113 protein-coding genes and 3 tRNA genes (1 of these 116 cut by a window edge) are annotated in these 111023 nt (G+C 71.2%); 19 read left to right on the top strand and 97 right to left on the bottom strand.

Going from position 1 to position 111023, the window contains the following annotated elements:
* From guaB to ACIP4P_RS11145, 3 genes are all read right to left on the bottom strand, one after another.
* Nucleotides 1-7, bottom strand: partial view of an IMP dehydrogenase gene (guaB, locus tag ACIP4P_RS11155; RefSeq protein ID WP_350511289.1) — the 5' end (the start) only. Its footprint begins 1496 nt before the window's first position; 7 of the gene's 1503 nt are visible here — the first part of the coding sequence; it begins with the start codon at nt 5-7; its stop codon lies beyond the left edge, outside the window.
* Nucleotides 8-283: 276 nt separating this feature from the next.
* Nucleotides 284-868 carry an RNA polymerase sigma factor ShbA gene (gene shbA, locus ACIP4P_RS11150; RefSeq protein ID WP_400917149.1) on the bottom strand — a complete coding sequence of 195 codons (585 nt, stop codon included), beginning with the start codon at nt 866-868 and terminating at the stop codon, nt 284-286.
* Between the two features lie 494 nt (nt 869-1362).
* On the bottom strand, nt 1363-1974 hold the full coding sequence (locus ACIP4P_RS11145) for a response regulator transcription factor (RefSeq protein WP_014136228.1): 612 nt from the start codon (nt 1972-1974) through the stop codon (nt 1363-1365).
* Between the two features lie 561 nt (nt 1975-2535).
* Here ACIP4P_RS11145 and ACIP4P_RS11140 point away from each other — a divergent pair.
* Nucleotides 2536-2862, top strand: a complete 327-nt coding sequence (locus tag ACIP4P_RS11140; protein WP_350503538.1) for a WhiB family transcriptional regulator — start codon at nt 2536-2538, stop codon at nt 2860-2862.
* Nucleotides 2863-2945: 83 nt separating this feature from the next.
* Here ACIP4P_RS11140 and ACIP4P_RS11135 read toward each other — a convergent pair whose 3' ends face one another.
* The 3 genes from ACIP4P_RS11135 to groES all read right to left on the bottom strand — a co-directional run bounded on the left by ACIP4P_RS11135 (nt 2946) and on the right by groES (nt 6165).
* Nucleotides 2946-3944: a LysR family transcriptional regulator gene (locus ACIP4P_RS11135; RefSeq protein WP_400916878.1), complete on the bottom strand. Its 999-nt coding sequence runs from the start codon at nt 3942-3944 to the stop codon at nt 2946-2948.
* A gap of 151 nt (nt 3945-4095) precedes the next feature.
* The gene (gene groL, locus ACIP4P_RS11130) at nt 4096-5724 is read right to left on the bottom strand and encodes a chaperonin GroEL (protein WP_350511291.1); all 1629 of its coding nucleotides are present in this window, start codon (nt 5722-5724) and stop codon (nt 4096-4098) included.
* A 135-nt stretch (nt 5725-5859) separates the two neighbouring features.
* Entirely contained in the window at nt 5860-6165 is a 306-nt protein-coding gene (gene groES / locus ACIP4P_RS11125; protein WP_363427410.1) for a co-chaperone GroES, read from the bottom strand.
* A 269-nt stretch (nt 6166-6434) separates the two neighbouring features.
* On the opposite strand from groES, the gene ACIP4P_RS11120 reads away from it, so the two are divergent.
* On the top strand, nt 6435-7622 hold the full coding sequence (locus ACIP4P_RS11120; RefSeq protein ID WP_400916875.1) for an SAM-dependent methyltransferase: 1188 nt from the start codon (nt 6435-6437) through the stop codon (nt 7620-7622).
* On the opposite strand, the gene ACIP4P_RS11115 is transcribed toward ACIP4P_RS11120, so the two are convergent.
* The 5 genes from ACIP4P_RS11115 to tsaB form a co-directional block, all read right to left on the bottom strand.
* Nucleotides 7619-8536, bottom strand: coding sequence for a polysaccharide deacetylase family protein (locus ACIP4P_RS11115; RefSeq protein WP_400916873.1), 918 nt, complete (start codon nt 8534-8536; stop codon nt 7619-7621). The genes ACIP4P_RS11120 and ACIP4P_RS11115 overlap by 4 nt on opposite strands.
* A gap of 78 nt (nt 8537-8614) precedes the next feature.
* Nucleotides 8615-8875, bottom strand: coding sequence for a hypothetical protein (locus tag ACIP4P_RS11110; protein WP_400916871.1), 261 nt, complete (start codon nt 8873-8875; stop codon nt 8615-8617).
* Nucleotides 8872-9978: a tRNA (adenosine(37)-N6)-threonylcarbamoyltransferase complex transferase subunit TsaD gene (gene tsaD, locus ACIP4P_RS11105; RefSeq protein ID WP_350511297.1), complete on the bottom strand. Its 1107-nt coding sequence runs from the start codon at nt 9976-9978 to the stop codon at nt 8872-8874. The genes ACIP4P_RS11110 and tsaD overlap by 4 nt, the downstream gene beginning before the upstream one ends.
* Complete coding sequence (gene rimI / locus ACIP4P_RS11100) at nt 9971-10450, bottom strand: ribosomal protein S18-alanine N-acetyltransferase (RefSeq protein WP_350511510.1); 480 nt, start codon at nt 10448-10450, stop codon at nt 9971-9973. The genes tsaD and rimI overlap by 8 nt, the downstream gene beginning before the upstream one ends.
* A 23-nt stretch (nt 10451-10473) precedes the next feature.
* Entirely contained in the window at nt 10474-11130 is a 657-nt protein-coding gene (gene tsaB / locus ACIP4P_RS11095; protein ID WP_350511298.1) for a tRNA (adenosine(37)-N6)-threonylcarbamoyltransferase complex dimerization subunit type 1 TsaB, read from the bottom strand.
* A 156-nt stretch (nt 11131-11286) separates the two neighbouring features.
* Here tsaB and ACIP4P_RS11090 point away from each other — a divergent pair, with 156 nt between their 5' ends.
* Nucleotides 11287-11853 (top strand): hypothetical protein, encoded by a 567-nt coding sequence (locus ACIP4P_RS11090; protein ID WP_350511511.1) that lies wholly within the window; start codon nt 11287-11289, stop codon nt 11851-11853.
* Between the two features lie 8 nt (nt 11854-11861).
* On the opposite strand, the gene ACIP4P_RS11085 is transcribed toward ACIP4P_RS11090, so the two are convergent.
* From ACIP4P_RS11085 to glmS, 6 genes are all read right to left on the bottom strand, one after another.
* A complete protein-coding gene (locus tag ACIP4P_RS11085) occupies nt 11862-12056 on the bottom strand; it encodes a hypothetical protein (protein ID WP_400916868.1) in 195 nt (64 codons plus the stop codon).
* A 166-nt stretch (nt 12057-12222) separates the two neighbouring features.
* A complete protein-coding gene (gene tsaE, locus ACIP4P_RS11080; protein ID WP_400916866.1) occupies nt 12223-12717 on the bottom strand; it encodes a tRNA (adenosine(37)-N6)-threonylcarbamoyltransferase complex ATPase subunit type 1 TsaE in 495 nt (164 codons plus the stop codon).
* 146 nt (nt 12718-12863) lie between these two features.
* Entirely contained in the window at nt 12864-14138 is a 1275-nt protein-coding gene (locus ACIP4P_RS11075; RefSeq protein ID WP_400916864.1) for an alpha/beta fold hydrolase, read from the bottom strand.
* On the bottom strand, nt 14135-15334 hold the full coding sequence (gene alr / locus ACIP4P_RS11070; protein ID WP_400916862.1) for an alanine racemase: 1200 nt from the start codon (nt 15332-15334) through the stop codon (nt 14135-14137). The genes ACIP4P_RS11075 and alr overlap by 4 nt, the downstream gene beginning before the upstream one ends.
* A 183-nt stretch (nt 15335-15517) precedes the next feature.
* Nucleotides 15518-16993 (bottom strand): NAD(P)H-hydrate dehydratase, encoded by a 1476-nt coding sequence (locus ACIP4P_RS11065; protein ID WP_400916860.1) that lies wholly within the window; start codon nt 16991-16993, stop codon nt 15518-15520.
* 399 nt (nt 16994-17392) lie between these two features.
* The gene (gene glmS, locus ACIP4P_RS11060) at nt 17393-19249 is read right to left on the bottom strand and encodes a glutamine--fructose-6-phosphate transaminase (isomerizing) (RefSeq protein WP_400916858.1); all 1857 of its coding nucleotides are present in this window, start codon (nt 19247-19249) and stop codon (nt 17393-17395) included.
* 108 nt (nt 19250-19357) lie between these two features.
* On the opposite strand from glmS, the gene coaA reads away from it, so the two are divergent.
* Entirely contained in the window at nt 19358-20353 is a 996-nt protein-coding gene (coaA, locus tag ACIP4P_RS11055; RefSeq protein ID WP_350511306.1) for a type I pantothenate kinase, read from the top strand.
* 60 nt (nt 20354-20413) lie between these two features.
* Here the strand turns inward: coaA and glmM are convergent, their stop codons facing one another.
* The 49 genes from glmM to ACIP4P_RS10810 form a co-directional block, all read right to left on the bottom strand.
* Entirely contained in the window at nt 20414-21778 is a 1365-nt protein-coding gene (gene glmM, locus ACIP4P_RS11050; RefSeq protein ID WP_400916856.1) for a phosphoglucosamine mutase, read from the bottom strand.
* 162 nt (nt 21779-21940) lie between these two features.
* Nucleotides 21941-22450: a 30S ribosomal protein S9 gene (rpsI, locus tag ACIP4P_RS11045; protein WP_350503556.1), complete on the bottom strand. Its 510-nt coding sequence runs from the start codon at nt 22448-22450 to the stop codon at nt 21941-21943.
* A gap of 45 nt (nt 22451-22495) precedes the next feature.
* Nucleotides 22496-22939, bottom strand: a complete 444-nt coding sequence (gene rplM / locus ACIP4P_RS11040; protein WP_063348980.1) for a 50S ribosomal protein L13 — start codon at nt 22937-22939, stop codon at nt 22496-22498.
* Between the two features lie 232 nt (nt 22940-23171).
* Nucleotides 23172-24830 carry an ABC-F family ATP-binding cassette domain-containing protein gene (locus ACIP4P_RS11035; RefSeq protein WP_400916853.1) on the bottom strand — a complete coding sequence of 553 codons (1659 nt, stop codon included), beginning with the start codon at nt 24828-24830 and terminating at the stop codon, nt 23172-23174.
* A 41-nt stretch (nt 24831-24871) separates the two neighbouring features.
* Nucleotides 24872-25783, bottom strand: coding sequence for a tRNA pseudouridine(38-40) synthase TruA (gene truA, locus ACIP4P_RS11030; RefSeq protein ID WP_400916851.1), 912 nt, complete (start codon nt 25781-25783; stop codon nt 24872-24874).
* Between the two features lie 79 nt (nt 25784-25862).
* Nucleotides 25863-26330: a 50S ribosomal protein L17 gene (gene rplQ, locus ACIP4P_RS11025; RefSeq protein WP_350511310.1), complete on the bottom strand. Its 468-nt coding sequence runs from the start codon at nt 26328-26330 to the stop codon at nt 25863-25865.
* A 127-nt stretch (nt 26331-26457) separates the two neighbouring features.
* Nucleotides 26458-27480: a DNA-directed RNA polymerase subunit alpha gene (locus tag ACIP4P_RS11020; RefSeq protein ID WP_030055844.1), complete on the bottom strand. Its 1023-nt coding sequence runs from the start codon at nt 27478-27480 to the stop codon at nt 26458-26460.
* A gap of 147 nt (nt 27481-27627) precedes the next feature.
* Nucleotides 27628-28035 (bottom strand): 30S ribosomal protein S11, encoded by a 408-nt coding sequence (gene rpsK / locus ACIP4P_RS11015; protein WP_030232513.1) that lies wholly within the window; start codon nt 28033-28035, stop codon nt 27628-27630.
* A 72-nt stretch (nt 28036-28107) separates the two neighbouring features.
* Nucleotides 28108-28488, bottom strand: coding sequence for a 30S ribosomal protein S13 (gene rpsM, locus ACIP4P_RS11010; protein WP_350511311.1), 381 nt, complete (start codon nt 28486-28488; stop codon nt 28108-28110).
* 178 nt (nt 28489-28666) lie between these two features.
* Nucleotides 28667-28780 (bottom strand): 50S ribosomal protein L36, encoded by a 114-nt coding sequence (rpmJ, locus tag ACIP4P_RS11005; protein ID WP_003956441.1) that lies wholly within the window; start codon nt 28778-28780, stop codon nt 28667-28669.
* A 33-nt stretch (nt 28781-28813) separates the two neighbouring features.
* Nucleotides 28814-29035 (bottom strand): translation initiation factor IF-1, encoded by a 222-nt coding sequence (gene infA, locus ACIP4P_RS11000; protein ID WP_003956442.1) that lies wholly within the window; start codon nt 29033-29035, stop codon nt 28814-28816.
* A gap of 193 nt (nt 29036-29228) precedes the next feature.
* On the bottom strand, nt 29229-29654 hold the full coding sequence (mscL, locus tag ACIP4P_RS10995) for a large conductance mechanosensitive channel protein MscL (protein WP_350511312.1): 426 nt from the start codon (nt 29652-29654) through the stop codon (nt 29229-29231).
* Between the two features lie 129 nt (nt 29655-29783).
* Nucleotides 29784-30623: a type I methionyl aminopeptidase gene (map, locus tag ACIP4P_RS10990; RefSeq protein WP_350511512.1), complete on the bottom strand. Its 840-nt coding sequence runs from the start codon at nt 30621-30623 to the stop codon at nt 29784-29786.
* A gap of 119 nt (nt 30624-30742) precedes the next feature.
* Entirely contained in the window at nt 30743-31396 is a 654-nt protein-coding gene (locus ACIP4P_RS10985) for an adenylate kinase (RefSeq protein ID WP_400916848.1), read from the bottom strand.
* Nucleotides 31396-32706, bottom strand: coding sequence for a preprotein translocase subunit SecY (gene secY / locus ACIP4P_RS10980; protein ID WP_350511314.1), 1311 nt, complete (start codon nt 32704-32706; stop codon nt 31396-31398). The genes ACIP4P_RS10985 and secY overlap by 1 nt, the downstream gene beginning before the upstream one ends.
* A 337-nt stretch (nt 32707-33043) precedes the next feature.
* Complete coding sequence (gene rplO, locus ACIP4P_RS10975) at nt 33044-33496, bottom strand: 50S ribosomal protein L15 (protein ID WP_188301631.1); 453 nt, start codon at nt 33494-33496, stop codon at nt 33044-33046.
* 2 nt (nt 33497-33498) lie between these two features.
* Complete coding sequence (gene rpmD, locus ACIP4P_RS10970) at nt 33499-33681, bottom strand: 50S ribosomal protein L30 (protein WP_030251557.1); 183 nt, start codon at nt 33679-33681, stop codon at nt 33499-33501.
* A complete protein-coding gene (gene rpsE, locus ACIP4P_RS10965) occupies nt 33681-34301 on the bottom strand; it encodes a 30S ribosomal protein S5 (RefSeq protein WP_030393306.1) in 621 nt (206 codons plus the stop codon). Before rpsE ends, rpmD begins: the two co-directional genes overlap by 1 nt.
* A 48-nt stretch (nt 34302-34349) precedes the next feature.
* The gene (gene rplR, locus ACIP4P_RS10960; RefSeq protein ID WP_218198393.1) at nt 34350-34733 is read right to left on the bottom strand and encodes a 50S ribosomal protein L18; all 384 of its coding nucleotides are present in this window, start codon (nt 34731-34733) and stop codon (nt 34350-34352) included.
* 3 nt (nt 34734-34736) lie between these two features.
* Nucleotides 34737-35276 carry a 50S ribosomal protein L6 gene (rplF, locus tag ACIP4P_RS10955; RefSeq protein WP_350511315.1) on the bottom strand — a complete coding sequence of 180 codons (540 nt, stop codon included), beginning with the start codon at nt 35274-35276 and terminating at the stop codon, nt 34737-34739.
* Between the two features lie 22 nt (nt 35277-35298).
* Nucleotides 35299-35706: a 30S ribosomal protein S8 gene (gene rpsH, locus ACIP4P_RS10950; RefSeq protein ID WP_030232489.1), complete on the bottom strand. Its 408-nt coding sequence runs from the start codon at nt 35704-35706 to the stop codon at nt 35299-35301.
* A 270-nt stretch (nt 35707-35976) separates the two neighbouring features.
* A complete protein-coding gene (locus tag ACIP4P_RS10945; RefSeq protein WP_030393303.1) occupies nt 35977-36162 on the bottom strand; it encodes a type Z 30S ribosomal protein S14 in 186 nt (61 codons plus the stop codon).
* Nucleotides 36163-36166: 4 nt separating this feature from the next.
* Nucleotides 36167-36736, bottom strand: a complete 570-nt coding sequence (gene rplE, locus ACIP4P_RS10940; protein WP_030300393.1) for a 50S ribosomal protein L5 — start codon at nt 36734-36736, stop codon at nt 36167-36169.
* Nucleotides 36736-37047, bottom strand: a complete 312-nt coding sequence (rplX, locus tag ACIP4P_RS10935; RefSeq protein ID WP_030232484.1) for a 50S ribosomal protein L24 — start codon at nt 37045-37047, stop codon at nt 36736-36738. The genes rplE and rplX overlap by 1 nt, the downstream gene beginning before the upstream one ends.
* Before the next feature lie 15 nt (nt 37048-37062).
* Nucleotides 37063-37434: a 50S ribosomal protein L14 gene (rplN, locus tag ACIP4P_RS10930; RefSeq protein ID WP_030393301.1), complete on the bottom strand. Its 372-nt coding sequence runs from the start codon at nt 37432-37434 to the stop codon at nt 37063-37065.
* A gap of 102 nt (nt 37435-37536) precedes the next feature.
* Entirely contained in the window at nt 37537-37809 is a 273-nt protein-coding gene (rpsQ, locus tag ACIP4P_RS10925; RefSeq protein ID WP_030055826.1) for a 30S ribosomal protein S17, read from the bottom strand.
* Nucleotides 37809-38033, bottom strand: coding sequence for a 50S ribosomal protein L29 (gene rpmC / locus ACIP4P_RS10920; protein ID WP_063348970.1), 225 nt, complete (start codon nt 38031-38033; stop codon nt 37809-37811). The genes rpsQ and rpmC overlap by 1 nt, the downstream gene beginning before the upstream one ends.
* Entirely contained in the window at nt 38033-38452 is a 420-nt protein-coding gene (gene rplP, locus ACIP4P_RS10915) for a 50S ribosomal protein L16 (RefSeq protein ID WP_030055824.1), read from the bottom strand. The genes rpmC and rplP overlap by 1 nt, the downstream gene beginning before the upstream one ends.
* A 4-nt stretch (nt 38453-38456) precedes the next feature.
* Nucleotides 38457-39281 (bottom strand): 30S ribosomal protein S3, encoded by an 825-nt coding sequence (gene rpsC, locus ACIP4P_RS10910; RefSeq protein ID WP_030280775.1) that lies wholly within the window; start codon nt 39279-39281, stop codon nt 38457-38459.
* Entirely contained in the window at nt 39281-39628 is a 348-nt protein-coding gene (rplV, locus tag ACIP4P_RS10905) for a 50S ribosomal protein L22 (protein ID WP_030055822.1), read from the bottom strand. Before rplV ends, rpsC begins: the two co-directional genes overlap by 1 nt.
* Nucleotides 39629-39678: 50 nt before the next feature.
* Complete coding sequence (rpsS, locus tag ACIP4P_RS10900; protein WP_030055821.1) at nt 39679-39960, bottom strand: 30S ribosomal protein S19; 282 nt, start codon at nt 39958-39960, stop codon at nt 39679-39681.
* 11 nt (nt 39961-39971) lie between these two features.
* Complete coding sequence (rplB, locus tag ACIP4P_RS10895) at nt 39972-40808, bottom strand: 50S ribosomal protein L2 (protein WP_031063050.1); 837 nt, start codon at nt 40806-40808, stop codon at nt 39972-39974.
* Between the two features lie 43 nt (nt 40809-40851).
* Entirely contained in the window at nt 40852-41172 is a 321-nt protein-coding gene (gene rplW / locus ACIP4P_RS10890; RefSeq protein WP_030055819.1) for a 50S ribosomal protein L23, read from the bottom strand.
* Entirely contained in the window at nt 41172-41849 is a 678-nt protein-coding gene (rplD, locus tag ACIP4P_RS10885; protein ID WP_350511316.1) for a 50S ribosomal protein L4, read from the bottom strand. Before rplD ends, rplW begins: the two co-directional genes overlap by 1 nt.
* Nucleotides 41850-41853: 4 nt before the next feature.
* On the bottom strand, nt 41854-42501 hold the full coding sequence (gene rplC, locus ACIP4P_RS10880; protein ID WP_400916843.1) for a 50S ribosomal protein L3: 648 nt from the start codon (nt 42499-42501) through the stop codon (nt 41854-41856).
* Between the two features lie 14 nt (nt 42502-42515).
* Nucleotides 42516-42824: a 30S ribosomal protein S10 gene (gene rpsJ / locus ACIP4P_RS10875; RefSeq protein WP_012785157.1), complete on the bottom strand. Its 309-nt coding sequence runs from the start codon at nt 42822-42824 to the stop codon at nt 42516-42518.
* Between the two features lie 388 nt (nt 42825-43212).
* Nucleotides 43213-45042, bottom strand: a complete 1830-nt coding sequence (locus ACIP4P_RS10870; RefSeq protein ID WP_400916842.1) for a hypothetical protein — start codon at nt 45040-45042, stop codon at nt 43213-43215.
* Between the two features lie 182 nt (nt 45043-45224).
* Entirely contained in the window at nt 45225-46118 is an 894-nt protein-coding gene (locus ACIP4P_RS10865) for a glycosyltransferase family 2 protein (protein ID WP_400916840.1), read from the bottom strand.
* A gap of 187 nt (nt 46119-46305) precedes the next feature.
* Nucleotides 46306-46683 (bottom strand): DUF2304 domain-containing protein, encoded by a 378-nt coding sequence (locus ACIP4P_RS10860; protein WP_350511320.1) that lies wholly within the window; start codon nt 46681-46683, stop codon nt 46306-46308.
* On the bottom strand, nt 46680-47369 hold the full coding sequence (locus tag ACIP4P_RS10855) for a glycosyltransferase family 2 protein (protein WP_350511321.1): 690 nt from the start codon (nt 47367-47369) through the stop codon (nt 46680-46682). The genes ACIP4P_RS10860 and ACIP4P_RS10855 overlap by 4 nt, the downstream gene beginning before the upstream one ends.
* A gap of 84 nt (nt 47370-47453) precedes the next feature.
* Entirely contained in the window at nt 47454-48773 is a 1320-nt protein-coding gene (locus tag ACIP4P_RS10850; RefSeq protein ID WP_350511322.1) for a hypothetical protein, read from the bottom strand.
* Between the two features lie 135 nt (nt 48774-48908).
* Nucleotides 48909-50981 (bottom strand): hypothetical protein, encoded by a 2073-nt coding sequence (locus ACIP4P_RS10845; protein ID WP_400916837.1) that lies wholly within the window; start codon nt 50979-50981, stop codon nt 48909-48911.
* Between the two features lie 228 nt (nt 50982-51209).
* Entirely contained in the window at nt 51210-51680 is a 471-nt protein-coding gene (locus tag ACIP4P_RS10840) for a GtrA family protein (protein ID WP_400916835.1), read from the bottom strand.
* Complete coding sequence (locus tag ACIP4P_RS10835) at nt 51677-52636, bottom strand: glycosyltransferase family 2 protein (RefSeq protein WP_350511325.1); 960 nt, start codon at nt 52634-52636, stop codon at nt 51677-51679. The genes ACIP4P_RS10840 and ACIP4P_RS10835 overlap by 4 nt, the downstream gene beginning before the upstream one ends.
* A gap of 189 nt (nt 52637-52825) precedes the next feature.
* A complete protein-coding gene (tuf, locus tag ACIP4P_RS10830; protein ID WP_031063092.1) occupies nt 52826-54019 on the bottom strand; it encodes an elongation factor Tu in 1194 nt (397 codons plus the stop codon).
* Between the two features lie 196 nt (nt 54020-54215).
* Nucleotides 54216-56321 (bottom strand): elongation factor G, encoded by a 2106-nt coding sequence (gene fusA, locus ACIP4P_RS10825; RefSeq protein ID WP_350511326.1) that lies wholly within the window; start codon nt 56319-56321, stop codon nt 54216-54218.
* Nucleotides 56322-56360: 39 nt separating this feature from the next.
* Complete coding sequence (gene rpsG / locus ACIP4P_RS10820; RefSeq protein WP_030055803.1) at nt 56361-56831, bottom strand: 30S ribosomal protein S7; 471 nt, start codon at nt 56829-56831, stop codon at nt 56361-56363.
* Nucleotides 56832-56833: 2 nt separating this feature from the next.
* Nucleotides 56834-57205 carry a 30S ribosomal protein S12 gene (gene rpsL, locus ACIP4P_RS10815; protein ID WP_014144289.1) on the bottom strand — a complete coding sequence of 124 codons (372 nt, stop codon included), beginning with the start codon at nt 57203-57205 and terminating at the stop codon, nt 56834-56836.
* Between the two features lie 418 nt (nt 57206-57623).
* The gene (locus tag ACIP4P_RS10810) at nt 57624-58187 is read right to left on the bottom strand and encodes a DUF1707 and DUF4190 domain-containing protein (protein ID WP_350511327.1); all 564 of its coding nucleotides are present in this window, start codon (nt 58185-58187) and stop codon (nt 57624-57626) included.
* 309 nt (nt 58188-58496) lie between these two features.
* On the opposite strand from ACIP4P_RS10810, the gene ACIP4P_RS10805 reads away from it, so the two are divergent.
* The 4 genes from ACIP4P_RS10805 (at nt 58497) to ACIP4P_RS10790 (ending at nt 63466) form a co-directional block, all read left to right on the top strand.
* Entirely contained in the window at nt 58497-59330 is an 834-nt protein-coding gene (locus ACIP4P_RS10805; RefSeq protein ID WP_400916832.1) for an ABC transporter ATP-binding protein, read from the top strand.
* Complete coding sequence (locus ACIP4P_RS10800) at nt 59327-60943, top strand: transporter (protein ID WP_400916830.1); 1617 nt, start codon at nt 59327-59329, stop codon at nt 60941-60943. The genes ACIP4P_RS10805 and ACIP4P_RS10800 overlap by 4 nt, the downstream gene beginning before the upstream one ends.
* Nucleotides 60944-61026: 83 nt before the next feature.
* A complete protein-coding gene (locus ACIP4P_RS10795; protein ID WP_400916829.1) occupies nt 61027-62313 on the top strand; it encodes a DUF2786 domain-containing protein in 1287 nt (428 codons plus the stop codon).
* Nucleotides 62314-62350: 37 nt separating this feature from the next.
* On the top strand, nt 62351-63466 hold the full coding sequence (locus tag ACIP4P_RS10790) for an ADP-ribosylglycohydrolase family protein (protein ID WP_400916827.1): 1116 nt from the start codon (nt 62351-62353) through the stop codon (nt 63464-63466).
* A 65-nt stretch (nt 63467-63531) separates the two neighbouring features.
* Here the strand turns inward: ACIP4P_RS10790 and ACIP4P_RS10785 are convergent, their stop codons facing one another.
* From ACIP4P_RS10785 to ACIP4P_RS10770, 4 genes are all read right to left on the bottom strand, one after another.
* Nucleotides 63532-64845 carry a serpin family protein gene (locus tag ACIP4P_RS10785; protein ID WP_400916826.1) on the bottom strand — a complete coding sequence of 438 codons (1314 nt, stop codon included), beginning with the start codon at nt 64843-64845 and terminating at the stop codon, nt 63532-63534.
* Between the two features lie 52 nt (nt 64846-64897).
* Nucleotides 64898-65848, bottom strand: a complete 951-nt coding sequence (locus ACIP4P_RS10780) for an ADP-ribosylglycohydrolase family protein (RefSeq protein ID WP_400917147.1) — start codon at nt 65846-65848, stop codon at nt 64898-64900.
* Between the two features lie 100 nt (nt 65849-65948).
* Nucleotides 65949-67163, bottom strand: coding sequence for a cytochrome P450 (locus tag ACIP4P_RS10775; protein ID WP_400916824.1), 1215 nt, complete (start codon nt 67161-67163; stop codon nt 65949-65951).
* 99 nt (nt 67164-67262) lie between these two features.
* Complete coding sequence (locus tag ACIP4P_RS10770; RefSeq protein WP_350511335.1) at nt 67263-68003, bottom strand: NAD-dependent deacylase; 741 nt, start codon at nt 68001-68003, stop codon at nt 67263-67265.
* A gap of 183 nt (nt 68004-68186) precedes the next feature.
* Between ACIP4P_RS10770 and ACIP4P_RS10765 the strand changes: the two genes are divergently transcribed.
* Nucleotides 68187-69251 carry a MoxR family ATPase gene (locus tag ACIP4P_RS10765; RefSeq protein WP_350511336.1) on the top strand — a complete coding sequence of 355 codons (1065 nt, stop codon included), beginning with the start codon at nt 68187-68189 and terminating at the stop codon, nt 69249-69251.
* Nucleotides 69248-71041, top strand: a complete 1794-nt coding sequence (locus ACIP4P_RS10760; protein ID WP_400916821.1) for a hypothetical protein — start codon at nt 69248-69250, stop codon at nt 71039-71041. Before ACIP4P_RS10765 ends, ACIP4P_RS10760 begins: the two co-directional genes overlap by 4 nt.
* Nucleotides 71042-71051: 10 nt before the next feature.
* On the opposite strand, the gene ACIP4P_RS10755 is transcribed toward ACIP4P_RS10760, so the two are convergent.
* The 4 genes from ACIP4P_RS10755 to ACIP4P_RS10740 all read right to left on the bottom strand — a co-directional run bounded on the left by ACIP4P_RS10755 (nt 71052) and on the right by ACIP4P_RS10740 (nt 74459).
* The gene (locus ACIP4P_RS10755) at nt 71052-71672 is read right to left on the bottom strand and encodes a hypothetical protein (RefSeq protein ID WP_400916819.1); all 621 of its coding nucleotides are present in this window, start codon (nt 71670-71672) and stop codon (nt 71052-71054) included.
* 165 nt (nt 71673-71837) lie between these two features.
* Nucleotides 71838-72518 (bottom strand): response regulator, encoded by a 681-nt coding sequence (locus ACIP4P_RS10750; protein WP_400916817.1) that lies wholly within the window; start codon nt 72516-72518, stop codon nt 71838-71840.
* Nucleotides 72515-73702, bottom strand: a complete 1188-nt coding sequence (locus ACIP4P_RS10745; protein WP_400916815.1) for a sensor histidine kinase — start codon at nt 73700-73702, stop codon at nt 72515-72517. Before ACIP4P_RS10745 ends, ACIP4P_RS10750 begins: the two co-directional genes overlap by 4 nt.
* Nucleotides 73703-73784: 82 nt before the next feature.
* Complete coding sequence (locus ACIP4P_RS10740) at nt 73785-74459, bottom strand: DUF4097 family beta strand repeat-containing protein (RefSeq protein WP_400916813.1); 675 nt, start codon at nt 74457-74459, stop codon at nt 73785-73787.
* A 222-nt stretch (nt 74460-74681) separates the two neighbouring features.
* Here ACIP4P_RS10740 and ACIP4P_RS10735 point away from each other — a divergent pair, with 222 nt between their 5' ends.
* From ACIP4P_RS10735 to ACIP4P_RS10710, 6 genes are all read left to right on the top strand, one after another.
* On the top strand, nt 74682-75401 hold the full coding sequence (locus ACIP4P_RS10735) for a Crp/Fnr family transcriptional regulator (protein WP_350511342.1): 720 nt from the start codon (nt 74682-74684) through the stop codon (nt 75399-75401).
* 111 nt (nt 75402-75512) lie between these two features.
* Nucleotides 75513-76298 (top strand): hypothetical protein, encoded by a 786-nt coding sequence (locus ACIP4P_RS10730; protein WP_400916811.1) that lies wholly within the window; start codon nt 75513-75515, stop codon nt 76296-76298.
* On the top strand, nt 76295-78490 hold the full coding sequence (locus ACIP4P_RS10725; protein ID WP_400916810.1) for a hypothetical protein: 2196 nt from the start codon (nt 76295-76297) through the stop codon (nt 78488-78490). The genes ACIP4P_RS10730 and ACIP4P_RS10725 overlap by 4 nt, the downstream gene beginning before the upstream one ends.
* A gap of 41 nt (nt 78491-78531) precedes the next feature.
* A complete protein-coding gene (locus ACIP4P_RS10720) occupies nt 78532-79482 on the top strand; it encodes a hypothetical protein (protein ID WP_400916808.1) in 951 nt (316 codons plus the stop codon).
* A gap of 17 nt (nt 79483-79499) precedes the next feature.
* Complete coding sequence (locus tag ACIP4P_RS10715; protein WP_350511346.1) at nt 79500-80009, top strand: Pycsar system effector family protein; 510 nt, start codon at nt 79500-79502, stop codon at nt 80007-80009.
* Between the two features lie 70 nt (nt 80010-80079).
* Complete coding sequence (locus ACIP4P_RS10710; RefSeq protein WP_400916806.1) at nt 80080-81354, top strand: M48 family metalloprotease; 1275 nt, start codon at nt 80080-80082, stop codon at nt 81352-81354.
* A gap of 99 nt (nt 81355-81453) precedes the next feature.
* Here ACIP4P_RS10710 and ACIP4P_RS10705 read toward each other — a convergent pair whose 3' ends face one another.
* The 13 genes from ACIP4P_RS10705 to ACIP4P_RS10645 form a co-directional block, all read right to left on the bottom strand.
* Nucleotides 81454-85347 (bottom strand): DNA-directed RNA polymerase subunit beta', encoded by a 3894-nt coding sequence (locus ACIP4P_RS10705; protein WP_350511348.1) that lies wholly within the window; start codon nt 85345-85347, stop codon nt 81454-81456.
* Nucleotides 85348-85463: 116 nt separating this feature from the next.
* On the bottom strand, nt 85464-88940 hold the full coding sequence (gene rpoB / locus ACIP4P_RS10700; protein WP_350511349.1) for a DNA-directed RNA polymerase subunit beta: 3477 nt from the start codon (nt 88938-88940) through the stop codon (nt 85464-85466).
* Nucleotides 88941-89615: 675 nt separating this feature from the next.
* Nucleotides 89616-90002, bottom strand: a complete 387-nt coding sequence (gene rplL, locus ACIP4P_RS10695; RefSeq protein ID WP_350511350.1) for a 50S ribosomal protein L7/L12 — start codon at nt 90000-90002, stop codon at nt 89616-89618.
* A 90-nt stretch (nt 90003-90092) separates the two neighbouring features.
* Nucleotides 90093-90656, bottom strand: coding sequence for a 50S ribosomal protein L10 (rplJ, locus tag ACIP4P_RS10690; protein WP_350503606.1), 564 nt, complete (start codon nt 90654-90656; stop codon nt 90093-90095).
* Between the two features lie 359 nt (nt 90657-91015).
* On the bottom strand, nt 91016-91891 hold the full coding sequence (locus ACIP4P_RS10685; RefSeq protein ID WP_400916802.1) for a hypothetical protein: 876 nt from the start codon (nt 91889-91891) through the stop codon (nt 91016-91018).
* Between the two features lie 122 nt (nt 91892-92013).
* The gene (locus ACIP4P_RS10680) at nt 92014-92952 is read right to left on the bottom strand and encodes a hypothetical protein (protein WP_400916800.1); all 939 of its coding nucleotides are present in this window, start codon (nt 92950-92952) and stop codon (nt 92014-92016) included.
* A gap of 83 nt (nt 92953-93035) precedes the next feature.
* Nucleotides 93036-93875, bottom strand: coding sequence for a hypothetical protein (locus ACIP4P_RS10675; protein WP_400916799.1), 840 nt, complete (start codon nt 93873-93875; stop codon nt 93036-93038).
* Between the two features lie 104 nt (nt 93876-93979).
* On the bottom strand, nt 93980-94777 hold the full coding sequence (locus tag ACIP4P_RS10670) for a hypothetical protein (RefSeq protein WP_400916797.1): 798 nt from the start codon (nt 94775-94777) through the stop codon (nt 93980-93982).
* Between the two features lie 177 nt (nt 94778-94954).
* Complete coding sequence (gene rplA, locus ACIP4P_RS10665; RefSeq protein WP_350511355.1) at nt 94955-95677, bottom strand: 50S ribosomal protein L1; 723 nt, start codon at nt 95675-95677, stop codon at nt 94955-94957.
* Between the two features lie 77 nt (nt 95678-95754).
* Nucleotides 95755-96189: a 50S ribosomal protein L11 gene (gene rplK, locus ACIP4P_RS10660; RefSeq protein ID WP_350511356.1), complete on the bottom strand. Its 435-nt coding sequence runs from the start codon at nt 96187-96189 to the stop codon at nt 95755-95757.
* A gap of 165 nt (nt 96190-96354) precedes the next feature.
* Nucleotides 96355-97242, bottom strand: coding sequence for a transcription termination/antitermination protein NusG (gene nusG, locus ACIP4P_RS10655; RefSeq protein ID WP_400916795.1), 888 nt, complete (start codon nt 97240-97242; stop codon nt 96355-96357).
* Between the two features lie 207 nt (nt 97243-97449).
* Entirely contained in the window at nt 97450-97776 is a 327-nt protein-coding gene (gene secE, locus ACIP4P_RS10650; protein ID WP_400916793.1) for a preprotein translocase subunit SecE, read from the bottom strand.
* A 150-nt stretch (nt 97777-97926) separates the two neighbouring features.
* Nucleotides 97927-97999 (bottom strand) — tRNA-Trp (locus tag ACIP4P_RS10645).
* Between the two features lie 286 nt (nt 98000-98285).
* Here ACIP4P_RS10645 and ACIP4P_RS10640 point away from each other — a divergent pair.
* Together ACIP4P_RS10640 and ACIP4P_RS10635 are read left to right on the top strand one after the other, a co-directional pair.
* Nucleotides 98286-99533: a pyridoxal phosphate-dependent aminotransferase gene (locus ACIP4P_RS10640; protein WP_350511359.1), complete on the top strand. Its 1248-nt coding sequence runs from the start codon at nt 98286-98288 to the stop codon at nt 99531-99533.
* Between the two features lie 97 nt (nt 99534-99630).
* Nucleotides 99631-100686, top strand: coding sequence for an adenosine deaminase (locus ACIP4P_RS10635; RefSeq protein WP_400916791.1), 1056 nt, complete (start codon nt 99631-99633; stop codon nt 100684-100686).
* Nucleotides 100687-100698: 12 nt separating this feature from the next.
* Here the strand turns inward: ACIP4P_RS10635 and ACIP4P_RS10630 are convergent, their stop codons facing one another.
* The 8 genes from ACIP4P_RS10630 to ACIP4P_RS10595 form a co-directional block, all read right to left on the bottom strand.
* Complete coding sequence (locus ACIP4P_RS10630; protein ID WP_400916789.1) at nt 100699-101742, bottom strand: UDP-N-acetylmuramate dehydrogenase; 1044 nt, start codon at nt 101740-101742, stop codon at nt 100699-100701.
* Between the two features lie 62 nt (nt 101743-101804).
* On the bottom strand, nt 101805-103385 hold the full coding sequence (locus ACIP4P_RS10625; RefSeq protein WP_400916787.1) for an MFS transporter: 1581 nt from the start codon (nt 103383-103385) through the stop codon (nt 101805-101807).
* 87 nt (nt 103386-103472) lie between these two features.
* Nucleotides 103473-104087, bottom strand: coding sequence for a TetR/AcrR family transcriptional regulator (locus ACIP4P_RS10620; RefSeq protein WP_400916785.1), 615 nt, complete (start codon nt 104085-104087; stop codon nt 103473-103475).
* A gap of 156 nt (nt 104088-104243) precedes the next feature.
* Nucleotides 104244-104666 (bottom strand): MaoC family dehydratase, encoded by a 423-nt coding sequence (locus ACIP4P_RS10615; RefSeq protein WP_400916783.1) that lies wholly within the window; start codon nt 104664-104666, stop codon nt 104244-104246.
* Between the two features lie 5 nt (nt 104667-104671).
* Nucleotides 104672-105130 (bottom strand): MaoC family dehydratase N-terminal domain-containing protein, encoded by a 459-nt coding sequence (locus tag ACIP4P_RS10610; RefSeq protein WP_400916781.1) that lies wholly within the window; start codon nt 105128-105130, stop codon nt 104672-104674.
* A gap of 130 nt (nt 105131-105260) precedes the next feature.
* The gene (gene rpmG, locus ACIP4P_RS10605) at nt 105261-105425 is read right to left on the bottom strand and encodes a 50S ribosomal protein L33 (protein WP_006604855.1); all 165 of its coding nucleotides are present in this window, start codon (nt 105423-105425) and stop codon (nt 105261-105263) included.
* Nucleotides 105426-105508: 83 nt separating this feature from the next.
* Nucleotides 105509-105581: transfer RNA gene (locus tag ACIP4P_RS10600), tRNA-Met, on the bottom strand.
* 43 nt (nt 105582-105624) lie between these two features.
* Nucleotides 105625-105697, bottom strand: a tRNA-Thr gene (locus tag ACIP4P_RS10595).
* Between the two features lie 286 nt (nt 105698-105983).
* On the opposite strand from ACIP4P_RS10595, the gene ACIP4P_RS10590 reads away from it, so the two are divergent.
* Nucleotides 105984-107252 carry a hydrolase gene (locus tag ACIP4P_RS10590; RefSeq protein ID WP_400916779.1) on the top strand — a complete coding sequence of 423 codons (1269 nt, stop codon included), beginning with the start codon at nt 105984-105986 and terminating at the stop codon, nt 107250-107252.
* A gap of 261 nt (nt 107253-107513) precedes the next feature.
* Here the strand turns inward: ACIP4P_RS10590 and ACIP4P_RS10585 are convergent, their stop codons facing one another.
* Entirely contained in the window at nt 107514-108227 is a 714-nt protein-coding gene (locus tag ACIP4P_RS10585; RefSeq protein ID WP_400916777.1) for a response regulator, read from the bottom strand.
* Nucleotides 108220-110856, bottom strand: coding sequence for an ATP-binding protein (locus ACIP4P_RS10580; RefSeq protein WP_400916775.1), 2637 nt, complete (start codon nt 110854-110856; stop codon nt 108220-108222). Before ACIP4P_RS10580 ends, ACIP4P_RS10585 begins: the two co-directional genes overlap by 8 nt.
* Between the last annotated feature and the right edge of the window lie 167 nt (nt 110857-111023).

Here is a 111023-nt window from a genome sequence, read left to right as displayed (position 1 = left end):
AAGACATTTGGGGGTACCTTCCGTGGCCGGCCTTATCCGCTCGCGCCCAGAGGGAAGGGGCGCGTTGATCGCTCACTCGCGCAGACCGCCGAAAGCCGGGTGGGCCGGACTTGGACGAACCTCCAAGGAAACCCCGTGCGCACCCGCGAAACTTTGGCAACCTGCCCAGGCGCCGATACCCCATGGTACTGGCACCGCGAATGTGCCCTCGTGTGCCCTTGACAACAAGCACCCCGGGCGGCTCATTCCGCCCCGCGGAACGCCCCGCCCCCGCCCCTCCGGATCAGGAGGACTCCTCCGCGAGCGCCCGCAGCCGGCTGAGCGCCCGGTGCTGGGCCACCCGGACGGCCCCCGGCGACATCCCGAGCACCTCGCCGGTCTCCTCCGCCGACAATCCGGCGGCCACCCGCAGCAGCACCAGTTCGCGCTGACGGGCCGGCAGGTTGGAGAGCAGCTCCTTGGCCCAGGCCGCGTCGCTGCTCAGCAGCGCCTGCTCCTCCGGGCCGAGCGCCTCGTCCGGCACCTCGGGCAGGTCGTCCTGCGGCACCACGGTCGAGCCGGGCCCGCGCATCGCGGCCCGCTGCAGATCGGCGATCTTGTGGGCGGCGATGCCGTAGACGAAGGCCTCGAACGGCCGCCCCTGGTCCTTGTACCGGGGCAGCGCGCACAGCACCGCGACGCAGACCTCCTGGGCCACGTCGTCCACGTGGTGCCGGGCCCCGCCGGGCAGCCGGACCAGCTTGGCGCGGCAGTACCGCAGCGCCAGCGGGTGGACGTAGGCGAGCAGCGCGTCGATGGCCGGGCCCTCGCCGCGCACGGCGGCCGCGACCAGTTCGCCCACCAGGGGCGAGCCGCCCGAACCGAGCACCGGCGGGCGCCCCGGACCGGACTCCGCTCCGGAGGAACCGGACGGGCCGGCATCGCCGGGCTCGCCGGGGTCCGCGTACGACGGATCGTGACCCGGGCCGGAGGGCTGGGCCTCACCCGGGTCCGCCTGGCCGGCCGCACCGGCGACATCGTCGCGCATCGGTCCATGGTGCCTGGTCGACCGGGAAAACGCGGCACCGCGTCCGGAGTTGTGCACCGGAACGTTATGCGCTGCGGCACCGTGCGGCGTACCGCGCACCACCGGCCCCTCCTGCACCGTGCCGCCTTCCGCCCCGCCACCGTGGGTGGTCCCGTCCGTCGCGCCGTCCGCCGAGTGTCCCGCGGCCGTGTGGTTCGCCGCAGTGCCTGTCCGCTGGTCCCCGAGGTGCTCCACTCCTCCATGGTGCAACCTCGGGACCGTAACGTCACACGCCCGTGCGGCACCCGCTCCGGAATTCGACGGCGCCGCACCGCAGCCGGCGGCGCCGCCGACGGTCAGCGGACCAGGCCCCAGCGGAAACCCAGCGCCACCGCGTGCGCGCGGTCGGAGGCCCCGAGCTTCTTGAACAGCCGCCGGGCGTGGGTCTTGACGGTGTCCTCGGAGAGGAACAGCTCGCGCCCGATCTCGGCGTTGCTGCGCCCGTGGCTCATGCCCTCCAGGACCTGGATCTCACGCGCCGTCAAGGTCGGTGCCGCGCCCATGTCGGGGCTGCGCAGCCGACGCGGGGCGAGCCGCCAGGTCGGGTCGGCGAGGGCCTGGGTCACGGTGGCCCGCAGCTCGGCGCGCGAGGCGTCCTTGTGCAGGTACCCGCGGGCGCCCGCGGCCACCGCGAGCGCGACCCCGTCGAGGTCCTCGGCGACGGTGAGCATGATGATCCGGGCGCCCGGGTCGGCGGACAGCAGCCGCCGGACCGTCTCGACCCCGCCGAGGCCGGGCATCCGGACGTCCATCAGGACGAGATCGGAGCGGTCGGCCACCCAGCGGCGGAGGACCTCCTCCCCGTTCGTCGCGGTGGTGACCCGGTCCACACCGGGTACGGTCGCGACGGCGCGGCGAAGCGCCTCGCGGGCGAGCGGGGAATCGTCGCAAACGAGAACGGAAGTCATGACCGTCGTCCTCCGCAGCTGATCCGCGTCACGTTGAGCCTCCTGGCTGGTACGAACCTCTCCGACACGGCCGATCGGCGACGGACTTCGTCCTGATCGCCCCGACTTGCCCGCGATCGTTCCCGACGTCCGGCGCCCGCTAACCGCCTCCGCACTTCCAACGACCGTCACTCGAATGAGTTACGGCCTTCAGGCCATCTCCACCACTGTACGTGGCCAACCCATTACCGATCAGCCGCATCGCGGTGCACACGCCGCTCTTTTGCGCAGCTCGCGCGCGGTGGGCGCACCACCCGCACACCGGTGCGGTGTGTCGCGCGCCCCTCGGCCACCCGATTGCCACGTCCACGCCCGGCAAACCCCTTGCCCACTTTGCCCGTTTTTATAGCTTTCATATGGTCATTGACTGTTGTGCCAGTGTGTGGGTGACTTGTCCATGGAGTTGCCTTAAGTCATATTTCCAGGTGTCCACACCAGCGCGGGACGCCCCGCCGGGCACCGTTCGGCAGCAGCCCGCCGAAACGCCCGGCCGCCGCCGACCGCCTCTGAAGGGAATGAGCCATGGCAGATTTCTCCCGCCTCCCCGGTCCCAACGCGGACCTCTGGGACTGGCAGCTCTCGGCGGCCTGCCGCGGCGTGGACAGCTCGCTCTTCTTCCACCCGGAGGGGGAGCGCGGAGCCGCCCGCAGTTCGCGCGAGACCAGCGCCAAGGAGGTCTGCATGCGCTGCCCGGTGATCGCCGAGTGCGCGGCGCACGCCCTGGCGGTCCGGGAGCCGTACGGGGTCTGGGGTGGGATGACCGAGGACGAGCGCGAGGAGATGCTGGGCCGCTCGCGGCACCGCCTGGTGGAGGTCCCGCTGACCCCGCCGGCGGTCGCGCAGCGTTAGACCCGCCTCCCCGACGCGCCGTGGAGAAACGTTTCTTCGCGGCGCCCAGGGCCCAGGCGCACCCCATTCAGGGGAGACGTCGGTCAGCGACCGGCCGCCGCGCCCACCAACCGCTCCTGCATCAGCGCCACGGCCGGCACCTCGGCCAGGTCCGGCAGGGTCAGCGCCACCACCTGGCGCACCGCCGGCGCCCCGGAGGCGGTCCGCACCGGCACCGTCGACACTCCGTCAGGACGCACCGACTGCAGAGCCAGCCGGGGCAGCACCGCCACCCCGAGTCCGGCCGCCACCAGGCCGACCACCGCCGGGTAGTCGTCGGTGGCGAAGTCGATCCGCGGCTCGAAGCCCGCCCCCGCGCACAGCTCCACCAGGTGCCCCCGGCACTGCGGACAGCCGGCGATCCACTGCTCCCCCGCCAGCTCGGCCAGCTCCACCGGGCCGCCCCGACCGGCCAGCGGGTGGGCGGCGGGCAACAGGCCCACCAGCGGGTCGTCCAGCAGCGGGGTGACCACCAGGTCGGACCAGTCGGTGCCGGCCGACAGCTGCTGGGCCTCCAGGTTCGCCTCGGCCCGCGCCTCGCGCGGCGAGCCGTGCGCCGGCGCCGACACCACGGCCCCGCCGTCGGACTGCGGATAGCGGAAGGCCAGCGCGAGCTCGCACTCGCCGCCGCGCAGCATCGCCAGCGACTCCGGCGGCTCGGCCTCGACCAGCGACACGCGCACCCCCGGATGGCTGTCCCGCAGCCGGGCGACCGCGGGCGGCACCAGGGTGGAACTCGCGGTCGGGAAGGACACCAGCCGCACCCGCCCGGCCCGCAGCCCGGCGATCGCGGCCACCTCCTCCTCGGCGGCGGAGAGCCCGGCCAGGATTCCGGTGGCATGCTTGAGCAGGACCCGCCCGGCCTCGCTGAGCTGCATCCCGCGGCCCGAGCGGACCACCAGCGGGGTGTCCACCGACTTCTCCAGCGCCTTCATCTGCTGGCTGATGGCAGGCTGCGTACACCCCAGCTCACGGGCGGCGGCGGAGAAGGAGCCGGTGCGGGCGACGGCACGCAGGACGCGCAGATGGCGGGCCTCGATCATGCCTCAGTTATAAGGCAATCTTTGCATTCTGCAAAATTCTACTGATAGTTGAAGCCTGGAACACCGCAGCACCAACACAGCCGGAGGCCCGGTCCACGCCCCCGCGAGGGGTGCGGACCGGGCCTCCGGTCAACCGCTGTGGCTATCGGCCTCAGTGCGAGTGGCCGTGACCGCCGTGCGAGTGGCCGGCGTCGGCCTCCTCTTCCTTCTTCTCCACCACGAGGGTCTCGGTGGTGAGCAGCAGGGAGGCGATCGAGGCGGCGTTCTCCAGGGCGGAGCGGGTGACCTTGACCGGGTCGATGACGCCGGCCTTCACCAGGTCGCCGTACTCGCCGGTGGCGGCGTTGTAGCCCTGGCCGGCCTCCAGCTCGGAGACCTTGGAGGTGATGACGTAGCCCTCCAGGCCGGCGTTCTGGGCGATCCAGCGCAGCGGCTCGTGCAGCGCCTTGCGGACCACGGCGACACCGGTGGCCTCGTCACCCGACAGGCCCAGGCCGCCGTCCAGCACCTTGGCGGCGTGGACCAGGGAGGCGCCACCGCCGGCGACGATGCCCTCCTCGACCGCGGCGCGGGTCGCCGAGATGGCGTCCTCCAGGCGGTGCTTGCGCTCCTTCAGCTCCACCTCGGTGGCGGCGCCGACCTTGATGACGCAGACGCCGCCGGCCAGCTTGGCCAGGCGCTCCTGCAGCTTCTCGCGGTCCCAGTCGGAGTCGGTCGCGGCGATCTCGCCCTTGATCTGGGCGACGCGGCCGGCCACGGCCTCGCTGTCACCGGCACCGTCGACGATGGTGGTCTCGTCCTTGGTGATGGTCACGCGGCGGGCGGTGCCCAGCACGTCCAGACCGGCCTGGTCGAGCTTGAGGCCGACCTCCTCGGAGATGACCGTGCCGCCGGTCAGGACGGCCAGGTCGCCGAGGATCGCCTTGCGGCGGTCGCCGAAGCCCGGGGCCTTGACGGCGACGGCGTTGAAGGTGCCACGGATCTTGTTGACGACCAGGGTCGACAGCGCCTCGCCGTCGACGTCCTCGGCGATGATCAGCAGCGGCTTGGAGGCGCCGGACTGCAGGATCTTCTCCAGCAGCGGCAGCAGCTCCTGGATGGAGGAGATCTTGCCCTGGTTGATCAGGATGTACGGGTCCTCGAGGACCGCCTCCTGACGCTCCGCGTCGGTGACGAAGTACGGCGACAGGTAGCCCTTGTCGAACTGCATGCCCTCGGTGAAGTCCAGCTCCACGCCGAAGGTGTTCGACTCCTCGACGGTGATGACACCGTCCTTGCCGACCTTGTCGATCGCCTCGGCGATCAGCTCGCCGACCTGGGTGTCCTGCGCGGAGAGGGACGCGACGGCGGCGACGTCGTCCTTGCCCTCGATCTCGCGGGCGATGGACAGCAGGTGCTCGGAGACGGCGGCGACGGCCTTGTCGATGCCCTTCTTCAGGGCGGCCGGGCCGGCACCGGCGGCGACGTTGCGCAGACCCTCGTTGACCAGGGCCTGGGCCAGCACGGTGGCGGTGGTGGTGCCGTCACCCGCGACGTCGTTGGTCTTGGTGGCGACCTCCTTGACGAGCTGCGCGCCAAGGTTCTCGTACGGGTCGTCCAGCTCGACCTCACGGGCGATGGTGACACCGTCGTTGGTGATGGTCGGGGCGCCGAACTTCTTGTCGATGACGACGTTGCGGCCCTTGGGGCCGATGGTCACCTTGACGGTGTCGGCCAGCTTGTTGACACCGCGCTCCAGCGAGCGGCGCGCGTCCTCGTCGAACTGCAGGATCTTCGCCATGTTCCCTATTCCCTCGGGGCTGCGGCCGGCCGACCGGCCGCCGAACTACGTGAACCAACAACCACGCCCCGGGCCCCTGTCACTAGGGACACGGATCCGGGGCGGGGCGGAACGACTTGCTTCTCGGTACTGCGATTACTTCTCGATGATGGCGAGAACGTCGCGGGCCGAGAGGACGAGGTACTCCTCGCCCCGGTACTTCACCTCGGTGCCGCCGTACTTCGAGTACAGGACGATGTCACCGACGGCGACGTCGAGCGGCAGACGCTGGCCGTCCTCGAAGCGACCCGGGCCGATGGCCAGGACGACGCCCTCCTGGGGCTTCTCCTTGGCGGTGTCCGGGATAACCAGGCCGGAGGCCGTGGTGGTCTCGGCGTCGAGCGGCTGGACCACGATGCGGTCCTCGAGCGGCTTGATGGCAACCTTGCTGCTGGTGGTCACGTCCGAGCTCCCCTTCGGAGATTACGGGGTTTTCTAACGGGTAGGTGGCGAACCTGCGGGCCTGCCGTCGCGGGGGTCAGACACACGTCTTCGCGTTAGCACTCCCCAGTGGGGAGTGCCAAGGACGACCATAGGCCGCCGCTAGCACTCAGTCAACCAGAGTGCCAACGGCGCGCCAGTGGGCTCGACCGGAGGTCGAGCGGTCGCGCTGGCGTGCGGCGCCCGGCCCGAACCGCCGCCCACCCCGCCCGACCGGTCAGAATGGGCCCGTGGACACCGAGAACCTCCAGCCCCTGCTGACCCCCGAGGGTCAGGCCCTGCTCGCCGAACTGCGCGAGTTCGCCCCCGAGGAGGAGTTGGCGCTGGCCACCCGGCTGCGGCGGGAGCACCCGGCGGAGCTGGTGTCGGCGGCGTTCGGGCAGGCGCGGCTGCGGCAGCGGGCGCGGGCGAAGTTCGGGGCGGACGCCGACCTGATGTACTTCACGCCCAACGGGGTCGAGCAGTCCACCCGGCGCAGCGTGGCCGAGTGGCGGGCCCGCCGCTTCGCCGAGTTGGGCGTACGGCGGCTCGCCGACCTGTGCTGCGGCATCGGCGGGGACGTGCTGGCGCTGGCCCGGGCCGGGATCAGCGTGCTGGCCGTCGACAAGGACCCGGCGGCCTGCGCCGCCACCGCCGCCAACGCCGCCGCGCTGGGCCTCGCCGAGCTGGTCGAGGTGCGCTGCGCGGACGTCGCCGAGGTGGACGTCACCGGCTACGACGCGGTGTTCACCGACCCGGCCCGGCGCACCTCGCGCGGCCGGGTGTTCGACCCGGAGGCGTACGCCCCGCCGCTCTCCTGGGCGATCGAGGCCGGGCGGCGGACCCCGATCGGAGCCCTGAAGGTGGCCCCGGGCATCCCGCACGAGGCCGTCCCGGCGGACGCCGAGGCCGAGTGGGTCTCCGACCACGGGGACGTCAAGGAGGCGGTGCTCTGGTTCGGCACCGGGGCGGCCCGTCCGCACCGCGCCACCCTGCTGCCGCACGGCGCGAGCCTGACCGGCGGCGACCTGCCCGACCCGCCGGCCGGACCGGTCGGGCGCTACCTGTACGAGCCGGACGGCGCGGTGATCCGGGCCCACCTGGTGGCCGAGGTGGCCGAGCAGGTCGGCGGCCGGCTGATCGACCCGAAGATCGCCTACGTGACCTCGGACCGGCTGGTCGCCACCCCGTACGCCCACGCCTTCGAGCTGACCGACGTGCTGCCGTACCACGTCAAGAAGCTGAAGGCGCTGCTGCGCGAGCGCGGCGTCGGCACGGTGGTGATCAAGAAGCGCGGGATGGCGATCACCCCGGAGGAGCTGCGCCGGCAGCTCAAGCCCTCCGGGCCGAACAGCGTCACGGTGATCCTCAGCCGCACCGACAACGGGCCGCTGATGATGCTGGGGCAGCCGGTGACGGGCCTCCAGGGCGCGCCCTAGGAGGCCGGTGCCTGGATGTAGTCCTCCAGCCGGGCCACCGAGAAGCCCTGCTCCTGGATCCGGGCCAGCAGGTCCCCGAACATCTGGGTCATGGTGGCGCCCTTGAGCTCCTTGGGGCCGCGGAAGTGCGCCAGGATGATGTCGCCGGGCTTCAGCTTCTTGTCCGCCGCCTGGTACTGCATGTCGTGGATCTGCATCGACTCGCGCCAGAGCACGATCGCCCGCGGCCCGCACTGCTGCACCGAGGTGTTGAGCATCGGGGTGTTGGCGCCGTCGCCGAACGGCGGGCGGAACAGCAGCGGGGCGGTGCCGTACTGCTGGGTGAGCGCGGCCTGGTCCTCGCAGATCTCGGACTTCTGCTTGTCCGCCGACAGCTTGCTCATCACCGGGTGGGTGACGGTGTGGTTCTGGATGTGGTTGCCCAGCGCCTGGAGCGGCTTGAAGTAGCCGTAGTCGTTCTTGACGATGTCCTTGGTCAGGAACATCGAGATCGGCACCTTGAGGTCGGTCAGCATCTCGACGAACTTCGGGTCCTTCTCGGCGCCGTCGTCGATGGTGACGAAGACGACCTTGTCGCTCGTCTTCACATCGCTGAACACCGGTACGGTGCCGGTGCGTTCGAGCTTGATGGGCTTGTCGGCGGGCGGCGCGGGGGCCGGGGCGAGCGGCTTGAGGTTCCACTTCGCCCAGGCCACGGCGTCGCCCTGGGCCGGGGCCGCGCCGGGCGTGGTGGCGGCGGCGGTCGGCGTCCCGCCGGCGGCGGACGCCGGCCCGGAGGCCGCCGTGGTCGCCGTGTTCCCGGCCGGGGCGGCGCTGCCGCCGCCCCCGTTGTCGCCGCACGCGGTGGCGAAGGCCAGCAGCGCCAGCGCCCCCGCCGCGTACGTCCTGGTCCTGCTCAGCCCGTCCCTGTTCACCGCAGTGCGCTCCCGGTCCCGTCCAGCCTTCTCTCAGCTAGCACGGTAGCGGCCGCGGCGGCGGTTCCCCGCCGCGGCCTACTCGACGTGCTCGCTGGTGAAGGACCAGCGGTGCACCGGCCGGCCGAGCAGCTCGGCCGGCGGGTCGGCGACCGGCACCGGCTCGCCGCTCCACCAGGTGATCAGCAGCACCCGTTCGCCGGCCGCGGAGAGCAGCTCGGCCCGCTCCAGCCCGGCCGCACCGCGCATCGCGGGCAGCGCCGACTCCCTTACCCAAGCGGCGAGTTCGGCCCCTCGGCCGTCCGCCGCCCGGGCCTCCCACATGGCGGCGACGGTCACGCCGCACCGCCGCCGAGGGCGTCGTAGGCCTGGCCGTGGAGGTCGCCGTGGCCGATCGCCGTGGCCGGGACGTGGGTGTCGGTCACCGGCAGCGAGGAGTCGGCGGACAGGTCGAAGGCGGAGGGGGTGCGGCCGCGCCACACCATCTCGGAGCCCAGCGCCGCCACCATCGCGCCGTTGTCGGTGCACAGGCCCGGCCGGGGCACCCGCAGCCGGATCCCGGCCCGGTCGCAGCGCTGCTGGGCCATCTCGCGCAGCCGGGAGTTGGCCGCGACGCCGCCGCCGATCATCAGGTGGTCGACGCCGTTGTCCTTGCACGCCTTGACGGCCTTGCGGGTGAGCACGTCGGTGACCGCCTCCTGGAAGGAGGCCGCGACGTCGGCGATCGGCACCTCCTCGCCGGCCCTGCGCTTGGCCTCCACCCAGCGGGCGACGGCGGTCTTCAGGCCGGAGAAGGAGAAGTCGTACGCGGGGTCGTTCCGGCCCGACAGGCCGCGCGGGAAGTTGATCGCCTTGGGGTCGCCCTCGCGGGCCGCCCGGTCGACGATCGGGCCGCCCGGGAAGCCCAGGCCGAGCACCCGGGCGACCTTGTCGAAGGCCTCGCCGGCCGCGTCGTCGATGGTCGCGCCGAGCGGGCGGACGTCGGTGGTGATGTCCTCGCTGAGCAGCAGCGAGGAGTGCCCGCCGGAGACCAGCAGGGCCATCGTCGGCGAGGGCAGCCGGCCGTGCTCCAGCTGGTCGACGCAGATGTGCGAGGCGAGGTGGTTGACCCCGTACAGCGGCTTGTCCAGCGCCCAGGCGTACGCCTTCGCCGCGCTGACGCCGACCAGCAGCGCGCCGGCCAGGCCGGGGCCGGCGGTGACGGCGATGCCGTCCAGATCGCTGGCCTTGATCCCGGCGGTGTCCAGGGCGCGCTGGATGGTCGGGACCATCGCCTCCAGGTGGGCGCGGCTGGCGATCTCCGGGACGACGCCGCCGAAGCGGGCGTGGTCGTTGACGCTGGAGGCGACCGCGTCGGCCAGCAGGGTGGTGCCGCGCACGATGCCGACGCCGGTCTCGTCGCAGGAGGTCTCGATGCCGAGGACGAGCGGTTCGTCAGCCATGGGGGGTGTCCTTAGGGTCCTTCGGGTCAGTGCTCGGGTGTTCGAGGCGCATCACCAGCGCGTCGATGTCGGCGGGCTGGTAGTAGCCGCGCCGGATGCCCACCGGTTCGAAGCCGTGCCGCTCGTACAGCCGCTGGGCGCGCCGGTTGTCCACCCGCACCTCCAGCAGCAGGTCGGCGCAGCCGCGCCGGGCGGCCTCGTGGATCAGGTCGGTGAGCAGGGCGGTGCCGAGGCCGGCGCCCTGGTGGCGCTCGTCGACGGCGATGGTCTGGACGTCGCCCTCGTCGGCCACGGTCATCAGACCGGCGTAGCCGACGATCGTGCCGTCCGCGGCGGTGGCGACCGAGTAGTGGCGGGTGCCGCCGGGGTGGGCCTCGGCGAGCTCGGACCAGAACATCCCGTGGGACCAGGCGTCCTCGGGGAACAGCCGGAGCTCCAGGTCCATCACCGGATCGATGTCCCACCAGCGCATCGGGCGCAGGGTGGTGCCGTCCTTCACGCCGGGAGCACCGCCTTGTAGCCGGCCGGGACCTGGGCGTCCGGGCGGCGCAGGTACAGCGGGACGTTCGGCAGCAGCTCGCGCCCGGCGGCCAGCTCGGCGGCGGCGAAGCCGGCCAGGGCGCCGGCCGAGACGTGCTCGGGGCCGTGCCCGCCCGGGAAGGCGTCGGGGTAGAGCAGCGCGCCGGCGCCCACCGAGCGGGGCGCGGGGGTCAGCTCGGCCGGGCGGTCCACGCCGGGGCCCTCGGTGCGGTTGCCCTCGGCGTCGTACGAGGCCCAGTAGACCTCCTTGCGGCGCGCGTCGGTGGCGACCGTGAACGGCTGCCCGGCCAGGCCCTCGGCGCGGGCCTGGAAGGCGATCGCGTCCAGGGTGCACACGCCGTGCACCGGCAGGCCGAGCGCGTGACCGAGCGCGGCGGCGGTCACCAGGCCGACCCGCAGGCCGGTGTACGGGCCCGGGCCGACGCCGACCGCGATGCCGGTGAGCCGGTGCTTGTCCACCCCGGCGGCCCGCAGGACCTGGTCGATCGCGGGAAGCAGCAGTTCGCCGTGGCGCCTGGCGTCGACCTGGTGGGTCTCGGCGAGGACGGCCGTGCCGTCGTGGACGGCGGCGGTGACGGCGGGGGTAGCGGTGTCGAACGCGAGCAGCAGCACGGGTCAAGGTTAGACCGCCGTTGGGCCGACCGGTCGATCGAGCTGGTGTCCCCATTCGGAACACACGTACTGGGCGCTGCCGACCCGCCCGGGGGACCTGGCACGATAAGGGCGGTACGAACAGCGGACGGCGGCGGGAGCGGGCACGTGGCGAAGATGGGTCCTGGAGTGGTGGTCACGGGGTTGACCCTGGGGGCCCTGGCGGTGGTGAGCCTGCTGGCCTTCCAGGCCAACGGTGCGCAGGACCGCGCCGGCGGAACCCGCCCGACCGTCGCCTCGACGACCACCGGCCCGGCCGCCTCGGCCACGCCGAGTGCCTCCGCCACCCCGACCGTGCCGCCGCTGCCGGCCACCTCGGGCAGCGGCACCAGGGTGGTCTACTCGGCCGGCAGCCACTTCGTCTGGCTGGTCGACCCGAAGAAGAACCCGCAGGTCGCGGCCGCCTTCCCGGTCACTCCGGGCTCGATCGAGCCCACCCCGGGCAGCTACTCGGTGTACAGCCGCACCCAGACCGCCACCGGGACCGACGGCAAGCAGATCGAACACGTGGTGCGGTTCGCCCAGCAGAACGGCGTGGTGTTCGGCTTCAGCGCGGCACTGGACGGCGCCACCCCGACCGCCGACCCGAAGACCAAGACCGGCGGCATCCGCAGCGGTCGCGCCGACGGGCAGCTGCTCTGGGACTTCGCGCCGAACGGCACCAAGGTGGTCGTGGTCGCCTGAGCCGGGCGCTACGCGGCCCGGGGCGTCCCCGCCTCGGGCTCCTCGGCCTGCCGGGGTGCCGGTTCGGGCGGGGTGGACACCGCCTCGGCGGCCGCGCAGGCGGCCAGCAGCGCCCGCATCGGCTCTCCCGGAGCGCGGCGGACGGACTCTCCGGCCCCGGCGGTGCGCGTGGCACGCTCCGGGGCGGGGGTGGTGCTCGACATGGCGCCTCCCTAGTTAGGCAGACCTAACCGCAGCACCCATCCCACCACGCCCGGCACCCCGCCCGCAACACCTTGCCGACAGCCTGTCGGCAAAACGGTGGAACCCGATCGACTACTCGCCCGCTCGCCTCCGGGGCGCTCGGGGCGATTGGTACGGCGGTGCGGCTCAGGCCAGCTCCGCCAGTTCCACGCCCGTCCAGCGCTCGCCGATGCCGACCAGCACCACCCGGCGCGGGTCGTGGTCCTCCCCGGCCGTGTCGCCGATCGCCCGCTCGATCCGCACCTCCAGCCGGTCCTCGGACAGCCGCTCGACCTTGCCCTCGCCCCACTCGACCACGACCACCGACTCCGGCAGCGAGACGTCCAGGTCGAGGTCCTCCATCTCGTCCAGGTCCCCGCCCAGCCGGTACGCGTCCACGTGCACCAGGGCCGGCCCGCCGACCAGCGAGGGGTGCACCCGGGCGATCACGAAGGTCGGCGAGGTCACCGCGCCGCGGACCTGCAGCCCCTCCCCCAGGCCGCGGGTCAGCGTGGTCTTCCCCGCCCCCAGCTCGCCGGAGAGCAGCACCAGGTCACCCGGCCGCAGCAGCGCGGCCAGCTCCCGGCCGAGCCGGCCCATCCGGTCCGGAGTGGGGACGGTCAGAGTGGCGTGCGAGCCCATGCGCGTGTCTTGCCCTTCGGTCCGGAGCGGCGCGCCGACCACCGGCCGCCACCGCTACGGTGCCACATCGCCGCACCCCGCCGCCGCGCCCGGGGGTTCGGGCGGGCCGCGGGCTGGGTCTCAGCACCGGGCCTGCGGACGCGGCCTCAGGCCGGATCGACGGCCGTGGCCCCGGACGGGTCCCCGGACGCCTCCCCGGACGGGTCCGCAGCCGGCGGTTCATCGGCGAGTTCCAGGACGGCGGGCGGCAGCGGCGCGGCGCCCGCGAAGTCGGCGGCCCGGCGCAGCAGCAGCGCCAGCTCGTGGTCGACCAGCTCCGGGCGCTCCAGCAGCACCAGGTGCCCGGCGCCCTCGACCAGGACGAGTTCGGCGCCCGGCAGCCGCTCCGCCATCGCCTCGCTGTGCGCGGAGGGCGTCAGCAGGTCCTTCGTCCCCGCCAGCACCAGGGCCGGCAGGCCGCGCAGGGCGGCCAGCGCCCCGAACTTCTCGTGCGCGCCGAACACCGGGTAGAACTCGGCGACCACGTCGATCGGGGTGGCGTCCAGCAGCTGTTCGGCGAAGCGCACCACGCCGGGGTCGACGTCCCGGCTCCCGAAGGAGAACCTCCGGTAGAAGACCGCGGCCACCTCCGAACCGAGCCGCCGGCTCGCCTCCACCAGCTCGACCTGACGGCCGAGCAGCTTCACCACCCCGGGCGCGACCTTCTTGAACAGCTTGGCCCCGGCCTTCGGCAGACCGAGGCTCACCTCGTTCCAGTCCCCCGCCAGGGTGCCGATCAGCGCGACCCCGGCGACCCTCTCCCGGAACAGCTCCGGATGCTGGTCCGCCAGCGCCATCACCGTCATGCCGCCCATCGAATGGCCCACCAGCACCAGCGGCCCGGTCGGCGCGACCGCGTCGATCACCGCCTTGAGGTCGCCGCCCAGCTGGTCGATGCCGGCCGGCTCGCCCGCCAGGTACGAGCGGGAGCGCTCGGAGCGGCCGTGGCTGCGCTGGTCCCAGAAGACCAGTCGCAGGCCCTCGCGCAGCGCCGCCCGCTGGAAGTGCCAGCTGTCCTGGTTGAGGCAGTAGCCGTGGCTGAACACCACGGTCAGCGGCTCCGCGGAGCCGGCGGCCCGCCCGGTGTCCTCCCAGCCGGTGCCGTCCAGCTCGACGTACAGCTCGGTGCCGTCCGGCGCGGCCACCGTCCGCGGGCGCCCGCGCAGCGAACCGTACGGCGCGGCCGCGTCCAGCTCGGCCCGGGCCCGGCGGCGCATCGCCCGGCCGACGGTCAGCCGTTCGATCGCGACGCCCGCGGCCGCACCGGCCGCCAGCACGCCGACCGAGATCCCGATCACGCCGGCCCGGCTCACCCCGGAGGCCGCGTCGGCCGCCTTGGCCACCGCCGCGACCGGGTTGCCGCCGCCCGGCGTGTCGGTCATGCCGTGCGACCCCCGTCGTGGCCGCCGCCCAGGTAGCGGCGGGGCACCCGGGCGCCGATCCGGGTGATGATCTCGTACGAGATGGTGCCGCAGGCCCGGGCCCAGTCCTCGGCGGTCGGCTCGCCCTGCTCGCCGTTGCCGAACAGCAGCACCTCGTCGCCGACCTCGGGGGTGTCACCGCCCAGGTCCACCACGAACTGGTCCATCGCCACCCGGCCGGCCACCGTGCGCCACTTGCCGCCGATCTGCACCGGGCCGGTGCCGCTGGCGTGCCGCGGGACGCCGTCGCCGTAGCCGAGCGGGACCAGGCCCAGCGTGGTCGGGCCGGGCGTCACGTAGTGGTGGCCGTAGCTGACCCCGTGCCCGCCGGGGACGTGCTTGACCAGCGCCAGCCGGGCGGACAGCGACATCACCGGGCGCAGCCCGAAGTCGGCCGGGGAACCCACCTCGGGCACCGGCGACAGCCCGTACGCGGCCAGGCCGGTGCGGACCAGGTCGAAGTGCGACTCGGGCAGCAGCAGGGTTGCCGGGGAGTTCGCGAGGTGCCGCACCTCCGGGCGCACCCCGGCGGCCTCGGCCTGTGCCAACGCGACGCGGTAGGAGTCCAGCTGGGCCTGGATCGACGGGTGGCCGGGCTCGTCGGCGGCGGCGAAGTGCGACCAGATCCCGACGACCTCCAGCAGCCCCCCGACCTCGGCGCGCCGCGCCTCGGCCAGCAGCTCCGGCCAGTCGTGCGGCTGGCAGCCGTTGCGACCGAGGCCGGTGTCGGCCTTCAGGTGCACCCGGGCCGGCACGCCGGTCTCCCGAACGGCCGTCAGCAGCTCCTCCAGCGCCCACCGGCCGCTGATCGAGATGTCCAGGTCCGCGCGCAGCGCCTCTCGCCACGGCCCGCCGGGCGTCCACAGCCAGCACAGGATCCGGGCCTGCTCCGGGCGGATGCCCCCGGCGCGCAGCGCCAGCGCCTCCTCGGGCGTCGCGCAACCGAGCCAGCCGACCCCGTTCGCGACCGCCTCGCGGGCGCACGCGACCGCGCCGTGGCCATAGGCGTCCGCCTTGACCGCGAGCATCACCGCCGAGCTCCCGACGCGCTCGCGCAGGGCAGCGAGGTTGCCGCGCAGGGCGGCGAGATCGATGGTCGCCTCGGCCCGTACGCCGTCGGTGAGGGTGGCCGTGCCGGTCGTGTTCGCAGTTGTCATCAGGGTCAGTCTCCCAGACGTCCCGGAGTCCTCGCCGAACGGCCCGGCTGCGCGGCGGTCCGCGCCACGGCCTCCCGCACCCCGCCGACCTGCGGTGGACGGCCCGTTCGCCCTGGGAAGGACGCGGCGAACGGACGTTCCGGTTCCGCCCGCCCGGCGCGCCCCAAGGCCGTCCGGCGCGCCCTACGACCGTCGGACCGCCCGCCAGACCTCCGGCAGCGCCTCCGCCACCGCGAGCGCCGTCACCGGCGCGCCCGGGTCGCCCGCCGCCTCCCGGCCCGCCAACCCGTGCAGGTAGGCGGCCACCGAGGCGGCGTCCAGCGGGGACAGGCCGGCCGCCAGCAGGGAGCCGGCCAGACCGGCCAGCACGTCCCCGCTGCCCGCGGTGGCGAGCCAGGAGGTGCCGGTGGGGTTCACCCGGACGGCCCCGCCCGGGTCGGCGACCACGGTGGTGGAGCCCTTCAGCAGCACGGTGGCCCGGTACCCGGCGGCCAGTCGGCGGGCGGTGGCCAGCCGGGCCGCGGCCAGGTCGTCGGCGGCCGGCGGCGGGGTGCCCTCGGCGCCGGCCAGCAGCCGGGCCGCCTCCCCGGTGTGCGGGGTGAGCAGGGTGGGCGCGGTCCGGCCGGCCAGTGCGGACGGGCCGAGCCGGCCCAGTTCGGTCAGCCCGTCCGCGTCCACCAGCACCGGGACGTCGCTCGCCAGCGCCTCGGTCAGCGCCTGCCGCGCCCCCTCGCCGCCGCCCGGCCCGACCACCCAGGCCTGCACCCGGCCGGCCCCGGCCGGGCCGCCCTCGGTGACCAGCGTCTCCGGGAAGCGCCGCACCACCTCCTCGGCCGCCGTGCCGACGTACCGGACGGCGCCCGCACCCCCGCGCAGCGCCCCGGCGACCGCCAGCAGCGCCGCCCCCGGGTACCGCGCCGAACCGGCCGCCACCCCGACCACGCCGCGCCGGTACTTGTCGCTCTCCGCGCCCGGCAGCGGCAGCAGCCCCGCCACGTCCGCGTGCTGCAGGGCCGTCACCTCCGGCGCCGGCGGCTCCAGCCCGATGTCCACCAGCTGCACGGCGCCCGCGTACTCGGCGCCCGGATCGATCAGCAGCCCGGGCTTGTGGGTGCCGAAGCAGACCGTGACGTCCGCGCGCAGCGCCTCGCCGGGCACCTCGCCGCTGTCGGCCTCGACCCCGCTGGGCAGGTCCACCGCGACCACCACCCCGCGCCGCCCGGCCCGGGCGTACGGCACCGCTTCCGGACGCAGCCCGCCCCGGCCGCCGATCCCGACGATCCCGTCCAGCACCAGGTCCGCGCGCGAGAAGTCGGCCAGGCCGACCTCCTGTTCCGCCGTCACCCGTCCGCCCGCCGCCCGCAACGCCGCCAGCCCACCCGGATGCGTCTTCCCGGGCGCCAGCAGCACCGCGGTCACCCGCGCCCCGCGCCGCGCCAGCGCCGCACCGGCGTACAGGGCGTCACCCCCGTTGTCCCCGCTGCCCGCCAGCACCGTCACCCGGCTGCCGTACACCCGCCCCCGACGCCGGATCAGCAACCGCGCACAGGTCGCCGCCAACCCGGCGGCCGCCCGCTGCATCAGCGTGCCCTCCGGCAACCGTGCCATCAGCTCGGCCTCGGCGGCCCGGACGACGTCCACAGGGTGTGCATGACGCATGGGGAGAACTCCTTCTGCAGTCGGCCGGTACCGGACCCGGCCACGCTTTCGGGTGACCCTCCATCGATCCCCCACCGGCCCCGGTCCGTACGCCTACGTTGTCGCGCGTGGACATCCTCCAGGCGTTCCTGCGCCTTCACGTGCCCCAGGGCTGCAAGATCGAACTCTTCGAGCTCTGGCAGGAGATCGTCGTGAGCGCGCCCGAGGACGGCGCGCACCAGGACGCGGTCGCAGCGAGGAGCAGGTCACGCTGTTCACCGACCCCATGGGCGAGGACTGCACCACTCGCACCAAGGTCCCCTTCGGCGAGCCCGTCGAGCTCCCCGCCCCGTTCTCCTTCACGCTCGACACGGCACCCCTGCGGTAGGGCACAGCCACCGCAGGGGCGCCGAGCGCGCATTACTCGACGGTGACCGACTTCGCCAGGTTGCGCGGCTGGTCGACCTCGTGGCCCTTGGCCGTGGCCAGCTCGCAGGCGAAGACCTGCAGCGGGACGGTGGAGACCAGCGGCTGGAGCAGGGTCGGGGTGGCCGGGATGCGGATCAGGTGGTCCGCGTACGGCGCGACCGCCTCGTCGCCCTCCTCGGCGATCACGATGGTGCGGGCGCCGCGGGCCCGGATCTCCTGGATGTTGGAGACGATCTTGTCGTGCAGGATCGACCGCCCGCGCGGCGAGGGCACGACCACCACGACCGGCAGCCCCTCCTCGATCAGCGCGATCGGGCCGTGCTTGAGCTCGCCCGCCGCGAAGCCCTCGGCGTGCATGTAGGCGAGCTCCTTGAGCTTGAGCGCGCCCTCCAGGGCCACCGGGAAGCCGACGTGGCGGCCGAGGAACAGCACCGAGCGGGCGTCGGCCAGCGAACGGGCCAGCTCGCGCACCGGCTCCATGGTCTCCAGCACCTGCTCGACCTGCTTCGGCGCGTCGCCGAGCTCGCGGATGATGGTGAAGATCTCGTCGCCCCACTTGGTGCCGCGCACCTGGCCCAGGTAGAGGGCGACCAGGTAGCAGGCGACCAGCTGGGTGAGGAACGCCTTGGTGGACGCGACCGCGACCTCCGGCCCGGCGTGGGTGTACAGCACCGCGTCCGACTCGCGCGGGATGGTGGAGCCGTTGGTGTTGCAGATCGCCAGCACCTTGGCGCCCTGCTCCCGGGCGTGCCGCAGGGCCATCAGGGTGTCCATGGTCTCGCCGGACTGCGAGATGGCGATGACCAGCGTGCCGGGGCCCATGATCGGGTCGCGGTAGCGGAACTCCGAGGCGACCTCGACCTCGCAGGGGATGCGGGTCCAGTGCTCGATCGCGTACTTGGCGATCATGCCCGCGTGGAACGCGGTGCCGCAGGCGACGATGACGACCTTGTCGACCGACCGCAGGTCGGCGTCGGAGATGCGCAGCTCGTCGAGGGTGAGCCGACCGTCGGTGCCGATCCGGCCGAGCAGGGTGTCGGCGACGGCCTTCGGCTGCTCGGCGATCTCCTTGAGCATGAAGTAGTCGTAGCCGCCCTTCTCGGCGGCGGAGGCGTCCCAGTCGACGTGGTACTCGCGCACCTCGGCCGGGGTGCCGTCGAAGTTCGTGACGGTCACGCCCTCCCGGCGCAGCTCGACGACCTGGTCCTGGCCCAGCTCGATCGCCTCGCGGGTGTGCGCGATGAAGGCGGCGACGTCCGAGGCGAGGAAGTTCTCGCCCTCACCGCGGCCCACCACCAGCGGCGAGTTGCGGCGGGCGCCGATCACCACGTCGGGCGCGTCCGCGTGCACGGCGACCAGGGTGAAGGCGCCGTCCAGTCGGCGGCAGACCACTCGCATGGCCTCGGCCAGGTCGCCCTGGTACGCCTCGCCCAGCAGGTGGGCGACGACCTCGGTGTCGGTCTCGGACCGGAGGGTGTGGCCGCGTTCGGCGATCTCGGCCCGCAGCTGGGCGAAGTTCTCGATGATGCCGTTGTGGACGACGGCCACCCGGCGGTCGTCGTCCAGATGGGGGTGGGCGTTGGCGTCCGTCGGGCCGCCGTGGGTGGCCCAGCGGGTGTGGCCGATGCCGGTGGTGCCGCCGGGCAGAGGGGACTCGGCGAGCGACTTCTCCAGGTTGGCGAGCTTGCCCGCCCGCTTGTCCGTGACGAGACTCCACTGCCCTTGGGAGTCCTCCACCTGCACCGCGACACCGGCCGAGTCGTAGCCCCGGTACTCCAGTCGCTGCAGGCCAGCGATTACTACGTCGAGGGCGGACTGCGCGCCCACGTATCCAACAATTCCGCACATGCGTGCCAGCATAAGGGCGGTTCTGTGGCCGTATTCCCGGCTTTCCCGTCCCGCGCGAACGCTGCGTGACCGACACCACAGCCACCGTGAACACCACGACGGCTCACAATGGAGCATGTGCTGACCGAACTCTGTACACGGGGCGCCGCCACGCCCGGCCCGTCCCCGTCCCCCTACGTGGACCTCAGCCGGGCCGAGTGGAGCGCGCTGCGCGAGCGTACGCCGCTACCGCTGACCGCCGAGGAGGTGGAGCAGCTGCGCGGCCTCGGTACGGCCCTCGACCTGGACGAGGTCCGCGACGTCTACCTGCCGCTCTCCCGGCTGCTGAACCTGTACATCCACGCCACGCACGAACTGCGCGGCGCGCTGGGCACCTTCCTGGACACCCCGGACACCGAGCGCACCCGCACCCCGTTCATCATCGGCGTGGCCGGCTCGGTCGCCGTCGGCAAGTCCACCACCGCCCGCCTGCTCCAGGCCCTGCTGGCCCGCTGGCCCGAGCACCCCCGGGTCGAACTGGTCACCACCGACGGCTTCCTGCTGCCCAACGCCGAGCTGCGCCGCCGGGGCCTGATGGCCCGCAAGGGCTTCCCCGAGTCGTACGACCGCCGGGCGCTGATGCGCTTCGTCGCGGACGTGAAGGCGGGCAAGGAGCTGGTCACCGCGCCGGTGTACTCGCACCTGGTGTACGACATCGTGCCGGACCAGCGGCTGACCGTGGAGCGCCCGGACATCCTGATCGTCGAGGGGCTGAACGTGCTCCAGCCGGCCCTGCCCGGCACCGACGGCCGCACCCGGCTCGCGGTGGCCGACTACTTCGACTTCTCGATCTACGTCGACGCCCGCACCGACGACATCGAGCACTGGTACCTGGACCGCTTCCGCAAGCTGCGGCAGACCGCCTTCCAGGACCCGAACTCCTACTTCCGCCGCTTCACCGAGGTGCCGGAGGAGGAGGCGATGGAGTACGGCCGCCAGGTCTGGCGCACCATCAACAAGCCCAACCTGCTGGAGAACGTGCTGCCCACCCGCGGCCGGGCCACCCTCGTCCTGCAGAAGGGCGCGGACCACAAGGTCCGCCGGGCGCTGCTGCGCAAGCTCTGACCGCCGGGCACGCGCGAGAGGCCCCCGCCGTGGCGGGGGCCTCTCGCGCGTGCCGGGGGCTCAGCCCAGGTGGGTGCGCACCGCCTCGGCCAGGCGCTGCCCGACCGTCTCGGCCTGCGCCGGGTCGGCGGCCTCGACCATGACCCGGACCAGCGGCTCGGTGCCGGAGGGGCGCAGCAGCACCCGGCCGGTGGAGCCCAGCTCGGTCTCGGCGGCGGCGACCGCGGCGGCCAGCTCGGTGCTGGTCCGCACCCGGCTCTTGTCGACGCCCTTGACGTTGATCAGCACCTGCGGCAGCCGGGTCATCACGGCGGCCAGGTCGGCCAGCGGCTGCTTGGTGGCGGCCAGTCGGGCGCCCAGCATCAGGCCGGTGAGGGTGCCGTCGCCGGTGGTGGCGTGGTCCAGCAGGATGACGTGGCCGGACTGCTCGCCGCCGAGCGCGAAGCCGTGCTCCTTCATGGCCTCCAGCACGTAGCGGTCGCCGACGGCGGTCTCCACCAGGTCGATGCCCTCGCGCTCCATCGCCAGCTTGAAGCCGAGGTTGGACATCACGGTGGCGACCGCGGTGTTGCGGCGCAGGGTGCCGGCCTCCTTCATGGCGACCGCGAGGATGGCGATGATCTGGTCGCCGTCCACCTCGTCGCCCTCGGCGTCGGCGGCCAGGCAGCGGTCGGCGTCCCCGTCCAGGGCGATGCCGAGGTCGGCCCGGTACTCCTTCATCGCGTCGCGCAGCCGGTCGAGGTGGGTGGAGCCGACGCCGTCGTTGATGTTGAGGCCGGTGGGCTCGGCACCCAGGGTGTGGACGACCTCGGCGCCGGCCCGGGCGAAGGCCTCGGGGGCGACGTACGCGGCCGCGCCGTGGGCGCCGTCGATGACGACCCGGATGCCGTCCAGGCGGTTGGGCAGCACGCCGATCAGGTGGGCGACGTACTTGTCGAAGCCCTCGGTGTACTCGCGGACCCGGCCGACGGCGGCGCCGGTCGGGCGGTTCCAGTCCTCGCCGCCCACCGTGTGCTTGCGGTAGTGGGCCTCGATCGCGTCCTCGATCCGGTCGTCCAGCTTGTGGCCGCCGCGGGCGAGGAACTTGATGCCGTTGTCCGGCATGGCGTTGTGGCTGGCGGACAGCATCACGCCGAAGTCGGCGCCGAGCGCGCCGGTGAGGTAGGCCACGGCGGGGGTGGGCAGCACGCCGACCCGGAGCACGTCGACGCCGGAGCTCGCCAGGCCGGCGATGACCGCGGCCTCCAGGAACTCACCCGAGGCACGGGGGTCACGGCCGACCACCGCGACCGGCCGGTGCCCGTCGAAGGCGCCGGCCTCGCCGAGCACGTGGGAGGCCGCGACCGACAGGCCGAGCGCCAGCTCCGCCGTCAGGCCCTCGTTGGCCACACCGCGTACGCCGTCCGTACCGAAGAGTCGTCCCACTGTCCCGTCCTCCATCACCATGCTCGGAACCCACCGTTGATCCCGGCCGCCGCACGTTAGCCGGGGAACACGTCGCCCCGGAGTACACGAGGTACTCCGGGGCGACGGTTTGCGCAACCAGGGGGTGCACCGCCAGGGCGGACCGCACCCCCCGGGGTGCGACTAGCGCTTGCTGTACTGCGGCGCCTTGCGGGCCTTCTTGAGACCGGCCTTCTTGCGCTCGACGGCGCGGGCGTCACGCATCAGGAAGCCGGCCTTCTTGAGGGCGGCGCGGTTGTTGTCCACGTCGGCCTCGTTCAGGGCGCGGGCCACGCCGAGGCGCAGCGCGTAGGCCTGACCGGAGACGCCGCCACCGCTGATGCGGGCGACGACGTCGTAACGGCCGTCCAGCTCCAGGAGCTTGAAGGGCTCGTTGACGGTCTGCTGGTGCACCTTGTTCGGGAAGTAACCCTCAAGGGTGCGACCGTTGATCTTCCACTGGCCCGTGCCGGGGACGATGCGCACGCGGGCGATCGCCTCCTTGCGACGGCCGAGGCCGGCGCCCGGGGTGGCCTCGCCGAAGCGGCCGGCCAGCGACTCGGAGGTGTAGCTCTCCTCGGAGGTGTACTCGCCCTCGACGGCCTCAACGGCCTCGTCGAAGTCGACCTCAAGGGTTTCAGTGGTCTCGGCCACGATGTTCCTCAGCTCTTTTCAGTGTTGGGGGGCTTGGTGGCCGAATTACTGCGCGACCTGGGTGATCTCGAACGGCACCGGCTGCTGGGCAGCGTGGGGGTGCTGGTCGCCCGAGTAGACCTTCAGCTTGGAGAGCATCTGGCGGCCCAGGCTGTTCTTGGGGATCATGCCCTTGATGGCCTTCTCGACGGCCTTCTCCGGGTTGTTCGCCAGCAGGTCGTCGTAGCGCACCGAGCGCAGACCGCCCGGGAAGCCCGAGTGGCGGTAGGCCAGCTTCTGGGTCTTCTTGTTACCGGACAGGTGCACCTTGTCGGCGTTGATGATGATGACGAAGTCACCAGTGTCAACGTGCGGCGCGTAGATCGCCTTGTGCTTACCCCGGAGGAGGTTGGCGGCCTGGGAGGCCAGGCGGCCGAGCACGACGTCGTTCGCGTCGATGACGTGCCACTGACGCTGGACGTCGCCGGGCTTGGGGCTGTACGTACGCACGGTCGTAGCCTTCGCTTTTCAGTGAGTGAGTCCTGACAGGAGCACCCGGACGGAAGAGCAGCCTGATCACCCTTGGACGCAATTCAAGGGGGACCGCTGGTCGTCGACCTGATGTCTCCGGCGTACCGACCTCTCACGTGAGATAGAGCGAGCCAATACGCACATCAAGCGTCCAGGTTACCGGGCGGGCGGGAAGCGGTCAAAAATCGCTCGGCTCCCACCCGCCCGTCACTCAGCGTTCGCGTTCCACCCGGGTGACGTCCCAGACCGGCTCGGCCGACTCGAAGACCCGGCCGTCCGCGCCGAACACCAGGAAGCGGTCGAAGGTCTTGGCGAACCAGCGGTCGTGGGTGACGCACAGCACCGTGCCGTCGAAGGCCTCCAGCCCGGACTGCAGCGCCTCGGCGCTCTCCAGGTCCAGGTTGTCGGTCGGCTCGTCGAGCAACAGGGCCGTCACGCCGGAGAGTTCGAGCTTGAGGATCATCAGTCGGGCCTGCTGCCCACCGGACAGCGACTCGAACTTCTGCTCCTCCTGGCGGTCCAGCTCGTACCGGCGCAGCGCGCCCATCGCGGCACCGCGACTGAGCGCGTGCTCCTCCTCGATGATCGAGCGGACCGTCCGGCCGAACAGCTCCGGGTGGGCGTGGGTCTGCCGGAAGTGGCCGGGCACGACCCGGGCGCCGAGCTTCCAGTCGCCGGAGTGCGCGACCGTGGTGTCCCCCGCGAGCAGCCGCAGCAGGTGCGACTTGCCGGCCCCGTTGGCACCCAGCACCGCGACCCGCTCGCCGTAGAAGACCTCCAGGTCGAAGGGCTGCATCAGGCCGGTCAGCTCCAGCCGCTCCATGGTGAAGGCGCGCACACCGGTGCGGCCGCCCTTGAGCCGCATGGTGATGCTCTGCTCGCGCGGCGGCGCCTCCGGCGGGCCGGCGTCCTCGAACTTCTTCAGCCTGGTCTGGGCGGCCGCGTAGCGGGAGGCCATCTCGTGGCTGACCGCCGCGGCCTGGCGCAGGGTGACGACCAGCTTCTTGAGCTTGGCGTGCTCCTCGTCCCAGCGGCGGCGCAGCTCCTCGAAGCGCTCGAAGCGGGCCTTGCGGGCCTCGTGGAAGGTGTCGAAGCCGCCGCCGTGCACCCAGACGCTGCTGCCGGTGCCGCCGGACTCGACGCTGATGATCTTGTCGGCGGTGCGGGAGAGCAGCTCGCGGTCGTGCGAGATGAACAGGACGGTCTTCGAGGTGGCCTTGATGGCCTCCTCCAGCCAGCGCTTGGCCGGGACGTCCAGGTAGTTGTCCGGCTCGTCGAGCAGCAGCACCTCGTCCGGGCCGCGCAGCAGCGCCTCCAGCACCAGCCGCTTCTGCTCACCGCCGGAGAGGGTGTTCAGGCCGCGCCACTGGGCCTTGTCGAAGGGCACCCCGAGGGCCGCCGTGGTGCAGACGTCCCAGTCGGTCTCGTAGTCGTAGCCGCCGACGTCCGCCCAGTCGGAGAGCGCCTGGGCGTAGGCCATCTGCGTCTTCTCGTCGTCCTGGGCGATCATCGCCAGCTCGGCGGCGTCCACCGCCCGGGCCGCCTTGGCGATCCGCTCGGGCGCGACCGAGACCAGCAGGTCGCGCACCGAGGCGTCGGCGGGCAGGGCGCCCGGGGTGGCGGTCTGGTCCTCGCGGCCGGTGGTGCCGACGAACTGGCGCATCACGCCGAGCCCGCCGCTGATCGTGACCGTGCCGCCGTGCGGCTGGATGTCCCCCGCGATCATGCGCAGCAGCGTGGTCTTGCCGGCGCCGTTCGCGCCGACCAGGGCGACCGCGGCGCCCTCGCCGACCCGGAAGGACGCGTCGTCGAACAGCACCCGCCCGTCCGGCAGGTAGTACTCCAGGTGCGAAATCTCGACGTGTCCCATGGAAGGGATTGTCCCAAGCGGACGCCCCCGGCCAAAACGGATTACCCGGCGGCGGGCTGCCCGGGCAGCGTGCGCAGGCGCCGGGCCTGCCGGTTCCGCTCGGCGAGCTGGTCGTCCGGCGGGTAACCGACCTCCTCCAGGGTGAGCCCGTACGGCCGGATCACGTTGACGGCCGAGTTGCGGACCCCGCCGGCCAGCACCTCGCCGGGGAACTCCACCGGCCGGTGCCCGTCGCCGACCAGCAGCATCGCGCCGACCAGCGCCCGGACCATGTTGTGGCAGAAGGCGTCGGCCCGGACGGTGGCGACCGCCAGGGTGCCCTCCTGGCTCGCGTAGCCGTCCACCGGGACGCGGTCCCAGTGCAGCTCCAGCAGGGTGCGGATGGTGGTGGCACCCTCGCGCTTCTTGCAGTACGCGGCGAAGTCGTGCTCGCCGAGCAGCAGCTTCGCGGCCTCGTTCATCCGGTCCACGTCCAGCGGCCGGTCGTGCCAGAGCACGTGCCCGCGCAGCAGCGGGTCGACCCCGCCGGGGTGGTCGGCGACCCGGTAGGCGTACCGGCGCCAGATCGCCGAGAAGCGGGCGTCGAACCCGGCCGGCGCCTCGCCGACCCGGTAGATCCGGACGTCCCCGGGCAGCCGCCCGGCGAGCCGGCGCAGCAGCTTCTCCCGGTGCTCCTCCCACAGCTCGGCCGGCAGGTCGACGTGGGCGACCTGGCCGCGGGCGTGGACGCCGGCGTCGGTGCGGCCGGCCACGGTCAGCGGGAAGAGCTGCTGGCTGCGGGTGACGACCTGCAGCGCGGTCTCGATCTCCTCCTGGACCGTCCGGCGGCCGCCCTTCTGCCGGGCCCAGCCGGAGAACTCGGCGCCCTGGTAGGCGAGGTCCAACCGGACCCGGACACAGCCGTCCGCCGGTCCGTCCTTCACCGGCGGCTGCTCCGCGCAATCGTTGACCACTTGCTCCCGCTCCTACGAATAAGGAACGGGCCCGCTCCCCCATCGCTGGGAGAGCGGGCCCGCATCACACCTGGAGGTGTCAGGCCTGCTCGGCGGCCTCGACCTCGGTGGCCTCGACCTTGGCGTCGGCCTCCTTGACGGCACGCTTGGTGGCGGCCTCGGCCTCACCCACGGCGGTCTGCGCGACGGTCAGCGCCTCGACCAGCTCGATCACGGCCATCGGGGCGTTGTCGCCACGACGGGGACCGATCTTGGTGATACGGGTGTAACCACCCGGGCGGTTCTCGTAGCGCGGCGCGATCTCGGTGAAGAGGGTGTGCAGCACCGAGATGTCGGTGATGGTCTTGCGCACCAGGCGACGGTTGTGGATGTCGCCCTTCTTCGCCTTGGTGATCAGCTTCTCCGCCAGCGGGCGCATCCGACGGGCCTTGGCCTCGGTCGTGGTGATGCGGCCGTACTGGAACAGCTCCCGGCACAGACCGGCGAGCAGCAGCGGCTCGTGGTGCGGGCCGCCGCCGAGGCGGGCACCCTTGGTGGGACGCGGCATGGTGACTCCTTGAATCTCCGACTACGGCCGTATCAGGTACCGCAGCGGGCGTACCGGCACTGTTGCCGGTACGACTTTCCATGACGACGGGGGCGGCTCCGTGGAACCGCCCCCGCGGCCAAATCTCTTAGTACTGCTCGGTCTCGGCGTAACCCGCGTCGTCCAGGTCGTCGGCGCCGAAGGCGTCGGCGGCGGCGGTCGGGTCGAACCCGGGCGGGCTGTCCTTGAGGGCCAGGCCCATGCCGGCCAGCTTCGCCTTGACCTCGTCGATCGACTTCGCACCGAAGTTGCGGATGTCGAGCAGGTCGGCCTCGGAGCGGGCGACGAGCTCACCCACGGTGTGGATGCCCTCGCGCTTGAGGCAGTTGTAGGAGCGGACCGTGAGCTCCAGCTCCTCGATCGGCAGCGCCAGGTCGGCGGCCAGGGCGGCGTCCGTCGGGGACGGGCCCATGTCGATGCCCTCGGCGTCGATGTTCAGCTCGCGGGCGAGACCGAACAGCTCCACCAGGGTCTTGCCGGCCGAGGCCATGGCGTCGCGCGGACGCATGGCGGGCTTGGTCTCGACGTCGACGATCAGCTTGTCGAAGTCGGTCCGCTGCTCGACACGGGTGGCCTCGACCTTGTAGGTGACCTTCAGCACGGGGCTGTAGATCGAGTCGACCGGGATGCGGCCGATCTCCTGGCCGGAGGCCTTGTTCTGGACGGCGGAGACGTAGCCGCGACCGCGCTCGACGGTCAGCTCCATCTCCAGCTTGCCCTTGCCGTTCAGCGTGGCGAGGACCAGCTCGGGGTTGTGCACCTCGACACCCGCCGGCGGGGCGATGTCGGCGGCGGTGACGACACCCGGGCCCTGCTTGCGCAGGTACATCACGACCGGCTCGTCGTGCTCCGAGGAGACGACCAGCTGCTTGATGTTGAGGATGAGGTCGGTCACGTCCTCCTTGACGCCCGGCACGGTGGTGAACTCGTGCAGGACGCCGTCGATGCGGATGCTGGTGACAGCGGCACCCGGGATCGACGACAGGAGCGTGCGGCGCAGGGAGTTGCCGAGGGTGTAGCCGAAGCCCGGCTCCAGCGGCTCGATCACGAACCGCGAGCGGAACTCGTCGACGACCTCTTCGGTCAGCGAGGGGCGCTGAGCGATAAGCATGGGGGGTGTTCCTCCAGTTGTCTTCGGCACCCACTATTTGATGCCGACAGGACCAAGCGTACGGGCTCCCGCAGGAAGCGACGAATCACTACGTGGGAGCCCGTACGAGGTTTCAAGCAGTACTACCGAGTGCCCGAAGGCGCTGCGTCAGACGCGGCGGCGCTTCGGCGGACGGCAGCCGTTGTGCGGGGTGGGGGTGACGTCCTGGATCGAGCCCACCTCCAGGCCGGTGGCCTGGAGCGAACGGATCGCGGTCTCGCGGCCGGAGCCCGGACCCTTCACGAAGACGTCAACCTTGCGCATGCCGTGCTCCTGCGCGCGACGGGCAGCGGCCTCGGCGGCCATCTGCGCGGCGAACGGGGTGGACTTGCGCGAGCCCTTGAAGCCGACGTGGCCGGCAGAGGCCCAGGAGATCACGTTGCCCGCGGGGTCGGTGATCGAAACGATGGTGTTGTTGAACGTGCTCTTGATGTGCGCGTGGCCGTGAGCGACGTTCTTCTTTTCCTTGCGGCGGATCTTCTTCGCGCCGGCAGCCTGACGACCCTTGGGGGGCATAAGTCTGTTCTCCTACTGAGGTGGTCGGTCCGCTGACCCGCGGGCCGGAGGGATGTCCGGTTACGGGACGGACTACTTCTTGCCCGGCTTCTTCTTACCGGCGATCGCGCGACGCGGGCCCTTGCGGGTACGCGCGTTGGTGTGGGTGCGCTGGCCGCGGACCGGCAGGCCACGGCGGTGACGCAGACCCTCGTAGCAGCCGATCTCGACCTTGCGGCGGATGTCGGCGGCCACCTCACGGCGGAGGTCACCCTCGACCGTGTAGTTGGCGTCGATGTACTGGCCGAGCTTGACCAGGTCGTCCTCGGTGATGTCGCGAACGCGGACATCCGGGTTGACGCCGGTCTCGGCGAGGGTCTGCTGGGCGCGGGTACGGCCGATGCCGTACACGTACGTAAGGGCGATCTCGATCCGCTTCTCACGGGGGAGATCAACGCCGGCGAGGCGTGCCATTCAAGGCTCCTGTGGTTCTTCAGAGGTCTTGCGTGCTACCTACTCCGACACCTCACGGTGAGGGAGCCCCGGCCTCTGACCGGGGGAGGCAGTCCGTCCGCGAACGGGACGGATCGGGTAGCCCGCGTATGACGTTTTTCGCGTCGCGCGAAGTACTACGAGAAATGCTGGGGAGAGATCAGCCCTGGCGCTGCTTGTGGCGCAGGTTGTCGCAGATCACCATGACCCGGCCGTGACGGCGGATCACCTTGCACTTGTCGCAGATCTTCTTGACGCTCGGCTTGACCTTCATGTTTCAGGTTCTCCGGGTCTAGATCTGACGTTCTTACTTGTAGCGGTAGACGATCCGGCCGCGCGTGAGGTCGTAGGGGCTGAGCTCCACGACGACCCGGTCGTCCGGCAGGATGCGGATGTAGTGCATGCGCATCTTGCCACTGATGTGCGCGAGGACCTTGTGACCGTTCTGCAGCTCGACCTTGAACATCGCGTTCGGAAGAGACTCGATCACGGTGCCCTCGATCTCAATGGCGCCTTGCTTCTTAGCCATGAACTGCGAGATCCACCTTCCGGGACCGGCTACCGTATGCGGAACGCTCGTGCGAACCTGGGTTCACCCCTTCCACGGAGGAAAGAGGGCGCGCTGAAGCACGCTACGAGTGAGCCGACGGTCCATCCTACGCCAGCGCGTCCCACGGGCCAAAACGGGGCCCCGGAAGGAGGCCGTCGTCACACCCGGCGGCTCAGACCCCGGCGGGGACGGTCAGCGGATCGACGTGCGCGGTGCAGGCCGAGCAGCGGCGGGCCGCCTCCGGGATCTCGGTGAGGCACTCGGGGCAGGGGCGCATCGGGGTCTTCGGCTTCTTCGGCAGGTACTTCGCGGTCGCCTTGGTGATCGGCAGCACCACGCAGAAGTACAGCACCGCGGCCGTCATGAAGAACGCGATCAGCACGTTCAGGAACTGCCCGTACGGGAACTTCACCCCGAGGACCGTCGCGGTGTACGAGCTGAAGTCGCCGGCCGCACCGACCACCACGCCCACCAGCGGGGTGAGGAAGGCGGAGACGAAGCCGGTCACCACCGCGGTGAACGCGGCACCGATGACCACACCGACCGCCATGTCGATGACGTTGCCGCGCATCATGAAGTCGCGGAATCCCTTGAGCACGTGCTCTCTCCTGCTCGCTCGTAAGCCAACTGCCACTGCCAGCCGTTAAAAATAGGACAAAAGCCCTGGAGGTCCAAACCTCCAGGGCTCTGATCCCTTGTCAGCGGCGGCAGTTGGCCACCACGGCGACTAGCCGAGCGGGTCCGGGGCCGCGGTGATGCCCAGCTTGGCGAGCTCGGCCTTGCCGCCGTCGAAGGCGGTCAGCACCAGCGGGCCCTGCTCGGTGACGGCCACCGAGTGCTCCCAGTGCGAGGCCCAGGTGCCGTCGTTGGTGACGACCGTCCAGTCGTCCTCCAGCACCGTGGTGTGCGGGGTGCCCAGCGAGACCATCGGCTCGATCGCCAGCACGGTGCCGGGGACCAGCTTGGGGCCCTTGCCGCGGCCGCGCTCGACGTAGTTCAGCACGTGCGGCTCCATGTGCATCGCGGTGCCGATGCCGTGGCCGCCGTAGCCCTCGGTGATGCCCCACTTGCCCTTGGGGGGCAGCGGCTGGCGGCGGATGAAGCCCTCGATCGCCTTGGAGACGTCCACCAGGCGGTTGTTCTTCTTCATCTGGGCGATGCCGGCCCACATCGAGCCCTCGGTCACCCGGCTGAGCATCTCGACCTCGGGGCGGACCTCGCCGACCGCGACGGTGATCGCCGAGTCGCCGTGCCAGCCGTCCAGGATGGCGCCGCAGTCGATGGAGATGATGTCGCCCTCCTGCAGCACCCGCTCCCCCGGGATGCCGTGCACGACCTCGTTGTTCACCGAGGCGCAGATCACCCCCGGGAACCACAGGCCGCCGTGGTGGGCGCGGAAGTTCGAGGTGGCGCCGTGGTCGGTGATGACCTTGTCGGCGATGTCGTTGAGCTCCTGGGTGGTCACCCCGGGAGCGACCGCCTCGCGGCAGGCCTTGAGGGCCTCCGCGACGATCAGCCCGGCCGCCCGCATCTTCGCGATCTGCTCGGGGGTCTTGATCTCCACCATCAGGGTCACGCCTTCCAAGTCCGGATTACCACTGCCTACCACCGTACGACGACGGAAACGGCCGGGCCGCCCGCTCCACGGGCGACCCGGCCGTTCCACGCGTACCTCGCCGAGCGAACTCAGCCGTTCTTCTTCAGCGCCTCGATCGCGCGCTGGGTGACCTCGTCCACCTTGCCGAGGGCCGAGATCGTGGCCACCAGGCCCTGCTGGGCGTAGTAGTCGATGATCGGCTCGGTCTCCGTGTGGTAGACCTCCAGGCGCGTGCGCACCTTCTCCTCGGTGTCGTCCGAGCGCTGGTACAGCTCGCCGCCGCACTCGTCGCAGACGCCCTCGACCTTCGGCGGGTTGTAGTCCACGTGGAACACGTGGCCACCGTTGTTGCGGCACAGGCGGCGGCCGGCGATCCGGCGCACGACCTCGTCCTCGGGGACCTCCAGGTCCAGGACGCCGTCCAGCTCGATGCCCTGCTCGGCGAGGAACTCGTCGAGCGCCTTGGCCTGGCCGAGGTTGCGGGGGAAGCCGTCGAGCAGGAAGCCGTTGCCGGCGTCCTCCTGGAGCATCCGGTCCTTGGCCATCCCGATGGTGACCTCATCCGGCACCAGGCGACCCGCGTCCATGTAGCTCTTGGCCTCAAGCCCCAGCGGGGTGCCCTGGCCGATGTTCGCGCGGAACAGGTCGCCGGTGGAGATGTGGGGGATGGACAGGGTCTTGGCGAGCAGGTGCGCCTGAGTACCCTTCCCGGCCCCGGGAGGACCAACGAGGACGATACGCATCAGCGGAGGAACCCTTCGTAATTGCGCTGCTGGAGCTGGCTCTCGATCTGCTTCACAGTTTCGAGTCCGACGCCGACGACGATGAGCACGCTGGTGCCGCCGAACGGGAAGTTGGTCTGCTGTCCGAAGGCGACGAGGGCGATCATCGGGATCAACGCGATCATGCCCAGGTAGAGCGAACCCGGCCACGTGATGCGGGTGAGCACGTAGTTCAGGTACTCGGCCGTGGGCCGGCCGGCCCGGATGCCCGGGATGAAGCCACCATACTTCTTCATATTGTCGGCAACTTCTTCGGGGTTGAAGGAGATGGCGACGTAGAAGAAGGCGAAGAACACGATCAGCAGGAAGTAGGTGGCCATGTAGATCGGGTGGTCACCCTTGATGAAGTTCCGACTGATCCAGAGCGCCCAGCCCGCCTGGCTGTTGGTCAGCTGGACCACCAGGGCGGGGATGTACAGCAGCGACGAGGCGAAGATGACCGGGATGACACCGGCCTGGTTCACCTTGAGCGGGATGTAGGTCGAGGTACCGCCGAACGCCCGGCGGCCGATCATGCGCTTCGCGTACTGGACCGGGATCCGGCGTTGGGCCTGCTCGACGAAGATGACCAGCATCACAACGATGACGCCGACCGCGACCACGGAGAGGAACTCGACCCAGCCGCCGCCGATGGTGCCCGACTGCTTGATGGCCCACATCGAGGACGGGAACTGGGCGGCGATCGAGGTGAAGATCAGCAGCGACATGCCGTTGCCGATACCGCGGTCGGTGATCAGCTCACCCAGCCACATGATGACCGTGGTGCCGGCCGTCATCGTGATGACCATGACGGCGATCCGGAACACCCCGGTGTCCGGGACGACCTGATTCGCCACCGGGCAGCCGGAGAACAGCGCGCCGCTGGAGGCCGTGGCCACGATGCCGGTGCCCTGGAGCACCGCGAGCGCGATGGTCAGGTACCGGGTGTACTGGGTGATCTTCGTCTGGCCGGCCTGCCCCTCCTTCTTCAGCGACTCCAGTCGCGGGATCACGACCGTGAGGAGCTGGAGGATGATGCTCGCCGTGATGTACGGCATGATGCCGAGCGCGAAGATCGTCAGCTGAAGGAGCGCGCCACCACTGAACAGGTTGACGAGCCCGAACAGGCCGTTCTTCTTGTTGGCACTCACACAGGCGTTGACCGCCTCGAAGTTCACGCCCGGAATCGGGATGTGCGAGCCCAGCCGGAACAGCACCATGATGCCCAGCGTGAACAGCAGCTTCTTGCGCAGGTCGGGCGTCTGGAACGCCCGCGCGAACGCACTGAGCACGGTGCCTCCTGCGCCTCCCGCGCGTCGTCGGCGGGAGGGTCGGTCCTGAATGGGGAGTTTGGCGGTACGGGCTCCCGTACAGACGGCACAGGCGAGCCTACGCGCAGCCTACAAGGGAACTCCACGGACTCTAACAGTGCGCGGCCACTCGAAAGAAGCGCGTACCGTCCCTCCCCCACTCACGGGGGTACGGGATGCCCGGGTTTGCCACACAAAAGAACGACGGCCCGGGCGCCTGATTCCGGCCGTCGGACAAAAGGCGCGGTAAAAGCACGAGCCCCGCACCTCCCGAAGGAGGTGCGGGGCTCGAAGCCGGTTCTCGGCGGGTTCAGCGGGCTCAGACGAGCTCGGTGACCGTACCGCCGGCGGCCTTGATCTTCTCGGCGGCGGAGCCGGAGACGGCGTCGACCGTCACCTGCAGCGCAACCGAGACCTCGCCGGTGCCGAGCACCTTGACGAGGGAGTTCTTGCGAACCGCGCCCTTGGCGACCAGGTCCTCGACCGTGACGGCGCCACCCTGCGGGTAGAGCTCGGCCAGCTTGTCGAGGTTGACGACCTGGAACGTGATCTTGAACGGGTTCTTGAAGCCCTTCAGCTTCGGCAGACGCATGTGGAGCGGCATCTGGCCACCCTCGAAGCGCTGCGGAACCTGGTAGCGGGCCTTGGTGCCCTTGGTACCACGACCGGCAGTCTTACCCTTGGAGGCCTCACCACGACCCACACGGATCTTGTCGGTCTTGGCACCCGGGGCGGGACGCAGGTTGTGGATCTTGATCGGGTTCTCGCCCATGATCAGTCCACCTCCTCAACCGTCACCAGGTGACGGACCGTCTGGGCCATCCCGCGGATCTCGGGACGGTCCTCCTTCACCACGACGTCGTGCATGCGCTTGAGACCAAGCGAACGCAGGGTGTCACGGTGGTTCTGCTTGCTGCCGATGTACGACTTGGTCTGCGTGATCTTGAGGCGAGCCATCAGGCGCTCACCCCAGCAGCACGCGCCCGCAGCAGAGCGGCGGGGGCCACGTCCTCCAGCGGCAGACCACGACGGGCGGCGATCTCCTCGGGGCGCACGAGGCCCTTCAGAGCGGCCACCGTGGCGTGCACGATGTTGATCGCGTTGTCCGAGCCGAGCGACTTCGACAGGATGTCGTGAATGCCGGCGCACTCCAGGACGGCGCGCACCGGACCACCGGCGATAACACCGGTACCGGGGGCGGCGGGCTTCAGCAGCACGACGCCGGCGGCCTTCTCACCCTGGATCGGGTGCGGGATGGTGCCCTGGATACGGGGGACCTTGAAGAAGTTCTTCTTGGCCTCCTCAACACCCTTGGCGATGGCGGCCGGAACCTCCTTCGCCTTCCCGTAACCAACACCCACGGTGCCGTCACCATCGCCCACCACGACCAGCGCGGTGAAGGAGAAGCGACGACCACCCTTGACAACCTTGGCGACACGGTTGATCGCGACAACGCGCTCGACGTAAGCGGTCTTCTCGACGGCGGGGGCGTTGCCCCGGTCGTCACGCTTACGGTCGCGCCGCTCGCCACCGGTGCCGCCGCCGGCGCCGCTACCGCGGCGCTGGGGTCCAGCCATTGGAATTACCTCTCTCGATTACGTCCGCCGACAGAGTCGACGAGCGGCTTAGAAGTCGAGCCCGGCCTCGCGGGCCGCGTCCGCCAGGGCGGCGATGCGGCCGGCGTACCGGTTGCCCGCGCGGTCGAAGACGACCGACTCGATGCCGGCGGCCTTGGCGCGCTCGGCGACCAGGCTCCCGACCTTCTTGGCCAGCTCGGTCTTGTCGCCCTCGGCGCCCTTGATGGACACGTCGAGGGTGGACGCCGACGCCAGGGTGTGACCCTTGGCGTCGTCGATGACCTGGGCGACCATGTGGCGGTTCGAGCGCGTCACAACGAGGCGCGGACGCACCTCGGTGCCGACGACGCGCTTGCGAACGCGAATCGCGCGACGCTTGCGAGCGGCGGCCTTGTAGGCGTTGCCCTTGCCGATCTTGACAGAGACACTCATCGCTTACTTACCACTCTTTCCGACCTTGCGGCGGATGACCTCGCCCGCGTACTTGACACCCTTGGCCTTGTACGGGTCGGGCTTGCGCAGCTTGCGGATCTTCGCGGCGACCTCGCCGACCTTCTGCTTGTCGATGCCGTCCACGTGGAACTTGGTGGGCGACTCGACGACGAAGGAGATGCCCTCCGGCGCAGTGATCAGGATCGGGTGGCTGTAACCGAGCGCGAACTCCATGTCGGAGCCCTTCGCGGTCACACGGTAACCAACACCGCTGATCTCCAGCGACTTGCGGTAGCCCGCGGTCACGCCGGTGATCATGTTCGCCACCAGCGTGCGGGTCAGGCCGTGCAGGGCCTTCGACTGACGCTCGTCGTTGGGGCGGGTGACAGCCAGAGTGCCGTCCTCGCCCTTGCCGATCTCGATCGGCGCGGCGACAACGTGGGTGAGGGAGCCCTTCGGGCCCTTCACCGAGACCGCCTGGCCATCGATGGTGACGTCCACGCCGGCGGGAACCGAGATGGGCAGCCGTCCAATGCGAGACATTGCTGTACCTCCGTTTCCCGAATTACCAGACGTAGGCGAGAACTTCTCCGCCTACGCCCTTCTTGGCAGCCTGCTTGTCGGTGAGGAGACCGGAGGACGTGGAGATGATCGCCACGCCCAGGCCGCCGAGCACCTTCGGCAGGTTGGTGGACTTTGCGTAGACCCGCAGGCCCGGCTTGCTGATCCGCTTGATGCCAGCGATCGAGCGCTCACGGTTGGGGCCGAACTTGAGCTCGATGGTCAGCTTCTTGCCGACCTCGCCCTCAACCGGCTCCTCAACCTTGTAGGAGGAGATGTACCCCTCCTGCTGCAGGATCTGGGCGACGTGCGCCTTGATCTTGCTGGCCGGCATCGCCACGGTGTCGTGGTACGCCGAGTTCGCGTTACGCAGACGCGTGAGCATGTCTGCGATGGGGTCGGTCATGGTCATGATGGCCTCAGGCCTCTCTCGCCGTGGTTTCTCCGCGCCAGGTCCCCCCGGGGCACTCCGAGGAGTGCGCCGGGGGCACAGACGCAGGGGACCTGCGGCGTCGTAAGACTGGGTGCGAGCCCTCCGAAGAGGGTCGACGACGGCTATGGAGCCGTCGCGACAGGGGGCCCGACCCCACTACCCTACGGGATTCCGTACGCAGCCCCAAAAAAGGGGCACCGTGGGATCGGGCACACCTGCTTCGCTATGGCGTTACCGCGAGGTCCTGGACTACCAGGAGCTCTTGGTCACGCCCGGCAGCTCGCCGCGGTGCGCCATCTCACGGAGGCACACACGGCACAGGCCGAACTTGCGGTACACCGAGTGCGGACGGCCGCAGCGCTGGCACCGGGTGTAGGCCCGGACGCCGAACTTCGGCTTCCGCTCGGCCTTCGCGATGAGGGACTTCTTCGCCATTGGCTCACGCCTCCTTGAACGGGAAGCCCAGAGCGCGCAGGAGCGCCCGGCCCTCGTCGTCGGTCTGAGCGGTGGTCACGACGGTGATGTCCATACCGCGCTGACGGTCGACCTTGTCCTGGTCGATCTCGTGGAACATAACCTGCTCGGTCAGACCGAAGGTGTAGTTGCCACGGCCGTCGAACTGCTTCGGGGAGAGACCACGGAAGTCACGGATACGCGGCAGGGCCAGCGACACCAGACGGTCCAGGAACTCCCACATGCGGTCACCACGGAGGGTGACGTGGGTGCCGATCGGCTGGCCCTCGCGCAGCTTGAACTGCGCGATGGACTTACGGGCCTTGGTCACGGCCGGCTTCTGACCGGTGATCGCGGTCAGGTCGCGGATCGCGCCCTCGATCAGCTTGCTGTCACGGGCGGCCTCGCCGACACCCATGTTGACGACGACCTTGACCAGGCCGGGCGTCAGCATGACGTTCTCGTACGAGAACTGCTCCTGCAGCTGACCCTTGATCTCGGAGTTGTAACGCTCCTTGAGGCGGGGGGTCACCTTCTCAACAGACGTCTCAGACATCAGATGTCCTCACCGGTTCGCTTGGCAACGCGGATCTTGTTGCCCTCGTCGTCGAAGCGGTAACCAACGCGGGTGACGACCTTCTTGCCGTCCTTCTCCACGACCAGCTGGACGTTGGAGACGTGGACGGGAGCCTCGACGGTGACAATGCCACCCTGGGTGCCCGGACCCGGCTTGGTGTGCTTCTTGACCCGGTTCACACCCTCGACCAGGACCTTGTTCTCAGCCGGCATGGCCTGGATGACCTTGCCCTGCTTGCCCTTGTCCTTGCCGGTGATGACCTGAACCAGGTCACCCTTCTTGATCTTCATGCTGTTCGCCATGAGTTAGAGCACCTCCGGCGCAAGCGAGATGATCTTCATGAACTTCTTGTCACGCAGCTCGCGGCCCACCGGGCCGAAGATGCGGGTGCCACGGGGGTCACCATCGGTGTTCTTCAGAACGACCGCGGCGTTCTCGTCGAAGCGGATGTACGAGCCATCCGGACGACGACGCGACTTCACGGTACGGACGACGACGCACTTGACGACGTCACCCTTCTTCACCGAACCGCCGGGGATCGCGTCCTTGACGGTCGCGACGATGACGTCCCCGATACCGGCGTAGCGGCGACCGGAACCACCGAGAACGCGGATGCAAAGGATTTCCTTCGCGCCCGTGTTGTCGGCGACACGCAGTCGCGACTCCTGCTGGATCACAGCTTTCTCCTGATCGTCAACGAGAGCTGACGGGCCGGCCGCTGCTCACACCGGCGCCCGCAAGGGACCCGGTGCACATACGGCCGTACCGCATCAACTTCGTTACTTGGCCTTCTCGAGGATCTCGACGACGCGCCAGCGCTTCGTCGCGGACAGCGGGCGGGTCTCCGCGAGGAGGACCCGGTCGCCGATGCCGCAGGCGTTCGCCTCGTCGTGCGCCTTCAGCTTGTTCGTACGGCGGATGACCTTGCCGTACAGAGCGTGCTTGACGCGGTCCTCGACGGCGACGACGACGGTCTTGTCCATCTTGTCGCTGACGACGAGACCCTCACGGGTCTTGCGGAAACCGCGCGTCTCGTTGGTGTTCTCAGTCATCAGGCGTTCTCCACCGTCTCGATGCCCAGCTCGCGCTCGCGCATCAGGGTGTAGATCCGCGCGATGTCCTTACGGACGAGCTTGAGCCGTCCGTGGTTGTCGAGCTGCCCGGTCGCCGCCTGGAAGCGGAGGTTGAACAGCTCCTCCTTGGCCTCACGGAGCTTGGCAACGAGACCCTCGTTGTCCAGCTCGCGGAGGTCAGCAGCCTTGGTGCCGGCCGACATCAGCTCTCACCTGCCTCGCGCCGGATGATCCGGCACTTCATCGGGAGCTTGTGAGCTGCGCGGGTCAGCGCCTCACGAGCCACCTTCTCGTTGGGGTACGACAGCTCGAACATGACCCGACCCGGGTGCACGTTCGCGATCCACCACTCGGGCGAACCCTTACCGGAACCCATGCGGGTCTCGGCCGGCTTCTTGGTGAGCGGACGGTCCGGGTAGATGTTGATCCAGACCTTGCCGCCACGCTTGATGTGACGGGTGACGGCGATACGAGCGGACTCGATCTGCCGGTTCGTCACGTAGGCCGGGGTGACGGCCTGGATGCCGTACTCGCCGAACGCGAGCTCGGTGCCACCCTTGGCAGCGCCACGGCGCTTCGGGTGGTGCTGCTTGCGGTGCTTGACCCTACGGGGGATCAGCATTGGGTCAGGCCTCCGTTCCGGTGTTCTCGGCAGCCGGAGCCTCGACGGCCGCGGCCGCGGGGGCCTCGGCAGCGGCGGGGCGACGGCCACGGCCACCGCGCTCGCCACCACGGCGCTCGCCACCGCGGGCGGGACGACCACCCTCGGGACGGGCCGGGCGGTTGCCCGAGCGGGCAGCGGCGTTCTCAGCGCGGACCTCGGCGATGTTCTTGACGTCGCCCTTGTAGATCCAGACCTTCACGCCGATGCGGCCGAAGGTGGTCTTGGCCTCGAAGAAGCCGTAGTCGACGTTCGCGCGCAGGGTGTGCAGCGGCACACGGCCCTCGCGGTAGAACTCCGAACGGCTCATCTCGGCGCCGCCGAGACGACCGGAGCACTGGACCTTGATGCCCTTGGCGCCGGACTTCATGGTGCCCTGCATCGACTTGCGCATGGCACGACGGAAGGAGACGCGGGAGGACAGCTGCTCCGCGACGCCCTGAGCCACGAGCTGGGCGTCCAGCTCGGGGTTCTTGACCTCAAGGATGTTCAGCTGGACCTGCTTGCCGGTCAGCTTCTCGAGGTCGCCGCGGATGCGGTCGGCCTCGGTGCCACGACGCCCGATGACGATGCCGGGACGGGCGGTGTGGATGTCGACGCGGACGCGGTCGCGGGTGCGCTCGATCTCGACCTTGGAGATGCCGGCGCGCTCCATGCCCTTCGTCATCATGCGACGAATGGCAACGTCTTCCTTGACGTAGTCCTTGTACAGCTTGTCGGCGTACCAGCGGGACTTGAAGTCCGTGCTGATGCCGAGGCGGAACCCGTGCGGGTTAACCTTCTGGCCCATTACCGGGTCCCTTCCTTGCTGCTGACGACCACGGTGATGTGGCTGGTCCGCTTGCGGATCCGGTAGGCACGACCCTGCGCACGCGGACGGAACCGCTTCAGGGTCGGACCCTCGTCAACGTACGCCTCGCTGATGACGAGGTCGTCCACGTTGGAGTGGTTGTAGTTGTGCGCGGCGTTGGCAATGGCGCTGTCGAGCACCTTGCCGACCGGCACGGTGGCGGCCTGCGGAGCGAAACGCAGGACGGCCTGGGCCTCCGTGGCCGGAAGGCCACGGATGAGGTCCACCACGCGGCGGGCCTTCATGGGCGTGACGCGGATGTACCGCGCCTGGGCCCTGGCTTCCATGGTTGTCCCCTTGCTGGTGTAAGTCATTGAGTCGGTAATCTCGCTGGCGACTAGCGACGCTTCGACTTGCGGTCGTCCTTGACGTGACCGCGGAAGGTACGCGTCGGCGCGAACTCGCCGAGCTTGTGGCCGACCATCGACTCGGTGACGAACACCGGGACGTGCTTACGGCCATCGTGCACCGCGATCGTGTGGCCGAGCATGGCCGGGAAGATCACGGAGCGACGGGACCAGGTCTTGATGACGTTCTGGGTACCCGCCTCGTTCTGCGCGTCCACCTTCTTGAGAAGGTGGCCGTCGATGAAGGGGCCCTTCTTGAGACTGCGCGGCATCTGACCTGCTCCTAGCGCTTCTTGTTGGTCTTGCGGCGGCGCACGATGAGAGCGTCCGACGCCTTCTTCGGGCGACGGGTACGACCCTCCTTCTGGCCCCACGGCGAGACCGGGTGGCGGCCACCAGAGGTCTTACCCTCACCACCACCGTGCGGGTGGTCGATCGGGTTCATGGCGACACCACGCACGGTCGGGCGAACGCCCTTCCAGCGCATACGGCCGGCCTTGCCCCAGTTGATGTTCGACTGCTCGGCGTTGCCGACCTCGCCGACGGTGGCGCGGCAACGCGCGTCCACCAGGCGGATCTCGCCGGAGGGCATGCGCAGGTGCGCCATCTTGCCCTCACGCGCCAGCAGCTGGATGCCGGAACCGGCGGAGCGGGCCATCTTGGCACCGCCACCGGGACGCAGCTCCACCGCGTGGATGGTGGTACCGACCGGGATGTTGCGGAGCGGCAGGTTGTTGCCCGGCTTGATGTCGGCGCCAGGGCCGTTCTCAATCCGGTCGCCCTGCGTGATGCCACGCGGAGCGATGATGTAGCGCTTCTCGCCGTCCGCGTAGTGCAGGAGCGCGATGCGCGCGGTGCGGTTCGGGTCGTACTCGATGTGCGCGACCTTGGCCGGCACGCCGTCCTTGTCGTGACGACGGAAGTCGATCACGCGGTAGGCGCGCTTGTGACCGCCACCCTGGTGGCGAACGGTGATCCGACCGGCGTTGTTACGGCCGCCCTTGCTGTGCAGGGGGCGAACCAGCGACTTCTCCGGGGTGGACCGCGTGATCTCTACGAAGTCGGCCACGCTGGAGCCGCGACGGCCCGGCGTAGTCGGCTTGTACTTGCGGATGCCCATTTGGCTCTCTCGTCCTCGTCCTTATCGACGATCACGATCTCCGTTAGGAGACCGGACCACCGAAGATGTCGATGCGGTTGCCCTCGGCCAGCGTCACGATGGCGCGCTTGGTGTCCTTGCGCTTGCCAAAGCCCGTCTTGGAGCGCTTGCGCTTGCCCTGACGGTTGATCGTGTTGACAGCCTCGACCTTGACCGAGAAGACCGCCTCGACGGCCTGCTTGATCTGGGTCTTGTTGGCGCCCGGCGACACGATGAACGTGTACTTGTTCTCGTCGAGAAGGCTGTAGCTCTTCTCGGAGATGACCGGCTTCACCAGGACGTCACGGGGGTCCGTGAACGTCTTGCTCGTGATCTCTGCAGCCATCAGGCGGCGCTCCCTTCGAGCTCGCCCTCAGCAGCCACAGCCTTGGCGGACGCGGCCGGACCGGCCACGAAACGCTCGAAGGCGGCCTGGGTGAAGACCACATCGTCGGAGACGAGCACGTCGTAGGTGTTCAGCTGACCGGCGTCCAGGATGTGCACGTTCGGCAGGTTGCGAGCGGACTTGAGGCCCAGCTCGTCCGAGCGCTCGACGACCAGGAGGACGTTCTTGCGGTCGGTGATCTTGCCGAACAGACCCTTGGCGGCCTTGGTCGACGGCGCCTCGGTCGCGGTCACGTCGGTGATGACGTGAATGCGGTTGTGGCGGGCCCGGTCGGTGAGCGCACCGCGCAGGGCGGCGGCGATCATCTTCTTCGGGGTCCGCTGCGAGTAGTCGCGCGGCACGGGACCGTGCACGACGCCACCGCCGGCGAACTGCGGCGCACGGGTCGAGCCCTGACGGGCGCGGCCGGTGCCCTTCTGGCGGTACGGCTTCTTGCCGCCACCGCGGACCTCGGCGCGAGTCTTGGTCTTGTGGGTGCCCTGACGGGCCGCAGCGAGCTGCGCCACGACGACCTGGTGCATCAGCGGAACGCTGACCTTCGCGTCGAAGATCTCGGCCGGCAGCTCAAGGCTGCCGGTCTTGTCACCCGAGGGCGACAGGATGTCAATGGTGCTCATATCCTCACAGCCCCTTCGCCGCGGTGCGGACGAGGATGAGGCCGCCGTTCGGGCCCGGGATTGCGCCCTTGATCAGGAGCAGCCCCTTCTCCGCGTCAACGGCATGGATGGTCAGGTTCTGGGTGGTCACACGCTCGTGGCCCATCCGGCCGGCCATCTTCATGCCCTTGAACACGCGACCCGGGGTGGCGCAGCCACCGATCGAGCCGGGCGAGCGGTGCTTGCGCTGCACACCGTGACCGGCGCCGAGGCCCCGGAAGTTGTGGCGCTTCATGACACCGGCGAAGCCCTTGCCCTTGGAGGTGCCGGTCACGTCGACCTTGACACCCGCCTCGAACAGCTCGGCGGTGATCTCCTGGCCCAGGGTGTACTCGGACGCGTCCGAGGTCCGGAGCTCGACCAGGTGGCGACGCGGGGTGACACCGGCCTTGGCGAAGTGACCCGCGAGGGGCTTGTTCACCTTGCGGGGGTCGATCTCGCCGAAGCCGATCTGGACGGCGTCGTAGCCGGCCGGGCTGTCAGCGGTGTGGACCTGGGTCACGACATTGGGCCCAGCCTTGACGACGGTCACCGGGACGACCCGGTTGTTCTCGTCCCAGACCTGGGTCATGCCGAGCTTCTCGCCCAGGATGCCCTTAATCTGCTTTGCCATCTTCGGTGCGCCTCTCAGAGCTTGATCTCGATGTCGACGCCCGCCGGCAGGTCGAGACGCATGAGCGAGTCAACCGTCTTCGGCGTGGGGTCGAGGATGTCGATCAGACGCTTGTGAGTACGCATCTCGAAGTGCTCGCGCGAGTCCTTGTACTTGTGCGGCGAGCGGATGACGCAGTACACGTTCTTCTCAGTGGGCAGCGGCACCGGGCCCGCGACCTGCGCACCAGTACGGATCACCGTCTCGACGATCTTCTTCGCCGAGGAGTCGATGACCTCGTGGTCGTAGGCCTTGAGCCGGATGCGGATCTTCTGTCCCGCCATGGCTACTCAGTAGTCCTTCTGTCAAGTTGCCGCGCGACCCCCCTCCGACCCCCGCGCTCGGGCGTGTCGCACTCGCGCTTGCAAAAAACCGGCGAAATACTTCGTCGGTTTCAAACTTTCGGGGTGGGGGTGGCCGGATCGAGGCCCCGCTCACGCTTCCCGGAAGATTCCCGTACTTTCGCCCCGCAGCTGCCGTGGCGTAGAACTCACGCTTGACGGCCATCACGGGAACGACGAGTACATGGGACTCGCTTCCGGTCCTCCCGGCGGGAGGCGCGCAGCATCGGCACTCAACCGAGCAACTTGGACATACTGCCACATGGAGCAGCCGAAATGCCAATCGGGGCCGGTGAGGCGTACCTCACCGACCCCGATCGGGTGACCGTGCTCAGCCCTTGCGCCAGAGCACCCAGCCGCGGTCCATGTTGTACTTCGCGACGTGCCAGCCCGGCAGCGGCTTCTGCCAACTGGACTCCGGCGTGGCGCCCTTGTCCTTGGAGACCGTCAGCAGCATCGCGTTGGCCTGCTCCGGCGGGGTGTTGCCGTACTTCACGTTGTCGGTCCAGACCCGGCCCCAGTAGACCTCGAAGGCCAGCGACATCCGGGTGCCCCAGTCGAGGTCCCAGTCCAGGATCACGTTGTCGCCCTTGCCCAGGCCGGCCTCCTTGGCCAGGCCGACGGACTCGTACTGGCGGAACTTGGAGTGCGACTCGGCGATGTTGTTGGTCACGGTGACCGTCGCGTAGGCGGCGAAGACCGCCAGGCAGCCCACCACGGCCGCGACGATCCGGCGTCCGCCGGCCACCCGCAGCAGCAGACAGGCCGCGAGCACCGCGAGCGCACCGAAGGTCGTACGGCCCATGTGCAGGCCGTCGTAGGTCGACGAGAGGAACTGCGCGTCCGGGACGGTCCACGGTATGACCCAGGCGTTGAGCTTGGAGCCCGCGTACTCGGTGACCGACAGCCCGGTGATCCCGACGACCACCACGCCGGCCAGGGCCAGCCGCAGCAGCGAGCGCCGGCCGGCCCGGAACAGCGGGGCCAGGCCGACCACCATGAACACCGGCACCAGCACGGCGCAGTACCGGGCGTACACCCAGTTGTCGATGCGCTCGTTGTCCGCGAGGCCCGCGGCGGAGGCCAGCGCGGTGCCGCACAGCATGGCGACCATGCAGAACGCCACCACCCGCTCGGCCACCGAGAACCGGCGGTGGAACACGGCCACCGTGCACAGCACGAAGGCGACCGCCCCCAGGCCGTAGGAGGAGGTGAAGAAGTACCACAGCTCGCCGAGGCTGCGGACGATGATCGTGCCGGTGTACTTGCCGTCCTCCAGGTTCTCGAAGACCTTGTTGCCGACACCGGCCCCGGGCACGTCCTTGAACTGGCTGGTGACGAAGCTGTCCAGCAGCTTGGCACCCAGGTAGGACACCCCGAGCGCGCCGATCCCGGCCAGCGAGGTGAGCCGCGGCGCCCAGCCGAAGACCAGCACCACGACCAGGACCAGCGCCGTCAGTGCCACGACCACGCCACCGCGGTCGTGGGTGGCCATCGAGTAGCCGGCGGCCAGGCTCATCGCCACCGCCTGGAGCGCGCGGCGGCGCGGCGAGCCGGGCGAGAGCCAGCCGTGCATCCCGATCACCCAGATCAGCAGGAGCACCGGGAGGACGGTGTCCGTCATGACGAACTGGGAGTAGAAGATCACCGGCGGCACCAGCGCGACCGCGGTGCCCGCCACGAACGCGTGCGGCCGGGACAGGCCCAGCCGGCGCGCCGCCACGAAGGCCAGCGGGAAGACCAGCGCGTTGAGCACCGCGTTGATCACCATGATCAGGTGGTACGCGGTGGCCGGGTTGTCGGCTATCCGCAGGGCCGGCGAGATCAGCAGCGAGTAGCCGCCGGGGATGATCACGCCGGTCGGCATCTCGGTGGTCGGCCGGCCCGCCAGCACCCGCGCGATCGCGAGGTAGCCGTCCTCGTCCGCGTGCACCGAGGGGTAGTAGTTGTGGATCGACAGCACCAGCCGGAACGCCGTCTGCCCGAGGTAGCCGAGCAGCAGGGCGACCGGCCAGAACCAGCGGTGGGTGGCGAGGGCCCCCAGCCGGACCGCGAGGGCCGAGGGCGTCGTCCCCTCGGCGGCCCCGGTCGCGTTCCCCTCGCCACCCTCCCGTGGCGCCCGCTCGTCGGCCTCGTGGGCGGAATCGATCAACGGCTGCACCGGGGCACTTCCCTTGTTGTTGGAACCAGCACTTGTCATGTCCTGCCTGCGGATGCGCCGTGCGTCACCCGCACGCACCCCCACTCCTTGGATCGCTCAGGAAGTCTGCCACGCGGTCGGATTGTGGAGCCAGTGTGATCGTTCGGTGCACGACGCGCGGCCACGGCCCGTTCCGGGCCGGGTCAGCTGCTGCGGACGGCGCGGCCCACCATGGCGCCGGCGTGGGTGAAGTCGCCCGCGCCGAGGCGTCCGGCGGCGACCATCAGGGCGTGCAGCCGGGACGAGAGGTGCAGGTCCGCCGAGCGGGCCGCGGCGTTCCAGCCCTTGGCCCGCAGCTCCTTGGCGATCAGCCCGTAGTACTTCAGCTCCTCGTCGAAGCGCTTGCCGTCCTTGACCCGGTTCGAGGAGTCGCTGGCCTGGTGACGGCGGTAGCGGAACACCTCGCGCTCGTCGACCAGCAGGTTGCCGCCCTCCATCAGCATGTCGACCATGAACGCCAGGTCGTGGACGGCGTCGATGTCCGGACGGTACGGGATCTTCGAGAGCGCGGACTGGCGGTAGAGCAGCGACGGGGTGTACAGCCAATTGCCGGACAGCAGGCTCTTCACCGCGTCCTCGCCGCTGATCAGGCCGGCCTTGCGGGCCGGGGCGGCGATCCGGCGCTTGACCTTGTCGCCGATGCCGAGCGCCGGCACCAGGACGCCGTCGCTGTCCATCACCTTCACGCCCGGCTGCACCGCGATCGCGTTCGGGTCGGCCTTCATCCGCTCCAGGACGACGTCCAGGTAGTCCGGCTCCAGCAGGTCGTCGGCACCCATCATCGAGACGAACTCGCGCTCGGCCAGGGTGGACGCCTTGTAGGTGTTGCCGTTGGGGCCGAGCCGCTCCTCGTTGCGGACGTAGCGGATCCGGTCGTCGCCCAGGCCCTCGATGTACTCCAGCGCCCGGTTGCCCGGGTACTGGTCGTCCACCACGGTCAGCCTCCAGTCCTGCTGGTGCTGGGCCCGGATGCTGTCGATGGTGGCGAACAGGTACTCCGGGTCGCCGTAGTACGGAATGACGAAATCGACGCTCATGACGGCGCCGCACCTCCTGGTCCTGGGTCACGCTTCGGTGCCGCCCGGCCGCGGCCGCCGGGCGAGCCAAGTCAACCAGCTTTTCCGGACGACCGTGTCGGCCGGGGTCGGCTGTGGTCGAGGGCCGGCACCCGCCCGGGGTGCCGGCCCTCGACCGGTGGTACCGCGCCGTCGTGGCCGCTCTCGATCAGTGCTCGGAGCCGACCGGGGCGTTGAGGCGGTCGCTGTTGTGCCGGACACCCTCGGTGATGGCCACGGTGCGGGCCAGGTCGGTGATCTTCTTCTCCAGCGAGCGGAAGCGCAGGTAGGTGTTGAGGGTCAGGAAGCCCATGGCGATGACCATCAGGTAGAGCACCAGGTCGGTGCCGCGGCCGACGCCCAGCGCGGTGGCCAGCTTGGTCACGCCGCTCGGCCACAGGATCGCGACCACGTTGACGATCACGAAGAGCGTGAAGGCGATGCGCTTCCACGCCCGGGTGTTCGCCTTGTCCCAGCGCCAGACGAAGACGAGCGCCATGGCCACCGCGGCCACGACCAGGATGAGCTGGATCCAGAGGTGGTTCATCGGCCGTTACGCTCCCGCAGCGAGATGTCAAAGAGGATGTTCACGCCGTTGATCAGGGACTGGCCCTTGGCGCGCGAGTAGTCGGTGTAGAGGATGTCCACCGGCAGCTCGGCGACCCGCAGGTCCGAGCCGGCGAGGAAGGAGACGATCTCCGACGCGTGCGCCATGCCGTTCATGGTGATCTTGATCCGGCTGGCGGCCTCGCGGTTCATCACCCGCAGACCGTTGTGCGCGTCCGTGAGCTTGAGCTTGCGGGCGGTCGGGCTGACCGCGGCGGCGGTGCGGAGCACCACCCGCTTGATCCACGGCACCTGGCCGGTCTGCTCGATGAAGCGGGAGCCGAGCACGATGTCGGCCTCGCCCCCGCGCAGCAGCGCCACCATCTTCTCGACGTCCGCGGTCTGGTGCTGGCCGTCCGCGTCGAAGGTCGCGAAGTACTCGGCGCCCTCCTGGGCGAGCGCGTACTTGAGACCGGTCTGGAGCGCGGCGCCCTGCCCCAGGTTGACCGGGTGCCGCACCAGGTGGGCGCCGGTCGTCATGACGTGCTCGGCCGTGTCGTCGGTGCAGCCGTCGTCGATCACCACGATGTTCGGGAAGGTCTTGCGTGCCCCCTCCACGACGTCGGCGATCACCTGGCCTTCGTTGTAGGCCGGGATCACCAGCCAGACGTTGTCATACTCGGACACAGGTGCTCCATGCTTGGCGAACGGCACGGCGGCCCGTGCCTCGGGTCTGTCTATGGGTGATGGTCATGGCGTCGGCCCCGCACCTCAGGACGTCCGCAGCGGCTCTGCTGCGGGCCGGTCGGTCGGGACGGCGGGGCGGGACGGGAACGCGCGGTAGAGCGACCACAGCATCAGGACCGCGCTGACCAGCGAGCCGGCCAGGTAGGCGAGCTCCGCGCGGAGGCCGATGTCACCCGGAGCGAGCGCGACAGCCACCAATGCTACGGAACCCGCGGTCCAACCGACCAGCTGGCGGCGGTGCTGGGCGCTGGACATCAGCGCCTGACCGAAGACCGTCGCGAGGACGTAGCAGAGCGTTCCGAACACCAGCCAGAGGAAGTCCAGCGGCCCGAGCACGTCCTTGGCGTTGAAGAGCAGTGGGTTGAGCTTGGCACCGAGCACGATGACCGGCAGGCCACCGCCGATGCACATCGCGGCGACGATCGCCGTGGTGCGGGTCAGCACCTTGCGGAACTCGGCGTGGTTCCCGGCCGCGGCGGCGCCGGAGAGCGCGGAGACCATCGAGGCCTGGAGGGCGCTGTAGGCGAACAGCGGCGCCCGGGCCATCACGACGGCCTGGCCGATCGCGAAGACCAGCGCGTCGGAGGCCTCGGAGTGCTTCGGCGCGAGCAGGCGCACGCAGACCACGGTCGCGTTGACCACCAGCTGGCTGAGCATCACCGAGGCGATCAGCAGGCCGAGGCCGCTGGTCAGCTGCTTCCAGGACACCTCCGGCCCCGGGGTGCGGTCGGCCAGGGTGTCGCGCAGGCCGATCAGCGAGGCGGCCAGCGGGGAGACGAAGAGGATCAGACCGAAGACCACCGCAGAGTGCAGGCCGCAGGCCGCCGCCAGCGCGGCCAGCCCGATCCGCAGCCCGCCGTCGACGGCCAGCTGGGTACCGTACGGGCCGAACAGCCCGAGGCCGGCCAGCGCGCCGCGGGCCACCGAGCTCACCGCGAGGCCTGCCAGACCGCCGGCCAGTGCGATCACCAGGTTGCGGTCGCCGCTGAACAGCTGGTCGGCGATCGGCCGGGAGGCGACCGCCAGCAGCGCGCAGACCGCGACCAGGAGACCCATGGCGAGCAGCAGCATCCGCCGCACCGCGGGCAACGCCCCGTGTCCGGCCACCTTGCGGGCGGCCACCAGCCGGGTCAGCTCCAGCTCGACCGGCTGGAAGAGTCCCCACCCCACGGACATCACGATGGTCCAGAGCATCGTCACCCTGGCCGCGCCGACGGTGCTCAGGCTGTAGCCCACGAGCGCCATGTAGACGTACGCCGAGGCCCCGAGCACGACCGTGCCACCGACCACGAGCCGCGCCCCCGGGGGAAGCACCCCAAGCAGCTTGGCGATCGGGTTCTTCATCACATGACCACCGAATTCACCGGCCGGCCGTGCCAGGCACCTCCGCACGAGGCCGGCCATGCCGTGCGATTGCTGTGAATAGTAGCGGGTAGGGGTGAATGCTCCGTGCGCACTCCCGTTCCCCCGGACGTCATCTCAGACGGTCCCGGGGAAGGTACGGCCCCACGGCTGGGTCCACAGGATCCCCGGATCGCTCAGCACGTTGACCGTCAGGCCGTGCTCGGCCAGATCCCGCTTGATCCGCTCCCCCACGGAACGGTCCGCGGTCAGGATGGTCGGCGTCGGGTGCGGCGCGGGGAGCTTCTCGATGGCCCCCTTCAGCCGGCCGAAGGAGCGCTGGTAGTCCTCCTCCTTGACCTGCGGACCGCCGATGTCCACCCAGTGGATGTCGTAGAGCGCCTTCATGTCGCCGCCGCGCCGGTTCATCAGCGAGGCGAGCCAGGTGGCCTTGAGGTTCTTGACGTCGTCGTTGGAGACCAGCGCGATCACCGGTCCGTCGCTGTGCAGGACCTTCAGCCCGTCCATGCCCTTGGGGCCCATGTCGGTCTCGAACCCGCCGCGGCCCCAGGCCACCAGCGGGTTGGCGGACCAGGCGGACGGGCTGTCCTTGGTGGCCAGGAAGCCCCACTGCACGTTGGCGAAGAGGCTCAGCGCGGTGGCGACGGTCAGCCCGGAGAGCACCAGCTCGCCCACCCGCCGGGTCCACGCGTTGCCGGAGCCCCGGTGGGACGTCTGCAGGACCGACCCGACCGCGCCGATCGATATCAGTGCGACCACGACGCCCACGGCCGTCATCTTGTGGAAGTAGTACGAGTACTTGCCGATGGTGTGCAGCTGGTAGACCGCGAAGGCGCTGAGCAGACCGCCGGTGCCGAGCAGCACCGCCAGGTGCGCCTGGCCGGTGGCGGTGCGGCGGTTGCGCGGCATGGCCGCCGCCAGCAGCCCGAGCAGCCCGCCGCCGATCAGGATCGCGCGGTCCGCGCTGACGCTCGGGCCGCTCATGTTCGAGGCGCTGGCCACGTCCAGGTCGCCCATCACCGAGAGGACGCTCGGCAGTGCGGCCACAGCCAGCGCGCACGCCAGCGCGCCGAGGGTCCACCACCAGCGCCCGGCGAACCTGCGCCGGTGCACGACCAGCGCTCCCAGCAGCGCCACGCCGATGAACGCGCCGTAGATGTTGTACGTGTAGGTGACGGCGATCAGCCCGGCGGAGGCGGCCAGCAGGAACTCGACGCGGCCCATCGCCGGCCGGATCAGCACCGCGAGCGCGAGCGCGATCAACAGCAGACCGATGAAGGTCGAGTCGAAGCCGTGGGCCAGCAGGTCCAGGTAGTTGCTGGCGAACATGATCGAGCCGACGGTCGCGCAGACCGCCGCCGCCCGCCAGCCGCGCAGCCGCGGCCCGCCGATCCAGCGGGCCGCCCAGACCAGCGCGGTGCAGAACAGCGCGTACGCCACCAGCAGGTACAGGAAGTACCGGTTCATGGTCTGGACCATGTCGCCGGGGTCGGCGCCGGTGTGGAAGAACCTGTCGACCCAGGCCAGCAGGAAGTGCGAGCCCTGCGGGTAGGTCACCTCGGAGGGCGGTATCAGATAGGCCCTGGCGGCGTCCTGGTGGAGGAAGTTGTAGCCTCCGACGCTCTGGATGCCGGAGAAGAACGAGAAGTGCGAGAGCCGGTCCTCCGCGGTGGCGAAGTAGGCGACCCGCTCGGCCGCCGACGATCCGGCGACGGGGTGGAAGAGGTAGTGCCAGAACCCGGCGAAGGTGCCCAGCACCAGCAGGTCGGACCAGCGGAAGCGCAGCGGCAGCCGCGGCGCCCGCCGGGCGGCCCAGGCGGCCACCGTCAGCACGCTGGACAGCACCCCGGTGGTGGCCACCGGCGAGAGGCCCCAGGGCCAGAGCGAGAAGGCCAGGCCGAAGGTGAGCACCGCGCCGAAGAGGATCAGCGCGGCGACGAAGAGCCGGTCCAGCAGCACGCCGCCGACCCGGATCACGGCGGCCGTCGCGATCAGCAGCAGCGGCAGCAGCACGACGCCCAGGTGGAGCGCGACCAGGACGGCCGGCACCAGCCAGGACAGCGCGAGTCCGCCGGCCAGCACGAGCGGGTTACGGCCCGTCCACCGGCCGCCGCCCGGGGCCCGACGCTCTTCCGGTGGTGCGGTCGCTTGCTGGATCCCGATGTCGGGCGAGCTGTGTACGGTCGACACGGTGCCGTGCCCCTCCGGTTCAGTCCCTGCCGCCCGTCTCCCCCTACCGGGTCCGGACCTCATCCACCATCTGCGGGCAGGCTACGGGGGCCAAGCATACCGAGGCCCCGATTACCCCCAGTGACCCAGGGGCGGGGAAGGGCGGTCCACGAACGATCGACCCCGGTGGGCCGTCCGATCCGTTCGGGGCAAGAAGGGACAAGAGGGGGCAGGAGGGCGCAGGAGGGGTCAGGAACCGGCGGGCCCGGCGGCACCCCCGCGGAAGACCCAGACCTTCAGCAGCACGAACCGCGCCACCGTGGCCAGCCCGTTGGCGACCACCAGCCCGGCCACCTCCACCGGCCGGGCGGCGTGCGGCACCAGCCGGTCCAGCAGGGCGAGCACCCCCGAGCTGAGGCCGAGGCCGATCAGGAAGGCCACCGCGCCCTGCAACTGGTGGCGGACCATCCCCTGCGAGCCGACCACCCCGAAGGTGAAGCGGCGGTTGGCCGCCGTGTTGGCGACCGCGCTGACGGCCAGCGCGATCAGGTTGGCCACCTGCGGGTCGGTGAACAACCGGGCGAGGACGAACAGCCCCAGGTAGAAGACCGTGCTCAGGACGCCGATGACCAGGAAGGACGGCAGCTGGCGACGGGTCCCCGGGGCGGGCTCGACGGGCTCACCCGGGGTGGGCCCGACGGGCTCCTCGATCAGCGTCACCGGCCCCGGCCCCGTTCGTCGTCCTCGGCCGAGTCGTAGCCGACGAAGTAGGTCGGACGGTTCTGCACCGCCGAGTAGATCCGGCCCACGTACTCCCCCAGCAGGCCGACGCAGATCAGCTGCACGCCGCCGAGGAAGAGCATCCCGATGAACAGCGAGGACCAGCCGGGCACCGTCGAGCCGAGTGCGTAGGAGACGGTGGCGTGGACCGCGAGCGCGATGCAGACCACGAAGCTGATCAGGCCGAGGTAGGTGGCCAGTCGCAGCGGGGCGGCGGAGAAGTTGGTGATGCTGTCCAGCGCGAGCCGGAGCATCTTGGACAGCGGGTAGTGGGTGGCGCCGGCCACCCGCTCCTCGCGGACGTACACCACCTCGCCGCTGGGGAAGCCCAGCCAGGGCACCAGCAGCCGGTAGACCGGCTGGTGCTCGGGCAGCCGCTTCAGGGCGTCCACGGCGGCCCGGCTGAGCAGCCGGAAGTCGCCGGCCTGGTTGGGCATCCGCTTGCCGACCAGCCGGCGCATCAGCCAGTAGTAGGCGCCGGCCGTGCGCCGCTTGAAGGCGGTGTCGGTGCCGCGGTCCCCGCGCACGCCGTAGACCACGTCGAGGCTCTGCTCGCGGGCCAGCGAGAGCATCTCCGGGATCTTCTCCGGCGGGTCCTGGAGGTCGGCGTCGATGCTGACCACGTAGTCGCCGAGGGCCCGGTGGATGCCCGCGGTGAGCGCGGCCTGGTGCCCGGAGTTGCGGGCGAAACGGACGATGCGGAACTCGGGCCAGTCCTGCCGGATCTTCTGCATCAGCACGGGCGTGGCGTCCCGGCTCCCGTCGTCGACACCGACGACCTCGTAGGCGACCCCCAGCGCGTCCAGGATCGGACGCAGCCGCTCGACCGTCAGCGGGAGCGCCTCCTGCTCGTTGTAGATCGGCATCACGACCGACAACAGCGGTGCCGTAGACATGCGTTGGATCCCACTTTCCGCGACGGCGGGGCTGGATGGTGAGCCGACCATAACAGTCGGCGATGAGCACCCCGTGAGAGGAAGTGCGCGCAGGTGAGCGCCGGGTTAGACGCCGAAGGGCCCCACGCACCGCGAGGTGCGTGGGGCCCTTCGGACGAGCCTGACGGGGCAGGCAGGTCAGAGCATCAATTACTTGATGATCTTGGTGACCTGGCCGGCGCCGACGGTGCGGCCACCCTCACGGATGGCGAACTTCAGGCCCTCCTCCATGGCGATCGGCTGGATCAGCGCGACGGTCATGGCGGTGTTGTCGCCCGGCATGACCATCTCGGTGCCCTCGGGGAGGGTCACGACGCCGGTCACGTCCGTGGTACGGAAGTAGAACTGCGGGCGGTAGTTGTTGAAGAACGGGGTGTGACGGCCACCCTCGTCCTTCGACAGGATGTAGGACTGGGCCTCGAAGTCGGTGTGCGGCGTGACCGAACCCGGCTTGATGATGACCTGGCCGCGCTCGACGTCCTCGCGCTTGATGCCACGGAGGAGCAGACCGACGTTCTCACCGGCCTGGCCCTCGTCGAGCAGCTTGCGGAACATCTCGATGCCGGTGACCGTGGTGGTGGTCTTGGTCTCCTTGATGCCGATGATGTCGACAGTCTCGTTGACCTTGAGGATGCCACGCTCGATGCGGCCGGTGACGACGGTGCCACGACCGGTGATCGTGAAGACGTCCTCGATCGGCATCAGGAACGGCTGGTCCACGGCGCGGGCCGGGGTCGGGATGCTCTCGTCGACCGCGTGCATGAGGCCGAGGAGCTTCTCGCCCCACTCCTTGTCGCCCTCCAGCGCCTTCAGCGCGGAGACGCGGACGACCGGCAGGTCGTCGCCCGGGAACTCGTACTCGGAGAGGAGCTCGCGGACCTCGAGCTCGACGAGCTCCAGGATCTCCTCGTCGTCCACCATGTCGGCCTTGTTCAGGGCGACGACGATGTAGGGGACGCCGACCTGGCGGGCCAGGAGGACGTGCTCCTTGGTCTGCGGCATCGGGCCGTCGGTGGCGGCGACGACGAGGATCGCACCGTCCATCTGGGCCGCACCGGTGATCATGTTCTTGATGTAGTCAGCGTGACCGGGGCAGTCGACGTGGGCGTAGTGACGCGCCTCGGTCTGGTACTCGACGTGCGCGATCGAGATGGTGATACCGCGCTGACGCTCCTCCGGCGCCTTGTCGATCTGGTCGAACGGCGTGAAGGGGTTGATCTCCGGGTACGCGTCGTGCAGCACCTTGGTGATGGCCGCGGTCAGCGTGGTCTTGCCGTGGTCGATGTGACCGATGGTGCCGATGTTGACGTGGGGCTTCGTCCGCTCGAACTTCGCCTTGGCCACTGAGTCCTCCTGAGGACAGTTCCTGTACGCCGTGCTGACGTCAGTTGGTCTTTGATACGGGCCCGACCCGGGTGCCCGAAGCACCTCGCGCCGCCCCGTGGGTGGGGGGCCGGAGGGCCCGGGAGGATCCGGACGGATCCTCCCGGGTCGCCTCTCGACAGCCTAAGGGGTGTGAATCATCCCGAATGTCGGGATGTCACTCGCCCTTGGACTTGGCGATGATCTCCTCGGCCACGGCCTTGGGGACCTCGGCGTACGAGTCGAACTGCATCGAGTAGTTGGCGCGACCAGAGGTCTTGCTGCGCAGGTCACCGACGTAGCCGAACATCTCGGAGAGGGGCACCAGCGCCGTGACGACGCGGGCGCCGAAACGCTCGTCCATGGACCGGATCTGGCCACGGCGAGAGTTGATGTCGCCGATCACGTCGCCCATGTAGTCCTCGGGCGTGGTGACCTCGACGGCCATCATCGGCTCAAGGAGGACCGGCTTGGCCTTCCGCGCGCCTTCCTTGAAGGCCATCGAACCGGCGATCTTGAACGCGAGCTCGGAGGAGTCGACGTCGTGCGAGGCACCGTCGAGCAGCGTGACGCGGACGCCCTGGAGCGGGTAGCCGGCGAGCACACCGAACTCCATGGCCTCCTGGCAACCGGCGTCGACCGAAGGGATGTACTCCTTCGGCACGCGGCCACCGGTGACCTTGTTCACGAACTCGTAGCCCTCGGCCTGCTCAAGCGGCTCGATCGCGATCTGGATCTTCGCGAACTGACCGGAACCACCGGTCTGCTTCTTGTGCGTGTAGTCGATGCGCTCGACGGCCTGACGGATCGTCTCGCGGTACGCGACCTGCGGCTTGCCGACGTTGGCCTCGACCTTGAACTCACGGCGCATACGGTCGACGAGCACCTCAAGGTGCAGCTCGCCCATACCCGCGATGATGGTCTGGCCGGTCTCCTCGTCCGTGTTGACCTGGAAGGACGGGTCCTCCTCGGCGAGACGCTGGATGGCGACACCCAGCTTCTCCTGGTCACCCTTGGACTTGGGCTCGATGGCGACGCGGATGACCGGGGCCGGGAAGTCCATGGACTCCAGGATGACCGGGTGCTTCTCGTCGGCCAGCGTCTCACCGGTGGTGGTCTGCTTGAGGCCCATGACGGCGACGATGTCGCCGGCGCCCACCGACTCGATCTCCTCACGCTTGTTCGCGTGCATGCGGTAGATCTTGCCGATGCGCTCCTTCTTGCCCTTGACGGCGTTCAGCACCGAGGTGCCGGACTCCAGGCGACCGGAGTAGATCCGGACGAAGGTGAGCTTGCCCAGGTGCGGGTCGGACATGATCTTGAACGCGAGGGCGGCGAGGGGCTCCTCGTCCGACGCCTTGCGCGAGATCTTGGTGTCCGGGTCGTTCGGCTTGGTGCCCTCGACGGACTCGATGTCCAGCGGCGACGGCAGGTACTTGACGACCGCGTCGAGCAGGGGCTGAACGCCCTTGTTCTTGAAGGCGGTACCACAGAAGATCGGGGTGAAGTCCGAGTTCAGGGTGCCCTTGCGGATCGCGTCCTGCAGCAGCTCGACCGGGATCTCGGCCTCTTCGAGGGCGAGCTCCATGATCTCGTCGCTGACGTTCGAGACCGTGTCGATCAGCTGGGTGCGGTACTCCTCGGCCTGCTCCTGCAGGTCGGCCGGGATGTCGACGATGTCGTACATCTCGCCCTTGGCGGCCTCGGCGGACCAGACCAGCGCCTTCATGCGGACCAGGTCGACAACGCCCTGGAAGTCCGCCTCGGCACCGATCGGCAGCTGCATCACCAGCGGGGTGGCGCCGAGGCGCTCCACGATGGTGTCGACGCAGAAGAAGAAGTTCGCGCCCGTGCGGTCCAGCTTGTTGATGAAGCAGATGCGCGGGACGCCGTAGCGGTCAGCCTGCCGCCACACGGTCTCGGACTGGGGCTCGACACCGGCGACACCGTCGAACACCGTCACGGCACCGTCGAGGACGCGCAGCGAACGCTCCACCTCGACGGTGAAGTCGACGTGACCCGGGGTGTCGATGATGTTGATGGTGTTGTCGACGCCGTCGACCGTCCAGTGGCAGGTCGTCGCGGCCGACGTGATCGTGATGCCGCGCTCCTGCTCCTGCTCCATCCAGTCCATGGTGGCAGCGCCATCGTGGACCTCACCGATCTTGTACGAGACACCGGTGTAGAACAGGATCCGCTCGGTGGTGGTGGTCTTGCCCGCGTCGATGTGCGCCATGATCCCGATGTTGCGGACCCTGGCGAGGTCAAGGGAGGTTGCAGCCATGGTGGCTCGTTCTCTCTCTGTCTAGTGACGGGGTACGGACTACCAGCGGTAGTGCGCGAAGGCCTTGTTGGACTCGGCCATCTTGTGGGTGTCCTCGCGACGCTTCACGGAAGCGCCCAGACCGTTGCTGGCGTCGAGGATCTCGTTCATCAGGCGCTCGGTCATGGTCTTCTCGCGACGGGCGCGGGAGTAACCGACCATCCAGCGCAGCGCCAGGGTGCTGGCGCGGCCCGGACGGACCTCGACCGGAACCTGGTAGGTCGCGCCACCGACACGGCGGGACTTGACCTCGAGGGCCGGCTTGACGTTCTCCAGCGCACGCTTCAGCGTGACGACCGGGTCCGAGCCGGTCTTCTCACGGACGCCCTCAAGGGCGCCGTAAACGATCCGCTCGGCGGTGGAGCGCTTGCCGTGCAGCAGGATCTTGTTGACCAGCTGGGTGACGACCGGGGAGCCGTAGACCGGGTCGATGATGACCGGGCGCTTCGGGGCGGGGCCCTTACGAGGCATTCTTACTTCTCCTTCTTGGCGCCGTAGCGGCTGCGAGCCTGCTTGCGGTTCTTGACACCCTGGGTGTCGAGCGAACCGCGGATGATCTTGTAGCGGACACCAGGAAGGTCCTTCACACGACCACCGCGCACCAGCACGATGGAGTGCTCCTGCAGGTTGTGGCCCTCGCCCGGGATGTAAGCGGTGACCTCGATCCCGCTGGTGAGGCGCACACGGGCGACCTTACGAAGCGCCGAGTTCGGCTTCTTCGGGGTGGTCGTGTACACACGCGTGCAGACCCCACGGCGCTGCGGGGAGCCCTTCAGCGCGGGAGTCTTGTTCTTCTCGACCTTGTCCTGCCGGCCCTTTCGGACCAGCTGCTGGATCGTAGGCACCGTTTCTCCGTTTTCTGTGTGCCAAGGCTTGGTGGAACTAACCTGTGGTGTCTCCCTCGCACCAGACCCCGTGGTCGACCCACGCGGTCGGGTGTGTTGGGCGTTTTCCGACACGGAATCCCATGGCTGATGTACAGCGACGGCGCTCTACGCGCGGCGCGCTGGGAAGCGCTCCGGCTCGGCGCGGCGACCGGTGTGCATGCACGCACAAGGACCCGGGGACACCCCAGGCACAAGGTCAGAGCGTACCTAGCGCATGGGGCGCGGTCAAAACAAATGCAACGCCGCAGGTCGCGGCCTTCGGCCGGGTGTCGCCCCGGTGTCCCGTGCGCAACCAGCCGGTGTCGGGCCGCCCTCCAACCGCTCTACCACAGTCCGCGGGGCCCCGCCAGCGGAGCGGAACCGCCCCGGGCCACGCCTAGGCGACGCCCAGCAGGAAGATCAGCAGCCAGAAGGCGCTGCCCAGGTAGCCGAGCACCAGTCCCAGGACGGCCGCCCAGTCGCCGTCCAGGTTGCGCTCGCGGATCTGCGCGCGGGCGAGGTGGCCGGTGATCACGGCGGGCAGGGCCGGCAGCGCCAGGAAGCCGGTCAGACCGCACACCAGGGAGACCACCGCCAGCACGCTGGTGGGCCGGGCCTGCGGCACCGGCGGCGGCACCAGGAAGGTCGCCGGGACCGGCTGCGCGGCCTGCAGCGGCGTCATCGGCCCGGTCGGCAGGTCGGCCACCAGCACGGCCAGCTCGCCGTAGGTGAGCGCCCGGGCCGCGGCCTCGTGGCGCTGCTCGTACTCCTCGGCGGACAGCCGGCCCTCGGCGAACCCGGCCTTCAGCACGTCCACCGTCCGGTCCCGGTCCGCGTGGCTCGCCCGCATCGCGGCCTGCGGGGACGACTGGGACGACGACGGAGCCGGCCAGCCGCCGGGCGCCGGCCGACGGCCGGGCCGATCGGCGGGGCCGGGCTCGCCCCACGGTTGAACGGACATCCGCCACCTCCCGGCAACACGGCACCCCCGTGTGCTCACTGGTCCTCATAGTGCAGGACGAACAAGGGAACTGAGTAGTTGCCGGATCGGATCGCCGACCGATCCACGCCAACCGGAACCCGGCCGTCGGGAACGGCCGCCGCACGGCGCGCCTCACCCGTTCGGCGGACAGGCTCAGGGGATCCTCAAAGCGGGCGACAGCCTGTTCGGGCAGTGACAGGCTGGGCCCGCAGCAGCCCCGCCCGACCAGCCGCCCGACCGCCCATGACCACCCGCCCGACCACCCACGACCACAGACAGAAGGCCGCCATGCAGGCGTCAGCACCGTCGCCCGACGAACCGACCCCCGCCGGTCCCGCCGGTCCCTCCGGACCGGGCACCCCCTCCGCCGTCAGCATCCAAGGACTGTGGAAGCACTTCGGCACCCAGGCCGCGGTGGCCGGGCTCAGCCTGGAGCTGCCCGCCGGTTCGTTCATCGGCCTGGTCGGGCCGAACGGCGCGGGCAAGACCACCACCCTGTCCATGGTCACCGGCCTGCTCCGGCCCGACCAGGGCACCGTGCTGGTGCACGGCACCGACGTGTGGGCCGACCCGGTCACCGTCAAGGCCCGGATCGGCATCCTGCCCGAGGGCCTGCGGATGTTCGAACGGCTCAGCGGGCGCGAGCTGCTCCAGTACACCGGCCGGCTGCGCGGCCTGCCCGCCGCCGAGGTGGACCGCCGCGCCGAGGAGCTGCTGGCCGTCCTGGACCTCGGCCGGGACGCCGACAAGCTGGTCGCCGACTACTCCACCGGCATGCGCAAGAAGATCGGCCTGGCCGCCGCCCTGCTGCACAACCCCGACGTGCTGTTCCTGGACGAGCCCTTCGAGGGCGTCGACCCCGTCTCCGCCCAGACCATCCGCGGCGTGCTCAAGCGGTACGCGGCGGCCGGCTCCACGGTGGTCTTCTCCAGCCACGTGATGGAACTGGTCGAGCAGCTCTGCGACTGGGTCGCCGTGGTCAACGTCGGCCGGGTGATCGCCCAGGGGTCGCTGGACACCGTCCGGGGCGGGCGCAGCCTGCACGAGGCCTTCCTGGAGCTGATCGGCGTCCGCGAGGACGACGGCCAGGCCCTCGGCTGGCTCGGCGGGAGCGCCCAGTGACCTCCCCGACCGTGCCCGACGGGCGAACGGTGGTCCGCGGCATGGTCGCGCTCAAGCTGCGGCTGCTGCGCAACGGGCTGCGCCGCAGCCCCGGCCGGACCGCCGTGTACGTCATCGGCGGTGTGCTCGGCCTGCTCCTCGCGGGCTTGACGGCCCTCGGCATGGCGATGCTGAACGGGCGCTACGCCGGCTCCGGGGACACCGGGGTGATGCTGCTCGGCGTGCTCACCCTGGGCTGGGCCGCGCTGCCGCTGTTCCTCTTCTCCAGCGACGAGAGCGCCGACCCGACCAGGCTCACCATGCTGCCGCTGCGGCCCGGCCCGCTGCTGCGCGGCTCGCTGCTGGCCGCGCTGATCGGGCCCGGTCCGCTGATCAGCCTGGTGCTGGTGACCGGTGCGGTGCTGTCCGGCGCGGACGGGGGCGCCTCGGCCGCCGTCGCGGTGGTCGCGGTGCCACTGGCGCTGCTCTGCCTGATCACGCTGTCCCGGGCGGTCGCGGCCGGGAACGCCCGGATGCTCTCCAGCCGGCGCGGCAAGGACTTCGCGATCTTCGGCGGGCTGGCCTTCGCCCTGCTCGTCCAGGCCGCCAACGTCGGCTCGCAGAGCATCTTCGGCCGCCAGCACGGCCAGGACCTCGACCTCAGCCCGCTCAAGCCGATCGCCGGGGTGCTGCGCTGGATCCCGCCGATCAGCGCGGTCGACGCCCCGCGCAGCGTCGGCGCGGGCGAGTACCCCCAGGCGGTGCTGCAGCTGGCCGCGGCCGCCGCGCTGCTCGTCCTGCTGCTGCGCTGGTGGCGGGGCAGCCTCCAGGAGCTGATGGTCACCGCCGACTCGTCCACCCTGGAGGTGGCCCGCGGGGTGGAGAACAGCCGCGGCTGGCGGTTCCTGCCCGAGGGTCGCACCGGCGCGGTGATGCAGCGCCACCTGCGGTACGCCTGGCGCGAACCGCGGGCCAAGGCCGCGCTGTTCACCAGCATCGGGATGACGCTGGTGATCTGCGTGCTGTCGGTGGTCCAGGGCTGGTCGAGCGTCTACCTGCTGGCCATGACCGGGACCTTCCTCGGGCTGCAGATGCTCAACCTGTTCGGCATGGACGGCTCGGCGTTCTGGATGGTCGCCGCCACCCTGCGCACCCCCGCCGACGCCCGGGACGAGCTGCGCGGCCGGGCGTACGCGGTGCTGTCGTACGCCGTCCCGGTCACGCTGGTGCTCGGGGTGGTGCTGGCCGCCGCCACCGGCGACTGGGCCGGGCTGCCGTCCGCGGTCGGCCTGGCCCTGGCGGTGCTCGGCTGCGGCATCGCGCTCGGCTCGGTGTTCAGCGTGATCGCGCCGTACACCATGCCCGCCGACAGCAACCCGATGCGCAACGCCGCCCCCGGGCAGGGCGGGCTGATCCTGCTCAACCAGTTCGGCTCGATGCTCGGCGTCGCGGTGCTCGCCCTGCCGGTCGGCGGCTACCTGCTCTGGGCGCTGACCTCGGACGGTCCGACCTGGCCACTGCTGCTGCTCGGCCCGCTCTACGGCGCCCTGGTCGCCACCCTGGGCATCCGGCTGGCGGCCGCCAAGCTGCTGGACCGGGTGCCGGAGATCATGGCCAAGGCCATCGAGCGGTAGCCCCGGGGCGCATCCCGTCTCCTCGGCCCCTCCGGCATCATGGCCGGAGGGGCCGAAACCGTCGAGGAGAGCAGGGACACACCGTGGGCAAGCGCGCGCAGCAGGGCGACGGGAACGCCGGGCCGCTGCTGGAGCAGGCGGTGCGCGCGGTGCTCACCGCGCCGGAGGAGGGGCTGGACCTCGCGCTGGACACCGGGGCCTCGCTGCTGGCCGCCTCGGCCGGGCAGTGGTCGGCGGTCAGCCGGGCGCTGCTGGGGTACGCGGACACCGCGGTGGGCCGCTGCTGGTCGGCCGGGTGGCGCCCGGCGGACCTGGTTCGGGTGGTGCGGCGCGGACTGAAGCCCGTCCACCTGGCGCTCGCGGTGGACCTGATCGCCGCCGAGGGCCGCCGGCACCCCGCCGCCGCACTGGACCGGCGCTGGCAGGAGCAGCTGCGCGAGCTGGAGACCGAGGTCTGGTGGCCGACCGACGAGCAGTACCTCGGGGCCTTCGCCCACCGGCACCGGCTGGACCGCTTCGCGCTCGCCACCGCCGTCCTGGAGCTGCTGCGCAGCTGGGGCCGGCTGCCCCCGATCGCGCCGGTCGGCCCGGCCCCCGGCCAGGCCGTACGGGCGGAGCGCCCCGCCGTTCCGGTGACCGGCGAGCCGCGGATGCTGGCCCGGATCCGGGCGCTGCTGGCCAAGGCCGAGTCCACCGAGTACCCGGAGGAGGCCGAGGCGCTGACCGCCAAGGCCCAGCAGCTGATGGCCCAGCACAGCATCGACGAGGCGCTGCTGGCCGCCGCCACCGCCGACCGGGACACCCCGGCGGCGCTGCGGATCGGCGTGGACAACCCGTACGAGGGCCCCAAGACGATGCTGCTGGACGCGGTGGCGGCGGCCAACCGGTGCCGGGTGGTGTGGGCCAAGGAGTTCGGCTTCTGCACCGTGATCGGCTTCGACGGGGACCTGGACGGCGTCGAGCTGCTCTACACCTCGCTGCTGGTGCAGGCCACCCACGCGCTCAACAAGGCGGGCTCCGGCAAGGACTCCCGCAGCAAGGCGTTCCGGCAGTCCTTCCTGGTCGCCTACGCGGCGCGGATCCGCGAGCGGCTGACCGCCGCCACCGAGCGGGCCACCAGCGCCGCCGCGGCCGGCCGCCACCTGCGCGAGGACGGCACCGAGGAGCAGCTGCTGCCGGACGAGCGGCTGCTGCCCGCGCTGGCCGCCCGCTCGGCGGCGGTGGACGACGAGGTGGGCCGGCTGTTCCCGAAGCTGGTCTCGCAGCGGGTGAGGGTCAGCGACGGCGAGGGCTGGGCGGCCGGGCGGGCCGCGGCCGACCGGGCGGCGCTGCACGGGCGGGGCGAGATCCACAACCGACGTCCCGCCTGATAGAAACGACCCCGCCACGAACGAAGGGGGATTCGACGTGACCGAGTCGGCGGCGGAGTCGGGATACCGGGACCGGGTGCGCGGTGCGCTGCTCGGCGGCGCGATCGGTGACGCGCTGGGCTGGCCGGTGGAGTTCCAGCAGCTCCACCAGATCCAGGACCGGTTCGGACCGCAGGGCGTGACCACGCTGCCGTCCGGGGGCACCGGGTCGGTGGAGGTCACCGACGACACCCAGATGACGCTGTTCACCGCCGAGGGCCTGATCCGCGGCTTCGTCCGGGGTTGGACGGGCGGCGGCGGCTCGGTGCCGGAGGCCGTGCACGGCGCCTACCGGCGCTGGCTGCGCACCCAGTTCCAGCCCGCGCCGGACACCGAGCCGCAGCCCCGCCCGTACGACGGCTGGCTGCTGGGCCGGCCGTTCCTGTACGCCCGGCGGGCGCCGGGCAACGCCTGCCTGAGCGGGGCGTCCGAGCACCCGGTGTTCGAGGCGCCGGCCCCGATCGGGCTGCCGGGGCCGATCAACCCCGACTCCAAGGGCTGCGGCACGGTGATGCGCTCGGCGCCGTTCGGGCTGGCCCGGCTGGGCGTCGAGCAGTCCTTCGGGCTGGCCGTGCAGTGCGCCCAGCTCACCCACGGGCACCCGACCGGCTACCTGGCGGCGGGCGCCTTCGCGGCGCTGGTCGAGCGGCTGGCGGCCGGGACGGAGCCGTGGGCGGCGGTCGGCGAGACGGTGGAGCAGATCCGCGAGCTGCCGTGCTCCAAGGAGACCGTGCAGGCGCTGGCCCGGGCGGTGCGGCTGGCCCAGGAGGCCGAGCCCTCGGCGGACACCGTGGAACGGGTCGGACTGGGCTGGATCGCCGAGGAGTGCCTGGCCATCGCGGTGTACTCGCTGCTGGCGGCCACCCTCGACCCCGACCCGGTGCGCACCGCGCTGCTGCTGTCGGTCAACCACTCCGGGGACAGCGACTCGACCGGCGCGGTCTGCGGCAACCTGGTCGGGGCCGCGTACGGCGCTTCCGCGCTGCCCGACGGCTGGACCCGGGCGATCGAGGGGCGGACCGAGCTGCTGACGGTCGCGGACGACCTGCTGGTGCTGTTCGGCAGCCGCGACCCGGGCCACCCGGCGCTCGGCGGGCGCTACCCGGCCTGGTGAACCCCCGCTCCCCTGCTTGAGGCCGGTTACCCGGCCTGCGGTCGGTGGTCTGGCCTGCGGGTCGGTTACCCGGCCTGCGGGTCGGTGACCTGGCCGAGGAACAGCGGCCGCCCGGTGGCGGTGTCCCGGATCAGGAACAGGAACGGCCGGTCGATGTGGAGTTCGGCGGGCTGCCGCGCGGCCGGCACCGCCCCGGCGATCACCGCGCCGCTGCCGGCCGCCGCGACCGTACCGCCCTCGTCGACCTGGACGGTGGCCTTCTGCAGCACCGCGGTGAGGCCGAGCGGGTCCGCGGCGATGCCGCCGAAGTCGGGCTGCGCGAAGGCCGCGTGGACGCCGAGCGAGCGCAGCGCGGAGCTCAGCTCGTTCGAGGTGTCGAAGTGGAAGCGCGGCAGCTGGAGGTCGACGGGCTGTTCGGCGAGGGCGCCGAGGATCCGGTCCAGCTGGGGCCGGTCCAGGCCCTTGCGGAAGGCCGCGAAGCCGCTCTGCGCCGGGACGATCAGGTCCATCGCCAAGGTGCCGTCCGCGTAAGGGAGTTCGACGGCCTGCCAGGGTTCCCCGGCGATCCCGCCGGAGCCGTCGGCGTACTTGAGGTCGCCGTCCCGGCTCATGCTGGGGACGTTCGGGGTGGAGCCGTCGAGCCGGTGGAAGGGGCGGTCAGCGGTGTTCGCGGGCTTGAACTCGGTGGCCCACCGGGCCTTCAGGTAGAGCGCGTCGGTGAGGACCAGCCGGGTGTCGGTGGTGACCGCGCCCGGCGGGAGGAGGTCCTTGATCCGGTCGTCGGTGGTCCTGGCCACGGCCGCGTTGATCGCCGTGCGGGCGTCCTCCGGGTTCTTCGCGAAGTCGGCGGTGTGCACCCCGGCGTCGAAGGCGGTGGCGAGGGTGGCCAGGTAGCCGGGTGAGACGGCCAGCCCCTGCTTCGTCCAGACCTCGTCGGCCTCGCGCAGGGTGAGCTTGTCGGTGGCCGCGGCCGGCCGGTTCAGCGCGCCGACGGCCAGGGCGTACTGCTCGGGGGCGAGGTCGGTGTGCAGGGCCTTGGCGAGTTCGTCGGCGGTCGCGCCGCGCGCGCCGGGGAGCAGCATGGCGAGCACGGTGGCCAGGCCCGACGGCGAGACCACGGTGTTGCGCCCGGCGGCGTCCGGCTGCGCGGTGAGGGCGTGCAGGAGGTCCAGTCCGAAGGCGTCGGTGGCCTGGGCGGTGGCCGCGACCCGGGCCGGGTCCACGGCGGGGCGGGAGGCCGGGGCGGCGGCCCGCAGTTCCCCGGTGGCGGCGCTTCCGGTGCCGCCGCAGCCGCTGAGCAGCGGCGCGGCGAGGGCGGCGGCGAGGAGCAGCGCCGCCGGGCGACGGCGGTGGTTTCCGACCGTGCTGCGGTTCGTCATGGCCCTTCGACGCGCCGCCCCGGGAACGGGTTCCGGGCGTGTCCGGCGGGTTTCAGTCCCAGAGCGCGCCGAGCTCCAGCAGCTCGTCCCGGTACTCGATCCGCTCGACCCACTCCTGCGGCCAGACCGCCTCGCCGTGGTGGGCGCCGGCGAAGGCGCCGGCCAGGCAGGCGAGCGAGTCGGAGTCGCCGCTGGAGTAGGCGGCCCGGCGGACGGCGGCCACCGGGTCGTCGGGCAGCAGCAGGAAGCAGAGCAGGCCGGTGCCGAAGGCCTCCTCGGCGATCCAGCCCTCGCCGGTGGCCAGGCAGGGGTCGGCGTCGAGGTCGGGCGCGGCGAGCGCGGCGTCCAACCGGTCGAGCACCGTGAGGCAGTCGTCCCAGCCGCGGGCGATGACGGCCTGCGGGGAGTCGCCGTACCAGCGGTCGGCGAGGTCGCCGAGCCAGAACTCGTCGTACCGCTCGCGGCTCGCCAGCGCGTACGCCCGCAGCGCCGCGGGCAGGTCGGCGGGCGGGAGGCCGTCGGCGAGCTCGCGCACGGCGTAGGCGGTGAGGTCGCTGGCGGCGAGCGCGGTCGGGTGGCCGTGGGTGAGCGCGGACTGCAGCTGGGCGGCGCCGGCGAGCTGCCGGGCGTCCAGGTCGCGGACCAGCCCGATCGGGGCGACCCGCATGTTGGCGCCGCAGCCCTTGGAGCCGACGTCGCTGGCCTGCTGCCAGCGGTACTCGTGGCGGCTGAGCCGCTCGCAGGCGCGCAGGCAGGTCATGCCGGGGGCGCGGTTGTTCTCCGGGGAGCGCCACCAGTCGACGAACTCCTCGCGGACCGGCCGGGTCAGCCGCAGCGGGGTGAGCGGCCCGCGCGCCAGGGCGGCGCGCAGGCCGCGGCCGAGGGCGAGCGTCATCTGGGTGTCGTCGGTCACCAACGCCCGCGCGGGCAGCGGGAGTTGCCGCCAGTCCGGGTGCTCGGCGGCGATCCGCTCGACGTCCTGGAACTCGGTCGGCCGGCCCATCGCGTCGCCGATCGCCAGCCCCAGCAGTGCCCCCGTCGCCTTGCCCACGGCCTTCTCCCCCTCGGTTCTCGGACGTCCCGGTTCTCGGACGTCCCGGTTCTCAGACCTCGACCAGCAGTTCCTTGAGCCCGCGGATCACATAGCCCGGGTTCCACTCGGGCTCGCGGACCAGCCGCAGGCCCGGGGACCGGCGCAGCAGCGTGCCGTAGGACTCGGTGAGCTCCAGTCTGGCGAGCGGGGCGCCCAGACAGAAATGAATTCCGGCGCCGAAGGTGATGTGCGGGTTGTCGGTGCGGCCGAGGTCCAGGCGGTCGGGGTCGGCGAAGCGCTCCGGGTCGCGGTTGGCGGAGCCGAAGAGCAGGGCGATCTCGGCGCCGCGCGGGACGGTGACGCCGCGGACCTCGATGTCCTCCAGCACCCAGCGCTCGAACATCTGCAGCGGGGTGTCCCAGCGCATCAGTTCCTCGACGGCGGTGGGCAGCAGTTCGTCCACCGCGCCGCGCAGCCGGGCGAGTTCGCCGGGGTTGCGGAACAGCGCCCACCAGCCGTTGCCGGTGGTGTTGACGGTCGCCTCGTGGCCGGCGTTGAGCAGCAGCACGCAGGTGGAGACCATCTCCTGCTCGCTGAGCGCGTCGGAGCCCTCCTGGGCCTGGATCAGCGCGCTGATCAGGTCCTCGCCCGGGGCGGCCCGGCGCTCGCGGATGAGCGCGCGCAGGTAGTCGGAGAACTCGGTGCTCGCGGTGACGGCCCGGCGGGCGGTCTCCTCGCTCGGGTTGAGCTCGAACATGCCGGTGATGTCGGCGGACCAGGGGCGCAGCAGGTGGCGGTCGGACTCCGGCACGCCCAGCATCTCGGCGATCACGGCGACCGGCAGCGGCTCGGCGACGGAGGCGATCAGGTCGCCGCCGCCGGCCGCGAGCAGCCCGTCGACCAGGTCCCCGGCCAGTCGCCGGACGGTCGGCCGCAGCCCCTCGACCATGCGCGGGGTGAAGGCCTTGGAGACCAGCCGGCGGATCCGGGTGTGGTCGGGCGCCTCCAGGTCGAGCAGCCCGTGGTCGTTGAGGGTGTGGAAGGGCTCGTGCGCCGGGTCGGGCTCGGGGCGGCCGAACTCCTGGTGGCTGAACCGGTGGGTGTAGGTGCGGCCGAGCCGCCGGTCCCGCAGCAGGGCGCTGACGTCCTCGTGGCGGGAGACCAGCCACTGGTTCGTCGGTTCGTGGTACGCCACCGGCGCGTGCTCGCGCAGTTCGGCGTACGCGTCGTACGGGTGGGCCACGAACGCCGCCGACCAGGGGTCGAACTTCGCCGTCGTCGTCATTGCTCGATCACTCCAGGCCGTGAGGGGAAGCCGGGAAGATCATCGTACGCACGCGGTACGTCCGTAGACAGACCCTCCCGGCCTCCCGTTCTCCCGTCCTCAGGCCCGCTCCCGCACCAGCCGTCGCACCAGCTCCGGCAGCGCCTCCGAGATCGGCTCCCGGATCACCTCGGTCGCGGCCGCGTCGTACGGCGTCCCCTCGGCGTTCACGATGATCAGCTTCGCCCCCGACTTCACCGCGTTGTACGGCAGTCCGGCCACCGGGAACACCTGGAGACTGGTGCCGATCGCGATGAACAGGTCGCAGGCGCGGGCGATCGTGTCGGCCTGACCGAGCACCTCCTGGTCCAGGTTCTCGCCGAACATCACGATCCGCGGCTTCAGGATCCCGCCGCACTCCCGGCAGTCCGGGTCCGGCTCCCCCGCCTCGACCCGGGCCAGCGCCTCCGCCATCGACCCGACCACCCGACAGCGCAGGCACTGGGTCTCCCGGACGTTGCCGTGCAGTTCGAGCACCTTGCGGTCGGTCAGGCCGGCCCGCTGGTGCAGCCCGTCGATGTTCTGGGTGAGCACCCGCAGCGGCAGCCCGGACCGCTCCAGCTCGACCAGCGCGCGGTGCCCGGCGTTGGGCTCGGCGGCCAGCTCGGACGTCTCCAGCCGCATCCGCCAGGCCCGCTCGCGCACCTGCCGGTCCCGCCGGTACGGGCCGATGGTGACCAGCTCCTCGGCCGACGGGTCCTTGCGCCAGAGCCCCTGCGGGCCGCGGTAGTCGGGGATGCCGGAGTCGGTCGAGATGCCCGCGCCGGTGAGCACGGCGATCAGGGGGCGCTTCGCGTTCATACCCGGGACGGTACGGGCCCCGGGCTGCCGCGGCCACCGAGAATCCGGGCGCCGGACGGACGTCGGACGGGCGCTACGCCGGCTCCGGACGGGCGGCAGGCCGGGCCCCGGAAATCCGGATGCGCCCGGCCAACTCCCGCCGCACACTGGGCCGGTCACGCACCGTCGCCACGAAGGAGCCCCGTGCAGGGAGCAGTCAGCGTCTCGCCCGCCCAGATCCCCGAGCTGCTGCTCGGCCTGGCCACCGTCCGCCCGGTGTTCCTCTGGGGCGCCCCCGGGATCGGGAAGTCCTCCCTGGTCAGGGCGTTCGCCGAGTCGCTCGGACTGGAGTGCGTGAGCCTGGTCGGCACCCAGCTCGCCCCGGAGGACCTGATCGGCGTCCCCCAGCTCACCCCGGAGGGCCGCTCCCGGTTCTGCCCGCCCGAGCAGATCGCCCGCGACGAGCCGTACTGCCTGTTCCTGGACGAGCTCAACGCGGCCTCGCCGGACGTCCAGAAGGCCTTCTACTCGCTGATCCTGGACCGCCGGATCGGCTCCTACGAGCTGCCGCCCGGTTCGATCGTGATCGGCGCCGGGAACCGCGCCACCGACGGCGCGCTCGCCCGCCCGATGGCGTCCGCGCTGGTCAACCGCATGGTCCACGTCCATCTGCGGGCCAGCTCCGGGGACTGGCTGCAGTGGGCGGCCGGCGCCGGCATCCACCCGTGGATCCTCGACCACCTCACCGACCGGCCCGACCACCTGTGGTCCGCCCCGCCCAAGACCGAGGAGCCGTTCTCCACCCCGCGCGCCTGGCACATGCTCTCCGACGCGCTGCACTCCTTCGGCCCCACCCTGGACGAGGAGACCCTCAAGGTGATCGCCCACGGGCTGCTCACCCCCCAGCACGCGATCGCCTTCTGCGGCTACGCGAAGATCGTCCGCAACTCCTACGGCCTGGAGGCGATCCTCAAGGGCGACGCCCGCTGGCCGCACCGGCTGGAGGACCGCGACCTGCTCTACTACCTGGCCGACGCCTTCCGCGGCCGGCTGGTCAAGGAACTGCCCGCCAGCAAGGAACACGCCTCCGGGGCGCAGCGGCAGACCGCCTTCCGGGCCAAGTCGCTGCTGGTGCAGCTGGCCGAGATCTCGGTGGAGGTCGCCCAGACGGTGATCGCCGACGGCGCGGACGGCAACCCGGTGCTGCCCTCCTGGTTCCTGATCGAGGCCGCCCGGGACATGCCCCGGCTGGTCGAGGCCCGCCGGTGAAGCGCGCCGCCGCCGACCGGAAGAAGCCCGACCCCGCCGGGGAGGCCTTCGCCGAGGGCGTCCGGCTGCTGCGCCTCAACCCGGCCCTCGCCGCCCTGCGCGCCGACATCTGCCGCACCGAGGACTGCACCACCGCCCCGCCCGACGGCTGGGCGGTGGTCGACTCCAACGGCACCCTGCACGTCGACCCGCGCCGCCGGGCCGAACCCGCCGAGTGGGCCTGGGTGTTGGCGCACGGCCTGCTGCACCTGGGCTTCGGCCACCTGCCGGCCGCCCGCGGCGCCCGGACCCAGCCCGACGCCTACCAGGCGGCCGCCCGCTGCGCCATGGTCAACCGCTTCCTCGCCACCTTTCCGATCGGCCGCGCCCCGGTCACCCTCCCCCAGGAGTACCCGGGCGGCGACGAGGAGGAGCTGGCCGACCGCTGGCGCCGGGACGGCCTGCCCGCGGCCGACGCCGCCGGGACGGCCGGCACCGCCGACCCCGACCAGCTGCTGGTCGAGTGGCGCGGCCACCACCAGGGCCCCGAGGACTGGCAGGCCGCCTTCGCGGCCGCGCTCACCCGCGCCATGTCCGCCGCGATGGACCGGGCCGGCGGCCGGATCGACGCCGAGACCGGCCGCCGGCTGCCCGAACGCCCGTGGACCAGGGCGCTCAACTGGTTCGTCTCCTCGTACCCGCTGCTCGGCGGCATCGCGGCCGGCCTCACCGTGGTGGCGGACGCCGAACTCGCCCGGGCGCACGACATCGCCGTCGCCGCCGTCAACGCCGAGGCCGCCGAGATCTACGTCAACCCGCTGCGCCAGTACTCCGACGAGGAGTGGCGGTTCATCCTCGGCCACGAGATCCTGCACGCCGCCCTGCGGCACGGCGAGCGCCGCGGCGGCCGCGACCCGTTCCTGTTCAACGTCGCCGCCGACTACGTCATCAACGGCTGGCTGCTGGAGATGGGCGTCGGCGAGATGCCCGAAGGGCTGCTGCACGACCCGCAGTTGGCGGGCCTGTCGGCCGAGGAGGTGTACGACCGGATCGCCCGCGACCAGCGCCGGATCCGCCGCCTCGCCACGCTGGCCGGGAAGAACCGCCCGGACGTCCTCGGCGCACCGCTGGGCCCGCCCCGGGACTACGTCGACCTGGACGACTTCTACCGGCGCGGCCTCCAGCAGGGCTTCGAACTGCACCGGCGCGAACGCGGGCTGCTCCCGGCCGGGTTGGTCGAGGAGATCCGCGCGCTCGCCCATCCGCCGCTGCCCTGGGACGCCCGACTGGCGCGCTGGTTCGACGAGTTCGTGCCCCGGCCGGAGCCGCTGCGCAGCTACTCCCGCCCCGCCCGTCGGCAGTCCGCCACCCCGGACATCCCGCGGGCCGGCCGGTACCGCCCCGAGGAGGAGGTGCCGCGCTGCACCTTCGGCGTCGTCCTGGACACCTCCGGCTCGATGGACCGGGCCCTGCTCGGCAAGGCGCTCGGCGCGATCGCCTCGTACGCCGCCGCCCGGGACGTCCCGGCCGCCCGGGTGGTGCACTGCGACGCCGCCCCGCACGACGCCGGGTACCTGCCGGTCGAGGAGATCGCCGGACGGCTGCGGGTACACGGGCGCGGCGGCACCGTCCTCCAGCCGGGCATCGACCTGCTGGAACGGGCCGAGGACTTCCCGCCGGGGGCGCCGGTGCTGGTGATCACCGACGGCGAGTGCGACGTGCTGCGGCTGCGCCGCGAGCACGCCTTCCTCGTCCCGCGCGGCGCCGCGCTGCCGTTCACCCCGCGCGGGCCGGTGTTCCGGATGGCCTGAGCCGGCTTCCTCAGACCAGCGCCGCACGGGGCGCCGCGTCGAGCCGGACCAGCGGGGAGAGCGCCACCAGGTAGCAGGCGGCGGCGAGCGGGATGAAGGCCAGGTCGGCCCCGGAGGCGACGGTGCCGACCAGCATCAGCACCGGGCTCCACCAGCGCAGCGCCCGGCCGGCCCCCACCGAGGCCGCGACCAGCATCGCCAGCAGGCCGACGTAGAACAGCAGCGGGCCGATCTGGTAGACGGCCGGCAGCACCCCCGGCACGTCCTGCACCCGCTGGAACAGTCGCACCTGCTCGGCCTTGTCCGCCGCGGCCAGGCCGACGCACAGGTCGATCCCGATCTGCACCAGCGAGGCCGCCAGGCCCGCGAACGCCGTCCCCAGCGCGGTGTTCGCGGCCAGCCGCCCGGCGGTGGTGCCGCGCGGGGCGAGCAGCCGGCGCAGGGCGAGCAGCACCGGGGCGAACAGCAGCAGGCCGGCGAACATCGCGGTGTGCCCGGTGGTCCAGCCGAGGCCGGGCTCGCGGGAGCCGGGCACCAGGCGGATGCCGCCGTAGAGGGCCATCAGGGCGGGGGCGCCGACGGCGGCGTAGGCGGTGCGGCGGCTGGTACCGCTGGTACGGCTGGCGTTCATCTGACGATCTCCTGTGGTGTCCCCGGCCCCGAGTCCATGGGCCGCGTCCCGTTCCGACACCCCAGAGCCTTCCGGCCGGACCCCTCGTCGCGGATCGCCCGCACCGGCGAACCCGGCCCCTCCCCCGCGCGGGGGAGCAGCCCGGACGTCAGCCCAGGAGTCGGCTCAGGACTCCCCCGCCACCACCGCCCCGGCCTCGTACGCGAACACCACCGCGTGCACCCGGTCGCGCAGCCCGAGCTTGCTCAGCACATTGCTGACGTGGGTCTTCACCGTGTGCTCGCTGACCACCAGTTCGGCCGCGATCTCCGCGTTGGACAGCCCGCGCGCGATCAACCGCAGCGTCTCCTGCTCCCGTACGGTCAGCTGCTCCAGCAGCCTGGACGGCGGCCGCACCGCCCGCTCCCGGCCGCCCGGGCGGCGGGCCGCGAACTCGCCGATCAGCCGCCTGGTCACCGAGGGGGCGAGCAGCGCCTCCCCGGAGGCCACCATCCGCACCCCGTGCGCCAGGTCGTCCCGCCGGACGTCCTTCAGCAGGAAGCCGCTGGCGCCCGCGTACAGCGCGTCGAAGACGTAGTCGTCGACGTCGAAGGTGGTCAGCATGATCACCTTGGTGGCCGGGAACTCCGCGCACACCCGGCGGGCCGCCTCCAGGCCGTCCATCACCGGCATCCGGACGTCCAGCAGCAGCACGTCCGGGGTGTGCGCCCGCACCGCCTCGACGGCCTCGGCGCCGTCGCGGGCCTCGGCCACCACCTCGATGTCCGGCTGGGCGTCCAGGATCATCCCGAACCCGGCCCGCACCAGCTCCTGGTCGTCCGCGACCACCACCCGTATCGGCGTCATCCGCCCACCCTCTCCACCACGCCCGTCGGCCCCAGCGGCAGCCGGACACTCACCAGGAAACCCCTGCCCTCCGGGCCCGGACCGGCCTCCGCCCGGCCACCGCAGGCCGCCGCGCGCTCACGGATGCCGACCAGCCCGCGCCCGCCGGACCAGCCGGCCACCGTACGGTCGGCGGTCAGCGGCACCCCGCGTCCGTTGTCGGAGACCAGCACCTCCAGCACCTCTCCGGCCCGCCGCACCCGGATCGCGACCCGGTCGGCCCCGGAGTGCTTGACGGTGTTGGTCAGCGCCTCCTGCACGATCCGGTACCCGGTCGCCTCCACGTCGGCCGGCAACCCGGCCAGCCCGTCGGCGAGTTCGAGATCCACCCGGAGGCCCGCCGTACGCACCCGCTCGGCCACCTCGACGAGTTCCGCCAGCCGGGGCTGCGGCGCCAGCTCCCGCCCCGCCTCCGGGTCCTTCAACACCCCGAGCACCCGCCGCAGTTGGACCATCGCGTCGCGGCCCGAGTCGGCGATGGTGTCGAAGGCGCGGATCGCCCGGTCCGGGTTGTCGCGCACCACCAGCGGCCCGGCCTCGGCCTGGATCACCATCAGCGAGACGGCGTGCGCCAGGATGTCGTGCATCTCCCGGGCGATCCGGGCCCGCTCCTCGGCGACCGCCCGGGCCGCGTCACTGGCCGCCCGCACCCCGGCCTCCCGGGCCCGCTCCGCCTGCATCCGGGCCAGCTCCCGCTGGGTGCGCACCAGGGCCCCGAAGACGAAGGAGCCGCCCGAGGTCAGCACGCTGAACAGCGCGCCGTTCGGCGAGTGGGTGCCGAGCACGTTGGCGACCACCACCACCGCCAGCACCGGCCAGCGCTGCCGGTCGGGGAAGCGCTCCGCCACCGTGTACATCCCGATCACCGCGTACAGCGGCACCTGCGGGTTCGCCGAGTGCGCCACCACCGACAGCACCAGCGAGGGCACGCTGGCGACCACCAGCCAGGCCAACGTGGCGCGCCGGCGCCACGGCAGGAACATCGCGGTGGACACCGCCAGCAGGTACACCCACCACGGCCAGTGGGTGTCGTCGTTGTAGACCGCCCAGACCGACACCCCCGCCGAGCCGGCCGCCAGCAAGGTGTCCAGCACGTACGGGCTCAGCCCGGCCGTCCGGCTCCGCCACCACGCAGCGCGCTCCACCCGCGTACCTCCCCCGTACCCGGGGGCCCCGCCCCCGCGGAGAAGATCATGCCCTACCGGCAGAACCTCCGGCAGCGCCCGGTCAGACACCGCTGACCGTCACGCCGCCGGTCTCCGCCCGCGCGGTGATGGTGTGCGCCGCGCCCGGCCGCGACGGGACGCCCACGTCCGCCCTGCCCGACCCCGCCTGCGCGTCCACCGCGTACGCCTCCCCGGAGGGCACCCGCAGCCGCACCCCGCCGTTGCCCACCCGGGCGTCCAGCGTCGCCGGCGCCGCCGCGAAGTCGGCCCGCACCCCGCCGTTGGTCGCGCTCAGGTGCACCGTCGGGGAGGTCAGCCCGGTGGCCTCCACCCCGCCGTTCTCCACCGCGGCGTCCACCTGGGCGGCCAGCCCGGTCAGGTGCACCCCGCCGTTCTCCGCCTTGATCCGCACCTTGGTGCCGGCCGGCACCCGCACCCGGTACCCGACCCCGCAGGAACCGCAGCTGTACGCCAGCCGCAGCACGCCGTCCTTCACCTCGTGGGTGGTCCTCGGCTCCGCACCTCGGTAGGTCTGGTGCTCGACCACCTGGACCGAGTCGCCCCCGCCGGTCACCTCCACCCCGCCGTCCTCCCCGTCGACCACCAGCTCCCGGACCGGCTCGGCCACCCCGTAACCCACGGTCCGGTGCTCGTCCGATCCGAACGACGGCAGGCACCCCTGCATCCCCAGCACCACCGCCGCCGTGATCGCCACCGCGCCCAGCACCCGCTTCATGTCCGGCCCCCTTCACGAGCCCCGTCATCCCGACACCGGCCACCCTCCCCCGGCCTCCCCCGCCGCCGCCTCCCCCGCCGGAGCGGTTCAGCCGGCTCCCCCACCAGGGGGAGGACGGGCAATTCCCGGAATCCCCGGCGGCGCCGCCGCTCCGCCGGTAGCTTGTTTGCCCGCGCTCAACCTCCCAACCTCCCGGCGGAAGACCACAAGGGCTGATCAGGCATGGCCAACACGCCGTCCGGCGGACCAGGTCCCGCGACCGGTCACGGCCTCGACGACCGCGTCCCCTTCCTGGCCCGGCTCGACCACGCCGACCGCACCGCCCTGCTCGCCCTCGGCCGCCGGCTCGACTACCCCGCGCGCTCCACCGCACTGCGCGAGGGCGAGCCCTCCGACCACGTCCTGCTCGTGCTGCACGGCTGGCTGAAGGTCACCGCCGCCGCCGAGAACGGCTACGAGGCGCTGCTCGCCCTGCGCGGACCGGGCGACATCGTCGGCGAGTCCGCCGCCCTCAGCGGCCGCCCCCGGGCCGCCACCGTCACCGCCCTGGAAGACGTCCAGGCCGCCGCCGTCGACCGGGCCGCCTTCACCGGATACCTCCGGAGCACTCCCGCCGCCTCGATGCAGCTGCTGGCCCTCGCCACCGACCGGCTGCGCGCGGCCGACCACCACCGGCTGAAGTTCGCCTCGCTCACCGTCAGCGAACGGCTCGCCGACCTGCTGCTGGAACTCGCCCGCACCCACGGCCGCCGCACCCCCGAGGGCATCCTCGTCTCCGTCCCGCTCAGCCAGCAGGAACTGGCCGGCTCGGTCGGCGCCTCCCGGGAAGCCGTCGCCCGACTGCTCAAGTCCCTGCGCGACCGCGGCATCGTCGTCACCAGCCGCCGCTCGCTGGTCGTCGCACGCCCCGACCTGCTCCGGAGGCCCGGTCAACTCCGCTGATCCGCACCGAGGTTCTGTGCACACCGTCACAGAGCGAGTACCTCAACGACGCTCACACCCGGACGCCCACGCCGGGCAGGCTGAGCCGCGACGACCAACCGAGAGGCGACCATGACCGACCCGGTGAACCACACCATCCTGCTGCTGGACATCGAACAGTTCGGCCGGCGGGACGACGTCGAGCAGGCCTTCATGCGCCGGATGCTCTACTCCGTCCTGCACGAGACGCTGCGCAGCGCCGGAGTCGAACCCGCCGACCAGCGCCTGGAGGACCGCGGGGACGGCGTGATGGTCCTGATCAGCCCCACCGTGCCCAAACCCCGGCTGCTGAACGCCCTGATCAGCGAGACCCCCGTGCTGCTGCGCGCCAACAACCGGCTCGCGGCCGACAGCGCCCGGGTACGGCTGCGGATGGTGCTCGCCACCGGCGAGGTGGCCGTCCAGGAACTCGGCGGCGCCCTCGGCGGCGCGGTCGGCTGGGACCTCAACCAGGCCTACCGACTGCTCGACTCCCCCGGCCTGCGCGCCCTGCTGCAGCACCTCGACGAGCCCTGCGCGCTCGCCGTCTCCGACGCGCTCTACCAGGGCACCGTCCGCCACGGCCACGGCGGCCTGGCCCCGGAGGCGTTCCACCAGGTCACCGTCCCGGGCAAGGAGGGCGACTTCCCGGCCTGGCTGCACGGCGCCCCCGCACCGGCCGCCACCCCGGCCCCCGTCGCCGCCCCGGCCGCCCAGGCCCCGCAGGCCCCGCAGACCGCCGCCCCCGCCACCTTCCAGTTCCTCGGCGGCTCCCCGTCCTTCGGCGGCAACCTGATCGGCGGCGACCAGCACACCGTCTCCGGCGGCGTGGTCAACGGCGACGTCAACACCGGCAACACGATCGGCGGCGACCGATGACCACCGCGGCCGAGCCCCTGGAGCAGGAGGACGAACTCCAGGAAGCTCCGCCCGAAGAGCCCCAGAACGCCTTCGAGGCCGTCCAGGAACTGCTGGAACACGTCCCGGACTCCTTCGCCGGCCGCAACTACCTCTTCGCGGGCGGCGCCCCCGGCTTCGGCGGCGACCTCATCGGCGGCGACCGGCACACCGTCTCCGGCGGCCAGGTCCACGGCGACGTCGTCACCGGCTCCAAGACCACGATCTACCAGGTCGGCGGCGCTTCGCTGCATGCTTCCGGAGAAGTCCCTGACGAGGAACTCACCGAGCTGGCCGATGTCTTCTGCCCCGGGGAGGAATTCCACAATGCGCTGCGCCAGCTGCGCGAGCGCCGGGTCCTGATCCTCACCGGCCGTCCCGACACCGGCCGCCGGTCCGCCGCACTGATGCTGTTGTACGAGCTGGGCGTCCGCCGGATCCGCAACCTGGACCCCGACGTCTCCCCCACGGGACTGCTCAACGGCGTCGAGTCGGCCGGGGGATACCTGCTCGCCGACTACGCGACCTCCCGCAGCCGCCCGCTGCGCCGCCCCGACCTCGACCGCCTCCGCGAGACGCTCGTCAAGCAGAACAGCTACCTCGTCATCACCACGATCCGCTCCAGCGCGACCCGTACGCTCCCCACCGTCGACTGGCTACCGCCCGACCTCGGGCGGGTACTCGACGCCCACCTCCGCTCGGTGCAGGGTGACGATTCCGTCGTCGACCGACTGCTCGACCTGGACCTCGTGGAGGAGTTCCTGGCCAAGTACCCGCCGATCCTGGAAGTGGCGGAGTTCGCAGCCAAGTTGGCCCACCACTATCCCTGGTCCAAAAAGCCTGCCGAGCTCACCGACTTCGGCCAAGGTGTCGTCCAGGACCAGATCGGCCGCTGGTTCGGCGACCCCGAACTCCCCCTCCAGGACAAGGCCTTCCTGATCTCCCTCGCCGTCTTCGACCACGCCCCCTACACCCTCGCCGCCGAGTGCGCCGACAAGCTCTTCCGCCGCCTGGAGACCATCCGCACCCCCGGACGCCCGGACGGCATCCCGCCGTTCGGCAGCTCGGTCGAGGACCGGATGGCCCTCGCCCGCGCCGAGCTCACCGAGGAGACCGAGCAGACCCCCTGGGGCCCGGTCCCCCAGCGGATGGCCTCCTTCCTGGACCCCCGCACCTCCCCGACCCTCCTCCGCGAGGTCTGGACCGGTCATCCCTCCGCCCGCCCCGCGATCACCGGCTGGCTGAACGCCCTGGCCATCGACACCCGCGCCCTGGTCCGGACCCGGGTCGCCTCCACCACCGCCCTGCTGGCCTCCGTCGACCTCTCCGCCGCCATGAGCGGGCTGCTCACCCCCTGGTCCGGTGCCAAGGACTTCCGGCTCTGCCTCCAGGCCGCCAACAGCCTGGCCCTCGCCTACCACGCGGGCACCGCCGCCGTCCCGCGCATCCTGCGCAGCTGGGCCGGTGACGACAACGCCCGCCGCCGCTGGACGGCGATCCGCGGCTACGCCCTGCTCGGCCCGCTGCTGCCCGCCCAGGCCCTGGAGGCCTTCGCGCTGGCCGCCGAACGGCTGAGCGCCGGCGAGCTCGACCAGCTGGCCGCCAAGCTCCGGCTCGACCACCGGGCCCCGGCCGCCGGGCCGGCCGACCACCACCAGGTGCTCGGTCTGCTCGAAGCGGCCGAACTGCTGCTGCTGTCCACCGAGGCCGAGCAGGCCCTGCGCGCGCTGGTCGGCTGGCTCTCCGGCCCGGCGGCCCTGCGGCAGCTGGCCCTGGCCACCTTCCTGACCACCGCGCAGCGTACCGAGGACACCGCCGTGGGCCGTCCGCTGCTGCTGGACTGGTACGCCCGGAGCCCGCACCCCGAGCCCGGTGGCGTACCGAGCGTCACGATGCTGGCCGCTCCGGAGGGGCCCGCCCCGGTCCGGACGCTGCTGGTCGCCCTGTGGCGTACGGCGCTGGAGGACCCGCACTACCGCGACGCCGCCCTCGGCGTCCTGCGCGGCTGGCTGATCGGCGCCGCCGACCAGCCCGAGACCACCGCGCAGCTCACCGAGCTCTTCGACGACCTGGCCGTCACCGAACGCGACCGCCGGCGGCTCGACCACCTGGTCCGCACCGTCCGGACCAGCGGCACCGGCGGCCCGGTGACCCCGGCGCTGCCCGGCCGCTGACCCGCACCATCCGACCCGTCCCGATCCTGGAGCACCCGCGCATGTCGGCACGACACCGCCCCGACCTCCCCGCCGGCGACCTCGTCGACCCGGTCCTGACGGTCCACCCGCTCGGCCGCACGCTCGGCCTGCCCAAGCGGCCGGCCGCCCGCGCCGACACCGCCCTGGTCCTGACCACGCCGTCCGGCGACCACCAGGTCTACCTCCCGCCGCACCGCCCGGGCTTCAGCGACCTGGTCGGCCGCGCCTACCAGGCCGCGTTCGAGGTCGACCTCGGCCTGCACCACCTGCGGATGGAGGAGCGGCTGCCCGGCCGGGACGACGTCGGCGCCTTCGAGGCCGTGGTGGAGGTCGACTGGCAGGTCTCGGCCGCGGAGCTGGTCGTCGCCGCCCAGGTCCGCAACGTCCCGGCCGTGCTGGTCCCGCGGCTCCGGCAGCGGATGCGGGCGGTCGCCCGCCACCTCTCCACCGACCAGAGCGGCGAGGCCGAGAGCGCCGTCCAGCAGGCGCTGGACGAGTTCCCGGTGGCCGAGGCCGAGGGCCTGCGGGTGCGCTGCGCCGTCCAGTTGGACATCGACCAGGCCGCCCGGGAGCAGAAGGAGCGGTTGCGCGGCTACCACTTCGACACCCAGGCCCACCCGCACGCCCTGCGGCAGGTGCAGGAGGCGAACGAGGTCCTCGCCGCGAAGGCGAAGTTCTACCGGTACCACCTGGAGCAGGGCGGGGTGACCGCCTGGGCCCTCCAGGTCGCCGCGCACCCCGAGGACCTGCCGCGGGCGCTCGGCTACCTGGACGACGAGCAGCAGCAGCTGGTCCAGGGCCAGCTCCAGGTGATCCAACGGCTGCTCGACCAGAACGCCCTGGAGGACTTCGAGTTGGAGGGCCCGCGCCAGGACGCGCGGGCCGCGCTGGAGGCGATCCTGCGCCACCGGCCCGCCGGCCCCGGTGCGCCCCGGCTCGACAAGGGCCCGAATCCGCCGCTCGCGCCGTGACCCCGAGGAGTTCCGCCGTGTCCGACCCTCCCACCCCGATACCGTCCCCGCCCGGCGCCGCCCTGCTCGCCGAGCTGCGCGCCGAGATCGCCCGCGCGGACAGCAAGGCCGCGGTCCTGGTGGCCGCCCTCGGCGTGATCGTCGGGGTGCTCGGCGGCCTGCTCACCAGCACCGGCTGGGCTCCGCAGCGGCTCTCCGGCGCCGCCAAGGCGTTGCTGGCCCTCGGCGGCCTGGGCATCGCCGTCTCGCTGGTCTCGTTGCTGTTCGCGGTGCTGCCCCGGTTCCGGCACAGCACCTGGCGGCCGGGCCGCCCGCTCGGCTACTTCGGGGACATCCGGCTGGCCGCCGAGCAGGGGCTGCTCGCCGACGCCCTGGCCGACACCGAACGGCTGGCCGCCGAGGCGGTCCGCACCGCGCTCGCGGAGAACAGCCTGATCGTCTCGCGGAAGCACTCCTGGGTCCGGATCGGCATCCTCACCTTCGGCGCCGGCCTGTTCCCGCTGGTCACGGCCCTGTTCCTGGGCTGACCCGTCCCGCACACCCGTCCACCGCCGTACGGACGCCGCTGTCGCGCGCGTCCCGTCCCAAGGACTCGTCATGACCGAACCGACCTACCCGGACGCCCCGCCGCCGCAGTACCCCGGCACCGCTCCCGAGTACCCGACCGTCCCGCCCCAGCACCCGCAGGCCGCTCCCCCGTACCCGGGCGCCGCCCCGCAGTACCCCAGCACCGCCCCACCCCAGTACCCGACCGCTACCCCGCCCGAGTACCCGGCCGTCCCGCCCCAGCACACCCCACCGCAGCACCCCCAGCACCCGCCCCGCGTCCCCGCCCAGGGCCCCACCCCGCCGCCCGCACCGCCGCTCACCCCTCCCCCGGCCCCGCCGCAGCCCCCCACCCTCGACCCCACCGTCCACATCACCCCGCACACCGGCCGGGTCCACCTGGCCGCCCGCCAACGCGGCGCCGATGTCACCACGATCGGCCAACTGGCCTTCCAGCTCCCGCACTTCGTCTGCAGCCTGCTGGTCGTCACGCTGGTCTCGCTGCTCCTCCCCGAGCCGCTCGGCTACGTGCTGATCGGCCTCTGGATCGCCTCCGGCGCCCTGGTCTTCCACCGCCCGAGCGAGAAGGTCCTCGCCCGCTACCTGTTCCGGATGCGCCCGGCCCTGCACTCCGAGCTGACCCGCCTGGAGCCGATCTGGTACCAGGTGACGGCCAAGGCCGGGGTGAGCCCGCAGGCGTACGACCTGTGGATCGAGGACCACCAGGCCATCAACGCGACCGCCGCCGCCGGGCACATCGTCGGCGTCACCCGGTACGCGCTGGAGACCCTCCCCGACGCCCAGCTGGCCGCCGTGCTCGCCCATGAGCTCGGCCACCACCGCGGCGGCCACGCCTGGGCGACCCTGCTCGGCTACTGGTACTCGCTGCCGGCCCGGACCGCCTGGGCGCTGTTCCGTCTCGCGGCGGTCCTGGCGTTCCGGATCGCCTCGGTGTTCTCGCTGCTCGGTGCGCTCGTGGTCGGGCTGGTCGCCCTGGTCGTGGTGGTCGCCGTGGCCCTCTCGTTCCCGCCGCTGCTGCTGGTCCTGGTGACGCCCTACCTGCTGGCCGCGGTCGGCCGCCGCTCCGAGCTGCGGGCGGACGTCCACGCGGCCGAGCTCGGTTTCGCCGACGCCATGATCGAGGTCTTCCACGGCTTCCTGCGGGACGAGCAGCAGGCCCTGGCGATGGCCGCGCGGGAGAACGGCGGCCGGGCGGTCGCCCCCGGCCTGGGCGCCCGGCTGCTCTCCAGCCACCCGGACACCCACACCCGGATCCGCCGCCTGGAGGACTGGCGCGCCGCGGCCGCCACCGCGGCCCAGCGCTGAGGAACCCGCCGAGAAACCCACTGAAAACGCCGCAGGGCGGCCACCCCGTGAGGGGTGACCGCCCTGCGATCAGCGGCCGTCGCCGGCCGAGGAGCTGACTCAGCCGGTGTACGGGCCGTAGTCGTAGTCGTCCAGCGGAACCGCCTGGCCGGAGCCGGCGCCGAAGGGCGACAGGTCGTAGTCGTCGTAGCCGACGGCCGAGTACATGGCGGCCTTGGCCTCCTCGGTCGGCTCGACCCGGATGTTGCGGTAGCGGGGCAGACCCGTACCGGCCGGGATGAGCTTACCGAGGATGACGTTCTCCTTGAGGCCCAGCAGCGGGTCCGACTTGGCGTGGATCGCCGCGTCGGTGAGGACCCGGGTCGTCTCCTGGAAGGAGGCGGCCGACAGCCAGGACTCGGTGGCCAGCGAGGCCTTGGTGATACCCATCAGCTGCGGACGGCCGGAGGCGGGGTGACCGCCCTCGGCGACCACGCGACGGTTCTCGGTCTCGAAGCGGCCGCGCTCGACGAGCTCGCCCGGGAGCAGCTCGGCGTCGCCCGACTCGATGATCGTCACGCGGCGGAGCATCTGCCGGATGATGATCTCGATGTGCTTGTCGTGGATCGACACGCCCTGCGAGTTGTAGACCTTCTGGACCTCGGCGACCAGGTGGATCTGGACGGCACGCTGGCCCATGATCCGCAGGACGTCGTGCGGGTTGGTGGCACCCATGGTCAGCTTCTGGCCGACCTCGACCGCCTCGCCCTCGCTGACCAGCAGCTTCACACGCTTGGAGACCGGGTAGGCGATCTCCTCGCTGCCGTCGTCCGGCGTGATGACGATCTTGCGGGTCTTCTCGGTGTCCTCGATCCGCGCGCGGCCGGTGGCCTCGGAGATCGGGGCCACACCCTTGGGGGTACGGGCCTCGAAGAGCTCGACGACACGCGGCAGACCCTGGGTGATGTCGTCACCGGCCACACCACCGGTGTGGAAGGTACGCATGGTCAGCTGGGTGCCGGGCTCACCGATGGACTGGGCGGCGATGATGCCGACCGCCTCACCGATGTCGACCAGCTTGCCGGTGGCCAGCGAGCGCCCGTAGCAGAAGGCACAGGTGCCGACGGCCGACTCACAGGTCAGGATCGAGCGGGTCTTGACCTCGCCGATGCCGTGGCGGATCAGCTCGTCGATCAGCACGTCACCGAGGTCGGTGTTGGCGGTGGCCAGCAGCTTGCCGTCGACGGTGATGTCCTCGGCGAGCATGCGGGCGTACACGCTGGTCTCGACGTCGTCGGCCTTGCGCAGCACGCCGTCGGCGCCCACGGAGCCGATCGCCAGCTTCAGGCCGCGCTCGGTGCCGCAGTCCTCCTCGCGAATGATGACGTCCTGGGAGACGTCGACCAGACGACGGGTGAGGTAGCCGGAGTCGGCGGTACGGAGGGCGGTGTCGGCCAGACCCTTACGGGCACCGTGGGTGGAGATGAAGTACTCCAGCACGGTGAGACCCTCACGGAACGACGCCTTGATGGGTCGCGGGATGGTCTCGTTCTTGGCGTTCGACACCAGACCACGCATACCGGCGATCTGGCGCATCTGCATCATGTTTCCACGAGCACCCGAGTCGACCATCATGAAGATGGGGTTCGTCTTCGGGAAGTTCTCGTTCATGGCCTCGGCGACCTCGTTGGTCGCCTGGGTCCAGATGCCGATGAGCTCCTGCTTGCGCTCGTCGTTGGTGATCAGGCCGCGCTCGTACTGACGCTGGACCTTCTCCGCCTTCGCCTCGTAGCCCTCAAGGATCTGGGGCTTGTTCGGCGGGACGACGACGTCGGAGATCGAGACGGTGACACCCGAGCGGGTCGACCAGTGGAAGCCGGACGCCTTCAGGTTGTCCAGGGTCGCCGCGACGACGACCTTGGGGTAGCGCTCCGCCAGGTCGTTGACGATCGCGGAGAGCTGCTTCTTGCCCACCTCGTAGTCGACGAACGGGTAGTCCTCGGGCAGCAGCTCGTTGAAGAGCGCGCGGCCCAGGGTGGTCTTCAGGCGGAAGGGCTCGCCGTCGAACCAGTTCGACTGGCCCTCCTCGTCCACCGGCGGGGTCCAGCCGCGGGGCGGGACGGTGCCGGCGCCGAGGCGCAGCTCGATCGGGGCCTGGACGTCCAGCTCGCGGGCGTCGAAGGCCATGATCGCCTCGGCGGTCGACGAGAAGGTGCGGCCGGCGCCCTTCACGTTCTCGCGGTCCGAGGTCAGGAAGAACAGACCGAGCACCATGTCCTGGGTCGGCATGGTGACGGGGCGACCGTCGGCCGGCTTCAGGATGTTGTTCGAGGACAGCATCAGGATGCGGGCCTCGGCCTGCGCCTCCGCGGAGAGCGGCAGGTGGACGGCCATCTGGTCACCGTCGAAGTCCGCGTTGAACGCGGTGCAGACGAGCGGGTGGATCTGGATGGCCTTGCCCTCGACCAGCTGCGGCTCGAAGGCCTGGATGCCGAGGCGGTGCAGGGTGGGCGCACGGTTCAGCAGGACCGGGTGCTCGGCGATGACCTCTTCGAGCACGTCCCACACGACCGGGCGGGCGCGCTCGACCATGCGCTTGGCCGACTTGATGTTCTGCGCGTGGTTCAGGTCGACCAGGCGCTTCATCACGAACGGCTTGAAGAGCTCCAGCGCCATGGCCTTGGGCAGACCGCACTGGTGCAGCTTGAGCTGCGGGCCGACGACGATGACCGAACGGGCCGAGTAGTCGACTCGCTTGCCGAGCAGGTTCTGACGGAAACGACCCTGCTTGCCCTTCAGCATGTCGCTGAGGGACTTCAGGGGCCGGTTGCCCGGGCCGGTGACCGGACGACCGCGGCGGCCGTTGTCGAACAGCGCGTCGACGGCCTCCTGGAGCATGCGCTTCTCGTTGTTCACGATGATCTCGGGGGCACCGAGGTCGAGCAGGCGCTTCAGGCGGTTGTTGCGGTTGATCACGCGGCGGTACAGGTCGTTCAGGTCGGAGGTCGCGAAGCGGCCACCGTCCAGCTGCACCATCGGACGCAGGTCCGGCGGGATGACCGGGACGCAGTCCAGGACCATGCCGTTCGGCTTGTTGCTGGTCTGCAGGAACGCGGAGACGACCTTGAGGCGCTTGAGCGCACGGGTCTTCTTCTGGCCCTTGCCGGTGCGGATGATCTCGCGGAGGCGCTCGGCCTCCTCCGCCAGGTCGAAGGTCTCCAGGCGGTCCTTGAGGGCCGCGGCGCCCATCGAGCCGGAGAAGTAGGTGCCGAAGCGGTCGCGCAGCTCGCGGTAGAGCAGCTCGTCGCCCTCCAGGTCCTGGACCTTGAGGTTCTTGAAGCGGGCCCACACCTCGTCGAGGCGGTCGAGCTCGCGCTGCGCGCGGTCGCGCAGCTGCTTCATCTCGCGCTCGGCGCCCTCGCGCACCTTGCGGCGCACGTCGGCCTTGGCGCCCTCGGCCTCCAGCTCGGCCAGGTCGGTCTCGGCCTTCTTGGCGCGGCCTTCGAGGTCGGAGTCGCGGCGGTTCTCGATCTGCTGGCGCTCGACCGAGACGTGCGCCTCCAGGGACGGCAGGTCGCGCTGGCGGCGCTCGTCGTCGACCCAGGTGATCATGTAGGCGGCGAAGTAGATGACCTTCTCGAGGTCCTTCGGCGCCAGGTCGAGCAGGTAGCCGAGGCGGGACGGCACACCCTTGAAGTACCAGATGTGGGTGACCGGGGCGGCCAGCTCGATGTGGCCCATCCGCTCACGACGCACCTTGGCGCGGGTCACCTCGACGCCGCAGCGCTCACAGATGATGCCCTTGAAGCGGACGCGCTTGTACTTACCGCAGTAGCACTCCCAGTCCCGGGTCGGACCGAAGATCTTCTCGCAGAAGAGTCCGTCCTTTTCGGGCTTCAGGGTGCGGTAGTTGATGGTCTCCGGCTTCTTGACCTCGCCGTGCGACCACTGGCGGATGTCGTCGGCGGTGGCCAGGCCGATGCGGAGCTCGTCGAAGAAGTTGACGTCAAGCACTGGTCGTCAAGCCCTCTTTCGTGATTCGAGAGTTTGTCTGTGGTCTGAGGGGGGCCTGGGGGCGGGCCGGCTGCACGCTCTGTTTGATTCAGGAGCGCGAGCCGGCCCGACCTCCGTCAGACCTCTTCGACGCTGCTCGGCTCGCGCCGGGACAGGTCGATGCCGAGCTCTTCGGCGGCGCGGAAGACGTCCTCGTCGGAGTCCCGCATCTCGATGGACTGGCCGTCCGAGGACAGCACCTCCACGTTGAGGCAGAGCGACTGCATTTCCTTGATGAGCACCTTGAAGGACTCGGGAATGCCGGGCTCGGGGATGTTCTCGCCCTTGACGATGGCCTCGTAGACCTTCACGCGGCCGAGGACGTCGTCGGACTTGATGGTGAGCAGCTCCTGCAGCGCGTACGCGGCGCCGTACGCCTCAAGGGCCCACACCTCCATCTCACCGAAGCGCTGACCACCGAACTGCGCCTTACCACCGAGCGGCTGCTGGGTGATCATCGAGTACGGACCGGTCGAACGGGCGTGCAGCTTGTCGTCGACCAGGTGGTGCAGCTTGAGGATGTACATGTAGCCGACCGAGACCGGCATCGGGAACGGCTCGCCGGAGCGGCCGTCGAACAGCCGGGCCTTGCCGGTGGAGTTCACCAGGCGCTCACCGTCACGGGTGAGGATGGTGTTGTCCAGCAGGCCGGTGATCTCGTCCTCGCGGGCGCCGTCGAAGACCGGGGTGGCGAGGTTGGTGCCACCCTCGACCTGGTCCGCGCCGATCGCCTGGAGGCGCTGGGCCCACTCGTCGGCGAGGCCGGAGACGTCCCAGCCCTGCTTGGCGAGCCACCCGAGGTGGATCTCCAGGACCTGTCCCGGGTTCATTCGGGACGGGACACCCAGCGGGTTGAGGATGATGTCGACCGGGGTGCCGTCCTCGAGGAAGGGCATGTCCTCGACCGGAAGGATCTTGGAGATGACACCCTTGTTGCCGTGACGGCCGGCGAGCTTGTCACCGTTGGTGATCTTGCGCTTCTGGGCCACGTAGACGCGGACCAGCTGGTTCACGCCCGGCGGGAGCTCGTCGCCCTCTTCGCGGTCGAAGACGCGGACGCCGATGACCTTGCCGGACTCACCGTGCGGGACCTTCAGCGAGGTGTCGCGGACCTCACGGGCCTTCTCGCCGAAGATCGCGCGGAGCAGGCGCTCCTCGGGGGTCAGCTCGGTCTCACCCTTCGGGGTGACCTTGCCGACGAGGATGTCACCGGTGACGACGTCGGCGCCGATCCGGATGATGCCGCGCTCGTCGAGGTCGGCGAGGACCTCCTCGGAGACGTTCGGGATGTCCCGGGTGATCTCCTCGGGGCCGAGCTTGGTGTCACGGGCGTCGACCTCGTGCTCCTCGATGTGGATCGAGGAGAGGACGTCGTCCTGCACGAGGCGCTGCGACAGGATGATCGCGTCCTCGTAGTTGTGACCCTCCCACGACATGAACGCCACGAGCAGGTTCTTGCCGAGGGCCATCTCGCCCTCGTCGGTGCACGGGCCGTCGGCCAGCACCTGGTTGACCTCGACCCGGGCGCCCTCGTCCACGAGCACCTTCTGGTTGAAGGCGGTGCCCTGGTTGGAGCGGGTGAACTTGGCGGCGCGGTACGTGGTGTACGTGCCGTCGTCGTTGGCCACGGTGACGTAGTCGGCCGAGACCTCCTGCACCACACCGGACTTCTCGGCGGTGATGACGTCCGCGGCGTCGACGGCGCAGCGGTACTCCATGCCGGTGCCGACCAGCGGGGCCTCGCTCTTCAGCAGCGGCACCGCCTGGCGCATCATGTTGGAGCCCATGAGCGCGCGGTTGGCGTCGTCGTGCTCGAGGAACGGGATCATGGCGGTCGCGACCGACACCATCTGGCGCGGCGAGACGTCCATGTAGTCGATCTCGGAGCCCGGGATGTAGTCGATCTCGCCACCACGGCGGCGGACCAGGACACGCGGCTCGGCGAAGTGCAGGTCCGCGGTCAGCGGGGCGTTCGCCTGGGCGATGACGTAGCGGTCCTCCTCGTCGGCGGTGAGGTAGTCCACCTTCTCGGTGACCACACCGTCGACGACCTTGCGGTACGGGGTCTCGATGAAGCCGAAGGCGTTGACCCGGCCGTACGAGGCCAGCGACCCGATCAGACCGATGTTCGGGCCTTCCGGGGTCTCGATCGGACACATGCGGCCGTAGTGCGAGGGGTGCACGTCACGGACCTCGAAGCCGGCGCGCTCACGGGAGAGACCACCGGGACCGAGGGCGGACAGACGACGCTTGTGGGTCAGGCCCGACAGCGGGTTCGTCTGGTCCATGAACTGCGACAGCTGGCTGGTGCCGAAGAACTCCTTGATGGAGGCGACGACCGGCCGGATGTTGATCAGGGTCTGCGGCGTGATCGCCTCGACGTCCTGGGTGGTCATGCGCTCGCGCACGACGCGCTCCATACGGGCGAGACCCGTACGGACCTGGTTCTGGATGAGCTCGCCGACGTTGCGCAGGCGGCGGTTGCCGAAGTGGTCGATGTCGTCGACCTCGACCACGATGTCGCGGCCGGTCTCGTCACGCCACTCGGTCTCGCCCGCGTGCAGCTTCACCAGGTACTTGATCGCACCGATGATGTCGGGCTCGGTGAGCACGCCGGAGTCCAGCGACTCGGCGTTGCCCAGCTTGCGGTTGAGCTTGTACCGGCCGACCTTGGCCAGGTCGTAACGCTTCGGGTTGAAGTACAGGTTCTCCAGAAGCGTCTGCGCGGCCTCGCGCGTCGGCGGCTCGCCGGGACGCAGCTTGCGGTAGATGTCCAGCAGCGCGTCGTCCTGGCCCTGGGTGTGGTCCTTCTCCAGGGTGTTGCGCATCGACTCGTACTCGCCGAACTCCTCGAGAATCATCTCGTTGGTCCAGCCGAGAGCCTTCAGCAGCACGGTGACGGACTGCTTGCGCTTGCGGTCGATGCGGACACCGACCATGTCGCGCTTGTCGATCTCCATCTCCAGCCAGGCACCACGCGAGGGGATGACCTTGCAGGAGTAGATGTCCTTGTCGGACACCTTGTCCAGGGTGGAGTCGAAGTACACACCCGGGGAGCGGACCAGCTGCGAGACGACGACACGCTCGGTGCCGTTGATCACGAACGTGCCCTTGTGGGTCATGAGCGGGAAATCGCCCATGAAGACCGTCTGAGACTTGATCTCACCGGTCTCGTTGTTGGTGAACTCGGCCGTGACGAAGAGCGGGGCCGCGTACGTGAAGTCGCGGTCCTTGCACTCGTCAATCGAGTTCTTCGGCGGCTCGAAACGGTGGTCGCGGAAGGTCAGCGACATCGACCCGCTGAAGTCCTCGATCGGGGAGATCTCCTCGAAGATCTCCTCCAGACCGGACTTGGTGGGGACGTCCTGACCGGACTCCAGCGCCTGCTCGACCCGGGACTTCCAGGCCGCGTTGCCGAGCAGCCAGTCAAAGCTCTCGGTCTGCAGGGCCAGGAGGTTCGGGACCTCGAGGGGCTCCTTGATCTTCGCGAACGAGACGCGGAGCGGGGCGGTGGATGCGGCGGAATTGTTCGAGGCGTTGCGCGGCGCGGCCAAGAGGGGGGTCCTTCCGAGGGCTCGGAGCTCACTACGCGCGTACCAGCCGGGCCTGCTTGGGCCTGGGTTCCGCCTCCCTCGCCACTGGCCTCCGCCGGGGTCGAAACCCCAGGTCAGAGCCGCTTTGCGGAGGCGGTGCCAGACCCCATCAGGGCAACGCAAACTCCGGGCGACGAGTCACGGAGAAGCTAACAGGCAGCGCAAAGGGACAGTGTAGCCAAAGGCGACACTGCTGTCCAGCTCTGATTCGGAAACCGAATCGGAGACTCCTCCCGGTAGCCGGCGGACGCGAACGCCCACCGGGTACTGCTCTAACTCACGTGGAGTCATTTCCCGCCGGAGCCGCTGGTTATGCATCCAGCCGCACACCAACCCGGGCGGACTCGCGCCTTGAGAATCGCGCGCCTCGCCAGGTTCGTCAAGGGCCCGCCGGCGGCGCGGACCTCGACCCGTCTATCGGCCCAGACCCCTCCGGCGTTACAGAAGCCGTGGTCGGGGCCACTCTCGATGACGGTGATCACCATACTCCTCACCGCCGACAGTGCCGAGTGCGCGATCGGCCACACCGGTGGTTCCCCCGCCGCCCCGGCCGGGCCCCGGGAACGCAAAAGGCCGGGCCGATCACCCGCAAGGGTGATCGGCCCGGCCTCAGGCCCCCTCAGAGGGGGCGAGAAGTCACTTGACGGTGACCTTGGCGCCGGCACCCTCGAGGGCGGCCTTGGCCTTCTCGGCAACGTCCTTGGCAACCTTCTCCAGGACCTTGGCACCAGCGGTGTCAACGAGGTCCTTGGCCTCCTTCAGGCCGAGGGAGGTCAGGGTGCGCACCTCCTTGATGACCTGGATCTTCTTGTCGCCGGCACCATCGAGGATGACGTCGAACTCGTCCTGCTCCTCGACGGCCTCAGCGGCGCCACCGGCGGCGCCACCAACGGCGGCAACGGCGACCGGGGCGGCAGCGGTGACGTCGAACTTCTCCTCGAAGGCCTTCACGAAGGCAGCGAGCTCGATGAGGGTGAGCTCCTCGAACTGCGCGAGCAGCTCGTCCTGGGACAGCTTCGCCATGATTGGCGTCCTTCCACTAAATCGGCAGGTGGTGCCGGATGTACGGGATGGCGGGCGTACGGGCCCGCAGCGAGGCGTGAGCCTGCCGAATTACTCGGCGGCCGCGTCCTCGGCGGCGGGAGCCGGCGTACCGGCACCGCCCTGCTCGACCTTGTCGCGCAGCGCGTCCACAGTGCGGACGAGCTTCGACGGCAGGGCCTGGAAGAGCGCGGCAGCCTGGGACTGCTTGGCCTTCAGGGCACCCGCCAGCTTGGCGAGCAGCACCTCGCGGGACTCGAGGTCCGCGAGCTTCTTGATCTCATCGGCGGACAGCGCCTTACCGTCAAGGACACCGCCCTTGATGATGAGAGCGGGGTTCTCCTTGGCGAAGTCACGCAGAGCCTTCGCCGACTCCACCGGGTCACCGGTGACGAAGGCAACAGCCGTCGGACCGTTGAACAGGTCGTCCAGCTCGGAGATCCCGGCCTCGTTGGCCGCGATCTTGGTCAGCGTGTTCTTCACCACGGCGTACTCGGCGTTGTCGCCGAGCGAGCGACGCAGGGTCTTGACCTGCTTCACCGAGAGACCGCGGTACTCGGTCAGCAGCGCCGCGGAGGAGCCACGGAACTTGTCCGTGATCTCGGCGACGGCGGCAGCCTTGTCGGGCCTGGCCATAGGCTTACGCCTCCTTCCGTGATGTCGAAGTCCGGCCGACCGCGAAGTCGACCATTCACACCTCGAACCGACCGGAACGGAAGGAAAGCCCCTGCAAAATGCAATGAGCCCCGATGCGCAGGCGCACGGGGCTCGAAACGACCTCTACGGGCAGTCGCGCGGACGCGGCACCCGGAAATCGAAGCTCCAGACACACCTGCGCGGGCTGCCTGCGACGAATCGCAGATCCTTCGGCCTCCGGCTCCCTGACGGGGGCGCGGCGACAACCAGCGGTCTTTGGCTTCGGCAACAGTAACCGGACTCGTCCGGACGACGCAAATCGCCCTCGGACGGGTGAACCCGGCAGGGCGCGGTGGGGCTCAGCGGGCCAGTGGGGAGACCGTCCGGACGCCGGTGTCCACGGTGTCGGTCTCGGCCGGGGCCTGGGCCGAGAGCAGCGCGCCGGCCGGGTCGGAGTAGACCACCGAGTCGTCGGCCCGGCCGCTGTCCCCGGTGCCGGTGCGCTGGAGCCGGACCAGCTGGTCCTTGTCGTTCAGCCAGAGGTCCAGGGTGAGCGAGACCGAACCGCCGGGGGCCAGCGCGGCCCGCAGGCCGTCCCGTCGGGCCTGGGTCAGCTGGGACTGGGCGGCCGCGTACTTCTCCGCGGTGGTGGTCACCCGGTAGTGCTCGACGGTCGAGTCCTCGTACTTCTCCTCGCCGACGAAGCTCGGCTCCATCCCGTCGGCGTTGGCCGCGGCCAACGCCTCGACCGGGTTGAGCAGATCGATCAGCCCCGCGTACGGGACCTCCTTGTGCCCGTCCGGGTCGGGCTGGACGGTGAACCGCTCCCAGTGCTTGCCGCCGTTCTTCGCCGCGGTGGCCGCGTCGCCACCCTGGTAGCCGACGGTGTCCACGACGATCAGCTGCTCGGCGTCGCCCGGGGTGGAGCGCTTGATCTGCAGCGCCGTCTTGGGGGCCCAGAACAGCGGACCGGAGCCGGCGTCCGCGCCCAGCCGGTAGCTGACCTTGGCCCGGCGGGCGGTCTGCATGGCCAGCTGGGCGGAGAGCAGCACCCCGTGCGGCGAACGGTCGGTCGGCTTGGCCGGTCCGGTCGGGGTGGCGGTGGTGGCGGGGGCGCTGCTGGTGCTGGCGCCGGCCGACGGCGTCGCGGGCGCCTCGCCGCCGCCGCAACCGGTCAGCCCGCTCGCGAGCACCGCGACCACGGCCAGGGCCGCCAGCCGCCGCCGTCCCGCCATCGTCCGTTCCTCTCTCACCGGGCCACCTTGCCATCCGGACCCGGCCCGGCCGGTGGCGGCCCCCTGGTCGGGCCGCCCCGGCGCCGGTCCGTCCACCGGGACGGACCAGTCGGGTGCCGGGATCAGCTGCCGGAGCCGGCCTTCTTGCCGAGCTTCGCCAGGTCGGCCATCTCGATCGTGTCGGCCTTGTCGGGCGCGGTCGTGGCGATCGGGGTGCCGTAGTCGGAGTAGGTGACGCCGAAGGTCATCCGGCCGGCCTTGGTGTCCGCCTGCCCGGTCTGCTTCAGCACCAGCTGGTCGGAGTCCACCCAGACGTCGATCGCCTCGGTGGTGATCCCCGCGGTAGCCAGCTTCTGCTTCATCTGGTCGACCTGCTCCGGGGTCATCTTGCTGCCGTTGGCCGCCACCAGGTCGGCGACCTTCAGCGTGCCGGCGTAGTGGGTGGCCTGCTTGCCGTCCACCGTCTCCTTCCCGATCTCGGTCACGCTGCCGGAGGCGATCAGGGTCTGCACCGCCTCGACCGGGTCGGCCTTCCGCATCTGGTCGGCGCTATTGGCGCCACCCTGCATCTTGGACATGTCGTCGAAGCCGATGTGCACCCAGTGCCGCCCGTCGGTCGACTGCAGGAGCTGGCCACCGAGCTTCATGTACATGCCGTCCTTGACGAACCGGTACGTGAACGCCGAACTGCCCATGCTGCTGGTCAGCTGCTCGGCACCGGGCAGGCTGGACATGTCCACGGTCAGGTCGCCCTGGAGGCCGTCGGCCCAGCCGATGGACCCGTCGATCTTCATCGGGATGCCACCGACGGTGACCTCTTCGGTGATCTTGGCCGACTTCGCCTCGCTCGTCTTCTTGCTGACCTGCTCCAGGAAGACCGCCGGGCTCACCTTGGCCGGCGGGGTGGTCGGGGCGGCGGCGGTGGTCGCGGCCGCCGCGGCGGTGCCGGTCGCGGCCGGGGCGGCGTTCTTGCCGTCCGAGTCGTTGTTGTTGCAGGCGGTCGCGGTCAGCGCCAGGGCGGCGAGGACGACGGCGACGGCGGTCTTGCGGGTTCCAGCCATGGTGTTCCCCCCTTGAGAACCCCCGGGCGCGCTACGCGCCCGGGGTGGTAGCCGGTGGTCGGTGCGGTCGGTTCCGGGCCTGCTCAGCCGAACAGCTTGAGCAGGTCGGCCTGGGAGCCGAGGTCGCCGGCGGCGGGCGCCTCGACCTTGCCGCCCTTGCCGAGGTCGGAGTACTTCACGGTGACGGCCTTGGAGGCGCCGTTGGAGTCGCCGTACTCCTGGTACTGGACGAGCTCCTGCTTGTCGTTCAGCCAGAAGTCGACGGTGAGGGTCTTGCCGTCCTCCTCCAGCGTCTTCTGGACGGACTGGCGCTGCTCCGCCGTGAGCGAGGTCATCCCGGCGACCAGGGTGGCGGTGTCCTCGACGGCCCGCAGGTGGGTGGTCTGGACGCCGTCCACGCTCTCCTGGCCGACCTTGCTCGGCTTGCCGCTGGCGGCCGCGATGGTGAGCTGGGTGACCGGGTTCATCATCTGGCCCATCACCGCGAAGGCGCCGCCCATCTCCTCCGAGTTGGGCACCTGGATCCAGTGCTTCCCCTGGAGGGCCGCGGCATCGTCGCTGCCGATGTAGGCGTCCGCCCCGATCACCCGGATCTTGAGCTTCTTGCCCTCCATGTCGCCGGTCACGTCCAGGGCGACCTTGGCCGGGTCCTTCCAGTCGGCGGTGCCGCTGCCGCCCGGGTTGGAGGCGTCCGGGGAGGTCATGGCGACCTTGCCGTTGCCCGCCTTCTGCATCACCAGGGCGGCGGCCGCGAGGGCGGCCTTCGGGTCCGCGGGCGCTCCGGCCGCGGCGGCGGCCGCACCGGCGTCCTTGCCGTCGCCGGCCGAGGCCTTGTTGTCGCTCTTGCCGCTGCCGCAGGCGGTGAGCGCGGCCAGCAGGACGGCGGCGGTCGCGACGGTCGAGGCGAGACGGACAACGCGCATGGAGGTACCCCCGGTAAGTTCATCGGAAGAGCCGGTCATCGGCTTCTTCTCAGCGGACTCTAACGGATCGCCGGAACCGGACCGCACCGGATTTCCCGCTCCGGTCACCCGGTCGCGGTGGGCGTCGTCTCCCCCGACCCGGAGGGTGAGACATCGGTCGTGGTCACCGTGGTTCCGGCACTCCCCCGGGCCGTCTCACGCAGCCTCAACAGCCGCTGGCCGGGCCCGACCCAGACGTCGTAGCCGATCTCCGCGACCCCTCGCCGGCGGTACCAGTCGACCACCGAGGTGAGCTGACCCGGGCTCAACTCCCGGTCCGCGCCGAAGTAGTCGGCCACCGGGGCGGCCCCCTGGTAGTGCGCGACGGTGGTCCCGGCCAGCTGCTCGCCGCCGAGCGAGCGCAGCCGGTCGGTCTGGGCCATCCCGTACGCCCGACTGCCCGGGTTGGTGACCAGCGCGGTCATCCAGCCGCCCGCGTAGCCAGTCGGGTCGGGGGCGCCCGGGTCGGCGGCGGCCGCCGGGTCGAGCGACTCCGCGGTGGCGCGCTCCGCGTGCTTGGTCGCGCCGCCCTGGTACGCCAGGTCGAACGCGCCGTCCCGGAGGGTCAGCCGCCCGCTGCCCAGTTCGTCGGTGACGGTCAGCTCGGCCTCGTCCCGGTCGCCCCAGACCAGCGTGCCGCTCGCGGTGCGCCGGCTGCCGTCCGGGCCCTCCCGGACCAGGTCGATCCGGGCCCCGCCGGTGTCGTCCAGCGCCTGGGCGGCGGTGAGCACCACCTGCTTGGGCGGGATCGGCGCCGGCTCACCGGGGACGCGGGTGCCCGGGACGGCCAGCACGCTGCATCCGGTGGTGGCGCCGAGCAGCAGCAGGGCCGCCGCGAGCACGGCGGGGCGAAGGGAGGGCACGGCACGCTCCGACGGTCACGGGTTCTCCACATGATCTGACCGGCAGAGCGTACGACGACTCGGTCAGCCGTTCCCATCCGCCCCGGGAAAAGCCCCGGAGGAACGACGACGGCGGGCCCGCACCCCCGGTGAAGGGGGTACGGGCCCGCCGTACGGACTGCTCTAGAGCGCTGAGGCTCAGACCGCGGCCGGGTCCTCCTCGACGAGGAGGTTGCGGGTGCGGTTCGAGTCCACCTGGATGCCGGGGCCCATGGTGGTCGAGAACGCGGTCTTCTTGATGTAGCGGCCCTTGGCGGCGGACGGCTTGGCGCGGAGCACCTCGTCCAGCGCGGCGGCGTAGTTCTCGACCAGCTGCTCGTCGGTGAAGGAGACCTTACCGATGATGAAGTGCAGGTTCGAGTGCTTGTCGACGCGGAACTCGATCTTGCCGCCCTTGATCTCGTTGACGGCCTTCGCGACGTCCGGGGTCACGGTGCCGGTCTTCGGGTTCGGCATCAGACCACGGGGACCGAGCACGCGGCCCAGGCGGCCGACCTTGCCCATGAGGTCCGGGGTGGCGACGACGGCGTCGAAGTCGAGGCGGCCCTTGGCGACCTCGTCGATGAGCTCGTCGGAACCGACGATGTCGGCGCCCGCAGCACGCGCGGCCTCGGCACGCTCGCCGGTCGCGAAGACCAGGACCCGAGCGGTCTTACCGGTGCCGTGCGGGAGGATCACGGTGCTGCGGACCATCTGGTCGGCCTTGCGCGGGTCGACGCCCAGACGCATGGCGACCTCGACGGTGCCGTCGAACTTGGTGGTGCTGGTCGCCTTGGCGAGGCGGACGGCCTCGAGGGGGGCGTAAAGGCGCTCGCGGTCGACCTGGGCGTCCGCGGCCTTCAGGGCCTTGCTGCGCTTCATGGCTGCTCCTGAATGGTGAATGGAGTTGTGGTGTCTCGGGCCTGCGCGGGCCCTACCACAGGGGACAAGGGGGCTTTTCAGCCCTCGACGGTGATGCCCATCGACCGGGCGGTGCCGGCGATGATCTTCTCCGCCGCGTCCAGGTCGTTGGCGTTCAGGTCGGGCATCTTGGTCGTGGCGATCTCACGGACCTGGGCGCTGGTGAGCTTGGCGACCTTGGTCTTGTGCGGCTCGCTGGAGCCCTTGTCGATACCGGCGGCCTTCAGGATGAGGCGCGCGGCCGGCGGCGTCTTCGTGATGAAGGTGAAGGAACGGTCGTCGTAGACCGTGATCTCCACCGGCACGATCATGCCGCGCTGCGACTCGGTCGCAGCGTTGTAGGCCTTGCAGAACTCCATGATGTTGACGCCGTGCTGACCCAGCGCGGGGCCGACCGGCGGCGCGGGGTTGGCCGCACCGGCGTTGATCTGGAGCTTGATAAGCCCCGTGACCTTCTTCTTCTTGGGAGGCATGTCTCTCCGGGTCCTTCCGAGAGGTGATTGCTGGTGCGTGCGAGACCGGGGCGACACCCGGTCGCCAGCACACACATCGAACCAGGCTAACGCGTCCGCGCCGCTGGACCAAAACGGATTCGGGGCGAGGCCCTCGGCCCCGCCCCGAATCCGAAGACCGTATGACTAGTTCTTCTGGATCTGGTCGAAGGAGAGCTCGACCGGGGTCTCCCGGCCGAAGATCTCGACCAGGCCCTTGACCTTCTTCGAGTCGGGGTTGATCTCGTTGATGGTCGCCTGGAGGGTCGCGAACGGGCCGTCGGTGACGGTAACCGAGTCGCCGACCTCGAAGTCCAGCACCTGGATCTCGCTCGGCTTGATCGGCGAGGGCTTGCCGGCCTCCTTGGCCGCCTGGCGCTCGACGTCGGGGGCGAGCATCTTGACGACCTCGTCCAGGGTCAGCGGGTACGGGTCGTAGGCGTTGCCGACGAAGCCGGTGACACCGGGGGTGTTGCGCACGACGCCCCAGGACTCCGGGGTGAGGTCCATGCGCACCAGGACGTAGCCGGGGAGCTTGTTCTGGCGGATGGTCTTGCGGTCGCCGTTCTTGATCTGGACGACCTCCTCCTGCGGCACCTCGGCCTGGAAGATGTACTCCTCGACGTTCAGCGAGACGGCGCGCTGCTCCAGGTTCTGCTTCACCCGGTTCTCGTAGCCGGCGTAGGTGTGGATCACGTACCACTCGCCCGCCGCGAAGCGCAGGTCCTCGCGGAACTTGGCGACCGGGTCGACCTCGACCTCGTCCTCGACGGTCTCCTCGGCGTCCTCGGCGTCCTCGACCGACTCCTCGGCGGCGAGCTCCTCGGTGTCCTCCACCGACAGCGCGGCCTCCTCGGCGGGCTCACCGGCCTCGACCTCGTCGTACGCCTCGACCTCGTCCTCGTCGCTGTCCGCGGCGTCCACGATCTGCTCGGCGGACTCGACGTCGTCAGCCAGCTCGGCCGCGTCCAGCTCGGCGGCGACATCCGCCTCGCGGACGGTCTCGTCGGCGTCGTACAGGGGGGACTCAGACACGGTGGCTGCTTCTTTCCTGGAGATGGTGAAGGTGGCGCGCTCCGGAACCGGCCCGGCGCGCGGCCGCTCGCGCGGGCGCCAGGAGAGGTCTCGGAGACTTCAACAGTACCGAGTCCACGGTACGCGCGCGTACGTCCGCCGCCGACAGCTCGACCCGGGCCGATGATTTCGGCCCGGGTCGGGGGTGGTTCTCGGGGTGGGGTTCGATCAGCCGAAGACGAAGAGGCTCAGCTTCGAGAAGCCGTAGTCCAGGCCGGAGACGATGGCCATCATGACCACGACGAAGGTGACCACGACGGCGGTGTAGCTGGTGAGCTCGCCCTTGGTGGGCCAGACGACCTTGCGCAGCTCGGCGATGATCTGGCGGTAGAACAGGCCCATCCGCGAGAACAGGCCCTTCTTGGCCCGCTTGCCGGACTTCTTCTGCTTGCCGGACTTCTTGTCGCCCTCGGCAGCAGCGGTCTCGGCAGCGCCGTCGGTCCCCTCGGGGTTGCCGCTCTCAGGCGTTGCGGTGGAGCCCGTGGTCTCCGTCACTCGTCCTCACCTGAATCCGGGTCCGGCCGAACATCACCTGCGTACCCGTTTCAGGCACGAGCGGTCGGCTTAAGCGGTGCTGATCGGTGCCCTCTCCGCATCAAGCCCGCTCGCTCTGTCGAGCGAACGGGCTGAAAACGGTTCAAGCAGCAGGGCAAGAGGGACTCGAACCCCCAACCGCCGGTTTTGGAGACCGGTGCTCTACCAATTGAGCTATTGCCCTACGGAGCCTTGCGACTCCTGTGTGGCGACCAACCTACCGCATCTCCCCCCGCTGTCTGCACAGGCGGTGAAAGCTCCGGTCTTTTTCGGCGGGCCGTCGAGCAGCGAGTGTACGTGGTCGAGGGGTGTTTGGTCGAACCTCTTCTTCCGGGACGACCGGCCGCCCGGCAGATGTCCGGCCCGGGGCGGCGGCCACCGCCGGATCGACGGGGCCGCGATGTGGCCGGAGCCGTACGGATGTTGAAACCGCGATGCCCGGTCCGTCCCGGTTCTGGGACGATGCAGGCATGAGCGCTTCCACCCCGCAGCCCGACCAGTCCATCCGCCCCGCCGACCGCCGGGTCTCCGCCCGGATCGGCGCGATCGCCGAGTCCGCGACCCTCGCCGTGGACGCCAAGGCCAAGGCCCTCAAGGCCGCCGGCCGCCCGGTGATCGGCTTCGGTGCCGGCGAGCCCGACTTCCCGACGCCGGACTACATCGTCGAGGCGGCCGTCGAGGCCTGCCGCGACCCGAAGAACCACCGCTACACCCCGGCGGGTGGCCTGCCGGAGCTGAAGGCCGCGATCGCCGCCAAGACGCTGCGCGACTCCGGCTACGAGGTGGACGCCTCCCAGGTGCTGGTCACCAACGGCGGCAAGCAGGCGATCTACGAGGCCTTCGCCGCGATCCTGGACCCGGGCGACGAGGTCATCATCCCGGCACCGTACTGGACCACCTACCCGGAGTCGGTCCAGCTGGCCGGCGGCGTCCCGGTGGAGGTCGTCGCCGACGAGACCACCGGCTACAAGGTCTCGGTCGAGCAGCTGGAGGCCGCCCGCACCGAGAACACCAAGGTGGTGCTGTTCGTCTCGCCGTCCAACCCGACCGGCGCGGTGTACACCGAGGCCGAGGCCGAGGCGATCGGCCGCTGGGCCCTGGAGCACGGCCTGTGGGTGCTCACCGACGAGATCTACGAGCACCTGGTCTACGGCGACGCGACCTTCACCTCGCTGCCCGCCCTGCTGCCCGAGCTGGCCGAGAAGTGCATCGTGGTCAACGGCGTCGCCAAGACCTACGCGATGACCGGCTGGCGGGTGGGCTGGGTGATCGGCCCCAAGGACGTCATCAAGGCCGCGACCAACCTCCAGTCGCACGCCACCTCCAACGTCTCCAACGTCGCCCAGCGCGCCGCGCTGGCCGCCGTCGCGGGCGACCTGGACGCGGTGGCCGCGATGCGCGAGGCCTTCGACCGCCGCCGCAGGACCATCGTGCGGATGCTCAACGAGATCGAGGGCGTCCTGTGCCCCGAGCCCGAGGGCGCGTTCTACGCGTACCCGTCGGTCAAGGGCCTGCTGGGCAAGGAGATCCGCGGCAAGCGCCCGCAGACCTCCGCCGAGCTGGCCACCCTGATCCTGGACGAGGCCGAGGTCGCGGTCGTCCCGGGCGAGGCCTTCGGCACCCCCGGCTACCTGCGGCTCTCCTACGCGCTCGGTGACGCCGACCTGGTCGAGGGCGTCGGCCGGGTGCAGAAGCTGCTCGGCGAGGCCCGCGACTGACGGTTCGGGCCCGTTGCGGCACCGCCCTCTTTCACCCCTTCGGGGGACGGAAAGAGGGCGGTTCCCGTTTGGGGGCCGGATACGGCAGTATCGGTGAATGGAACGCCTGTTGAACCCGCGAGACGTCAGGGGCCTCCCGAAGGCCCACCTGCACCTGCACTTCACCGGCTCGATGCGGCCCGCCACCCTGCTGGAGCTGGCCGACAAGCACGGCGTCCGGCTGCCGGAGGCGCTCAGCTCCGGCGAGCCGCCCAAACTGCGGGCCACCGACGAGCGCGGCTGGTTCCGATTCCAGCGGCTGTACGACACCGCCCGCTCGGTGCTCCGGGACGAGTCGGACATCCGCCGGCTGGTGCTGGAGACCGCCGAGGACGAGCGGCGGGACGGCTCCCGCTGGCTGGAGATCCAGGTCGACCCGACCTCCTACGCCCCCCGGCTGGGCGGGCTGATCCCCGCGCTGGAACTGATCCTGGACGCGGTCGAGCAGGCCGCCGCGGCCACCGGGGTGGGCATCCGGGTGCTGGTCGCGGCGAACCGGATGAAGTCCCCGATGGATGCCCGGACGCTGGCCCGGCTCGCGGTCCGCTACACCGACCGAGGTGTGGTCGGCTTCGGCCTCTCCAACGACGAACGCCGGGGCCTGGCACGGGACTTCGACCGGGCCTTCGAGATCGCCCGGAAGGGCGGGCTGCTGGCCGCCCCGCACGGCGGCGAGCTGGCCGGGCCGGAGTCCGTCCGGGACTGCCTGGACGACCTGGGCGCCGGCCGGATCGGCCACGGCGTGCGGGCCGCCGAGGACCCGCGACTGATGGCCAGGCTGGCGGACCGTCAGATCACCTGCGAGGTCTGCCCGTCCTCCAACGTCTCGCTCGGCGTCTACGAGCGCCCCGAGGAGGTGCCGCTGCGCAGGCTGTTCGACGCCGGAGTGCCGCTGGCGCTCGGCGCGGACGACCCGCTGCTGTTCGGCAGCCGGCTGGCCGCCCAGTACGACCTGACCCGGGACGTCCTGGGCTTCAGCGACGCCGAACTGGCCGAACTGGCACGGCAGTCGGTGCGCGGCTCGTGCGCACCGGAGGCCGTCCGCAAGGAGCTGCTGGCGGACATCGACGGCTGGCTGGTGGACGCCCCCGTACCGGTCCCCGCGGCCGGTTAGGCCGGACAGGGCCTAGAGCTTGACGCCCACCATCACCGGCTCGTTCACCAGCTCCACCCCGAAGGCCTCGCGGACCCCGTCCCGGATCTCCCGGGCCAGGGCCAGCAGGTCCTCGGCGGTGGCAGCACCGCGGTTGGTGAGCGCCAGGGTGTGCTTGGTGGAGAGCGTCGCCGGGCCGTCGCCGTAGCCCTTGCCGAAGCCCGCCCGGTCGATCAGCCAGGCCGCCGAGGTCTTGGTGCAGCCCTCCGGGGCCGGGTAGGCGGGGGCGTCCTCGGCGCCCGGGCGGGTGCGGAAGGACTCGTACTGCGCCGCCGTGAGCACCGGGTTGGTGAAGAAGGAGCCGGCCGACCAGGTGTCGTGGTCCGCCGGGTCCAGCACCATGCCCTTGCCGGAGCGCAGCCCCAGCACCGCTTCGTACGCCTCGGCCAGCGGCACCCGCGCGCCCTGCTCGACGCCGAAGTGCCGGGCCACCTCGGCGTACTTGACCGGGGTGGAGAGGCCGTCGGCGTCCTGGAGCGCGAAGCGCACCCGGAGCACCACGTAGCGGTCCGGCTCGGCCTTGAAGCGGCTGTGACGGTAGGAGAACGCGCACTCGGCGTTCGTCAGGGTGACCACCCGGTCGTCGGCGCGGTCGTACGCGACCACCTCGGTGACCGTCTGGGCCACCTCCTGGCCGTACGCGCCGACGTTCTGCACCGGGGTCGCACCGGCCGAGCCGGGGATGCCGGCCAGGAACTCGATCCCGGCCAGGCCGTGCTCGCGCACCGTGCGGGCGACCGCCTCCGACCACACCTCGCCGGCCGCCAGCTCCAGCACGGTGCCGTCCAGCGCGAAGCCGGTGGTGGCGATCCGCAGCACCGTGCCGGGGAAGCCGCCGTCGCCGATCACCAGGTTGGAGCCGCCGCCGACCACCAGCAGCGGCTCACCGGCCGCGTCGGCCTCGCGGACGGCCGCGATCACCTCGTCGTCGGTGTGGGCGGTCACCAGCCGGCGGGCCGGGCCGCCGAGCCGGAGCGTGGTGAGCGGGGCGAGGGGGGCGTCGTTTTCTACCAGCACGCCCACCAGCGTACGGGGGCGGGGGCGACCGGTCGGCCGCCCCCGTGACCCGGACGGGTCGCTCAGGCCTTCGTGGCCTCGGCCGGGACGGGCTGCCCGTCCTCGGGCGCGGTGGCAGCCTCGTCCCGCTCGTCCCCCTCCGCCTGCTCGGCGGGCTCGGCCGCCTCGGCCGGCTCGACCGCCGCGGCCCGCTCCGCCGACTCGGCCGCCGCCCCGGCCCGCTTCGCCCGGCCCGGCAGCAGCAGCGCGCAGGCCCCGGCCGCCAGCAGCACCGCGGCCCCGACGTACAGCGCGGGCGCCATCGCGTGGACGAAGGTCCCCGCCGTGCCGTCGCCGCCCTGCTCCGAGAAGACCGCCGCCAGCACGGCCACCCCGAGCGCGCCGCCGACCTCGCGCAGCGCGTTGTTGGCACCGGAGGCGATGCCCTGCTCCTCCGGCCGGACGCTGTCCATCACCATGGCGGCGGTCGGCGCGAAGTACATCGACATGCCCATCCCGCACATCACCACGGCGGGCACCACCGGACCGTACGCGTAGTGCCCGAGCCCGACGTTGACCGCCGCGTACAGCGCCAGTCCGACGCCCTGCAGCACCAGCCCGCCGACCACGATCGAGCGACCGCCGAAGCGGTCGGCCAGCAGGCCCGCCAGCGGCGCGACGACCAGTCCCACCCCGGTCCACGGGAGCATCCGGACGCCGGCCTCCTGCGGGGTGTAGCCGCCCACGGTCTGCAGGTGCTGGCTGATCAGGAAGATCGAGCCGAAGATCCCCAGCGACATCAGCAGCCCGGAGGCGTTGACGGCGGTGAAGGTCCGGTTGCGGAACAGCCGCATCGGCAGCATCGGGTGCTCGGCGCCGCGCTGCTCGTACCGGACGAAGGCGATCAGCAGCAGCACGCCGCCGGCCAGCGCGCCCAGCACCAGCGGGCTGGTCCAGCCGTCCGGGTTGCCGCGGATCAGGCCGAGCACGACGCCGAACAGGCCGAGGCTGACCAGCACCGTGCCGACCGCGTCCAGCGCCGGACTGGCGCCCCTGCTCTCGCGCAGCTTCAGGGCGGCCAGCGGCACCAGGAGGACGCCGACCGGGACGTTCACCCAGAAGATCCACTGCCAGGAGAACTGCTCGGTCAGGGTGCCGCCGATCAGCGGCCCGGTGGCGACGGCGAGGCCGTTGACGCCCGCCCAGATGCCGAAGGCCACCCCGCGCCTGGCCGCCGGGATGGCGGCGGTCAGCAGGGTGAGGGTGAGCGGCATCGACACCGCGGCACCGACGCCCTGGACGGCGCGGGCGGCGATCAGGGCGCCGATGCCGGGCGAGAGCGCGGCCGCGGCCGAGCCCGCGGTGAAGAGCGTGAGGCCGATCACGAACATCCGGCGGCGGCCGAAGCGGTCGCCGAGCGCCGCGCCGAACATCAGCAGCACGGCGAAGGACAGGGTGTAGGCGCTGACCGTCCACTCCAGGTCGGAGAGCCCGCCGCCGAGCTCCTCCCGGATGGACGGCAGTGCGGTGGTGACGACCAGGTTGTCCAGAGCGGCCATGAAGCCCGCGAGGGCGGTGATCACCAGGGTCCAGACGCCGGTGCGGCCCAGGCCCGGTTTCTCGACCGTGCTCCCCGGGGCGCTCCCAGCCGTGTTGTCCGTCATGACTTCCCCCACAGTTTCCTGGATAGTTATTGATCACTAACTTTCGAGGCCCGGAAAAGGGCCGCACGGACCCCGCCGTGCGACCCGCTACTCGGCCGCCTCGTCGCTCGCAGCCACCCCATTGCTCGCAGCCGCCTTGTCGTCCTCGGCCCCGTTGTCGCCGAAGCCGTCCCAGATCCGGTGCCCCTGGGGAAAGCCCAGCGCCACCAGGGTGTTGATCAGCATCCCGTAGGCGAAGAACTCCGTCGTCCCCTGCACGTCCCCGCCGACCCGCTCCCGGACCCGCTCGAACAGCTCCCCCCACAGCCGCCGGGCGGTCTCGCCGATCTCGTCCTCGCCGGCCATCCGGGAGGCGAACACCGAGACGTAGAGCTGCATCTGCATCATCAGCTGCTCGCTGTCCTCGACCAGTCCCATGTACGCCTCGGACATCGCCGCGGCGGCCTCCTCGCCGGTCAGCCCGGTCGACGCCTCGTCGAAGACCCTCCAGGTCTCCTCGATGCAGCGCTCGGCGGCGGCCGTGAAGATCGCCTGCTTGCCCGGGAACAGCCGGAACAGGTACGGCTGCGAGACGCCCACCCGGCGGGCGATCGCCTCGGTGGAGGTGCCGCGGTAGCCGTTCCTGGCGAACTCGATCACCGCGGCCCGGACGACGCTCTCGCGCCGCTCCTCCGCACTCATCCGCATGCTCGTCTTCGCCATGAGAGCAAAGTTAGTGACCAATCACTATCTTCGCAAGACCCCGGACCGCCCGGAGAATCCGGACTCCCGGGAACGCCGACCGCCCCGGGAACGCGGACCGCCCCGGCGACCCGTGGAACGGGCGGCCGGGGCGGCGCACAGCGGAGGACGGGCGCCTCAGGCCAGTCGGACGACCGCCCGGGACATCCCCAGCACCTTCTGCCCGCCCGAGGTGGCCAGCAGGTCGATCTGCACCTTGCGGTCGTCCAGCTTCTTGGCGACCTTGGCCGAGACCTCGATCACCGCGCCGACCCCGTCGTTCGGCACCGGCACCGGCCGGGTGAAGCGGACGCCGTACTCGACCACCGCGGCCGGGTCGCCGACCCAGTCGGTGACCACCCGGATCGCCTCGGCCATGGTGAACATGCCGTGCGCGATGACGTCCGGCAGGCCGACCTCCAGCGCGAACTTCTCGTTCCAGTGGATCGGGTTGAAGTCACCCGAGGCGCCCGCGTACTGCACCAGAGTGGCGCGGGTCACCGGGAAGGACTGCGCCGGCAGCTGGGTGCCGACCTCGACCTCGTCGTAGCTGATCGCCATCGCGCTCACTCCCCCGCCTCGTCGGCGGCCCGGGCCACCAGCGTTATGACCGCCGTCACCACGTGCTCGCCGGTCTCGTCCGCCACGTCGCCACGGACGGTGAGCACGTCGTTGCCCGCCAGCGACTTGATGTTGTCGATGGTGACCGCGACCGTCAGCCGGTCGCCGGCCCGCACCGGGCGGCTGTACTGGAACTTCTGGTCGCCGTGCACCACCCGGGTGTAGTCCAGGCCCAGCTCGGGGTCCTCGACGACCTGGCCGGCCGCCCGGAAGGCGATCGCGAACGGGAAGGTCGGCGGAGCGATCACGTCCGGGTGGCCCAGCGCCTTCGCGGCCTCCGCGTCGGTGTACGCCGGATTGGCGTCACCGATCGCGAGCGCGAACTCACGGATCTTCTCCCGACCGACCTCGTACGGCTCGGTGGGCGGGTAACTACGCCCGATGAAGGACGGGTCGAGCGCCATGGCAGCTCCTCGGAACGCGGACGGAAACGCGGACGGATACGGAAAAGACTCCGGGCCGCACCCCCTGTTGAGGGATACGGCCCGGAGTCGAAGACCTGAATTCACACAGGCCCGGCGCCCTGCGACAGGGTCAGCGGGTCTCGCGGTGCGCGGTGTGCGAGTTGCAGCGGGGGCAGTGCTTCTTCATCTCAAGACGGTCCGGGTCGTTACGCCGGTTCTTCTTGGTGATGTAGTTCCGCTCCTTGCACTCCACGCAGGCCAGCGTGATCTTCGGGCGGACGTCGGTGGCAGCCACGGGAGTGCCTTCCTTGGACAACGAATAAGAACACAACAAGAGTAGCCGACCGGGAGTGCGATCTCCCGACCGACTACGCGGGGTAGCGGTGACCGGACTTGAACCGGTGACACAGCGATTATGAGCCGCTTGCTCTACCAACTGAGCTACACCGCCACAGTGATCAGCGGACCAGCCGAAGCTGACCGCCTTTCACCAGAGCCCCCATGCGGAATCGAACCGCAGACCTTCTCCTTACCATGGAGACGCTCTACCGACTGAGCTATAGGGGCGAACGAGGAAGAGATTACACGTTCCGCGCCCAGAGGTGAAATCCGTATCCCGGGGCGAAGACCGCAGGTCGGCGAGGTGCACGCGCGGACGATCCAAGGCCGGGCGTTCGATCGACCCGGAAGCCGTGCGCCCCGAGCCGATACGACTATTGCCCGCCTCCCGGAACCCCGCCCCCGTGCGCCATAGGCTCGGCCCTCATTGACCGGGGCACCGGCCGATCCCCCTCGGGGCCCCCTCCCCACGGGCCCCACGGGCCCCACTGGCCAGCGCGAGAAGGAGCCGGCGATGGACAGCGCAGCCGCCGACGGGCCGCACCCCGGGCCCAGCCCGGCGGCCAACCCGCTCGGACACGGCCCGGTCCTGCTGCTCGCCGGAGCCCGACTGGCCGACGGACGGGTGGTGGACGTCCGGATCAGCGGCGACCGGATCCAGGCGGTCGGCACCGCCGGCAGCCTCGGCCCGCTGCCCGCCCTGCCCGGCGCCCCCACCGTCACCACCGGCGCCCGGATCGACCTCCGGGGCTACCTGCTCCTCCCGGCCCCGGCCGAGGCGCACGCCCACTACGACTCCGCCTTCTCCGCCGCCCTGCCCGCCCCGCCGCCGGACACCCCCGCCGACCTCACCCGCCGGGTCACCGAGGCCGCGCTCACCTCGCTCGGCTACGGCGCCACCGCCCAGCGCACCCACGTACGGATCGGCGACGTGCACGGGCTGCGCCGGCTGGAGGCGGTGCTCACCGCCCGCCAGGCGCTGCGCGGCCTGGCCGAGCTCCAGGCGGTGGCGATGCCCCGGCTGCTCACCGGCCGGGCCGGCGCGGACGGGCGGGCCCAGCTGCGCGAGGCCCTCAAGCTGGGCGCCACCGCGGCCGGCGGCTGCCCGGAGCTGGACCCGGACCCGAGCGGGTACGTGCAGCTGCTGCTGGAGGCCGCCCGGGAGGCGGACTGCCCGGTGGACCTGCACACCACCGCCGCCGACGCGGCCCAACTCGCCCGGCTGGCAGGCGCCTTGGCGCCGCTGCGGCCCCGGGTGGTGCTCGGCCCGTGCGGGGCGCTGGCGCGCGGCGCGTCCACCGTGCTGGCTTCCAGCGGGGTGCGGGTGGTCTGGCTGCCGCAGAACGGCGGCTGCACCGGGCTGGAGGGCCGGCCGAGTGGCCAGCGGCCGGGTCTGGTGCGGGAGTTGGTCGCGTCCAGGGTGCCGGTGGCGGTGGGCAGCGGGGCGCTGCGGGACCAGTCCAACCCGGTCGGCCGGGCCGACCCGCTGGAGTCCGCCTATCTGCTCGCGGCCGCCGGGGAGTTGGCCCCGGAGGCGGCGTACGACGCGGTGGCGAACCAGGCCCGGGCGGCGCTCGGACTGCCGCCGGTCCGGGTGGACGCCGGGTTCCCGGCGGAGCTGCTGGCGGTGCGCGGGGACAGCCTGGCCGGGGCGCTCGCGGGCGGGCACAGCCGGCTGGTGGTGCACAGCGGCCGGGTGGTCAGCCGGACCAGCGCGGTGCGGGAGTTCGCGGACACCGTGGCACTGGCGCTGCCCCGGCAGTCCGGCGGCACGGACTGCTGAGGCGGCGCGGACGACCGCACCGGAAAGCCAAGGGGCGCGCGACCTGAGTCGCACGCCCCTCCCCCACTACTGGCCGTCCATGGACGGCGGACGAAACGGGCCCCAGGCTTCCCCCACGGAGCGGGGCCCGCTCGCTTCACCACCGACACTACGACCACGGAGCACCGCCCCCGACCGGCCTTGACGCTCCCCTGTCGCCCACCGACCGGCTCTTGACGGACCGTTGACGGCCCGCCCACGCCGCCGGGTCCCGCCCCGGCGCTACGGCACGTACCGGTAGCCGATCCCCGGCTCGGTGATCAGGTGCCGCGGCCGGGCCGGGTCGCGCTCCAGCTTGCGGCGCAGCCCGGCGAGGTAGACCCGCAGGTAGTTGCCGCGCGCCTCCTGCGCGGGCCCCCACACCTCGCGCAGGATCTGCCGCCCGGGCACCAGCCGGCCCGGGTTGGCGAGCAGCAGGCTGAGGATCCGCCACTCGGTCGGGGTGAGCCGCACCGGGCCGCCCGGGCCGAGCACCGTGGTGGCCGCGAGGTCCACGGTGTGGTCGCCGATCACCGGCCGGCCCGACGGGACGGCACCCACCGGCCGGCGCAGCACCGCCCGCAGCCGGGCCAGCAGTTCGTCCATCAGGAAGGGCTTGGTGAGGTAGTCGTCGGCGCCCGCGTCCAGGGCGCCGATCTTGTCGGAGGCGTCGGAGCGGCCGGAGAGCACGATGATCGGCACCGCGCTGTGGGTGCGCAGTCCGCGCAGCACGTCCATGCCGTCGAGGTCGGGCAGGCCGAGGTCGAGCAGGACGGCGTCCGGGACGGAGTGCGCGGCCCGGTCGAGCGCCTCGCCGCCGCTGGCGGCGGTGCGCACCGCGTAGTGCCGGGCGCTGAGGTTGATCCGCAGGGTGCGCAGCAGCGCCGGTTCGTCGTCGACGACGAGGATCTCGGAGTTCTCGCCGGTTCGCCCACCTCGTTCGCTTCGGTCACTCATGGCGCGGTGGTTCCTCCCCGGTGGCGACGTTCTCGGTCTCGAAGGTGTCGGGCTCGAAGGGCTCGTTCCCGAAAGGCTCGTCCTCGAAGGGATCGGCTTCGGAGCCCCCCGGGGCCGCGGGCAGGGTGAGCAGCATGGTGGTGCCGCCCCCCGGGGTGTCCTCCACCTCCAGGCTGCCGCCCATGGCCTCGGCGAGGCCGCGGGAGAGGGCCAGGCCGAGGCCGACCCCGGTGGTGTTGTCGGTGTCCCCGAGCCGCTGGAAGGGCAGGAAGACCCGGTCCCGGTCCTCGGGGGCGATGCCGGGGCCGCGGTCGATCACCCGGATCTCGACCAGGTCGGCGTGGTGGCTGGCGGTGACCAGCACCGGCGCGCCGGGGGCGTTGTACCGCAGCGCGTTGGTGATCACGTTGGCGAGCACCCGCTCCAGCAGCGGCGGGTCGGCGAGCACCGGCGGAGCGGTGTCCAGGTCGAGCGGCTGGATCGGCGCGTACGGGTCGGGGAGGCTGTCGAGCGCCCTGGGCAGGATCTCGTCCAGGTGGGTCTCGGTGAGGTGCAGGGTGAGCGCGCCGGCCTGGAGGCGGCTCATGTCGAGCAGGTTGTCCACCAGCCGGGTGAGCTTGACCAGCGATTCGTCGGCGGTGGAGAGGAGTTCGGTCTGGTCCTCGGGCGAGAACTCGACGTCGGGGCTGAGCAGCGAGCCGACCGAGGCGCGGGCGGCGGCGAGCGGGGTGCGCAGGTCGTGGCTGACGGCGGCGAGCAGTGCGGTGCGCATCCGGTCGGCGGCCTTTATCGGCTCGACCTCGGCGGCCACCACGGCCAGCCGGTCGCGCTCCAGGGCGGCGCCGACGTGGGCCGCGAAGGCGGTGAGCACCCGCTGGTCGGCGGCGGGCAGCCGGCGGCCGGTGAGGACCAGGACGGCGTCGGCGCCGACCGGGACCTCGGTGGTCTCGTGCTGCGACTCGTCCTCCTCCGGGTGCTCGGCCTGGCAGTGGGCGAGCACCTCGCCGCCGGAGCGGGAGAGCAGTGCGACGGTCTGCATCCCGAAGGCCGTCCGGGACTTCTCCAGCAGGGCGGGCAGCGCGTCGGCGCCGCGCAGCACGCTGCCGGCCAGGGTGGAGAGGGTCTCCGCCTCGGCGGTGGCGCGGGCGGCCCGGCTGGTGAGCCGGCTGGCGTGGTCGACGACGGTGGAGACGGCGAGCGCGATGGCGGCGAAGACCACCAGGGCGACGATGTTGTTGGTCTCACCGATGGTCAGGCTGTGGACCGGTGGGATGAAGTAGTAGTTCAGCAGCACCGAGGCGATGAACGCGGCCACCAGGGCGGACATCGCGCCGCCGAGCAGGGCCACGATGACCACGCCGAGCTGGAAGATCAGCGCGTCGGTGGTGAGGTTGATGGTGGCGTGGGCCTGCGAGAGCACCGCGGTGAGCAGCCAGGGGATCACCAGACCCGCGACGTAGCCGGCGATGGTGCGGCGCCGGGAGTGGCGGCGGCCCAGTGAGGGCAGCCGGCCGCGGCCGGTGAACTCGTGGGTGACCATGTGGACGTCGATGTCCTCGGAGGCGTCCACGGTGGTCTCGCCGATGCCGGGTCCGGTGAGGAAACGGTTGATCCGGCCGCGGCGGCTGGTGCCGAGCACCAGCTGGGTGGCGTCGTGGGCGCGGGCGAAGGCGAGCAGGGCGGTCGGGATGTCGTCGCCGACCACCACGTGGTAGCTGCCGCCGAGGGTCTCGACCAGCTGTCGCTGCTGGGCGAGCGCGCCGGCGGAGGCGCCGGCCAGGCCGTCGCTGCGGGTGATGTGCACGGCCAGCAGGTCGCCGCCGGCGGTGCGGTCGGCGATCCGGGCGGCACGTCTGATCAGGGTCTCGCCCTCCGGGCCGCCGGTGAGGGCGACCACCACGCGCTCGCGGGTCTCCCAGACCCGGTCGATGTTGTGGCTGGCCCGGTAGTCACGCAGCCCCTCGTCGACCCGCCCGGCCACCCAGAGCAGGGCGAGCTCGCGCAGGGCGGTGAGGTTGCCGACCCGGAAGTAGTTGGAGAGCGCGGCGTCCACCTTCTCCGCCTTGTAGACGTTGCCATGGGCCATGCGCCGGCGCAGCGCCTGGGGCGCCATGTCGACGAGTTCGAGCTGGTCGGCCCGGCGGACCACCTCGTCCGGGACGGTCTCGCGCTGCGGGATGCCGGTGATCTTCTGGACGACGTCGTTCAGCGATTCCAGGTGCTGGATGTTGACGGTGGTGATGACGTCGATCCCGGCGGCGAGCACTTCCTCGACGTCCTGCCAGCGCTTGGCGTGACGGCCGCCGGGGATGTTGGTGTGCGCCAGTTCGTCGACCAGGACGACGGACGGGCGGCGGGCGAGCACCCCGTCGAGGTCCATCTCCTCGAACTCGGCGTCGCGGTAGGAGCGGTGGACGCGCGGCAGGACCTCCAGGCCCTCGGTCATGGCCTCGGTGTGACGGCGGCCGTGGCACTCGATGTACCCGACCACGACGTCGGCCCCGCGCTCCTGTCTGCGCCGGGCCTCGTCCAGCATCCGGTAGGTCTTGCCGACCCCCGGGGCGGAGCCGAGGTACACCCTCAGCCGGCCGGTGCGGATGCCGGAGCCGGGGGTGAGGTCGCGGGCCATGGGCACTGCTTCTTTCCATCGGGAGCTGACGGCTGGGCGGTACGCGTCTGCGGATACGGGCCGGGGGGGGCCCGGGGCGGGGGCCCCCCCCCCCCCCCCCCCCCCCCCCCCCCCCCCCCCCCCCCCGGGGGGGGGTGTAGGGGGTTATGAAAATCGTCGGGGGGGGC

The organism is Kitasatospora sp. NPDC089509 (genome assembly GCF_044749365.1).
GTDB lineage: Bacteria > Actinomycetota > Actinomycetes > Streptomycetales > Streptomycetaceae > Kitasatospora.
This window is presented reverse-complemented; position numbering and strand designations above follow the sequence as displayed.

What these genes read in the sequence shown, in the direction of transcription:
- ACIP4P_RS11035 (WP_400916853.1), bottom strand. Translation starts at nt 24,830, where the DNA reads ATGGGACACGTCGAGATTTCGCACCTGGAGTACTACCTGCCGGACGGG.
- rplE (WP_030300393.1), bottom strand. Translation starts at nt 36,736, where the DNA reads ATGTCTGAGACGTCTGTTGAGAAGGTGACCCCCCGCCTCAAGGAGCGT.
- fusA (WP_350511326.1), bottom strand. Translation starts at nt 56,321, where the DNA reads ATGGCTGCAACCTCCCTTGACCTCGCCAGGGTCCGCAACATCGGGATC.
- coaA (WP_350511306.1), top strand. Translation starts at nt 19,358, where the DNA reads ATGGAGCATGTGCTGACCGAACTCTGTACACGGGGCGCCGCCACGCCC.
- rpsJ (WP_012785157.1), bottom strand. Translation starts at nt 42,824, where the DNA reads ATGGCGGGACAGAAGATCCGCATCCGGCTCAAGGCCTACGACCACGAG.
- tsaE (WP_400916866.1), bottom strand. Translation starts at nt 12,717, where the DNA reads ATGGGCTCGCACGCCACTCTGACCGTCCCCACTCCGGACCGGATGGGC.
- rpsG (WP_030055803.1), bottom strand. Translation starts at nt 56,831, where the DNA reads ATGCCTCGTAAGGGCCCCGCCCCGAAGCGCCCGGTCATCATCGACCCG.
- ACIP4P_RS10810 (WP_350511327.1), bottom strand. Translation starts at nt 58,187, where the DNA reads ATGTCCGTTCAACCGTGGGGCGAGCCCGGCCCCGCCGATCGGCCCGGC.
- ACIP4P_RS10805 (WP_400916832.1), top strand. Translation starts at nt 58,497, where the DNA reads ATGCAGGCGTCAGCACCGTCGCCCGACGAACCGACCCCCGCCGGTCCC.
- ACIP4P_RS10640 (WP_350511359.1), top strand. Translation starts at nt 98,286, where the DNA reads ATGAGCGCTTCCACCCCGCAGCCCGACCAGTCCATCCGCCCCGCCGAC.
- ACIP4P_RS10755 (WP_400916819.1), bottom strand. Translation starts at nt 71,672, where the DNA reads ATGAACGCCAGCCGTACCAGCGGTACCAGCCGCCGCACCGCCTACGCC.
- rplL (WP_350511350.1), bottom strand. Translation starts at nt 90,002, where the DNA reads ATGGCGAAGCTGTCCCAGGACGAGCTGCTCGCGCAGTTCGAGGAGCTC.
- rplR (WP_218198393.1), bottom strand. Translation starts at nt 34,733, where the DNA reads ATGAGTGTCTCTGTCAAGATCGGCAAGGGCAACGCCTACAAGGCCGCC.
- ACIP4P_RS11065 (WP_400916860.1), bottom strand. Translation starts at nt 16,993, where the DNA reads ATGCGTCATGCACACCCTGTGGACGTCGTCCGGGCCGCCGAGGCCGAG.
- rplX (WP_030232484.1), bottom strand. Translation starts at nt 37,047, where the DNA reads ATGAAGATCAAGAAGGGTGACCTGGTTCAGGTCATCACCGGCAAGGAC.
- ACIP4P_RS10740 (WP_400916813.1), bottom strand. Translation starts at nt 74,459, where the DNA reads ATGAAGCGGGTGCTGGGCGCGGTGGCGATCACGGCGGCGGTGGTGCTG.
- rpsS (WP_030055821.1), bottom strand. Translation starts at nt 39,960, where the DNA reads ATGCCGCGCAGTCTCAAGAAGGGCCCCTTCATCGACGGCCACCTTCTC.
- groL (WP_350511291.1), bottom strand. Translation starts at nt 5,724, where the DNA reads ATGGCGAAGATCCTGCAGTTCGACGAGGACGCGCGCCGCTCGCTGGAG.
- infA (WP_003956442.1), bottom strand. Translation starts at nt 29,035, where the DNA reads ATGGCTAAGAAGCAAGGCGCCATTGAGATCGAGGGCACCGTGATCGAG.
- ACIP4P_RS10680 (WP_400916800.1), bottom strand. Translation starts at nt 92,952, where the DNA reads ATGGCTGGAACCCGCAAGACCGCCGTCGCCGTCGTCCTCGCCGCCCTG.
- rplJ (WP_350503606.1), bottom strand. Translation starts at nt 90,656, where the DNA reads ATGGCCAGGCCCGACAAGGCTGCCGCCGTCGCCGAGATCACGGACAAG.
- ACIP4P_RS10780 (WP_400917147.1), bottom strand. Translation starts at nt 65,848, where the DNA reads ATGGGCCGGCCGACCGAGTTCCAGGACGTCGAGCGGATCGCCGCCGAG.
- ACIP4P_RS10860 (WP_350511320.1), bottom strand. Translation starts at nt 46,683, where the DNA reads ATGAACCACCTCTGGATCCAGCTCATCCTGGTCGTGGCCGCGGTGGCC.
- rplC (WP_400916843.1), bottom strand. Translation starts at nt 42,501, where the DNA reads ATGGCAAAGCAGATTAAGGGCATCCTGGGCGAGAAGCTCGGCATGACC.
- rpsQ (WP_030055826.1), bottom strand. Translation starts at nt 37,809, where the DNA reads ATGACTGAGAACACCAACGAGACGCGCGGTTTCCGCAAGACCCGTGAG.
- rplA (WP_350511355.1), bottom strand. Translation starts at nt 95,677, where the DNA reads ATGAAGCGCAGCAAGGCCCTGAAGGCCGCGGACGCCCAGGTCGACCGC.
- rpmJ (WP_003956441.1), bottom strand. Translation starts at nt 28,780, where the DNA reads ATGAAGGTCAAGCCGAGCGTCAAGAAGATCTGCGACAAGTGCAAGGTG.
- rplB (WP_031063050.1), bottom strand. Translation starts at nt 40,808, where the DNA reads ATGGGCATCCGCAAGTACAAGCCGACTACGCCGGGCCGTCGCGGCTCC.
- ACIP4P_RS11085 (WP_400916868.1), bottom strand. Translation starts at nt 12,056, where the DNA reads ATGTCGAGCACCACCCCCGCCCCGGAGCGTGCCACGCGCACCGCCGGG.
- ACIP4P_RS10720 (WP_400916808.1), top strand. Translation starts at nt 78,532, where the DNA reads ATGTCGGCACGACACCGCCCCGACCTCCCCGCCGGCGACCTCGTCGAC.
- ACIP4P_RS10585 (WP_400916777.1), bottom strand. Translation starts at nt 108,227, where the DNA reads ATGAGTGACCGAAGCGAACGAGGTGGGCGAACCGGCGAGAACTCCGAG.
- ACIP4P_RS10675 (WP_400916799.1), bottom strand. Translation starts at nt 93,875, where the DNA reads ATGCGCGTTGTCCGTCTCGCCTCGACCGTCGCGACCGCCGCCGTCCTG.
- rimI (WP_350511510.1), bottom strand. Translation starts at nt 10,450, where the DNA reads ATGCGCTGGTGGGACATCGATCCGGTGATGGACCTGGAGCTCCGGCTG.
- ACIP4P_RS10685 (WP_400916802.1), bottom strand. Translation starts at nt 91,891, where the DNA reads ATGGCGGGACGGCGGCGGCTGGCGGCCCTGGCCGTGGTCGCGGTGCTC.
- rplP (WP_030055824.1), bottom strand. Translation starts at nt 38,452, where the DNA reads ATGCTGATCCCCCGTAGGGTCAAGCACCGCAAGCAGCACCACCCGAAG.
- rpsK (WP_030232513.1), bottom strand. Translation starts at nt 28,035, where the DNA reads ATGCCCCCCAAGGGTCGTCAGGCTGCCGGCGCGAAGAAGATCCGCCGC.
- ACIP4P_RS10865 (WP_400916840.1), bottom strand. Translation starts at nt 46,118, where the DNA reads ATGAGCGTCGATTTCGTCATTCCGTACTACGGCGACCCGGAGTACCTG.
- ACIP4P_RS10725 (WP_400916810.1), top strand. Translation starts at nt 76,295, where the DNA reads ATGACCACCGCGGCCGAGCCCCTGGAGCAGGAGGACGAACTCCAGGAA.
- rplF (WP_350511315.1), bottom strand. Translation starts at nt 35,276, where the DNA reads ATGTCTCGCATTGGACGGCTGCCCATCTCGGTTCCCGCCGGCGTGGAC.
- rplQ (WP_350511310.1), bottom strand. Translation starts at nt 26,330, where the DNA reads ATGCCGCGTCCCACCAAGGGTGCCCGCCTCGGCGGCGGCCCGCACCAC.
- rplV (WP_030055822.1), bottom strand. Translation starts at nt 39,628, where the DNA reads ATGGAAGCCAGGGCCCAGGCGCGGTACATCCGCGTCACGCCCATGAAG.
- ACIP4P_RS10620 (WP_400916785.1), bottom strand. Translation starts at nt 104,087, where the DNA reads ATGGCGAAGACGAGCATGCGGATGAGTGCGGAGGAGCGGCGCGAGAGC.
- ACIP4P_RS10625 (WP_400916787.1), bottom strand. Translation starts at nt 103,385, where the DNA reads ATGACGGACAACACGGCTGGGAGCGCCCCGGGGAGCACGGTCGAGAAA.
- ACIP4P_RS11090 (WP_350511511.1), top strand. Translation starts at nt 11,287, where the DNA reads ATGGGTCCTGGAGTGGTGGTCACGGGGTTGACCCTGGGGGCCCTGGCG.
- ACIP4P_RS10985 (WP_400916848.1), bottom strand. Translation starts at nt 31,396, where the DNA reads ATGCGTATCGTCCTCGTTGGTCCTCCCGGGGCCGGGAAGGGTACTCAG.
- rpmC (WP_063348970.1), bottom strand. Translation starts at nt 38,033, where the DNA reads ATGTCGGCCGGCACCAAGGCTGCTGACCTCCGCGAGCTGGACAACGAG.
- ACIP4P_RS10750 (WP_400916817.1), bottom strand. Translation starts at nt 72,518, where the DNA reads ATGACGCCGATACGGGTGGTGGTCGCGGACGACCAGGAGCTGGTGCGG.
- ACIP4P_RS11020 (WP_030055844.1), bottom strand. Translation starts at nt 27,480, where the DNA reads ATGCTTATCGCTCAGCGCCCCTCGCTGACCGAAGAGGTCGTCGACGAG.
- ACIP4P_RS10610 (WP_400916781.1), bottom strand. Translation starts at nt 105,130, where the DNA reads ATGGCGCTCGACCCGTCCTTCATCGGGCGTAGTTACCCGCCCACCGAG.
- ACIP4P_RS10710 (WP_400916806.1), top strand. Translation starts at nt 80,080, where the DNA reads ATGACCGAACCGACCTACCCGGACGCCCCGCCGCCGCAGTACCCCGGC.
- ACIP4P_RS11140 (WP_350503538.1), top strand. Translation starts at nt 2,536, where the DNA reads ATGGCAGATTTCTCCCGCCTCCCCGGTCCCAACGCGGACCTCTGGGAC.
- ACIP4P_RS10590 (WP_400916779.1), top strand. Translation starts at nt 105,984, where the DNA reads ATGGACAGCGCAGCCGCCGACGGGCCGCACCCCGGGCCCAGCCCGGCG.
- ACIP4P_RS11145 (WP_014136228.1), bottom strand. Translation starts at nt 1,974, where the DNA reads ATGACTTCCGTTCTCGTTTGCGACGATTCCCCGCTCGCCCGCGAGGCG.
- alr (WP_400916862.1), bottom strand. Translation starts at nt 15,334, where the DNA reads ATGACAACTGCGAACACGACCGGCACGGCCACCCTCACCGACGGCGTA.
- ACIP4P_RS10850 (WP_350511322.1), bottom strand. Translation starts at nt 48,773, where the DNA reads ATGAAGAACCCGATCGCCAAGCTGCTTGGGGTGCTTCCCCCGGGGGCG.
- rplW (WP_030055819.1), bottom strand. Translation starts at nt 41,172, where the DNA reads ATGGCTGCAGAGATCACGAGCAAGACGTTCACGGACCCCCGTGACGTC.
- ACIP4P_RS10580 (WP_400916775.1), bottom strand. Translation starts at nt 110,856, where the DNA reads ATGGCCCGCGACCTCACCCCCGGCTCCGGCATCCGCACCGGCCGGCTG.
- rpsC (WP_030280775.1), bottom strand. Translation starts at nt 39,281, where the DNA reads ATGGGCCAGAAGGTTAACCCGCACGGGTTCCGCCTCGGCATCAGCACG.
- ACIP4P_RS11135 (WP_400916878.1), bottom strand. Translation starts at nt 3,944, where the DNA reads ATGATCGAGGCCCGCCATCTGCGCGTCCTGCGTGCCGTCGCCCGCACC.
- rplD (WP_350511316.1), bottom strand. Translation starts at nt 41,849, where the DNA reads ATGAGCACCATTGACATCCTGTCGCCCTCGGGTGACAAGACCGGCAGC.
- ACIP4P_RS10635 (WP_400916791.1), top strand. Translation starts at nt 99,631, where the DNA reads ATGGAACGCCTGTTGAACCCGCGAGACGTCAGGGGCCTCCCGAAGGCC.
- rplK (WP_350511356.1), bottom strand. Translation starts at nt 96,189, where the DNA reads ATGCCTCCCAAGAAGAAGAAGGTCACGGGGCTTATCAAGCTCCAGATC.
- rpsH (WP_030232489.1), bottom strand. Translation starts at nt 35,706, where the DNA reads ATGACCATGACCGACCCCATCGCAGACATGCTCACGCGTCTGCGTAAC.
- ACIP4P_RS11075 (WP_400916864.1), bottom strand. Translation starts at nt 14,138, where the DNA reads ATGACCGACACGCCGGGCGGCGGCAACCCGGTCGCGGCGGTGGCCAAG.
- ACIP4P_RS10785 (WP_400916826.1), bottom strand. Translation starts at nt 64,845, where the DNA reads ATGACGAACCGCAGCACGGTCGGAAACCACCGCCGTCGCCCGGCGGCG.
- rpsE (WP_030393306.1), bottom strand. Translation starts at nt 34,301, where the DNA reads ATGGCTGGACCCCAGCGCCGCGGTAGCGGCGCCGGCGGCGGCACCGGT.
- map (WP_350511512.1), bottom strand. Translation starts at nt 30,623, where the DNA reads ATGGTGGAGATCAAGACCCCCGAGCAGATCGCGAAGATGCGGGCGGCC.
- tsaD (WP_350511297.1), bottom strand. Translation starts at nt 9,978, where the DNA reads ATGGCTGACGAACCGCTCGTCCTCGGCATCGAGACCTCCTGCGACGAG.
- ACIP4P_RS10770 (WP_350511335.1), bottom strand. Translation starts at nt 68,003, where the DNA reads ATGAACGCGAAGCGCCCCCTGATCGCCGTGCTCACCGGCGCGGGCATC.
- rplO (WP_188301631.1), bottom strand. Translation starts at nt 33,496, where the DNA reads ATGGGCGAGAACCCGATCAAGATCCACAACCTGCGTCCCGCCCCGGGT.
- ACIP4P_RS10730 (WP_400916811.1), top strand. Translation starts at nt 75,513, where the DNA reads ATGACCGACCCGGTGAACCACACCATCCTGCTGCTGGACATCGAACAG.
- rpsM (WP_350511311.1), bottom strand. Translation starts at nt 28,488, where the DNA reads ATGGCACGCCTCGCCGGCGTTGATCTCCCCCGTGAGAAGCGGATCGAG.
- rpmD (WP_030251557.1), bottom strand. Translation starts at nt 33,681, where the DNA reads ATGGCTCGCCTCAAGATCACGCAGACCAAGTCGTACATCGGCAGCAAG.
- ACIP4P_RS10735 (WP_350511342.1), top strand. Translation starts at nt 74,682, where the DNA reads ATGGCCAACACGCCGTCCGGCGGACCAGGTCCCGCGACCGGTCACGGC.
- glmS (WP_400916858.1), bottom strand. Translation starts at nt 19,249, where the DNA reads ATGTGCGGAATTGTTGGATACGTGGGCGCGCAGTCCGCCCTCGACGTA.
- ACIP4P_RS10945 (WP_030393303.1), bottom strand. Translation starts at nt 36,162, where the DNA reads ATGGCGAAGAAGTCCCTCATCGCGAAGGCCGAGCGGAAGCCGAAGTTC.
- ACIP4P_RS10775 (WP_400916824.1), bottom strand. Translation starts at nt 67,163, where the DNA reads ATGACGACGACGGCGAAGTTCGACCCCTGGTCGGCGGCGTTCGTGGCC.
- ACIP4P_RS10835 (WP_350511325.1), bottom strand. Translation starts at nt 52,636, where the DNA reads ATGTCTACGGCACCGCTGTTGTCGGTCGTGATGCCGATCTACAACGAG.
- ACIP4P_RS10615 (WP_400916783.1), bottom strand. Translation starts at nt 104,666, where the DNA reads ATGGCGATCAGCTACGACGAGGTCGAGGTCGGCACCCAGCTGCCGGCG.